At 72.0% G+C, this 112,965-nt stretch carries 103 protein-coding genes, 5 tRNA genes and 2 riboswitches (1 of these 110 cut by a window edge); of the genes, 31 read left to right on the top strand and 77 right to left on the bottom strand.

What is annotated here, in order from left to right; genetic code table 11:
• Positions 1–232 precede the first annotated feature (232 nt).
• Positions 233–514 carry an acylphosphatase gene (locus AC1VWI_RS30580; protein ID WP_499514210.1) on the bottom strand — a complete coding sequence of 94 codons (282 nt, stop codon included), beginning with the start codon at positions 512–514 and terminating at the stop codon, positions 233–235.
• A gap of 124 nt (positions 515–638) precedes the next feature.
• Here AC1VWI_RS30580 and AC1VWI_RS30575 point away from each other — a divergent pair, with 124 nt between their 5' ends.
• Complete coding sequence (locus tag AC1VWI_RS30575) at positions 639–1,550, top strand: CAP domain-containing protein (protein ID WP_499514209.1); 912 nt, start codon at positions 639–641, stop codon at positions 1,548–1,550.
• 157 nt (positions 1,551–1,707) lie between these two features.
• On the opposite strand, the gene AC1VWI_RS30570 is transcribed toward AC1VWI_RS30575, so the two are convergent.
• Positions 1,708–2,586: an aminoglycoside phosphotransferase family protein gene (locus AC1VWI_RS30570; RefSeq protein ID WP_499514208.1), complete on the bottom strand. Its 879-nt coding sequence runs from the start codon at positions 2,584–2,586 to the stop codon at positions 1,708–1,710.
• A gap of 111 nt (positions 2,587–2,697) precedes the next feature.
• Between AC1VWI_RS30570 and AC1VWI_RS30565 the strand changes: the two genes are divergently transcribed.
• A complete protein-coding gene (locus tag AC1VWI_RS30565) occupies positions 2,698–3,156 on the top strand; it encodes a winged helix-turn-helix transcriptional regulator (RefSeq protein WP_499514207.1) in 459 nt (152 codons plus the stop codon).
• Here the strand turns inward: AC1VWI_RS30565 and mutM are convergent.
• The 10 genes from mutM to AC1VWI_RS30515 form a co-directional block, all read right to left on the bottom strand.
• The gene (gene mutM / locus AC1VWI_RS30560) at positions 3,099–3,998 is read right to left on the bottom strand and encodes a bifunctional DNA-formamidopyrimidine glycosylase/DNA-(apurinic or apyrimidinic site) lyase (RefSeq protein WP_499514206.1); all 900 of its coding nucleotides are present in this window, start codon (positions 3,996–3,998) and stop codon (positions 3,099–3,101) included. The genes AC1VWI_RS30565 and mutM overlap by 58 nt on opposite strands.
• A 94-nt stretch (positions 3,999–4,092) precedes the next feature.
• On the bottom strand, positions 4,093–4,842 hold the full coding sequence (rnc, locus tag AC1VWI_RS30555; RefSeq protein WP_499514205.1) for a ribonuclease III: 750 nt from the start codon (positions 4,840–4,842) through the stop codon (positions 4,093–4,095).
• 19 nt (positions 4,843–4,861) lie between these two features.
• A complete protein-coding gene (rpmF, locus tag AC1VWI_RS30550; RefSeq protein ID WP_026251550.1) occupies positions 4,862–5,035 on the bottom strand; it encodes a 50S ribosomal protein L32 in 174 nt (57 codons plus the stop codon).
• Positions 5,036–5,037: 2 nt separating this feature from the next.
• Positions 5,038–5,577 carry a YceD family protein gene (locus AC1VWI_RS30545; protein ID WP_499514204.1) on the bottom strand — a complete coding sequence of 180 codons (540 nt, stop codon included), beginning with the start codon at positions 5,575–5,577 and terminating at the stop codon, positions 5,038–5,040.
• 178 nt (positions 5,578–5,755) lie between these two features.
• Complete coding sequence (locus AC1VWI_RS30540) at positions 5,756–6,823, bottom strand: ATP synthase subunit B family protein (protein WP_499514203.1); 1,068 nt, start codon at positions 6,821–6,823, stop codon at positions 5,756–5,758.
• A 10-nt stretch (positions 6,824–6,833) separates the two neighbouring features.
• Positions 6,834–7,313, bottom strand: coding sequence for a pantetheine-phosphate adenylyltransferase (coaD, locus tag AC1VWI_RS30535; protein WP_499514202.1), 480 nt, complete (start codon positions 7,311–7,313; stop codon positions 6,834–6,836).
• Between the two features lie 35 nt (positions 7,314–7,348).
• A complete protein-coding gene (gene rsmD, locus AC1VWI_RS30530; protein WP_499514201.1) occupies positions 7,349–7,930 on the bottom strand; it encodes a 16S rRNA (guanine(966)-N(2))-methyltransferase RsmD in 582 nt (193 codons plus the stop codon).
• Positions 7,931–8,000: 70 nt separating this feature from the next.
• Positions 8,001–8,519: a hypothetical protein gene (locus AC1VWI_RS30525; protein ID WP_499514200.1), complete on the bottom strand. Its 519-nt coding sequence runs from the start codon at positions 8,517–8,519 to the stop codon at positions 8,001–8,003.
• Between the two features lie 95 nt (positions 8,520–8,614).
• Complete coding sequence (recG, locus tag AC1VWI_RS30520) at positions 8,615–10,813, bottom strand: ATP-dependent DNA helicase RecG (protein ID WP_499514199.1); 2,199 nt, start codon at positions 10,811–10,813, stop codon at positions 8,615–8,617.
• A gap of 156 nt (positions 10,814–10,969) precedes the next feature.
• Complete coding sequence (locus tag AC1VWI_RS30515; RefSeq protein WP_499514198.1) at positions 10,970–12,646, bottom strand: DAK2 domain-containing protein; 1,677 nt, start codon at positions 12,644–12,646, stop codon at positions 10,970–10,972.
• 268 nt (positions 12,647–12,914) lie between these two features.
• Between AC1VWI_RS30515 and rpmB the strand changes: the two genes are divergently transcribed.
• Positions 12,915–13,100 carry a 50S ribosomal protein L28 gene (rpmB, locus tag AC1VWI_RS30510; RefSeq protein WP_014628431.1) on the top strand — a complete coding sequence of 62 codons (186 nt, stop codon included), beginning with the start codon at positions 12,915–12,917 and terminating at the stop codon, positions 13,098–13,100.
• Positions 13,101–13,194: 94 nt separating this feature from the next.
• Here rpmB and thiD read toward each other — a convergent pair whose 3' ends face one another.
• Positions 13,195–13,983 carry a bifunctional hydroxymethylpyrimidine kinase/phosphomethylpyrimidine kinase gene (thiD, locus tag AC1VWI_RS30505; RefSeq protein ID WP_499514197.1) on the bottom strand — a complete coding sequence of 263 codons (789 nt, stop codon included), beginning with the start codon at positions 13,981–13,983 and terminating at the stop codon, positions 13,195–13,197.
• 22 nt (positions 13,984–14,005) lie between these two features.
• Positions 14,006–14,965 (bottom strand): thiamine-phosphate kinase, encoded by a 960-nt coding sequence (locus tag AC1VWI_RS30500; RefSeq protein ID WP_499514196.1) that lies wholly within the window; start codon positions 14,963–14,965, stop codon positions 14,006–14,008.
• 155 nt (positions 14,966–15,120) lie between these two features.
• On the opposite strand from AC1VWI_RS30500, the gene AC1VWI_RS30495 reads away from it, so the two are divergent.
• Positions 15,121–15,354: an Lrp/AsnC family transcriptional regulator gene (locus tag AC1VWI_RS30495; RefSeq protein WP_018562083.1), complete on the top strand. Its 234-nt coding sequence runs from the start codon at positions 15,121–15,123 to the stop codon at positions 15,352–15,354.
• A gap of 23 nt (positions 15,355–15,377) precedes the next feature.
• The gene (locus AC1VWI_RS30490; RefSeq protein ID WP_499516960.1) at positions 15,378–15,869 is read left to right on the top strand and encodes a DUF3515 domain-containing protein; all 492 of its coding nucleotides are present in this window, start codon (positions 15,378–15,380) and stop codon (positions 15,867–15,869) included.
• A 34-nt stretch (positions 15,870–15,903) separates the two neighbouring features.
• On the opposite strand, the gene AC1VWI_RS30485 is transcribed toward AC1VWI_RS30490, so the two are convergent.
• The 3 genes from AC1VWI_RS30485 to AC1VWI_RS30475 are packed head-to-tail and all read right to left on the bottom strand — an operon-like array spanning position 15,904 to position 18,791.
• Positions 15,904–17,040, bottom strand: coding sequence for a D-alanine--D-alanine ligase family protein (locus tag AC1VWI_RS30485; protein WP_499514195.1), 1,137 nt, complete (start codon positions 17,038–17,040; stop codon positions 15,904–15,906).
• Between the two features lie 27 nt (positions 17,041–17,067).
• Positions 17,068–18,015, bottom strand: coding sequence for an NAD(P)H-dependent glycerol-3-phosphate dehydrogenase (locus AC1VWI_RS30480; RefSeq protein ID WP_499516959.1), 948 nt, complete (start codon positions 18,013–18,015; stop codon positions 17,068–17,070).
• 50 nt (positions 18,016–18,065) lie between these two features.
• Positions 18,066–18,791: a lysophospholipid acyltransferase family protein gene (locus AC1VWI_RS30475; protein WP_499514194.1), complete on the bottom strand. Its 726-nt coding sequence runs from the start codon at positions 18,789–18,791 to the stop codon at positions 18,066–18,068.
• A 289-nt stretch (positions 18,792–19,080) separates the two neighbouring features.
• Between AC1VWI_RS30475 and cofC the strand changes: the two genes are divergently transcribed.
• Positions 19,081–19,794, top strand: a complete 714-nt coding sequence (gene cofC, locus AC1VWI_RS30470) for a 2-phospho-L-lactate guanylyltransferase (protein ID WP_499516958.1) — start codon at positions 19,081–19,083, stop codon at positions 19,792–19,794.
• 10 nt (positions 19,795–19,804) lie between these two features.
• Positions 19,805–20,023, top strand: coding sequence for a hypothetical protein (locus tag AC1VWI_RS30465; protein ID WP_499514193.1), 219 nt, complete (start codon positions 19,805–19,807; stop codon positions 20,021–20,023).
• 76 nt (positions 20,024–20,099) lie between these two features.
• On the opposite strand, the gene AC1VWI_RS30460 is transcribed toward AC1VWI_RS30465, so the two are convergent.
• From AC1VWI_RS30460 to leuC, 4 genes are all read right to left on the bottom strand, one after another.
• On the bottom strand, positions 20,100–20,711 hold the full coding sequence (locus AC1VWI_RS30460; protein ID WP_499514192.1) for an HU family DNA-binding protein: 612 nt from the start codon (positions 20,709–20,711) through the stop codon (positions 20,100–20,102).
• Positions 20,712–20,834: 123 nt separating this feature from the next.
• Positions 20,835–21,068, bottom strand: a complete 234-nt coding sequence (locus AC1VWI_RS30455) for an SCO5555 family protein (RefSeq protein WP_018562075.1) — start codon at positions 21,066–21,068, stop codon at positions 20,835–20,837.
• Between the two features lie 133 nt (positions 21,069–21,201).
• Positions 21,202–21,795, bottom strand: a complete 594-nt coding sequence (gene leuD, locus AC1VWI_RS30450) for a 3-isopropylmalate dehydratase small subunit (RefSeq protein ID WP_499514191.1) — start codon at positions 21,793–21,795, stop codon at positions 21,202–21,204.
• A gap of 5 nt (positions 21,796–21,800) precedes the next feature.
• Positions 21,801–23,222 (bottom strand): 3-isopropylmalate dehydratase large subunit, encoded by a 1,422-nt coding sequence (leuC, locus tag AC1VWI_RS30445; RefSeq protein ID WP_499514190.1) that lies wholly within the window; start codon positions 23,220–23,222, stop codon positions 21,801–21,803.
• 161 nt (positions 23,223–23,383) lie between these two features.
• Here leuC and ndgR point away from each other — a divergent pair, with 161 nt between their 5' ends.
• Positions 23,384–24,100, top strand: coding sequence for an IclR family transcriptional regulator NdgR (gene ndgR, locus AC1VWI_RS30440; RefSeq protein WP_499514189.1), 717 nt, complete (start codon positions 23,384–23,386; stop codon positions 24,098–24,100).
• Between the two features lie 16 nt (positions 24,101–24,116).
• Here the strand turns inward: ndgR and AC1VWI_RS30435 are convergent, their stop codons facing one another.
• Entirely contained in the window at positions 24,117–24,617 is a 501-nt protein-coding gene (locus AC1VWI_RS30435; RefSeq protein WP_499514188.1) for a DUF4188 domain-containing protein, read from the bottom strand.
• Positions 24,618–24,698: 81 nt separating this feature from the next.
• Here AC1VWI_RS30435 and AC1VWI_RS30430 point away from each other — a divergent pair, with 81 nt between their 5' ends.
• Positions 24,699–25,343 carry a MerR family transcriptional regulator gene (locus AC1VWI_RS30430; RefSeq protein ID WP_499514187.1) on the top strand — a complete coding sequence of 215 codons (645 nt, stop codon included), beginning with the start codon at positions 24,699–24,701 and terminating at the stop codon, positions 25,341–25,343.
• Positions 25,344–25,421: 78 nt separating this feature from the next.
• Here AC1VWI_RS30430 and AC1VWI_RS30425 read toward each other — a convergent pair.
• From AC1VWI_RS30425 to AC1VWI_RS30380, 10 genes are all read right to left on the bottom strand, one after another.
• A tRNA-Glu gene (locus AC1VWI_RS30425) sits at positions 25,422–25,494 on the bottom strand.
• A gap of 18 nt (positions 25,495–25,512) precedes the next feature.
• Positions 25,513–25,584, bottom strand: a tRNA-Gln gene (locus tag AC1VWI_RS30420).
• Between the two features lie 12 nt (positions 25,585–25,596).
• Positions 25,597–25,669: transfer RNA gene (locus tag AC1VWI_RS30415), tRNA-Glu, on the bottom strand.
• Between the two features lie 27 nt (positions 25,670–25,696).
• Positions 25,697–25,769, bottom strand: a tRNA-Glu gene (locus AC1VWI_RS30410).
• A gap of 17 nt (positions 25,770–25,786) precedes the next feature.
• Positions 25,787–25,858 (bottom strand) — tRNA-Gln (locus AC1VWI_RS30405).
• Between the two features lie 88 nt (positions 25,859–25,946).
• Positions 25,947–26,666 (bottom strand): HAD family hydrolase, encoded by a 720-nt coding sequence (locus AC1VWI_RS30400; RefSeq protein ID WP_499514186.1) that lies wholly within the window; start codon positions 26,664–26,666, stop codon positions 25,947–25,949.
• Between the two features lie 9 nt (positions 26,667–26,675).
• Positions 26,676–27,635, bottom strand: coding sequence for a pseudouridine synthase (locus tag AC1VWI_RS30395; protein WP_499514185.1), 960 nt, complete (start codon positions 27,633–27,635; stop codon positions 26,676–26,678).
• A gap of 69 nt (positions 27,636–27,704) precedes the next feature.
• A complete protein-coding gene (gene gltX / locus AC1VWI_RS30390) occupies positions 27,705–29,189 on the bottom strand; it encodes a glutamate--tRNA ligase (RefSeq protein ID WP_499514184.1) in 1,485 nt (494 codons plus the stop codon).
• Positions 29,182–29,973, bottom strand: a complete 792-nt coding sequence (locus AC1VWI_RS30385) for a fumarylacetoacetate hydrolase family protein (protein ID WP_499514183.1) — start codon at positions 29,971–29,973, stop codon at positions 29,182–29,184. The genes gltX and AC1VWI_RS30385 overlap by 8 nt, the downstream gene beginning before the upstream one ends.
• Before the next feature lie 85 nt (positions 29,974–30,058).
• On the bottom strand, positions 30,059–30,247 hold the full coding sequence (locus tag AC1VWI_RS30380; RefSeq protein WP_499514182.1) for a hypothetical protein: 189 nt from the start codon (positions 30,245–30,247) through the stop codon (positions 30,059–30,061).
• 566 nt (positions 30,248–30,813) lie between these two features.
• On the opposite strand from AC1VWI_RS30380, the gene AC1VWI_RS30375 reads away from it, so the two are divergent.
• The 9 genes from AC1VWI_RS30375 to AC1VWI_RS30335 all read left to right on the top strand — a co-directional run bounded on the left by AC1VWI_RS30375 (position 30,814) and on the right by AC1VWI_RS30335 (position 41,661).
• The gene (locus AC1VWI_RS30375) at positions 30,814–34,287 is read left to right on the top strand and encodes a sensor histidine kinase (RefSeq protein ID WP_499514181.1); all 3,474 of its coding nucleotides are present in this window, start codon (positions 30,814–30,816) and stop codon (positions 34,285–34,287) included.
• A gap of 9 nt (positions 34,288–34,296) precedes the next feature.
• Positions 34,297–34,710: a roadblock/LC7 domain-containing protein gene (locus tag AC1VWI_RS30370; protein WP_018562063.1), complete on the top strand. Its 414-nt coding sequence runs from the start codon at positions 34,297–34,299 to the stop codon at positions 34,708–34,710.
• 79 nt (positions 34,711–34,789) lie between these two features.
• Complete coding sequence (locus tag AC1VWI_RS30365) at positions 34,790–35,197, top strand: DUF742 domain-containing protein (RefSeq protein ID WP_361792631.1); 408 nt, start codon at positions 34,790–34,792, stop codon at positions 35,195–35,197.
• Positions 35,178–35,786, top strand: a complete 609-nt coding sequence (locus AC1VWI_RS30360; RefSeq protein WP_078620110.1) for a GTP-binding protein — start codon at positions 35,178–35,180, stop codon at positions 35,784–35,786. Before AC1VWI_RS30365 ends, AC1VWI_RS30360 begins: the two co-directional genes overlap by 20 nt.
• Before the next feature lie 462 nt (positions 35,787–36,248).
• Positions 36,249–39,347, top strand: coding sequence for a sensor histidine kinase (locus tag AC1VWI_RS30355; RefSeq protein ID WP_499516957.1), 3,099 nt, complete (start codon positions 36,249–36,251; stop codon positions 39,345–39,347).
• Positions 39,348–39,356: 9 nt separating this feature from the next.
• Positions 39,357–39,770 (top strand): roadblock/LC7 domain-containing protein, encoded by a 414-nt coding sequence (locus AC1VWI_RS30350; RefSeq protein ID WP_018562059.1) that lies wholly within the window; start codon positions 39,357–39,359, stop codon positions 39,768–39,770.
• Between the two features lie 71 nt (positions 39,771–39,841).
• Positions 39,842–40,381, top strand: a complete 540-nt coding sequence (locus AC1VWI_RS30345) for a DUF742 domain-containing protein (protein ID WP_499514180.1) — start codon at positions 39,842–39,844, stop codon at positions 40,379–40,381.
• The gene (locus AC1VWI_RS30340; protein ID WP_089224993.1) at positions 40,362–40,940 is read left to right on the top strand and encodes a GTP-binding protein; all 579 of its coding nucleotides are present in this window, start codon (positions 40,362–40,364) and stop codon (positions 40,938–40,940) included. The genes AC1VWI_RS30345 and AC1VWI_RS30340 overlap by 20 nt, the downstream gene beginning before the upstream one ends.
• 154 nt (positions 40,941–41,094) lie before the next feature.
• The gene (locus AC1VWI_RS30335; RefSeq protein ID WP_499514179.1) at positions 41,095–41,661 is read left to right on the top strand and encodes an SUKH-4 family immunity protein; all 567 of its coding nucleotides are present in this window, start codon (positions 41,095–41,097) and stop codon (positions 41,659–41,661) included.
• A gap of 72 nt (positions 41,662–41,733) precedes the next feature.
• On the opposite strand, the gene AC1VWI_RS30330 is transcribed toward AC1VWI_RS30335, so the two are convergent.
• The 5 genes from AC1VWI_RS30330 to AC1VWI_RS30310 all read right to left on the bottom strand — a co-directional run bounded on the left by AC1VWI_RS30330 (position 41,734) and on the right by AC1VWI_RS30310 (position 46,276).
• Positions 41,734–41,952, bottom strand: a complete 219-nt coding sequence (locus AC1VWI_RS30330; protein ID WP_089224994.1) for an acyl-CoA carboxylase epsilon subunit — start codon at positions 41,950–41,952, stop codon at positions 41,734–41,736.
• A 16-nt stretch (positions 41,953–41,968) separates the two neighbouring features.
• Positions 41,969–43,591: an acyl-CoA carboxylase subunit beta gene (locus tag AC1VWI_RS30325; RefSeq protein WP_499514178.1), complete on the bottom strand. Its 1,623-nt coding sequence runs from the start codon at positions 43,589–43,591 to the stop codon at positions 41,969–41,971.
• Positions 43,592–43,758: 167 nt separating this feature from the next.
• The gene (locus AC1VWI_RS30320) at positions 43,759–44,631 is read right to left on the bottom strand and encodes an HpcH/HpaI aldolase/citrate lyase family protein (protein ID WP_499514177.1); all 873 of its coding nucleotides are present in this window, start codon (positions 44,629–44,631) and stop codon (positions 43,759–43,761) included.
• A complete protein-coding gene (locus AC1VWI_RS30315) occupies positions 44,628–45,704 on the bottom strand; it encodes an HpcH/HpaI aldolase/citrate lyase family protein (RefSeq protein ID WP_499514176.1) in 1,077 nt (358 codons plus the stop codon). The genes AC1VWI_RS30320 and AC1VWI_RS30315 overlap by 4 nt, the downstream gene beginning before the upstream one ends.
• 92 nt (positions 45,705–45,796) lie before the next feature.
• The gene (locus tag AC1VWI_RS30310; RefSeq protein ID WP_499514175.1) at positions 45,797–46,276 is read right to left on the bottom strand and encodes a GNAT family N-acetyltransferase; all 480 of its coding nucleotides are present in this window, start codon (positions 46,274–46,276) and stop codon (positions 45,797–45,799) included.
• Positions 46,277–46,345: 69 nt separating this feature from the next.
• On the opposite strand from AC1VWI_RS30310, the gene AC1VWI_RS30305 reads away from it, so the two are divergent.
• Positions 46,346–47,179, top strand: a complete 834-nt coding sequence (locus AC1VWI_RS30305; protein ID WP_499514174.1) for an MOSC domain-containing protein — start codon at positions 46,346–46,348, stop codon at positions 47,177–47,179.
• 51 nt (positions 47,180–47,230) lie between these two features.
• On the opposite strand, the gene AC1VWI_RS30300 is transcribed toward AC1VWI_RS30305, so the two are convergent.
• The 6 genes from AC1VWI_RS30300 to ureA all read right to left on the bottom strand — a co-directional run bounded on the left by AC1VWI_RS30300 (position 47,231) and on the right by ureA (position 53,914).
• The gene (locus AC1VWI_RS30300) at positions 47,231–47,737 is read right to left on the bottom strand and encodes a hypothetical protein (RefSeq protein ID WP_499514173.1); all 507 of its coding nucleotides are present in this window, start codon (positions 47,735–47,737) and stop codon (positions 47,231–47,233) included.
• A 195-nt stretch (positions 47,738–47,932) separates the two neighbouring features.
• Positions 47,933–49,537 carry a citramalate synthase gene (gene cimA, locus AC1VWI_RS30295; protein WP_499514172.1) on the bottom strand — a complete coding sequence of 535 codons (1,605 nt, stop codon included), beginning with the start codon at positions 49,535–49,537 and terminating at the stop codon, positions 47,933–47,935.
• A gap of 319 nt (positions 49,538–49,856) precedes the next feature.
• Positions 49,857–50,471, bottom strand: coding sequence for a TetR/AcrR family transcriptional regulator (locus tag AC1VWI_RS30290; protein ID WP_499514171.1), 615 nt, complete (start codon positions 50,469–50,471; stop codon positions 49,857–49,859).
• 16 nt (positions 50,472–50,487) lie between these two features.
• On the bottom strand, positions 50,488–51,531 hold the full coding sequence (locus AC1VWI_RS30285; RefSeq protein ID WP_499514170.1) for an agmatine deiminase family protein: 1,044 nt from the start codon (positions 51,529–51,531) through the stop codon (positions 50,488–50,490).
• A gap of 14 nt (positions 51,532–51,545) precedes the next feature.
• Positions 51,546–53,234 carry an urease subunit alpha gene (locus tag AC1VWI_RS30280; RefSeq protein WP_499514169.1) on the bottom strand — a complete coding sequence of 563 codons (1,689 nt, stop codon included), beginning with the start codon at positions 53,232–53,234 and terminating at the stop codon, positions 51,546–51,548.
• Entirely contained in the window at positions 53,231–53,914 is a 684-nt protein-coding gene (ureA, locus tag AC1VWI_RS30275) for an urease subunit gamma (protein WP_499514168.1), read from the bottom strand. The genes AC1VWI_RS30280 and ureA overlap by 4 nt, the downstream gene beginning before the upstream one ends.
• Positions 53,915–54,069: 155 nt before the next feature.
• On the opposite strand from ureA, the gene AC1VWI_RS30270 reads away from it, so the two are divergent.
• The gene (locus AC1VWI_RS30270) at positions 54,070–55,497 is read left to right on the top strand and encodes a cytosine permease (RefSeq protein WP_499514167.1); all 1,428 of its coding nucleotides are present in this window, start codon (positions 54,070–54,072) and stop codon (positions 55,495–55,497) included.
• A 100-nt stretch (positions 55,498–55,597) separates the two neighbouring features.
• Here the strand turns inward: AC1VWI_RS30270 and AC1VWI_RS30265 are convergent, their stop codons facing one another.
• Together AC1VWI_RS30265 and AC1VWI_RS30260 are read right to left on the bottom strand one after the other, a co-directional pair.
• On the bottom strand, positions 55,598–56,686 hold the full coding sequence (locus AC1VWI_RS30265) for a branched-chain amino acid aminotransferase (RefSeq protein ID WP_499514166.1): 1,089 nt from the start codon (positions 56,684–56,686) through the stop codon (positions 55,598–55,600).
• Positions 56,687–56,894: 208 nt separating this feature from the next.
• Complete coding sequence (locus AC1VWI_RS30260; RefSeq protein ID WP_499514165.1) at positions 56,895–57,932, bottom strand: 3-isopropylmalate dehydrogenase; 1,038 nt, start codon at positions 57,930–57,932, stop codon at positions 56,895–56,897.
• A 130-nt stretch (positions 57,933–58,062) separates the two neighbouring features.
• Between AC1VWI_RS30260 and AC1VWI_RS30255 the strand changes: the two genes are divergently transcribed.
• Positions 58,063–59,673, top strand: a complete 1,611-nt coding sequence (locus tag AC1VWI_RS30255) for a purple acid phosphatase family protein (RefSeq protein WP_499514164.1) — start codon at positions 58,063–58,065, stop codon at positions 59,671–59,673.
• Positions 59,674–60,089: 416 nt separating this feature from the next.
• Here AC1VWI_RS30255 and pruA read toward each other — a convergent pair whose 3' ends face one another.
• Both pruA and AC1VWI_RS30245 read right to left on the bottom strand, forming a co-directional pair.
• The gene (gene pruA, locus AC1VWI_RS30250; protein ID WP_499514163.1) at positions 60,090–61,730 is read right to left on the bottom strand and encodes an L-glutamate gamma-semialdehyde dehydrogenase; all 1,641 of its coding nucleotides are present in this window, start codon (positions 61,728–61,730) and stop codon (positions 60,090–60,092) included.
• Positions 61,731–61,767: 37 nt separating this feature from the next.
• Positions 61,768–62,697 (bottom strand): proline dehydrogenase family protein, encoded by a 930-nt coding sequence (locus tag AC1VWI_RS30245; RefSeq protein WP_499514162.1) that lies wholly within the window; start codon positions 62,695–62,697, stop codon positions 61,768–61,770.
• Between the two features lie 142 nt (positions 62,698–62,839).
• On the opposite strand from AC1VWI_RS30245, the gene AC1VWI_RS30240 reads away from it, so the two are divergent.
• Positions 62,840–64,027, top strand: a complete 1,188-nt coding sequence (locus tag AC1VWI_RS30240; RefSeq protein ID WP_499514161.1) for a PucR family transcriptional regulator — start codon at positions 62,840–62,842, stop codon at positions 64,025–64,027.
• Between the two features lie 138 nt (positions 64,028–64,165).
• Entirely contained in the window at positions 64,166–65,473 is a 1,308-nt protein-coding gene (locus AC1VWI_RS30235; protein WP_499514160.1) for a glycosyltransferase 87 family protein, read from the top strand.
• Here AC1VWI_RS30235 and serA read toward each other — a convergent pair.
• From serA to AC1VWI_RS30205, 6 genes are all read right to left on the bottom strand, one after another.
• Positions 65,457–67,046: a phosphoglycerate dehydrogenase gene (gene serA, locus AC1VWI_RS30230; protein ID WP_499514159.1), complete on the bottom strand. Its 1,590-nt coding sequence runs from the start codon at positions 67,044–67,046 to the stop codon at positions 65,457–65,459. The genes AC1VWI_RS30235 and serA overlap by 17 nt on opposite strands.
• Positions 67,047–67,299: 253 nt before the next feature.
• Positions 67,300–68,298, bottom strand: coding sequence for a ketol-acid reductoisomerase (ilvC, locus tag AC1VWI_RS30225; RefSeq protein WP_499514158.1), 999 nt, complete (start codon positions 68,296–68,298; stop codon positions 67,300–67,302).
• Between the two features lie 76 nt (positions 68,299–68,374).
• Positions 68,375–68,902: an acetolactate synthase small subunit gene (gene ilvN, locus AC1VWI_RS30220; RefSeq protein WP_018563397.1), complete on the bottom strand. Its 528-nt coding sequence runs from the start codon at positions 68,900–68,902 to the stop codon at positions 68,375–68,377.
• 32 nt (positions 68,903–68,934) lie between these two features.
• Positions 68,935–70,812, bottom strand: coding sequence for an acetolactate synthase large subunit (locus AC1VWI_RS30215; RefSeq protein ID WP_499514157.1), 1,878 nt, complete (start codon positions 70,810–70,812; stop codon positions 68,935–68,937).
• A gap of 212 nt (positions 70,813–71,024) precedes the next feature.
• Positions 71,025–73,859 (bottom strand): putative bifunctional diguanylate cyclase/phosphodiesterase, encoded by a 2,835-nt coding sequence (locus AC1VWI_RS30210; RefSeq protein WP_499514156.1) that lies wholly within the window; start codon positions 73,857–73,859, stop codon positions 71,025–71,027.
• A gap of 272 nt (positions 73,860–74,131) precedes the next feature.
• On the bottom strand, positions 74,132–75,085 hold the full coding sequence (locus AC1VWI_RS30205; RefSeq protein ID WP_499514155.1) for a 2-hydroxyacid dehydrogenase: 954 nt from the start codon (positions 75,083–75,085) through the stop codon (positions 74,132–74,134).
• Between the two features lie 56 nt (positions 75,086–75,141).
• On the opposite strand from AC1VWI_RS30205, the gene AC1VWI_RS30200 reads away from it, so the two are divergent.
• From AC1VWI_RS30200 to AC1VWI_RS30190, 3 genes are all read left to right on the top strand, one after another.
• Positions 75,142–76,134, top strand: a complete 993-nt coding sequence (locus AC1VWI_RS30200) for an aldo/keto reductase (RefSeq protein ID WP_499514154.1) — start codon at positions 75,142–75,144, stop codon at positions 76,132–76,134.
• 136 nt (positions 76,135–76,270) lie between these two features.
• Complete coding sequence (locus AC1VWI_RS30195) at positions 76,271–77,470, top strand: PQQ-dependent sugar dehydrogenase (protein WP_499514153.1); 1,200 nt, start codon at positions 76,271–76,273, stop codon at positions 77,468–77,470.
• Positions 77,471–77,492: 22 nt separating this feature from the next.
• On the top strand, positions 77,493–77,663 hold the full coding sequence (locus tag AC1VWI_RS30190; RefSeq protein ID WP_499514152.1) for a DUF6191 domain-containing protein: 171 nt from the start codon (positions 77,493–77,495) through the stop codon (positions 77,661–77,663).
• A gap of 40 nt (positions 77,664–77,703) precedes the next feature.
• Here AC1VWI_RS30190 and AC1VWI_RS30185 read toward each other — a convergent pair whose 3' ends face one another.
• The 21 genes from AC1VWI_RS30185 to AC1VWI_RS30085 form a co-directional block, all read right to left on the bottom strand.
• Positions 77,704–80,751: a helix-turn-helix transcriptional regulator gene (locus tag AC1VWI_RS30185; protein ID WP_499514151.1), complete on the bottom strand. Its 3,048-nt coding sequence runs from the start codon at positions 80,749–80,751 to the stop codon at positions 77,704–77,706.
• Positions 80,752–80,801: 50 nt separating this feature from the next.
• Positions 80,802–80,984, bottom strand: a complete 183-nt coding sequence (locus tag AC1VWI_RS30180) for a hypothetical protein (protein WP_499514150.1) — start codon at positions 80,982–80,984, stop codon at positions 80,802–80,804.
• Positions 80,985–81,163: 179 nt separating this feature from the next.
• Entirely contained in the window at positions 81,164–81,778 is a 615-nt protein-coding gene (locus tag AC1VWI_RS30175) for a hypothetical protein (protein WP_499514149.1), read from the bottom strand.
• Between the two features lie 17 nt (positions 81,779–81,795).
• Positions 81,796–83,994, bottom strand: a complete 2,199-nt coding sequence (locus AC1VWI_RS30170; protein WP_499514148.1) for an MMPL family transporter — start codon at positions 83,992–83,994, stop codon at positions 81,796–81,798.
• 243 nt (positions 83,995–84,237) lie between these two features.
• Positions 84,238–85,746 (bottom strand): Asp-tRNA(Asn)/Glu-tRNA(Gln) amidotransferase subunit GatB, encoded by a 1,509-nt coding sequence (gene gatB / locus AC1VWI_RS30165; RefSeq protein WP_499514147.1) that lies wholly within the window; start codon positions 85,744–85,746, stop codon positions 84,238–84,240.
• Between the two features lie 25 nt (positions 85,747–85,771).
• On the bottom strand, positions 85,772–86,020 hold the full coding sequence (locus AC1VWI_RS30160) for a hypothetical protein (RefSeq protein WP_499514146.1): 249 nt from the start codon (positions 86,018–86,020) through the stop codon (positions 85,772–85,774).
• The gene (gatA, locus tag AC1VWI_RS30155; RefSeq protein WP_499514145.1) at positions 86,017–87,510 is read right to left on the bottom strand and encodes an Asp-tRNA(Asn)/Glu-tRNA(Gln) amidotransferase subunit GatA; all 1,494 of its coding nucleotides are present in this window, start codon (positions 87,508–87,510) and stop codon (positions 86,017–86,019) included. The genes AC1VWI_RS30160 and gatA overlap by 4 nt, the downstream gene beginning before the upstream one ends.
• A 5-nt stretch (positions 87,511–87,515) precedes the next feature.
• Complete coding sequence (gene gatC, locus AC1VWI_RS30150; protein WP_499514144.1) at positions 87,516–87,812, bottom strand: Asp-tRNA(Asn)/Glu-tRNA(Gln) amidotransferase subunit GatC; 297 nt, start codon at positions 87,810–87,812, stop codon at positions 87,516–87,518.
• A gap of 212 nt (positions 87,813–88,024) precedes the next feature.
• Complete coding sequence (locus tag AC1VWI_RS30145; protein WP_499514143.1) at positions 88,025–90,133, bottom strand: putative bifunctional diguanylate cyclase/phosphodiesterase; 2,109 nt, start codon at positions 90,131–90,133, stop codon at positions 88,025–88,027.
• A 215-nt stretch (positions 90,134–90,348) separates the two neighbouring features.
• Positions 90,349–92,577 carry an NAD-dependent DNA ligase LigA gene (gene ligA / locus AC1VWI_RS30140; RefSeq protein WP_499514142.1) on the bottom strand — a complete coding sequence of 743 codons (2,229 nt, stop codon included), beginning with the start codon at positions 92,575–92,577 and terminating at the stop codon, positions 90,349–90,351.
• A 7-nt stretch (positions 92,578–92,584) separates the two neighbouring features.
• Positions 92,585–93,616, bottom strand: a complete 1,032-nt coding sequence (locus tag AC1VWI_RS30135; protein ID WP_499514141.1) for a methionine synthase — start codon at positions 93,614–93,616, stop codon at positions 92,585–92,587.
• A 26-nt stretch (positions 93,617–93,642) separates the two neighbouring features.
• The gene (locus tag AC1VWI_RS30130; protein WP_499514140.1) at positions 93,643–94,332 is read right to left on the bottom strand and encodes an SDR family oxidoreductase; all 690 of its coding nucleotides are present in this window, start codon (positions 94,330–94,332) and stop codon (positions 93,643–93,645) included.
• 27 nt (positions 94,333–94,359) lie between these two features.
• On the bottom strand, positions 94,360–94,899 hold the full coding sequence (locus AC1VWI_RS30125) for an LOG family protein (protein WP_499514139.1): 540 nt from the start codon (positions 94,897–94,899) through the stop codon (positions 94,360–94,362).
• Positions 94,900–94,985: 86 nt separating this feature from the next.
• Positions 94,986–96,149 carry a tRNA 2-thiouridine(34) synthase MnmA gene (gene mnmA / locus AC1VWI_RS30120; protein WP_499514138.1) on the bottom strand — a complete coding sequence of 388 codons (1,164 nt, stop codon included), beginning with the start codon at positions 96,147–96,149 and terminating at the stop codon, positions 94,986–94,988.
• 204 nt (positions 96,150–96,353) lie between these two features.
• On the bottom strand, positions 96,354–97,523 hold the full coding sequence (locus AC1VWI_RS30115) for a cysteine desulfurase family protein (protein ID WP_499514137.1): 1,170 nt from the start codon (positions 97,521–97,523) through the stop codon (positions 96,354–96,356).
• Between the two features lie 82 nt (positions 97,524–97,605).
• Positions 97,606–98,271: a trimeric intracellular cation channel family protein gene (locus AC1VWI_RS30110; RefSeq protein ID WP_499514136.1), complete on the bottom strand. Its 666-nt coding sequence runs from the start codon at positions 98,269–98,271 to the stop codon at positions 97,606–97,608.
• A gap of 25 nt (positions 98,272–98,296) precedes the next feature.
• Complete coding sequence (locus tag AC1VWI_RS30105; protein WP_499514135.1) at positions 98,297–99,352, bottom strand: ABC transporter ATP-binding protein; 1,056 nt, start codon at positions 99,350–99,352, stop codon at positions 98,297–98,299.
• An 11-nt stretch (positions 99,353–99,363) separates the two neighbouring features.
• Complete coding sequence (locus AC1VWI_RS30100) at positions 99,364–100,479, bottom strand: ABC transporter ATP-binding protein (RefSeq protein ID WP_499514134.1); 1,116 nt, start codon at positions 100,477–100,479, stop codon at positions 99,364–99,366.
• Complete coding sequence (locus AC1VWI_RS30095) at positions 100,476–101,474, bottom strand: ABC transporter permease (RefSeq protein ID WP_499514133.1); 999 nt, start codon at positions 101,472–101,474, stop codon at positions 100,476–100,478. The genes AC1VWI_RS30100 and AC1VWI_RS30095 overlap by 4 nt, the downstream gene beginning before the upstream one ends.
• Positions 101,475–101,579: 105 nt before the next feature.
• Positions 101,580–103,358, bottom strand: a complete 1,779-nt coding sequence (locus AC1VWI_RS30090; protein ID WP_499514132.1) for an ABC transporter substrate-binding protein — start codon at positions 103,356–103,358, stop codon at positions 101,580–101,582.
• A 104-nt stretch (positions 103,359–103,462) separates the two neighbouring features.
• The gene (locus tag AC1VWI_RS30085; RefSeq protein ID WP_499514131.1) at positions 103,463–104,455 is read right to left on the bottom strand and encodes an ABC transporter permease; all 993 of its coding nucleotides are present in this window, start codon (positions 104,453–104,455) and stop codon (positions 103,463–103,465) included.
• Positions 104,456–104,778: 323 nt separating this feature from the next.
• Between AC1VWI_RS30085 and AC1VWI_RS30080 the strand changes: the two genes are divergently transcribed.
• Positions 104,779–106,290 (top strand): DUF885 family protein, encoded by a 1,512-nt coding sequence (locus AC1VWI_RS30080; RefSeq protein WP_499514130.1) that lies wholly within the window; start codon positions 104,779–104,781, stop codon positions 106,288–106,290.
• Positions 106,291–106,548: 258 nt separating this feature from the next.
• Here AC1VWI_RS30080 and AC1VWI_RS30075 read toward each other — a convergent pair whose 3' ends face one another.
• Positions 106,549–107,334, bottom strand: coding sequence for an enhanced serine sensitivity protein SseB C-terminal domain-containing protein (locus AC1VWI_RS30075; protein ID WP_499514129.1), 786 nt, complete (start codon positions 107,332–107,334; stop codon positions 106,549–106,551).
• A 77-nt stretch (positions 107,335–107,411) separates the two neighbouring features.
• Positions 107,412–108,194 carry an enhanced serine sensitivity protein SseB gene (locus tag AC1VWI_RS30070; protein ID WP_499514128.1) on the bottom strand — a complete coding sequence of 261 codons (783 nt, stop codon included), beginning with the start codon at positions 108,192–108,194 and terminating at the stop codon, positions 107,412–107,414.
• A gap of 183 nt (positions 108,195–108,377) precedes the next feature.
• Between AC1VWI_RS30070 and AC1VWI_RS30065 the strand changes: the two genes are divergently transcribed.
• Positions 108,378–109,205 carry a hypothetical protein gene (locus AC1VWI_RS30065; protein WP_499514127.1) on the top strand — a complete coding sequence of 276 codons (828 nt, stop codon included), beginning with the start codon at positions 108,378–108,380 and terminating at the stop codon, positions 109,203–109,205.
• Positions 109,206–109,239: 34 nt separating this feature from the next.
• Here AC1VWI_RS30065 and AC1VWI_RS30060 read toward each other — a convergent pair whose 3' ends face one another.
• Positions 109,240–109,917 carry an AAA family ATPase gene (locus AC1VWI_RS30060; RefSeq protein ID WP_499514126.1) on the bottom strand — a complete coding sequence of 226 codons (678 nt, stop codon included), beginning with the start codon at positions 109,915–109,917 and terminating at the stop codon, positions 109,240–109,242.
• Positions 109,918–110,089: 172 nt separating this feature from the next.
• A riboswitch (glycine riboswitch) is annotated at positions 110,090–110,191 on the top strand.
• A gap of 1 nt (position 110,192) precedes the next feature.
• A riboswitch (glycine riboswitch) is annotated at positions 110,193–110,319 on the top strand.
• 51 nt (positions 110,320–110,370) lie between these two features.
• On the opposite strand from AC1VWI_RS30060, the gene gcvT reads away from it, so the two are divergent.
• The 3 genes from gcvT to glyA form a co-directional block, all read left to right on the top strand.
• Entirely contained in the window at positions 110,371–111,483 is a 1,113-nt protein-coding gene (gene gcvT / locus AC1VWI_RS30055; RefSeq protein ID WP_499514125.1) for a glycine cleavage system aminomethyltransferase GcvT, read from the top strand.
• Positions 111,484–111,568: 85 nt separating this feature from the next.
• Complete coding sequence (gene gcvH / locus AC1VWI_RS30050) at positions 111,569–111,949, top strand: glycine cleavage system protein GcvH (protein WP_499514124.1); 381 nt, start codon at positions 111,569–111,571, stop codon at positions 111,947–111,949.
• Between the two features lie 64 nt (positions 111,950–112,013).
• Positions 112,014–112,965: the 5' portion of a serine hydroxymethyltransferase gene (gene glyA / locus AC1VWI_RS30045; protein WP_499514123.1), read on the top strand. The gene runs 320 nt beyond the window's last position; the window shows 952 of its 1,272 coding nt (coding positions 1–952); it begins with the start codon at positions 112,014–112,016; its stop codon lies beyond the right edge, outside the window.

The following is a 112,965-nucleotide window of genomic DNA, read 5'->3' as shown; positions in this document are numbered from 1 at the left end:
GTCGGGTGCGCCTAAGAAAACACGGCGCGAGAGGGCGCCGCGGGCGTCCCGCGTGGCGTGGAGGACAGGGCCGTCGACCGCTCCCCGAAGATCACCGCGTCCTCGATGTCGGCAGCCTCGCACGCGGTGCGCGAAATGGCAACCTCCTTGTCGCTCTTGCCACGTGAGATTGCCGTTGATCTGTCACCTCACCCCTCACCTGCGAGGACGGGGCGGTGTGCGGGTCGGTGGGTCAGCGGATCGCGAAGCCGTCGTAACCGCCGCGCGGCTCGCCCCAGATTTCGGTGACGCCGTCGACGCGTCCGGGCGTGTCGCCGGTCCGCAGCCAGTCGAGCAGACCGTCGCAGCGCGACCGCTCGCCTTCGGCCACGACTTGCACACGGCCGTCCGAGAGATTGCTCACATACCCGTCGAGTCCGCCGATCTCCAGTGCGTTCACCCGCGTCCACCAGCGGAAACCCACTTGGTGCACGCGGCCTCGCACCCAGGCGGTGAGTCGGACAGCGTCGTTCATGAAAGCACGCTAACCCGCCAGTTGCCCAGGGTTCACACCTGCCCCGCCTGTCTTTCGGTACAGTCGCGCCGCAACAGGACTCACCCGTTCGGGTGAACACCGTCGACATAAAGGACTGCACCGGATGGGCCGCCACAGCCGTAAAGCCTTTGAGCCGGCGCCGTTCTCGGAGGAGGCGCCGCGCCACCGCGGGCAGAGCAGCAGGGCCCGGCGGCGCAAGCAGAACCCGGTGCGGACCGGGCTGCTGGCCTCGTCCGCCGCGCTGGCCGTGGGTGCGATCGGCGTCTCCAGCGGGCTGCTGCCCTCGCCGGACGGCTCCGGCGGGTTCTCGTACCACGACGACGCTCCCGGCCAGGTCCAGGCCGCCGGGCTGCCGAACACCGCGAGCCCCCAGGACGTCGGCGCCATCCCCGCCGACCGGGACACCTCCGCACCCGCCAGCCGCGGCAACGCCCGTACGACCGCGCCCCCCGCCGCCCCGTCGGCACCGGCGACCACCGCGACGCCGACCCCCTCCGCCTCCACCTCCGCCCCGGACGACGGCGCCGCGACCCCCACCGCTCCGCAGCCCTCCGCGTCCTCCGCGCCGGCCACCGTCCCCTCCCCGCCCGCGGCCACCCTCGTGCCGGGCGGCGGCGACGAGGCGCAGGACGGCGACCAGAGCGTCGCCGAGGTCTCCGTCCTCGCCCTGGTGAACACCGTCCGCGCCACCGCCGGCTGCCAGCCGCTGCGCGACAACAAGAAGCTCTCCGAGCTCGCCTCCGACTTCAGCGCCGACATGGCCGCCCGGGCCTTCTTCGACCACACCGACCCCGACGGCGACGACCCCTGGGACCGCGCCGCGCAGGCCGGCGTCAAGGACCTCGGCGGCGAGAACATCGCCCGCGGCCAGGCCACGGCGCAGGAGGTCATGGACGCCTGGATGAACAGCGAGGGGCACCGCGCCAACATCCTCAACTGCGACTACAAGACGATCGGTGTCGGCGCCGTCTTCGGTGACGGCGGCCCCTGGTGGACGCAGGACTTCGGCTACTGAGCCGGCCGTCGGCGCTCCGTTGAGCGCCGACGGCTCCGGGCACGTACAGGTGGGCGTGGTCGAGAAGGAGACGCTGCCGGAGGGCGGCCCGGCAGCCTCCCGGAGCAGATGGCGCCCGGGATTCGGGCACGACGTGCCGAGCGGTGCTCCTCGCGCCCTATGGAGCGGTGAGTGCCGCCTCGATCGAGGAGCCGTGGCGTTCCAGCCAGGCCTCGCGGCGTTTGATCTGGTCGCCGACCCCCTCGTGCCACATGCGGGCCCAGCCGCCGCCCTCGGTCTCGGCCATCCGCTTCATGGAGAACCACGCGCGGCGGGTGCGGAGCACGGCGACCTCCAGCAAGCGGCCGCGGTCCCTGCCGGACATGCCGTACGCGTCGGCGAGGAGGCGGCAGCGCCGGGGGACGTCGACGTCGCGCAGGCGGGGGTCGGCGTCGGCGGGGTCGCCGATGGGGGCCCAGTAGAGCATCGCGTTGTGGATCTCCTCGACCCTGGGAACCGGCCTGGCCAGGTCGAAGTCGATGAGCGCGGCGGCCCGGCCGGCCCGGAAGACGATGTTGTCGGGCGTGAAGTCCATGTGCCCGATCACCTCGGCGGGATGCGCGGGCGCGGGAGGCATGTCCGGGTGCGGGGCGGGACCGGCAGGGGCCTGGACGCCGCTGGGTGGGCTGAAGCCGGCTACCGCGTCGTCGTAGGCGCGGACCAGGCGGCCGACCGAGACGAGGCGGTCCTCGTCGGCGATCCAGGACGGCCGTGGCCGTCCGGCGACCTCCCCCGCCACGTAGGTCAGCACCTCCCGGCCGGCGGCATCGATGCCGAGGAGGCGCGGCGCGCCGGGGAAACCGACGTCCTCCAGGTGACGGAGCAGGGCGTGCACCAGGGGGCTGTGGGCGCCGGTCGGACGGCGGACGGTGTCGCCGACGCGGACGACGCCCTCGGTCACGTCACCGCCGATCAGGGGGATCTCCGGCTGCGGCTCGGCGGTCTCGGCGTAGGTGGCGGCAGGGGCGGGCGGAGCGGGCGGGCCGTCGGGAAGCATCCGCCCATTGTGCGCCGTACGGCCCCGGCCACGCCGGGGGTTCGGGGCCGTAACTCACCGAGGGGAAGCGCAACCCCACGGGTGGCGCTGTGGACGAGTACGCTCACGCCCATGGAGACGTCCGTACGGGCCGGCGACGCCACCGGCGGCAGCGGTGGTGCCGGGGCGGCGAACCCGGAGTTCGACGTGTTCGCCCGCTCGTGCCCGTCGCGCCCCACGCTGGAACACGTGACCGGCCGCTGGGGCTCGCTGACGCTGGGCGCGCTGGTCCACGGGGCACTGCGGTTCAACGAGCTGCGCCGCCGCGTCGACGGAGTGAGCGAGAAGATGCTCTCCCAGACCCTGCACGCGCTGGAACGGGACGGGCTGGTGCACCGCGAGGCGCGGCCCACCAACCCGCCGCGGGTCGACTACAGCCTCACACCGCTGGGCCGGGACACGGCCGAGCGGCTGCTCGCCCTGATCGGCCTCGTGGAGTCGCGGATGCCGGAGGTGCTGGCGGCGCAGCGGCGCTACGACGGGCGGACGATGACGGCGGACGTGCCGCCCGGCCCGCGCGGCGGTCGCTGACAGCGCGGGCAGAAGTAGCTCGACCGGTTCATCCAGGGACGGCGGCGGATCGGGGTGCCGCAGCGGCGGCAGGGCTCGTCCTCGCGGCCGTAGGCGTCCAGGGAGCGGTCGAAGTAGCCGGACTCCCCGTTGACGTTGACGTACAGGCTGTCGAAGCTCGTGCCGCCGGCGGCGAGGGCGTCGGTCATGACCTCGCGGATGTGGGTGAGCAGTTCGGTGGTGACCGGCCGGGTCAGGGTCGCGGTCGGCCGCTCGTAGTGCAGCCTGGTGCGCCACAGCGCCTCGTCCGCGTAGATGTTGCCGACCCCGCTGATCAGCGACTGGTCGAGCAGCGCCCGCTTGATCGTGGTGCGGCGGCGGCGCAGCGCGGTGTGGAAGGCCGCGTCGTCGAAGCGGGGGTCGAGCGGGTCGCGGGCGATGTGCGACAGGGGGACCGGCAGCCGCTCGGGGTCGCCGGGCACGCACTCGTGCAGCGACAGGCCGCCGAAGGTGCGCTGGTCGACGAAACGCAGCTCCGTGCCGAGGTCGTCCTCGAAGCGGATCCGGATCCGCAGGTGGGTCTCGGCGGGCGCGTCCTCGGGCTGGACGAGCAGCTGGCCGCTCATGCCGAGGTGTCCGAGGAGCGCGAGCGGGGAGTCCTGGAGCGGCAGCCACAGGTACTTGCCGCGGCGCAGGGCGGGACCGAAGGTCTGCGCCTCCAGCCGGTCGGCGAAGTCCGCGCCGCCGGCGAGGTGGCGGCGCACGGCCCGGGCGTGCAGCACCTCGGCCCGGGCGACGGTGCGGCCGCTGACCCAGCGGTCCAGACCGCGGCGTACGACTTCGACCTCGGGCAGCTCCGGCACGCGGTGCGCTCCTCTCGGAAGGCGGTTCCCCGTCCGGGGAACCGGAAGGCCCGCCCGGTCGGCCTCGGGGGCCGGCCGGACGGGCCTGACGGGTTCAGCTCGCGACAGTGCCGTTCGCGTCGCGCTTGGCGCGGATCCCGCGCCAAGCGGCCTCGGCGGCCTGCTGCTCTGCTTCCTTCTTGCTGCGGCCGGTGCCGGTGCCGTACTCGACACCACCGACGCGGGCGGCAGCCGTGAAGGTCTTCTCGTGGTCCGGTCCGGTCTCGGAGACCACGTACTCCGGGACACCGAGGCCCTCGCCCGCGGTGAGTTCCTGGAGGCTGGTCTTCCAGTCCAGTCCCGCCCCGAGGTTGGAGGACTTCTCGATCAGTGGATCGAAGAGCCGGTGCACCAGCTCCGACGCGGCGTCCAGGCCCTGGTCCAGGTAGACCGCCCCGATCACCGCCTCGAGGGTGTCCGCGAGGATCGACGCCTTGTCCCGGCCTCCCGTGCCCTCCTCGCCCCGGCCGAGGCGCACGAAGCTGCCCAGGTCGAGGCCACGGCCGACGTCGGCCAGGGCTCGGGAGTTGACCACCGCGGCCCGCAGCTTGGCGAGCGTGCCCTCCGGGAGGTCCGGGTGGGTGCGGTAGAGCGTGTCCGTGACCACCAGGCCGAGCACGGAGTCCCCGAGGAACTCCAGGCGCTCGTTGGTGGGCAGACCGCCGTTCTCGTACGCGTACGAGCGATGGGTCAGCGCACGCACCAGAAGGGCGGGTTCGAGTGTGTACCCGAGCCGCCCTTCCAGAACCGCGGGGGACGAGGCTGCCTTACCGGCGTCCGTCGACGTTGCGCCGTCTGACGACATGGAGCCCCTCACCCGCCGATCAGACCTCGAGGACCTGACGACGGTTGTAGGTGCCGCAGCTCGGGCACGCGATGTGCTGCTGCTTCGGCTCGTGGCAGCGCTCGCACGCCACCAGGCTCACGGGCGCAGCCTTCCACTGCGAACGGCGGTGGCGCGTGTTGCTGCGCGACATCTTCCGCTTGGGAACAGCCACGGCTACTTCTCCTGGTTCTCGTCGGCGCCGTCCTCGGCACCGCTCAGCTGGATTTCCTGCAGGGCCGCCCAACGGATGTCGGTGACCTCGTGGTGGTGGTCCGGGTCGTCCGCCAGCCGCGCCCCGCAATCGGAGCACAGACCGGCACAGTCGTCCTGGCACACCGGCTGCAGCGGCAGTTCGAGAACCACCGCGTCGCGCAGCACGGGCTCGAGGTCGAACAAGTCGCCCTCGAGGAAGAGAGTGTCCTCCTCCTCGGCGTCGTCACCGGCGTCGGCGGCACCGTGGTGCCCACCGGTCCGGGTGTCGGCGTCGGGGTAGGAGTACAACTCCTGGAACTCCGTCTCGAGCTCACGCTCGAGCGGCTCCAGACACCTTACGCACTCCCCCGAGAGCGGTGCGCGGGCGGTGCCCGTGACGAGCACCCCCTCCATCACCGACTCCAGGCGGAGGTCCAGCTCGATCTCCGTGCCCTCGCGGACACCGATGACCTCGATGCCCATGTCCTTGGGGGCCGGCACCGAGCGGGAGACCTTCTTCATCGCCCCAGGACGACGACCCAGCTCGTGCGTGTCGAACACGAGCGGGTTGCGGTGGTCGAGGCGGGTGTTCAGGGCTCCTGCTTTCTTCGGTTCGGCGCGTGCCCGTCGCCACGACGGCGGGCACGCCAAAGCGCCGGGGATCACACGGCTGAGGGATCAGGATACCGGTCCCCCGGGCTCAGCCCAAACCGCGCTCCTGCTCCAGCTCACGCAGCCGGTTCAGGTCGATCATGCTGGTGTCGAAGAAGCTCGTCTCGTCCAGCGCCGCGCCCTGCCCCTGCTGGTGCTGCTGCGGGATGTACTGCTGCTGCTCGTAACCGCTCTGCTGCGGCTGCTGCCAGCCGTAGTTCGGGTCGTAGTAGGCCTGCTGCGGCTGGGCGGCGTACGGGTCGGCGTACTGACCCTGCTGCTGGTACGGGTCCGGCTGCTGGACCTGCTGCTGGTACGGGTCCGGCTGCTGGTAGCCGTAGTCGGGCTGCTGGACCGCGTTCGGGTCGTACTGGTAGTCGCCGGGGGCCACGGGAGCGGCCAGGCCCGCGAGGTACTCGGCGTCGGACTGCCCGGGGACCTGGCCCTCGGGGTCCGCGTCGTGGGCGCCCAGCTCGTCCATGGGGCGGTGGCCGGTCAGCTTCAGGCGGCCCCGTCCGACGGCCTCCAGGGTCTTGCTGAGCACCGCCTCGAAGGCGCCCAGCTTGGCGTCCACGTACTCGTCCGCGCGGCGGCGCAGCGTCTCGGGGTCGCCGCTGCGCTCCGGCGCGTCGTCCTCGTCCGCGTACGGGTAGCCGTTCTCGTCGAGGGCCGGGCCGTGGCCCAGCAGCTTCTCGCGCCCGCGGTCCACCGAGCCGATGGTCTTGGTCAGCACGACCTCGAAGTTGGCGAGCTTGCTGTCGACGTAGTCGTCGGCCTCGGCCCGGATCTCGGTGGCCTCGCGCTGCGCCTCCGTGACGATGCGCTCGGCCTCCTGCTGCGAGCGGCGGGCGATCTCGGTGTCGGAGATCAGCGAACCCCGTTCCGCGTGCGCGGCGCCGATGATCCGGCCGGCCTCGGCCCGGGCCTCCTCGACCATCTGCTCCCGCCCGCCCAGCAACTGCTGGGCCTGGGAGAGCGAGTCGGGCAGCGCCGACCGTACGTCTTCGAGCATGGCGAGCAACTCGGCACGGTTGACCACGCAGGAGGCCGACATCGGCATGGACCGGGCGGCCTCCACGGCGGCCACGATCTCGTCGAGCTTCTTCTGGACGTCCACCTTCCAGACTCTACTGCTGCGCGAGCTTCTTCTTGAGGGCCTCCAGCACGACGGGGGGCAGCAAGTGCGCGACGTCGCCGCCCCATTGCGCCACCTCCTTGACGAGGCTGGAGGACAGGAAGCTGTAGGTGGGGTTGGTGGGGACGAAAAGGGTCTCCACGCCGGACAGCCCGTTGTTCATCTGGGCCATCTGCAGCTCGTAGTCGAAGTCGCTGACCGCGCGCAGGCCCTTCACGATGGCGGGGATGTCGCGCTGCTTGCAGAAGTCCACCAGCAGGCCGTGGAAGGCCTCCACGCGCACGTTGCCGTACCCGGCGGTGACCTCCTCGATGAGGGCGATGCGCTCCTCGATCGAGAAGAGGCCCTTCTTCGACTTGTTGATCATCACGGCCACGTAGACCTCGTCGTACAGGCGCGAGGCTCGGGCGATGATGTCGAGGTGTCCATTGGTGACGGGGTCGAAGGACCCCGGACAGACTGCGCGGCGCAACGGTGACTCCTCGCTCTGAGGGTTCTGCGGGTGGTTCATGACGCGTCGGTGACGTCGGCGGCGCGACCGTACCAAAGCGTCCCTTCGCCGTACCGCCGGGCCCTGATCCCTTCGTACCCCTCGGGCCAGCGGAATTCCCCGCCTCGGGTGCTCCTCTCCACGGTGGCGACGGCGTCCGCGTCGAGCCAGCCCTGCGTACGGAGTGTGAGCAGGATCTCGCGCAGCTCGTCGTCGGTGACGGCGTACGGCGGGTCCAGGAACACCAGGTCGTACGGGTCCGCCGGAGACGGTCCCGCGACCACCTTCTCGGCCTTGCCGGCCCGCACCTCGGCGCCGGGCAGCCCGAGGACGCGGACGTTCTCCCGGATGACGCGGGCGGCGCGGGGGTCGGACTCGACCAGCAGCACGTGCGCCGCGCCGCGTGAGAGCGCCTCCAGGCCGACGGCGCCCGATCCCCCGTACAGGTCGATGACCCGCGCCCCGTGCAGAACGCCGCGCAGCGACTCCCAGGTGGAGAACAGCCCCTCCTTCGCCCGGTCCGAGGTGGGTCGGGTTCCGTTGCCCGGCGGCACGGCCAGGCGGCGGCCACCGGCGGCTCCGGCGATCACGCGGGTCATCTGCGGCTCATTCGTCTCGTGGGCGGGGGGAACGGCGCCGTCGCGGCGCCGCTCCCCCACGATACGTAGGTCAGTCCCGGCCCTGCTCCTCCACCGCCCCGACGAGCGCCGGCGAGGCGTAGCGCGACCAGGACAGGCAGCCGTCGGGCGGGCAGTGCTCGGGGCGGCGCGGGTCGTGACCGAGCTCACGCAGCTTCGTCCGGACGGAGTCGGGCGTGCGGCCGAAGCGCGCGGCCACGCGGGCGATGGACTCGCCGTCGTGGAACCGGCGGACCAGCTCCTCCTCGTGCTGCGGCACCCAGGGCGCGCCGTGCCCCGGGAACAGCTCGCGCAGCACGTCGCGGTCGGGTATGGGCTCGGCGACGTCGGCCACGAGGGCGAGGGCCCGCAGGGCGCGGTTGAGGGCGATGCGCAGGGACGGGACGTCGGTCAGCGGCAGCGTGAGCGTGCCGGAGGCGAGGAGGGTGTCCGGGTCGTCCTCGGACCAGCCGGCCAGGGTCAGGGTGACGGTGGTGTCGTCGTCGCTGGAGAGCTCGATCCGGAAGACCTTCTCACCGAGCGGCAGTTCGTTGAGATGACGGAACGACATGAAATCAGCCCCCAAAGGTCCAACTACGCCTATTCCCGAGCGGATCGGCGCGGACTGTGTCCATTCTCCCAGGGGGCACTGACAATGACGGTCCGTCAGCCCTTGTCGAGGTACTGCTCGCGGTCCGCGTCGACCAGGCTCTCCAGCGCGCTGCGCAGGTCCGGCTGACCCTCCAGTCCGGGGTCCGCGGCGACCAGCGAGGTGGCCTCCTCCCGGGCCGCCGCGATCACGTCCTCGTCGTCGATCACCGTCAGCATGCGCAGCGACGAACGCGTGCCGGACTGGGCCTGCCCGAGGACGTCGCCCTCACGCCGCTGTTCCAGGTCGATACGGGACAGCTCGAAGCCGTCCAGCGTCCCGGCCACGGCGTCGAGCCGGGCGCGGGCCGAGGTCGCCTCCGGCATCTCGGACACCAGCAGGCACAGACCGGCCGCCGCACCACGCCCGACCCGGCCTCGCAACTGGTGCAGCTGCGAGACGCCGAAGCGGTCCGCGTCCATGATCACCATGGCGGTGGCGTTCGGCACGTTGACGCCGACCTCGATCACCGTGGTCGCCACCAGCACGTCGACCTCGCCGGCGGCGAAGCGGCGCATCACGTCGTCCTTCGCCTCCGCCTGCATCCGCCCGTGCAGCACCTCCACACGCAGCCCCGCCAGCGGCCCCTTGACCAGCTGCTCGGCGATCTCCAGCACCGCCAGCGGCGGCCGCCGCTCCGCCTCGTCCTCCGCGGACTTCTTCTTCGGGTCCGGCTCCTCGTCACCGATCCGCGGGCACACCACGTACGCCTGGTGCCCGTTCTCGACCTCCTCGCGCACCCGCTCCCAGGCGCGCGACAGGAAGTGCGGCTTGTCCTTCGCCGGCACGACGTGCGTGGCGATCGGCGAACGGCCGGCCGGCAACTGGTCCAGCACGGAGGTCTCCAGGTCGCCGAAGACCGTCATCGCGACGGTGCGCGGGATCGGCGTCGCCGTCATCACCAGCAGGTGCGGCGGCTGCTTGGCCTTGCCCCGCAGCGCGTCGCGCTGCTCGACACCGAAGCGGTGCTGCTCGTCGACCACAACCAGCCCCAGGTCGTGGAACCCCACCTTGTCCTCGATCAGCGCGTGCGTGCCCACGACGATCCCGGCCTCGCCGGTCACCAGGTCCAGCAGCGCCTGGCGGCGGGCGGCGGCCCCCATGGAACCGGTCAGCAGCACGACCTTCGTGCCCAGGTCCGAGCCGCCGAGCATGCCGCCCTCGGCGAGGTCGCCCATCATCTCCGTGATCGACCGGTGGTGCTGCTGCGCCAGCACCTCCGTCGGCGCCAGCATCGCGGCCTGGCCTCCGGTGTCGACCACGCCGAGCATGGCGCGCAGCGCCACCATCGTCTTGCCGGAACCCACCTCGCCCTGGAGCAGCCGGTGCATCGGGTGGTCCGTCGCCAGGTCCGCGAAGATCTCGGCCGACACCTGCTCCTGGCCCTCGGTGAGCGTGAACGGCAGCCGCGCGTCGAAGGCCTTCAGCAGACCGTCCTCGGCCGGCACGCGCGGCACGGCGGGCAGCGCGTCGTCCGCCGCCCGGCGCCGCGCGAGGGCCACCTGCAAAACGAACGCCTCGTCCCACTTCAGGCGCTCCTTGGCGATCATGATGTCGGCCTTGGACCGCGGGCGGTGGATCTTCTCCAGCGCCTCCGGCAGCGCCACGAGCCCGCGCGACTCCCGCAGCGCGGCGGGCAGCGGCTCGCCCGTGCCGGACCACTGCGTGGCGCCGAGGGAGGTCAGCACGGTGTCCACGGTCTTCGCGATCGTCCACGAGTTGACCTGCTTGCACGCCGGGTAGATCGGGATCAGCCGGCCGGCGAAGGCGTCCACGGCCTCCTTGCCGTCCTCGGCGTCCAGCAACTGGTACTCGGGGTGCGCCAGCTGCAGGGCCCGGTTGAACACCGACACCTTGCCGGCGAACATGCCGCGGCGGCCCGGGAGGAGGTCGTGCTCCGGCTTGAACACCCCCCGGCCGAAGAAGACCAGGGTCAGCGAGCCGCTGCCGTCCGTGACGACCACCTCGAGGCGCGACTTGCCCGGGCCGTAGGTCTTCTTCGTCGCCTTGGCGACGCGCGCGACGACGGTGACGTGTTCGTCCAGCGGGAGGTCGGACAGGCGCGTCAGCTCGCCGCGTTCCGCGTAGCGGCGTGGGTAGTGGTGCAGCAGGTCGCCGACGGTGCGCAGGTCGAGGTGGTCGGCGAACACCTTTGCGGTGCGGCCGCCGACGGATTTTGCGAGCGGTTCGTCAAGGGCAGCAGACATCGCGTCCATCTTTGCGCACGGGGCCGACAAAGTTTGTGTTGCGGCCCGGGGGGCGGCGGCTGCGCCGGGCTGCCCGGGTGTTTGTGTGCCGGTTGTTTGCGCCTGCGGCGGGGAAACCCCCAACCGCAACACGCAACGGCGCCGCACGCGGCGACGCGGGGTCGGCTACTCGACGCCGATGAGGAGGGGGCACGTTTCCTGGCCGCCGTCGTAGACGACCGTGTCGACCGCGAGGTGGCTGTCACGGACGTGCGCCTCGAGCCGGTCCGCCAGGTCCGCGGGCGCGTCGGACCCGATGACGAGCGTGACCATCTCCCCGCCCGCGGCGAGCATGCGGTCCAGGACGATGATCCCGGTCTCGACGAGGTTGCCGCCGATCACCGCGACGTCCCCGTCGATGAGGCCGAGGACGTCCCCGGCCTGGCAGACGCCGGCCATGGTCCAGGACTGGGCCTCCGCGACGGCGAGCTCGGCGTAGCGCGTGGCGCCGGCCGCGGAGGTCATGGCGACGACGTCCTCGTCGAAGCGCCGGGTGGGCTCGTGGACGGCGAGGGCGGCGATGCCCTGCACCGCGGACCGGGTGGGGATGAGCGCCACGCGGACGCCCTCCGTGCGCGCCTGTTCGGCCGCGGCGCCCACCGCGTGCCGCAGTTCGACGTCGTTGGGCAGCAGGACGACCTCGCGGGCGTGTGCGCGGCGGATGGCCTCCGCGATGTCGCCGCTCGCGGGCGGCTCCCCTGGCCGTACGGCGACCACGGTGGCCCCGGCCTGGGCGCACAGCTCGGCGAGGCCGTCACCGCGCACCACGGCGACGACGGCCCGGAGCGTGCGCTCGCCCCGCCCGCCGGTGGCCCCTCGGCGGCCCTGCTCGAGCGCGCGGGCCTGGTCGCCGAAGTGCGTCACCTTGATGCGGTACGGCCGTCCCGCCTCGATCCCGGCCTCGATGGCGGCGCCCACGTCGTCGACGTGGACGTGGACGTTCCACAGCCCGTCCCCGCCGACGACGACGAGGGAGTCGCCGAGCCGGTCCAGCCGGGTGCGCAGCGCGGGGACGGCGCGGTCGGGTGCCTCCAGGAGGTAGATGACCTCGAAGTCCGGCCCGCCGGGCACCGCGTGCGGGTCCGCGCCGTCCCCGCCGGTCGTGGCGCAGCCGTAGGGCACGACCTGGGACGCGCCCCTGGGCAACGGCACCCGCAGGGCGTCGTCGAGCGGGCCCATCGGGGCCTGTCCGGAGACCGCGTCCGCGAGGGCGCCCAGGACGGCGACGAGGCCGCGGCCGCCGGCGTCGACGACACCGGCGTCGCCGAGGACGGCCAGCTGCCGAGGAGTTGCCGCCAGCGCGAGGCGGGCGGCCTCGTACGCGGCCCGGGAGACCTCGTGGACGTCGCCGGTCACGGCGGCGGCCGCCTCCGCGGCGGCCGTGGCGACGGTGAGCATCGTGCCCTCGACCGGATGCGCGACGGCCTGGTAGGCGGACTCCGCGGCCCGGCGCAGCGCCGGCCGCAGGTCGCCGGCGTCCTCGGCGAGGACCTCGGCCATGCCGCGCAGCAGTTGGGCGAGGATCGTCCCGGAGTTGCCGCGTGCTCCTATGAGCGCGCCGTGCGCCATGGAGCGCAGGCACGAGGTGAGGTCCGGGACGCCGCCCGAGGCGGCGTGGCCCTCGAAGACGGCGTCCACGGACTGAGCGGCGGACTCCACGGTCAGGAACAGGTTCGTGCCGGTGTCCCCGTCGGCGACGGGGTAGACGTTGATCGCGTCGATCTCCTCGCGTGCCCGCCCGAGCGCCTGGAGGGACAGCCGGCACCATGCGCGCACCGCGGGAGGGTCGAGCGTCGGCGGCACGTGTTCCTCCTGCGGGGGCGGCCGGGGACCTGGGGTGGGGAGGTGTCCGCACGCAGCGTACTGAGCGCCGGGGCCCTCCGGGCGACCGCCCGTACCGCTGACCATGGTAATTTCGAGGGACAGGAGCGGACGTAGTATGCTGCTCCGGTTGCCTGGGGCTGTCCCGGGCCGTCCCTCGGCATCACTGGTCTTCCTTCAATCATTTTGACGGATGCCGGATGCCGCCGGGATTTATCCGTTAGTGCATCTGAAGTCTTTGGAGTGACCCGTGGCTGCCAACTGCGACGTCTGCGGCAAGGGGCCGGGCTTCGGCAACAACATCTCGCACTCGCACCGCCGTACTCGCCGTCGTTGGAACCCCAACATCCAGACGGTGCGTGCTGTGGTCGGTCGGACGCCGAAGCGCCTCAACGTCTGCACCTCGTGCATCAAGGCCGGCAAGGTCGCGCGCTGACGCATAGGACGTCGTAGCGCAGCCTTGCGGCTACCGGAGCCGGTCCACCCTCGTGGTGGACCGGCTTTCTGCTGTGCCCTCCCGCCGGTTCACCTCAGCGCTGCCGCCAGGCGTGGTCCACGGGGCCGATGCCGCCGCCCAGGGGGAAGCCCGCCGCGATGGCGCCGGTGACGTACTCCTTGGCGGCGTGGGCCGCCTCGGGGACGTCCAGGCCCAGTGCCAGGAACGAGGCGACGGCGGACGCCAGGGTGCAGCCGGTGCCGTGGGTGTGCCGGTTGTCGTGGCGCGTGGCGCGCAGCCAGTGCTCGCGGCTGCCGTCGGTGAGCAGGTCGACGGCGGCGCCGCTGAGGTGGCCGCCCTTGATCAGGACCCAGCGGGGGCCGCACTTGAGGACGGCCGCCGCGGCCTCGCGCATGGCGGGCTCGCCGTCCACGACGACTCCTGTGATCTGGCGCACCTCGTCCAGGTTGGGGGTGGCGACGGTGGCGAGCGGCAGCAGGCGGGTCCGTACGACGTCGACGGCGTCGGCGGCGAGCAGCGGGTCGCCGTGCTTGGAGACGCCGACGGGGTCGACGACCACGGGGACGTCGAGCGGGGCGAGGAGTTCGGCGACGGCGGTGACGAGTTCCGCCGAGGAGAGCATCCCGGTCTTGACGGCCTGGACGCCGATGTCGTCCACGACGCTGCGGAACTGGGCCCGTACGGCGTCCACCGGCAGGTCCCAGGCGCCCTGGACGCCCAGTGAGTTCTGCGCCGTGACGGCCGTGACCACGCTCATCCCGTGGACGCCGAGGGCGAGCATGGTCTTCAGGTCGGCCTGGATGCCCGCGCCGCCGCCGGAGTCGGAGCCGGCGACGGTGAGCACACGCGGTGGGATCGTCATACGGCGAATCTAGTCGCCGTCGCTACTCGGATCCGAAGTGGTCCCAGCCGCCCGCCTTGTCCCAGGGGGCGCCGTCCACGGTGACCTGGGGTGCCGTGGTGGCCTTCACCACCCGGCCGATGACCCGCCAGCGGGCGGGCAGCTTCGTGTCCGGGGGGAAGGCGGCGACTATCGCGTGGTCCTCTCCCCCGGTCAGCACCCAGTGCAGCGGGTCGACCCCGACGGCCTGGCCGATGTCGGCCATCTGCGCGGGGATGTCGATGTCGGCGGAGGACAGGTCTATGGCGACGCCACTGGCGGCGGCGATATGGCCGAGGTCGGCGACGAGCCCGTCGCTCACGTCGGTCATGGCCGTCGCGCCGAGTTCCGCGGCGGCGGGACCGGCGTGGTACGGCGGTTCGGGACGGCGGTGGGCCTCGACGAAGGCCCGCGGCGAGCGGAATCCCCGGGAGAGGACGGCGAGTCCCGCCGCGGACCAGCCCAGCCAGCCGGTGACGGCGACGACGTCGCCGGGGCGGGCACCGGATCGGGTGACGGGTTCGCGGTCGCGCAGGTCACCCAGTGCGGTGATGGAGACCATGATCGTGTCACCGCGGACGACGTCGCCGCCGACCACGGCCGCGCCGGCCACCTGGCACTCGTCCCGGATGCCGTCCATCAGCTCGACCGGCCAGGTCACCGGCAGGTCGGCCGGGACGACCAGGGCGAGCAGCACCGCGGTCGGGACGGCACCCATGGCGGCGATGTCGGCGAGGTTCTGCGCGGCGGCCTTGCGGCCCACGTCGTAGGCGGTGGACCAGTCGCGGCGGAAGTGCCGCCCCTCCACCAGCGCGTCGGTGGTGGCCACCACCCGCCGGTCCGGGGCGGCGACCACGGCGGCGTCGTCACCCGGTCCGAGCCGGACGGCGGGGCTGGAGGTGAGCCGGGCGGTCAACTCCCTGATGAGCCCGAACTCCCCCAGTTCGCCCACGGTGCCCTTCATCTGACTGTCCCCTTCACCTGGCCGGTCCCCTTCTGTGTGCGCTTGCGCGACGGCTTCGGCACGGCCGGTACCGCGCGGGTCTCCCCGCGGCATGCGGCGACGCGGTACCGTGACGTTCCCTCCCACATGATCCTCGTAGCCGCCCTGGAGGTTCCGTGGTACAGGCGTACATTCTGATCCAGACCGAGGTCGGGAAGGCCTCGGCAGTAGCGGAGGTGATCTCCAAGATTTCCGGGGTCATCCAGGCCGAGGACGTCACCGGTCCGTACGACGTGATCGTGCGTGCCCAGGCCGACACGGTCGACGACCTGGGGCGCCTCGTGGTGGCGAAGGTGCAGCAGGTGGAGGGCATCACCCGCACCCTGACCTGTCCGGTCGTCCATCTGTAGGCCCCCTGTAGGCTCGGCGGGTGATGTACCGCCGGGTCGCGCTCGTCTCCCTGTCCGCCGTCGCGTGCTCGTCCGCGGCGGCGGTCTGGATTTCCGCTTCCGGCGGTGCCGCGGGCGGGGTCGCCGTCCCGTCGCCCTCCGCCTCCGCCGCCCGGATGTGCGGCGCCCTCCACGACGCGCTGCCGCCGAAGGTCGACGGCCTGTCGAAGCGGTCGGTGAGTCCCGTCTCCGACCTCACCGCCGGATGGGGGGATCCTACGGTGGTGCTGCGCTGCGGCGTGCCGCGACCCGAGATGCTGACCCCGGGCAGCGCGGTGTACAACCCCACCGCGGACGCGGTGGAGGTCAACGGCGTGAGCTGGCTCATCGAGAAGACCGACGACGGCTACCGCTTCACGACGACGGGCCGCAGGACCTTCGTCGAGGTGACGGTGCCGGCCGATTACGCGCCCGAGGTCGATCCACTGACCGACCTCGGACGCGCCGTGGAGACGACGATCCCCTCCGAACTCTGAAGGGTCCGGCGGACCGCTCCCGGCTGCTCGCGGCTCAGCGCAGGCCGGTGGAGCGCCGCAGCGCGGCCTGGATCAGCCGGTCCACCAGTTCCGCGTAGCCGACGCCGCTCTCCTGCCACATGCGCGGGTACATGGAGATCGGCGTGAAGCCGGGCATCGTGTTGATCTCGTTGATCACGAACTCGCCGTCGTCCTGCAGGAAGAAGTCCGCGCGGACCAGGCCCTCGCAGGAGGCCGCGTCGAAGGCGGCCACGGCGAGCCGCTGCACCTGCGCGGTCTGCTCCGCGGTCAGCGGCGCGGGGACGACGCCCTCGGCGGAGTCGATGTACTTCGCCTCGAAGTCGTAGAAGTCGTGCGCGGTGACCGGGGGGATCTCCGCGGGGACCGAGGCGCGCGGGCCGTCCTCGAACTCCAGGACGCCGCATTCGATCTCGCGGCCCCGCAGCAGCGACTCCACGAGCACCTTGGGGTCGTGCCGGCGGGCCTCCTCGATCGCCTCGTCCAGGCCGGCGAGGTCGTCCACCTTGCTGATGCCCATGGAGGACCCGGCACGGGCGGGCTTGACGAAGACCGGCCAGCCGTGGTCGGCGGCGAAGTCCACGACCTTCTTGCGGGCCGCGGCCGGGTCGCTCTCCCACTCGCGCGGGCGGATCACGACGTACGGGCCGACGGGCAGGCCGAAGGAGGTGAAGACCCGCTTCATGTACTCCTTGTCCATGCCCACGGCCGAGGAGAGCACTCCGGAGCCGACATAGGGCACGCCGGAGAGCTCCAGCAGGCCCTGGAGGGTGCCGTCCTCGCCGTACGGGCCGTGCAGCATGGGGAAGACGACGTCGACGTCGCCCAGGACCTTGGGCACCGAGCCGGGCTCGCTGTAGACGACCTCACGGCTGGCCGGGTCCACCGGCAGCAGCACCGTGCCGTCGGAGGACTCGGTGAGCTGCGCGACGCTGGGCAGCGTGCGGTCGGCGATCGCCATCCGGGACGGGTCGTCGGCGGTGAGCGCCCAACGGCCGTCGGTGGTGATGCCGATCGGCAGCACGTCGTACTTGTCGCGGTCGATCGCGCTCAGCACCGCGCCTGCGGTGACGACCGAGATGGCGTGCTCGGAGCTGCGTCCGCCGAAGACGACGGCGACGCGCGGCTTGCGGGAAGAAGGCTGAATGCTCATGTCGCGTTGACCTTACCGTTCCGGACGTCAGCGTTCCGACTTCGCGGAGCGCGACATCAGCTCCTTGACCGCGACGACGGGCTGCTTCCCGTTGTGCACGATGTCGACGACGGTCTCGGTGATGGGCATGTCGACGCCGTGCCGGCGCGCCAGGTCGAGCACCGACTCGCAGGACTTGACGCCCTCGGCGGTCTGCCGGGTGACCGCGATGGTCTCCTCCAGCGTCATGCCCTTGCCCAGGTTGAAGCCGAAGGTGTGGTTGCGCGACAGCGGCGAGGAGCAGGTCGCGACCAGGTCGCCCAGACCCGCCAGGCCGGAGAAGGTCAGCGGGTCGGCGCCGAGCGCGATGCCGAGCCGGGTGGTCTCCGCCAGTCCGCGGGTGATCAGCGAGCCCTTGGTGTTGTCGCCCAGGCCCATGCCGTCGGCGATGCCGACCGCCAGGCCGATCACGTTCTTCACCGCGCCGCCGAGTTCGCAGCCGACGACGTCGGTGTTGGTGTACGGGCGGAAGTACGCGGTGTGGCTGGCGGCCTGCAGCCGCTTGGCGACGGACTCGTCACGGCAGGCGACCACGCTCGCGGCGGGCTGCCGCGCGGCGATCTCCTTGGCGAGGTTGGGGCCGGACAGCACGGCGACCCGCTCCGGGCCCGCCTTGGCGACCTCCTCGATGACCTCGCTCATCCGCTTGGCCGTGCCGAGTTCGACGCCCTTCATCAGGCTGACCAGCACGGAGTCGCGGGGCAGCAGCGACTGCCACTCGGCCAGGTTGCCGCGCAGCGTCTGCGACGGTACGGAGAGGATCACGAACTCCGCGTCCCGGGCGGCCTCGGCGGGGTCGGTGGTGGCCCGGATCGACTCCGGCAGCTCGGTCCCGGGCAGGTAGTACGGGTTGGTGCGCGTGCTGTTGACGGCCTCGATCACCTCGGGGCGGCGGCCCCACATGGTGACCTGGGCACCCGCGTCGGCGAGGACCATCGCGAAGGCGGTGCCCCAGGAGCCCGCGCCGTAGACCGCGCAGCGCGTCGTCACTTGGTGCCGCCCTTCTGCTTGCGCGGGTCGAAGCGCTCGGCGGGCGGCGTCTGACCGCGCAGTTCGCCCAGCAGCTCGCTGACCGCGGCCATGATGGTGTCGGTGGCGTCCTTGAGCACCTCGACGCTGGCCTCCTGTCCGTAGAAGGCCGACAGGTCCACCGGCGGCCCGGCGACGACCCGCAGCGTCTTGCGCGGGAAGAGGCGGAGCTTCTTCTCCTTCGCGTACGGCGGCATGACCTCGTTGGCCCCCCACTGGGCGACGGGGATCACGGGGGCCTTGGTCATCAGCGCGACCCGGGCAACGCCCGTCTTGCCCACCATCGGCCACATCTCGGGGTCGCGGGTCAGCGTGCCCTCGGGGTAGAAGGCGACGCACTCGCCGGAGTTGATGGCGTCCACCGCGGCCCGGAAGGCGTTGGCGGCGTCGGTGCTCTCCCGGTAGACGGGGATCTGGCCGGTGCCGCGCAGGATCGCGCCGACGAAGGCGGGCTTGAACAGCGGCGCCTTCGCGAGGAAGCGGGGGACCCGGCCGCTGTTGTACTGGAAATGCGCGTACGACAGCGGGTCGAGGTACGAGTTGTGGTTGACCGCCGTGATGAATCCGCCCTCGACCGGAATGTGATCCATTCCGCGCCAGTCCCGCTTGAAGAGAACGACAAGCGGCGGTTTGGCGATGACGGCTGCGAGCCGGTACCAGAAGCCGATTCTGCGGCGGGACACCAGAACTCCTCCTCGTTCCGCCGCCGACCCGGGATCACCGGACCGCGGCCTGCTGTGGTCGGCGGCACCGTACGGCCGGTGCGGCCGCACAAGTGTCGCCGGTAGGGCCACCGTAACGCCAGGGCGAAAGGCCCTCGGGGTGCTCCCCGGCGGAAGCACCGAGGCCAGGGGGCCCGGGCATGTACCAGGGAGATCGTGCACCCGGAGGCGGGCCGCCGGGAAGGGGGGTTGGGGGCAGGGTGGCGGTGGGCCCGGGGGACCCGAGCACAATAGTTCGGTGTCACCACCCGTGGAATGGTCGCTCGTCGTCCCGCTGAAGCCGCTGGCCGCCGCCAAGAGCCGCCTCGCGGAGGCCGTCGGCCCCGTGCGGCCCGGGCTGGCACTGGCCTTCGCGCAGGACACGGTGGCCGCCGCCCTCTCCTGCGAGGCGGTACGAAATGTGACGGTCGTCACCGATGATCCGCTCGCCGGGGCCGCGCTGTCGGCCCTCGGGGCACGCGTCCAGGCGGACTCCCCGGCGGCCGGGCTCAACGCCGCGCTGCGGCACGGCGCCGACGTGGTCCGCAGGCGCCACCCCACGGCGGCCGTGGCGGCCCTGAACGCCGATCTCCCGGCCTTGCGGCCCGCCGAACTGGCAGCGGTGCTCCGCGCGGCCGCCCGGCGCCCAGGACGGTCGTTCCTGGCCGACGCGGCCGGAATCGGCACCACGCTGCTGGCGGCCACCGCCGGGACCGCCCTCGCGCCGGCCTTCGGGGGTCCCTCACGGGCCCGCCACCGGGCTTCCGGCGCCCACGAGATCGTCCTGCCGGACGTGGACTCCGTGCGCCGGGACGTGGATACGGGCGAGGACCTGGCCGCCGCCCTGGTGCTGGGGGTCGGGCCGCACACGCGGGCGCTGCTGCGGCCCGGACTTCGGGCGGCTCCGCAGGAGGGGCCCACAGGGCCCGGGCCCGCCGGGTGCCCGGCCGCGGGCGCACCGGCTCCGGGAAGCGGTGCCCGATAGGCTGGGGCCCATGCAGGCCACCGCGTACACCTACGACCCCGAGACCCGCGCCGGCAGCGTGCTGCTGGACGACGGGACGCCGCTGCCGTTCGACGCGGCGGCGTTCGACGCCGGGGGCCTGCGGCTGCTGCGACCCGGTCAGCGGGTGCGGATCCGCACCGAGGGCGGCGGGGACGGGCGCCGGGTGGTGTTCGTGACGCTGCAGACCTTCCCCGACCCGGGGGCCTGAGCACATGACGGCACGGGCCGGGTGCCCCTGACCCAGGGGTACCCGGCCCGTCGGCGTGTGCGGGTCCGCGGAATCGTTACCGCTTCGCGGTCCGCTTGGCAGCGGTCTTCCGGGCCGCTGACTTGGCGGGCGCTTTCTTGGCCGGGGCGGTCTTCTTGGCGGTCGCCTTCTTCGCCGTGGTCTTCTTGGCGGTCGCCTTCTTCGCCGTCGTCGCCTTGGCCGCGGTGGTCTTCTTGGCCGTGGCCTTGGCGGCGGTGGTCTTCTTGGCCGTGGCCGCCTTGGCAGCGGTGGCCTTCTTCGCCGTCGTCTTCTTCGCGGCGGCCTTCTTGGTGGTGGCCTTGGCGGTGACGCCTCCGCTCAGGCTGCCCTTGGGCGCCTTCTTGACGGAGACCTCTCCCATCTTGGGGAGCTTCTTCGACCCGCTGACCAGGTCCTTGAAGCCCTGACCGGCGCGGAAGCGCGGGACGGAGGTCTTCTTGACCCGGACCCGCTCCCCGGTCTGGGGGTTGCGGGCGTAGCGGGCGGGACGCTCCACCTTCTCGAACGAGCCGAAGCCGGTGACCGAGACCCGGTCCCCGCTCACCGTCGCGCGGACGATCGCGTCCAGGACGGCGTCGACCGCGTCCGCGGCCTGCTGACGGCCGCCGAGCTTGTCGGCAATCGCTTCAACGAGCTGCGCCTTGTTCACGTCTTCCCCTTCGGAAACTTGCCCGGCGATGAAGTTCGGGCTTTTTCGCACGCTAGGCGGATATATACCGCAAATCAAATACGAAACGGGCGAATCACCCTTGTGCCGCAACGAACTCGGGGCTCAGGAAGACCTTTGATCGGGGAATCGGCCTTCGTCGAGGTCCTTCATCAGTTCCTCCAGACGCCTTGCCGCACCTGCGAGATCGTGCTTCGCGGCCGCGGTGATGACGAGCAGCCGCCGGGTCAACTGCATCCTGACGTCCTCCGGCACTTGCAGACCCGCCACCCGGGTGTGGGCCTGCTTCAACCTGGCAGCGAGGAACCCGTACAGCTCGAGTTGGCCATCGTGTTCCATGTGCCGATTGTGTCATCTGCGGTGAGTTGTCACGAGGTGTGGAGCCGAACACGCCGCAGCGCCCCCCGCCCGGTGGGGGCGGGGGGCGCTGCGGAGGTGGGCCGGCGGCGGCCGCGGGGGGCCGCCGGACCGCTCAGACCTGCAGGGTCTGCGGCTTGAAGGAGGGGCGCTTGGTCTCGTAGGCGGTGATGTCGGCCTCGTTCTGCAGGGTGAGGCTGATGTCGTCCAGGCCGTTGAGCAGCCGCCAGCGGGCGTTGTCGTCCAGTTCGAAGGGGGCGGTGATCCCCTCGGCGCGGACCTCGCGGGCCTGAAGGTCGACGGTGATCTCGGCCGTCGGGTCGGACTCGGTCAGCTTCCAGAGCTCCTCGACCGTCTCCTGCGGCAGGATCACGGTGAGCAGGCCGTTCTTCAACGAGTTGCCGCGGAAGATGTCGGCGAAGCGCGCGGAGATGACCGCCTTGAAACCGTAGTTCTGCAGGGCCCACACCGCGTGCTCGCGGGAGGAGCCGGTGCCGAAGTCCGGGCCCGCGACCAGGACGGTCGCCCCCTGGCGCTCGGGCCGGTTGAGGACGAACTCGGGGTCCTTGCGCCAGGCCTCGAACAGGCCGTCCTCGAAGCCGTTGCGGGTGACCTTCTTCAGCCAGTGGGCCGGGATGATCTGGTCCGTGTCGGCGTTGCTGCGGCGCAGCGGGACGGCGCGGCCGGTGTGCGTGGTGAAAGCTTCCATCGTTCTCAGGCCTCCAGGACGGCTGCGCCGGGCAGATCGGCGGGGGACGAGAGGTGGCCGGTGACCGCGGTCGCGGCCGCGACCTGCGGCGACACCAGGTGGGTGCGGCCGCCCTTGCCCTGCCGTCCCTCGAAGTTGCGGTTGGAGGTGGACGCGGAGCGCTCACCGGGGGCCAGTTGGTCGGGGTTCATGCCCAGGCACATCGAGCAGCCCGCGTGCCGCCACTCGGCGCCGGCCTCCTTGAAGACCTTGTCCAGGCCCTCCTCCACGGCCTGCAGGGCGACCCGGACCGAGCCGGGCACGACCAGCATCCGCACGCCGTCGGCGATCTTGCGGCCCTTGACGACGGAGGCGGCGGAGCGCAGGTCCTCGATGCGGCCGTTGGTGCAGGAGCCGACGAAGACGGTGTCGACCTTCACCTCCCGCAGCGGCGTACCGGGCTCCAGGGCCATGTACTCCAGGGCCTTCTCGGCGGCCAGGCGGTCGCTGGGGTCCTCGAAGCCGGCCGGGTCCGGCACGGAGGCGCTCAGCGGGGCGCCCTGGCCGGGGTTGGTGCCCCAGGTGACGAACGGGGACAGGGAGGCGGCGTCGATGACGACCTCGTGGTCGAAGACGGCGTCCTCGTCGGTCCTGAGCGTGCTCCAGTACGCGACCGCGGCGTCCCAGTCCTCGCCCTGCGGGGCGTGCGGACGGCCCTGCAGGTAGTCGAAGGTGGTCCGGTCGGGGGCGATCATGCCGGCCCGGGCGCCCGCCTCGATCGACATGTTGCAGATGGTCATCCGGGCCTCCATCGAGAGCTTCTCGATGGCCGAGCCGCGGTACTCGATGACGTAGCCCTGACCGCCGCCGGTGCCGATCCTGGCGATGATCGCCAGGATCAGGTCCTTGGCGCTGACGCCCTCGGGCAGCTCGCCGTCGACGGTGATCGCCATGGTCCTGAACGGGGCCAGCGGCAGGGTCTGGGTGGCCAGCACGTGCTCTACCTGGCTGGTGCCGATGCCGAACGCCAGCGCGCCGAAGGCGCCGTGGGTGGAGGTGTGGCTGTCGCCGCAGACGACCGTCATGCCCGGCTGCGTCAGGCCCAGCTGCGGGCCGACGACGTGCACCACGCCCTGCTCGACGTCGCCCAGCGGGTGCAGCCGCACCCCGAACTCGGCGCAGTTCTTGCGCAGCGTCTCCAGCTGCGTGCGCGACACCGGGTCGGCGATGGGCTTGTCGATGTCGAGGGTGGGGGTGTTGTGGTCCTCGGTCGCGATGGTGAGGTCCAGCCGGCGCACCGGGCGGCCGTTCATCCGCAGACCGTCGAAGGCCTGCGGGCTGGTGACCTCGTGGAGCAGGTGCAGGTCGATGAAGAGGAGGTCGGGCTCGCCCTCGGCGCGCCGTACGACGTGATCCTCCCAGACCTTTTCCGCGAGTGTCCGTGCCATCGCATTCCCTCCGACCGGCCGCTCTGCCGGCCTGTTCGTCGTTGCCCTGCGTGTCCGCCCCCTTGTGGGGAGTGGCCGCAGCGGCCCTGTGCATTCCAGCGTGCCGCGTCCGCCGGAAAATTGAACTTGCGTTTCACAGAGTGAGACGCGAGTATCGTTGCATGGACAACAGTAGTGGCGTCGGCGTTCTCGACAAGGCGGCTCTGGTGCTCAGCGCACTGGAGTCCGGCCCGGCCACCCTGGCCGGGCTCGTGGGCGCCACGGGTCTCGCCCGCCCCACCGCACACCGTCTTGCCGTCGCCCTGGAGCACCACCGGATGGTGGCGCGCGACATGCAGGGGCGCTTCATCCTCGGCCCGCGGCTGTCCGAACTGGCCGCCGCGGCGGGCGAGGACCGCCTGCTGGCCACGGCCGGGCCGGTGCTCACGCATCTGCGGGACATGACCGGCGAGAGCGCCCAGCTCTACCGTCGCCAGGGCGACATGCGCATCTGCGTGGCCGCCGCCGAGCGGCTGTCCGGACTGCGGGACACCGTCCCGGTCGGCTCCACGCTGCCGATGAAGGCCGGCTCCGCCGCCCAGGTCCTGCTCGCGTGGGAGGAGCCGGAGCGGCTCCACCGCGGGCTGCAGGGGGCCCGCTTCACCGCCACCGCGCTGTCCGGCGTACGGCGCCGCGGCTGGGCCCAGTCGATCGGCGAGCGCGAACCGGGCGTGGCGTCCGTCTCGGCCCCGGTGCGCGGCCCGTCCAACCGCGTCGTGGCGGCGGTCTCCGTCTCCGGCCCGATCGAGCGGCTCACCCGGCACCCCGGGCGCATGCACGCCCAGTCCGTCGTCGACGCCGCCGCCCGCCTGTCCGAGTCCCTGCGCCGCAGCGGCTGAGCCCGGGACCCCGGCCTCAGGCCGCCCGCCCCTCGCCGGCCTTCAGGCGCTGGGCCGCCGTCTCACCGCGGCGGCCCACCGGGACGACCCCGGTCGCGGCGCCCAGCCCGAAGGCGGGCATGTCGACGTACACGGACTCGTAGCCGCCCGCCGGCACGGCGTACGTCTCGTGCCAGAAGCCCACCCTGCCCTTGCCGGCCCGCGCGCGACGGTTGAACGCCGCCCATGCGGGCCGGTGCTGCTTGTCCTGCTGGGAGGCGTAGGCGAAGAGCTGCTCCGTGGACTTCCAGTACTGGACGACGTAGATCACACGGGGCCCGCCGAACAGCAGCCGGTACCCGAGGAACCCGCTCCCGTCGTCCTGCGACAGCTCCCGCAGCATGCGCGGCATGGCCCGGAACACCGGGAGCCAGCTGCCCAGGGACCGGAAGCGGTTGATCCGCATCCCGATGAGGAACACGACGATGCCTCCCTCGGCGGCGGCGGTGTTGCGGCCCGGAATCACCTGCGCGGACATGAGGAACCCCTGTCGGTCGTCTTGGATAGTGGCACTATCCATGCTTGGATAGTGCCACTATCCAATGGAGGGCGCAAGGGAATGCGACTGGCCGAGCTGAGTGAACGCAGCGGCGTGGCGACGGCCACGATCAAGTACTACCTGCGCGAAGGGCTGCTCCCGCCCGGCCGTCGCGTCACGGCCACGCAGGCCGAGTACGGGGAGGAGCACCTGCGCCGGCTGAAGTTCGTCCGGGCGCTGATCCAGATCGGCAAGGTGCCGGTGGCCACCGCGCGGGAGGTGCTCGCCGCGGTGGAGGACGAATCGCTCAACCAGCACCTGCGGCTCGGTGCCGCCACCTTCGTCCTGCCGCACGGCCCGGAGCCCGACGAGGACGACCCGGCGACCGAGACCGCCCGCCGCGAGGTGGACGGGCTGATGGCCGAACTCGGCTGGCGGTACGGCGGCGAGGAGCACGGCCCCTCCCCCGCGTACCGGATGCTCGTGACGGCGGTCGCCGCCCTGACCCGCCTCGGATATCCCAGCAGCGCACGGCACTTGGCGCCCTACGCGCGACTGGCCGCCCAACAGGCCGTCCACGACCTGGATCTGGTCGAGACGTACGACACCCCGCTGGAACAGGCGGCCGCCGCCGTGACGCTCACGGTGCTCTACGAGCCCGTGCTGCTGAGCCTGCGCCGGCTCGCCGAGGCCGAGGAGTCCCGCCGCCGCTTCGGAGTTGGGTGAGGCGGGCCGCCGGGAACGGGCGCGCGGGCGGGGAAACAGGAGAGGCCCCCCGCCGAAGCGGGGGGCCTCTCCTCGATGTACCCCCGACCGGATTCGAACCGGCGCTACCGCCTTGAGAGGGCGGCGTGCTAGGCCGCTACACAACGGGGGCAAGTCTTGTGGAAATGTGCTGGGGTACCAGGACTCGAACCTAGACTAAATGAACCAGAATCACTCGTGCTGCCAATTACACCATACCCCATGGTGTGTCAAGTACCCCCGACCGGATTCGAACCGGCGCTACCGCCTTGAGAGGGCGGCGTGCTAGGCCGCTACACAACGGGGGCCCTAGCGATCCCTGCCAGAGAGATCAGTACCCCCGACCGGATTCGAACCGGCGCTACTGCCTTGAGAGGGCAGCGTGCTAGGCCGCTACACAACGGGGGCTTTGCAGAAGATCTGCGCTGGGGTACCAGGACTCGAACCTAGACTAACTGAACCAGAATCAGTCGTGCTGCCAATTACACCATACCCCACCAAAACTCAACCCCCCGTGGGGGGTTTTGTTTGGCCGCGCCTCCCGCACTGGCCTTTTCGGCCCGCCCGGGCGGCGCAGGAAGAACATTACCCGATCGGTGACGGGGCTCCAAAACGAGTATCCGCCGCCAGAAGTGCCGGCAGCTCCGCGAGCCCCGTGATCCGCCGCAGGTCCGGCGCGGTGACGGAACCCGTACGGTCCAGCCACACCCCGTACAGGCCCGCCGCGTCGGCGCCGCGCGCGTCGGTGTCGGCCTTGTCGCCGACGTAGGCGACCTCCGCCGGGGGCAGTCCCAGCGCCTGGCACGCTCCCAGGAAGGCTTCCGGAGCGGGCTTGGCGTGCCCCAGTTCCTGCGAGCACACCAGGCACTCGAAGCGGTCGCGCAGGCCCAGCCGAGTCAGCTTGCGCTCCTGGTGGGCGGTGCTGGAGTTGGACAGCAGGCCGTGCCGGTAGCCGGGGGTGAGGGCCTCCAGGGCCGGTACGACGTCGGGGAAGACCGCCCAGGCGGCCTCGAAATGGACGTAGTACGCCGCGAACCAGGCGTCGGCCGCGGCGTCGCCGACGGCCGGCCCCAGCAAGGCCCTGACCCGCTCCCTGCGGTGCTCGGTGAAGGTCAGCTCGCCGGTGAGGAAGCGCGTGTAGTGCGCCTCCATGACCTCGCGCCAGGTCCGCAGCGCCCGCTCCTCGCCGCCGAAGGCGCCGAGCAGACCCTCGGCCTCCAGGTGACGCAGCGCTCCGGCCCGCTCGGCGCCCGAGTAATCGAAGATCGTGTCGTCGATGTCCCAGAGCACGGCGCGGATCGGCATATGCCGACTCTAGCCCTGTGCTCCGTCCGGGGTACCGGCGCGCGGCGGACACCGGGTGAACAGCGTCCGGCCGCTCTCGAAACGGTGCCGCTCCCCCGTCACGGGGTCATCGAACTCCAGCACCCGGGCCAGCAGCAGCAGCGGGCGGGAGAAGTCGCCGGGCGCGGCGGGCGGCAGGACGTGCGGGTAGACGGGGTCGCCGAGGATCGGCACCCCCAGGGCGTTCATGTGCACCCGCAGCTGGTGGGTACGGCCGGTCTCGGGGCGCAGCCGGTAACGGGCCAGCCCGTCGCGGTGGTCCAGCAGTTCCACGTGGCTGCGGGCGTTGGGTTCGCCGGGGACCTCCCGGGCCGCCATCCGTCCGCGCTCCTTGACGATCCGGCTCTCCACCGTGCGCGGCAGCGCCAGGTCGGGGTCGTGCCGGGCCACCGCCTCGTACTCCTTGCGGGCCAGCCGGTCCCGGAAGATCGTCTGGTAGGCGCCGCGCAACTCGGGGCGGATCACGAACATCACCACGCCCGCCGTGAGCCGGTCGAGGCGGTGGGCCGGGCTCAGCCCGGGCAGCGCGAGGTCGTGGCGCAGCCGGGTGAGCGCGGTCTCCACGACGTGGCCGCCGCGCGGCATGGTGGCGAGGAAGTGCGGCTTGTCGACGACGAGCAGCCGGTCGTCCCGGTGGAGCACCTCGATGCCGAAGGGCACCGGGACCTCCTGCGGCAGCTCCCGGTGGAACCAGACGTAGCCGCCCGGACGGTAGGCGGCGCCGGGGGCGAGCGGGCCGTCGGCGCCGTGCACCTCCCCCGCCGCGAACATGGCGTCCACCCGCTCCCGGGAGACCGCGGCGCCGAGCCGGTCCACCAGGTGGTCGCGGACCGTCGCCCAGGTCCCGGTGCCGGGCAGCCGCACGCGCACGGGGTCGACCCCGCGGCGCTGGGGCAGCGGGGCGATCGGGGGCCTGGTCCTGCGGCGCATGGTGTGGTCCGGGAAGCGTGCCGCCCCGGGCTCTGGGTGCAGGGCCCGGGGCGGATCGGCCTGCCGCGGTCAGCCGGCCAGCTTCGCCAGGGCGGCGTCGACGCGGGCCAGGGTGCGCTCGCGGCCGAGCACTTCGAGGGACTCGAAGAGCGGCAGCCCGACGGTGCGGCCGGTGACGGCGACCCGGACCGGCGCCTGGGCCTTGCCGAGCTTGAGGCCGTGGGTCTCGCCGGCGGTGAGGACGGCGTCCTTCAGGGCCCCGGCGTTCCAGTCCGCGGCCGCCAGGTTCTCGCGGGCGGTGGTGAGCAGCGCCGAGGCGGCGGCCGCGTCCTTCATCGCCTTCTGCCAGGACGCCTCGTCCTCCACCGGCGTGTCGAGGAAGAGGAAGTCGACGTTGTCGGTGATGTCGGAGAGCACGGTCAGACGGGTCTGCGCGTGCGGCGCGATCGCCTCGAAGGCGGCCTGGTCGAACGCCTCGGCCGCCCAGGGGGCGAACGGGGCCTTCAGCCACGGGCCGCAGGCCTCGGCGAACGCCTTCACGTCCAGCAGGCGGATGTGGTCGGCGTTGATCGCCTCGGCCTTCTTGAGGTCGAAGCGCGCCGGGTTGGCGTTGACCGCGTCGATGTCGAAGGCGGCCACCATCTCCTCGACGGTGAAGACGTCGCGGTCGGCGGAGAGCGACCAGCCGAGCAGCGACAGGTAGTTCAGCAGGCCCTCGGGGAGGAAGCCGCGCTCCCGGTAGAGGTTGAGGGAGGACTCCGGGTCGCGCTTGGAGAGCTTCTTGTTGCCCTCGCCCATGACGTACGGCAGGTGGCCGAAGTGCGGGGTCGTGCCGTTGCCGACGCCGATCTCGGCGAGCGCGCGGTAGAGCGCGATCTGGCGCGGGGTGGAGGACAGCAGGTCCTCGCCGCGCAGCACGTGCGTGATCTCCATCAGCGCGTCGTCGACCGGGTTGACCAGCGTGTACAGCGGGGCGCCGTTGGCCCGGACGATGCCGTAGTCGGGCACGTTGTCCGGGGTGAAGGTCAGCTCGCCGCGGACGAGGTCGGTGAAGGTGATCGTCTCGTCGGGCATGCGGAAGCGGACGATGGGCTCGCGGCCCTCGCGCTCGTACGCGTCGACCTGCTCGGCGGTGAGGTCGCGGCAGTGGCCGTCGTAGCCGGAGGGGCGGCCGGCGGCGCGGGCGGCCTCGCGGCGCTCGTCGAGCTCCTCGGTGGTGCAGTAGCACTTGTACGCGTGGCCGGACCCGAGCAGTTTCGCGGCGACGTCCTTGTAGACGTCCATGCGCTGCGACTGCCGGTAGGGCGCGTGCGGGCCGCCGACCTCGGGGCCCTCGTCCCAGTCGAAGCCGAGCCAGCGCATGGCCTCCAGCAGCTGCTGGTACGACTCCTCGGAGTCGCGAGCGGCGTCGGTGTCCTCGATGCGGAAGACCAGGGTGCCCTGGTGGTGGCGGGCGAACGCCCAGTTGAACAGGGCGGTGCGGACCAGGCCCACGTGGGGGTTGCCGGTCGGCGAGGGGCAGAAACGTACGCGTACGGGTGCTGCGCTAGTCACGCTTGATCACCTTGTTGGTGAGAGTGCCGATGCCTTCGATGGTGACGGCGACCTCGTCGCCGACGTGGAGCGGTCCGACCCCCGCCGGGGTGCCGGTGAGGACGACGTCGCCCGGGAGCAGCGTCATGGCCTCGGTGATGTGCACGATCAGGTCCTCGATGGAGCGGATCATCTGGCTCGTGCGGCCGGACTGGCGCGGCTCGCCGTTGACGGTGGCGGTGACGGCGAGGTCGTTGGCGGCGGCGAGGTCGAGGTCCGTCTCGATCCAGGGGCCGATGGGGCACGAGGAGTCGAAGCCCTTGGCGCGCGCCCACTGCTTCTCGGCCTTCTGGGCGTCCCGCGCGGTGACGTCGTTGGCGCAGGTGTACCCGAGGACGACCTCGGCGACGCGCTCGCGCGGGACCTCGCGGCACATCCGGCCGATGACGACGGCGAGCTCGGCCTCGTGGTGCACCTCCTGCGAGAAGGAGGGGTAGACGATGGGGTCGCCCGGGCCGATCACCGAGGTGGACGGCTTGAAGAAGGCGACCGGGACCTCCGGCACCTCGTTGCCCAGCTCGGCGGCGTGTTCGGCGTAGTTCCGCCCGATCGCGACGACCTTGCTGGGGAGCACGGGCGGCAGCAGCCGGACCTTGCTCAGCGGCACCTTCGTGCCGGAGCGCTCGTACTCGGCGAACGGGATGCCCTTGATGATGTCGAGGACGAGTCCGTCCGGGACGGACTCGTCGCCCTCGACGACGCCGAAGGCGACATTGCCGTCGATGGAGAACCTGGCGATGCGCACGGGAAGCAGCTCACCTCACTGGCCGGAGACTGACGCTCCAGGTTATCCCGGGGGTGGCTCCCGGACCCGCCCGCCGAGCCGCGCCTCAGGCGGTCGGCAGCTCCGTCAGGACGGTGCGGCGGGGGTTGGCGGTCTGCCGGGGCAGCACGACGGCTTCCGCGTCCTCGACGGCCGGAGCGACCTCTGCGGTCCGCATGTCCTCGGCGTCCGCCAGGTGCGCGAGGGTGGTGCGGCGCGGGTTGGCTATGGGTCGCATGATCATGGTCGTCTTCATGGGCCGGTCAGAACCTCGTGTTGTTACCGGGCGCCCGGGCAGGCGCGGTTGACGTAGTACACGGCTGTGTCAAACGTCAATCTATCGGCGCCCATTCCCCGATCTGGATGACCAATACAACTGACGGTCTGTGATTTTGCTCACGAACGCGGGGACAAGCAGGGCGAATCGGTCGGCCGCCCGATACCAGCGAAACCGACATCACGGCCCATCCGGACTCTTCACCCCCGGTTGGCAGCAGCCGGGCGCCGGCCGGCGGACCAGAACACCCCTGGAGAAAGCCCGGATTGCCGGAAGACATCCGAAAGGCCACCGACACCGTGTGATCCACCGGACGCACTGAGTCACGTATTCCACTCGAAACCTGTCGGCCCTTGTTGGACGTGCGGCACTGTGCTGGAATTCCCCGGACCGCCGTATCAACAGATGCCGGCGCGCAGGGGGGAGCGTGCGATCGCCGAGCGGCGGCGGCCAATGGGTATCCGCCGGGGAGGGCGGGACTCCGAAGACTCGACACCGTCCTGCCGCCCGTGCGGGGGACGCCTGGTCCAGAGGTTGCGACGCTAGTGCAGGGACGTTTCAAGAGGGATGGCGGCGCTGCGGGCGACCCGGAACAGCGCGGTGGGACCGATCACGGTCCCGCCCGCCGGGATGAAACCGCAGACGCCGGAACCGCGGGCGCACAGAGCAGCGCCACGCCGGGAAGCGGTGTGCGCACCGGCCCGAAGCACGGCTCCCGAATAGCCATGCGCAACTGGCGCATCAGCACTCGTCTGGTGTCGCTGCTCGCGCTGCCGGTGGTCGCCGCGACCACCCTGGGTGCGCTCCGCATCCAGAGCTCGCTGGAGAACGTGCAGCAGCTGGAGGCCATGACCTCGCTGACCGACCTCACGGAGCAGGCGACCAAGCTCGCCGCCGCGCTCCAGGAGGAGCGAGACGTCTCGGCCGGCCCGCTGTCCAGCACGCCCCGGGACTCGGAAGACGACAACATCGCGGCCGCGCTGCAGAAGACCAAGCTGGCGCGCACGGCGTTCGTCAACGCCGCCAACGAGGTCTCCCCGGACCTCACGGGCGTCAACGCCTCGCTGACCGCGATCAGCCGCCAGCTCGGCACCCTGAACGCCATCCGCGAGCGTGCGTACGACCAGCCGGGCTACGTCGCGCAGACGGTCAGCGAGTACGACGAGCTCATCCGCTCGCTCATCGACCTCTCCCAGGAGATGGCCGAGGCGACCGGTAACTCGGACATGATCTCCAGCACCCGCGCGCTGGCGGCGTTCTCGTCCGCCAAGGAGTACGACTCCATGCAGCGCGCGATCGTCAGCGCCGCACTGGCCGACAACAGCAACCTCAGCTCCAACGACTTCCGCTACCTGCAGGGCGCCCACCGCTCCGAGGGCACGGAACTCAAGCAGTTCAGCCAGATCTACGGCCGGACGAACGCCGAGGAGCTCCTCAAGGGCCTCAACGGCGGCAACGACATCGTCACCAAGGTCGACGAGCAGGCGGACCGCATCGCGGCCTCCGAATCGAGCATCCAGAACTTCCAGGGCACCTACCTGGACTGGGACGACGACGCCAAGACCAAGATCCAGCTCATGGGTCAGATCGAGCAGACCCTGCTGCAGCAGATGCAGCAGAAGGCCCTGACGCTGCGCGACGAGGCCCAGCAAGAGGCGATCATCAGCGGTGCGCTGATCCTCCTCGTGCTCGGCATCTCGGTCGTCGGCGCCTTCGTCGTCGCCCGGTCCATGGTCCGCTCGCTGCGCCGGCTGCAGGACACCGCCCAGGAAGTCGCCCAGAAGCGACTGCCCGAGCTGGTCAAGCAGCTCTCCGAGTCCGACCCGCAGGACGTCGACACCTCGGTCGAGTCGATCGGCATCCACACCCGCGACGAAATCGGCCAGGTGGCCCGCGCGTTCGACGAGGTCCACCGCGAGGCGGTCCGACTCGCCGCCGAACAGGCGCTGCTGCGAGGGAACGTCAACGCGATGTTCACCAACCTCTCGCGCCGCAGCCAGGGCCTGATCCAGCGTCAGCTGAGCCTGATCTCCGAACTGGAGTCCCGCGAGGCCGACCCGGACCAGCTGTCCAACCTCTTCAAGCTCGACCACCTCGCGACCCGTATGCGCCGGAACGGCGAAAACCTCCTCGTCCTCGCGGGCGAGGAGCCCGGCCGCCGCTGGACCCGCCCGGTCCCGCTGGTCGACGTCCTCCGCGCCGCCGCCTCCGAGGTGGAGCAGTACGAGCGCATCGAGCTCACCTCGGTGCCGGCGGTCGAGGTCACCGGCCGCGTCGTCAACGACCTCGTCCACCTGCTCGCAGAGCTGCTGGAGAACGCGACCTCGTTCTCCTCCCCGCAGACCAAGGTGCGGGTCACCGGTCACGCGCTGCCCGACGGCCGCGTGCTGATCGAGATCCACGACACCGGCATCGGTCTCTCCCCGGAGGACCTCGCCGACATCAACGAGCGGCTCGCAAACCCGCCGACGGTGGACGTCTCCGTCTCCCGCCGCATGGGTCTGTTCGTGGTCGGCCGCCTGTCCCTGCGGCACGGCATCCGGATCCAGCTCCGTCCGTCCGACTCGGGCGGCACCACCGCGCTCGTCATGCTGCCGGTGGACGTCACCCAGGGTGGCGCCAAGCCCCAGCCCGGCGCGGGCAACCGCGGTCAGCAGCCGGGCGGTGCCCCCGCCGCGGCTCCGGGCGCTCCCGCGCCGGCCATGGGTGGCGGCGGCGGTACCGGCCTCGCCGGCATGCACCGCGGTGGGCAGCGCGGCCAGGTGTCCGGTTCCGCCTCGCGTCCGGCCCTCAACTCCGGTCCCGGTATGGGCCCGCAGGGCGGCCGCCCGGCCGGCCCCGGTGCTCCGACGGCGCCCGGGCCGCAGCGCTCGGGCCCGAGCTGGGCCAACGAGCAGGTCCCCGGTGGCCAGGGCCGACCGCAGCAGCAGCAGCCGCAGCGACCGGCCGCTCCCCCGCAGCGTCCGGCGGCGCCGCAGCCGATGGGCGCGGCCCACGGCCCCGAGGCCGACATGCCGCGCGGTCACGAGGACCTGGAGTCCACGGCGCAGTTCGAGCGCCCGGACTTCAACGCCATGCCGCACACCGCACCGGCGTACGGCGGTCCCCAGACCCAGCAGATGCCGCAGATGCCGCAGCACGGCGGCCAGCCCCAGCAGATGCCGCAGCACGGTGGCCAGGCCCCGCAGCAGCAGGGCCAGTTCACCCGCAGCGACGTCTTCCAGCGTCCCGCGGCACCACACGTGCCGCAGGCGCCACAGACCCCGCCGGCCGCCCCGGCGGCGCCCCAGGGACCGCGCCACTCCGGCGGGTACGCCCAGGGACCCGGCGCCGCCCACCAGCAGCGTCCCGCGGCCCCGCAGGCCGACCGGCAGCCGCTGCCGGCCGTCAACGAGCCGATGGCGCTGCCCCCGGCCCCCGTTCGTCACGACGAGCCGAGCCCGATCTTCGACTCCCTCGAGTCGGACTGGTTCCGTACCGGTCGCGCCGAGCGCATGCAGCAGGTGCACGTCGAGCGCGGCCCTGTCGGCCCGCAGCAGAACGGCAACGGCCCGGGCGCCGCAGCGCCCACCCGGCCGCCGCAGCGCCCGCAGCAGCCCGCCCCGCAGCAGCACCCGCAGCAGCCGCAGCGGGCCCGCGCCGAGCACGCGGCGCCGCCCTCGCACCCGGCACAGCCGGCGCACCCGCCGCAGCCCTCGCAGCCCCCGCGGCGCGACTCGGCGGCGTGGCGGTCCTCGCCGAACGACGAGGTGTGGGAGCGCGCGGGCCAGGTCCGCCAGCCGTCCGCGGGCGGGGTCACCCCCTCCGGGCTGCCGCGGCGGGTCCCCAAGGCCAACCTCGTCCCGGGAGCCGGTGCTCCCCAGCAAGCCCCACAGGGCGGTCCGCAGGTTTCCCGGGCCCCCGACGACGTGCGCGGACGCCTGACCAACCTCCGTCGCGGTATCCAGCAGGGTCGCCAGGCCGGTACGGGAACGACCGACGGCCGCGGCTTTGGCACCACTCACCAGCAGGAGCGTTAGTTGAGTCAGATGAGCCAGGCGGCACAGAATCTGAACTGGTTGATCACCAACTTCGTGGACAACACCCCCGGGGTGTCCCACACCGTGGTGGTATCCGCCGACGGCCTGCTGCTGGCCATGTCCGAGGGTTTCCCCCGTGACCGTGCCGACCAGTTGGCGGCCGTCGCCTCCGGCCTCACCTCGCTGACCGCGGGCGCGTCCCGCATCTTCGAGGGCGGCAGCGTCAACCAGACCGTCGTGGAGATGGAGCGCGGCTTCCTCCTCCTGATGTCGGTCTCGGACGGATCCTCGCTGGCCGTACTGGCGCACCCCGAGTGCGACATCGGCCTCGTGGGCTACGAGATGGCCCTGCTCGTCGACCGAGCGGGCGCCGTTCTCACCCCCGACCTGCGCGCAGAACTCCAAGGCAGCCTGATGGGCTGAGCTCCTCACCGGAGCCCGGCCGAATGCACGCCCCATGACTACTCGCGACACGCGTCCGCTCTTACCCGGAGGACCATTCATGACCCCGCCGCCCGCCTCGCCCGGCCCGTACGGCGCGCCCCACCATGCGCCGTACGGGGGCGAAGGCGACCAGCCGCTGGTGCGGCCGTACGCCATGACCGGTGGTCGCACCCGGCCGCGCTACCAGCTCGCCATCGAGGCACTGGTCAGCACCTCCGCGGACCCGAGTGCCTACCAGGGGCTGCTCCCCGAACACCAGCGCATCTGCCACCTGTGCATGGAGATCAAGTCGGTCGCCGAGATCTCCGCACTGCTGGGGATCCCGCTGGGGGTGGCCCGGATTCTGGTGGCCGACCTGGCTGAGGCCGGTATGGTCGCCATCCACCAGCCGAGCAGCGGCGAGGCCGGCGGACAGCCTGATGTGACACTGCTCGAAAGGGTGCTCAGTGGACTTCGCAAGCTCTAGGCCGGGGCAGCAGGCGGCGTACGGTGCGCCGCCCGCGGCCCGGTCCACCACCTCGGCGAAGATCGTGGTGGCGGGTGGCTTCGGCGTGGGCAAGACCACGTTCGTCGGGGCGGTCTCGGAGATCAACCCGCTCCGTACGGAGGCCGTGATGACCTCGGCATCCGCGGGCGTGGACGATCTGACACACGTGGCCGACAAGACCACGACGACCGTGGCCATGGACTTCGGTCGTATCACGCTCGACGACGACCTGATCCTGTACCTGTTCGGTACGCCGGGCCAGGACCGCTTCTGGTTCATGTGGGACGACCTGGTCCGCGGTGCCATCGGCGCCGTCGTCCTGGTCGACACCCGCCGACTGGCCGACTGCTTCCCGGCTGTCGACTACTTCGAGAACAGCGGTCTGCCGTTCGTCATCGCCCTCAACGGCTTCGACGGCCACCAGCCGTACACGCCCGACGAGGTCCGGGAAGCGCTGCAGATCGGCCCGGACGCCCCCATCATCATCACGGACGCCCGGCACCGCGCCGAGGCGAAGAGCGCGCTGATCACGCTCGTCGAACACGCGCTGCTCGCTCGTCTCAAGTAGGCATTCCAGCTTGCCACTTCGCGTATGGACCGGCTGTGTCTTTTGACATGGCCGGTCCTTCTGTTCATAACGTTTCGACCGCGAATCGGAACAACCCGAACACCGCCCGCGCCCAGTCGGCTTCACTGCGCATACATCTACCCAGTGAATTGCCACCGCTTTACGCTTATGCCCGTTTTAACCGGCGCGTGATCATGGCTTCGCAGTCCTCGCCGGACGTTTGTGGAGCACCCCCATGACGTGCTGGAATTCATCGAAACCCGAGAGTAGGAACGGCGCCGCCCGCGCCGTCGCCGAGAGGTTGTTGGTCGAGTGAGGAACACGAGGCGAGCAGAGCCGGGTCCCGCGGACCACCCGCGTGGCAATTTCACCCCGCCTGCGCGATACGGCACGGCCCAGGCCGCTGCCCCCGAGGCGGCCACCGCGCCCGAGCCGGTGACGAGCCCGGGCAGCCGCTTCGCCATGCGCAACTGGCGGGTGGCCACCCGTCTGAACGTCATCCTCCTCATCCCGGTGATGGTCGCCCTGGTCTTCGGCGGCTTCCGGGTGCAGAGCTCGGTGCAGACCTGGCAGGACGCCGACGACGCGGTGCGGACCGCCAACGCCGTGCGCGCCGCCGTGGACTACGCCAACGCCGTCCTGAACGAACGCGACCTCAGCGTTGTTCCCCTGCTGGCCGGCGACACCGAGAACAAGGACGTCGTCGCGACCCGCGCGGCCACCGACCAGGCGGCCGCGAAGTTCGACGCCGCCGTAGCCGAGCTGCCCGTGAGCGACCGGCTGCAGCGCCGCGTGGCGAACATCCGCGAGGGCGAGAAGGTCCTGGCGAAGCTGCGTGACACGGCCTTCACCCGGCAGCTCCCGGGCGTGCAGACCGAGGAGAAGTACGTCGAGGTCCAGCACCCGCTGATGGAGCTCGCGAACGAGCTGGGCTTCGGCACCAACAGCATCGCCTCCTACGGCCGCACCCTCTACGCGCTCGAACTGACCAAGGCCGCCGAGTCGCTGACCCGCTCCATCGGCACCCACCTGCTCGTCGAGGACCGCGACAAGCTCGTCGACGGCGAGCTGAAGCTCCAGCTGACCGCCTTCACCTCGTACGCCTACCTCCAGCAGGTCGCCCTGGAGGAGTACCGGGGCGGTGGCACCGACGCGGACTACCAGCGGCTGCTGGACGCACAGGACGCGGCCCTGGAGAAGGGCAAGGAGCAGGTCACCCAGGCCGCCCAGGCGGCCAAGCAGGCAGGCCAGCCCTTCAAGGCCCCGCCGAGCCTGGAGAACATGATCAAGCTGATCGCCTCCGGTGCGAGCCCCGAGGAGCTCAAGGCCCAGGGCGTGACCGCGGAGAGCTGGTTCGGCGCGACCACCCTCGCCTTCGACGCCTACAAGAGCGTCGAGCAGCACCTGGCCAACCAGGCGTACAACGACTCGAGCGACATCGCCGACAGCGCCCGCATCGAAGCGATCGTCAACTCCGCCATCGTGCTCGTCGCGCTGATCATCGCCTTCATCGTGGCCGCGATGGTGGCCCGCTCGATGAGCAACAGCATGCGACGGCTGCGCACCGCGGCCTTCGAGGTCGCCGAGCAGCGCCTGCCGGCCCTGGTCGACCAGCTCTCCCGCACCGATCCGGGCAAGGTCGACACCCGCGTCCAGACGATCCCGATCACGTCCAACGACGAGATCGGCGAGGTCGCCCGCGCCTTCGACCAGATCCACCGCGAGGCCGTACGGCTCGCCGCCGAGCAGGCCCTGCTCCGTGGCAACGTCAACGCGATCTTCACCAACCTCTCCCGCCGCAACCAGGGCCTCATCCAGCGCCAGCTGACGCTGATCACGGACCTGGAGAACAACGAGGCGGACCCGGACCAGCTGGAGAACCTCTTCAAGCTGGACCACCTGGCGACCCGCATGCGCCGCAACGGCGAGAACCTCCTGGTCCTCGCCGGCGAGGAGCCCGGCCGCCGCTGGAACCAGCCGGTCCCGCTGGTCGACGTGCTCCGCGCCGCGGCCTCCGAGGTGGAGGCGTACGAGCGCATCGAGCTGGTCGGCATCCCCGAGACCGAGATCCACGGCACCGCGGTCACCGACCTCGTGCACCTGCTGGCCGAGCTGCTGGAGAACGCCACCACGTTCTCCTCGCCGCAGACCAAGGTGCGGGTCACCGCGACCCGGCTGCCCGACGGCCGCGTCATGGTCGAGATCCACGACAAGGGCATCGGCCTCACCGCCGAGGACTTCGCGGACATCAACCACAAGCTGGCCGAACCGCCGACCGTCGACGCGTCGATCTCCAAGCGCATGGGCCTGTTCGTGGTCGGCCGCCTCGCCGACCGGCACGGCATCCGCGTCCAGCTCCGCCCGTCCGGCGAGCAGGCCGGCACCACCTCGCTGGTCATGCTCCCCGAGCCGATCACCCACGGTGGCGGCGGCGAGGAGATGCCGCTGGAGGACGACTTCACCGTGTCCCGGATCGTGCCCGAGCTCGAGACCCCGCAGTTCGCCGCTTACGGGCCGACCGCCGCGGAACTCGGCTTCGACGACTCGCGCTACGAGCGCGCCGAGGCCCCGGGCGACACCCGCTCGCTCGACCCGGTCGGCCGCTCGCTCATGCGCGACCAGCGCCGTGCCCAGCTCGAGGCCGCGGCCGGCGACCGTGCCCCGGAGCACCTGCCGTTCGAGGGCGACGCCCAGGAACAGGGCTACCAGGAGACCGGCGCCGAGGCCGCGTTCCAGGAGACCCCGTTCCAGGACAACGGTTTCCAGGACAACGGCTTCCCGGCGAACGGCTTCGACCAGCAGGGCTACCAGGAGCCGCAGGTCCAGCCGTTCCAGGAGCAGCACGGCTACGACGCGCAGCCCGGGTTCCAGGAGCCGGTGTACACCGAAGGCGGCTACGCCGAGCAGGGGTACGCCGCTGCGCAGAACGGCTACACCCAGGACGACTGGCAGCAGCAGAACGGGTACGCCCAGGAGCAGTGGACGGCGACGCCCGGCGGCGAACTGCCGCAGACGGCCCAGCCGCAGGCTTTCCCGGCCCAGGCGACGGCCGATTCCGCCACAGCCACCCCCTTCGAGGCCCCGGAGCGCGTAGGCTTCGACCGACCGGCTCCGGCCACCGGCCCGCTGCAGTCCTCGGTGACCGACGCGGGCCTGCCGCGCCGCGACCGCGGATGGCAGCAGTCCGGCCCGGCGGCCCCGGCGCAGCCGGAGCCCCAGTCGGCGGACGGCTTCCCGGTGCAGCCGGCGCCCTCCGCACCTGCGTCGGACGGGGAGTCGGAGTGGCGCTCCACGAACGACGACAACTGGCAGCGGGCCGAACAGGCCCGCAAGCCCAAGGCGGGCGGGGTCACCCCCTCCGGCCTGCCCCGACGGGTCCCCAAGGCCAACCTGGTCCCGGGTACCGCACAGCAGACTCCGCAGGGCGGACCGATGGTCTCCCGTGCACCCGAGGACGTCCGTGGCCGCCTGAGCAATCTGCGGCGCGGTGTCCAGCAGGGACGCACTGCGGGAACTGACACGAACGGCCAGGGCTTCGGCCCCAAGCACCAGGAGCGTTAGTTGAGTCCGATGAGCCAGGCGGCACAGAACCTGAACTGGTTGATCACCAGTTTCGTGGACCAGACCCCAGGGGTCTCCCATACGGTTGTGGTCTCTGCCGACGGCCTGCTGCTGGCGATGTCCGAAGGGTTCCCGCGGGACCGCGCGGACCAGTTGGCCGCGGTGGCCTCCGGTCTGACCTCGCTGACCGCGGGTGCCTCGCGCATCTTCGAGGGCGGGCACGTGAACCAGACCGTCGTGGAGATGGAGCGCGGCTTCCTCTTCATCATGTCCGTCTCGGACGGTTCCTCGCTGGCCGTGCTGGCGCACCCCGAGTGCGACATCGGCCTCGTGGGCTACGAGATGGCCCTGCTGGTCGACCGCGCGGGCAACGTGCTCACGCCCGATCTGCGTGCGGAATTGCAGGGCAGCCTGCTCAACTAACGGACAGGCATGCGGGCGCGTCTGGAGACCCGTAGGGTTTTCAGACGCGCTACCCAGCTGGAGGAGGAACCGTGGCAACGCCCCCAGGCGGAGATCAGTACGGCAATCACCAACAGCAGCCGCCCTTCAAGCGGTTCGACTTCCCCTCGGCACCCAGCCAGGACCCAGGTCCCGGCCCCATGCCGTCGCACCGGCAGCCGAGGATCCAGCCGTACGAACCCCCGCAGGCGCCACCGCCTCGGACAGCGCAGACCGGGCGTTCCAAGCCGCCGTCCGGTCTGGTACGCCCCTACGCCATGACCGGTGGCCGCACCCGGCCGCGCTACCAGCTCGCCATCGAGGCACTGGTCAGCACGACCGCCGACCCGGTCCAGCTGCGGGGCCAGTTGCCGGAGCACCAGCGGATCTGCATCCTCTGCCGGGAGATCAAGTCGGTCGCGGAGATCTCCGCGCTCCTCTCCATCCCCCTCGGCGTCGCCCGAATCCTCGTCGCCGACCTGGCGGAGGCCGGGCTCGTCGCCATTCACCAGCCCGGTGGCGACGATGCCTCGGGCGGACAGCCAGACGTGACACTGCTCGAAAGGGTGCTCAGTGGACTTCGCAAGCTCTAGCGGTCCAGCTCGCTCAACCACCTCGGCGAAGATCGTGGTGGCGGGCGGCTTCGGCGTGGGCAAGACCACGTTCGTCGGTGCCGTATCGGAGATCAACCCGCTGCGTACCGAAGCCGTGATGACCTCCGCCTCCGCGGGGATCGACGATCTGACGCACGCGCCGGACAAGACCACGACGACCGTGGCGATGGACTTCGGCCGTATCACCCTGGACGAGGACCTGATCCTCTACCTGTTCGGCACGCCGGGCCAGGACCGCTTCTGGTTCATGTGGGACGACCTGGTGCGCGGCGCCATCGGCGCGGTCGTCCTCGTGGACACCCGCCGGCTGGCGGACTGCTTCCCGGCCGTCGACTACTTCGAGAACAGCGGTCTGCCGTTCGTCATCGCCCTCAACGGCTTCGACGGCCACCAGCCGTACAACCCCGAGGAAGTCCGCGAGGCCCTCCAGATCGGTCCCGAGGCCCCCATCATCATCACGGACGCCCGGCACCGCGCCGAGGCCAAGAGCGCGCTGATCACGCTGGTCGAGCACGCGCTGATGGCGCGTCTGCGGTAGCGGTTCCCGCTTCCCGTACGACGCGAAAGGCCCCGCACGGCATGTGCGGGGCCTTCGCGTCGGGCCGGACCACAGGAGGACCGTTGCCCGCACCCTTCGGACCGGACGACCCGGCGCACCTCGGCCTCCCCGCAGGCCCGGGATGATCGCCCCCGTGACGGCCGCTTCCCTCGCCGAGGTCTTCGCCCCGGAGCAGATCGTGCGCGTCCGCGCCACGGGGCAGGACGCAGGGCTCACGCACGGGCCCACACGCGGCTTCCTGGCGGACGTGGGCCTGCCGGTGGCCGACGGTGTGCTCTTCGAGCTCCGGAAGGACCTCGCGGGCGGCCCGACGCCGCTGCGGGCCGCATCCCGCGTCGAGGACCTGACGGACTACGAGGGGTTCTCCCCCGGCGTCCACCGGTGGCTGCACCTGGGCCGGGCCATCCACGGCGAGGTGGCCCTCGACGGCGGCACCGGAAGGGTGCACGTGGTCGACCACGAGGTGCGCAGGATCGAGTGGATCCACACCGACGTCTCGTCGATGGTCCACGGGATGTGCCTGCTGCAGCTCAGGCGCCCGGACTACGACCCTCCCGGCGTGTTCCCCGAGATCGACGACCTCATCCGGATCGCCGAGGAGATCCGCGACGCCCTGACCGCCGTCGATCCCGTCCCGTTCGGCACGGGCGACGGGCTGTGGGAGGCCGTCTTCGACGACATCGCGGGCGGCATGTGGTGAGGACGTCCCCGTACGACGACGGCGGCGCGGCACCCGCGAGGGGGTGCCGCGCCGCCGTTCGGAGCCGGAGGGTCAGCTGCGCCAGCTGTGCGGCGCGCTGAAGCCGGACTGCCGCTCGAGGCGGCGCCAGCCGGCCGTGGAGCGGGGCTTGACGTAGTCGGTCGCGTCCTGGCCCTGGGCCGCGGCGCGGGCGAGCAGGACAGCGGTGAGTGCGGCCAGTTCCTCGTCGCTGGCGTGGCCGCGCTCCACGCGCACGAGCGCGGCGGAGGTGCTGTCGGCAGGAGTGCTCACGGGGTTCGTCTCTCCCTTACTGGGGCGGGTTGCCGTGCTTGCGGGACGGCAGGTCGGCGTGCTTGGTGCGCAGCATCGCGAGCGAGCGGACGAGGACCTCGCGCGTCTCGGCGGGGTCGATCACGTCGTCCACCAGGCCGCGTTCGGCGGCGTAGTAGGGGTGCATCAGCTCGGACTTGTACTCCTTCACCATGCGGGCACGCATGGCGTCGGGGTCGTCGGCCTCGGCGATCTGGCGCCGGAAGATCACGTTGGCGGCGCCTTCGGCGCCCATGACGGCGATCTCGTTGGTCGGCCAGGCGTAGGTGAGGTCGGCGCCGATCGACTGGCTGTCCATGACGATGTAGGCACCTCCGTACGCCTTCCGCAGGATCAGCGAGATCCGCGGCACGGTCGCGTTGCAGTACGCGTACAGCAGCTTGGCGCCGTGCCGGATGATGCCACCGTGCTCCTGGTCGACGCCGGGCAGGAAGCCGGGGACGTCCAGAAGGGTGATGAGCGGGATGTTGAAGGCGTCGCACATCTGGACGAAGCGCGCGGCCTTCTCGCTGGCCTCGATGTCGAGGACGCCGGCGAGGGAGGCGGGCTGGTTGGCGATGATGCCGACGACCTGGCCGTCGAGGCGGGCCAGGGCCACGATGATGTTGGTCGCCCAGCGCTCGTGGATCTCCAGGTACTCGCCGTCGTCGACGAGCTCCTCGATGACCTGGTGCATGTCGTACGAGCGGTTGCCGTCGGCCGGGACGATGTCCAGCAGGACGTCGCCGCGCCGGTCGGCCGGGTCCGCGGCGGGGACCGACGGGGGGTTCTCACGGTTGTTCTGCGGCAGCATCGACAGCAGGTAGCGGACCTCCTCCAGGCAGGTCTGCTCGTCGTCGTACGCGAAGTGCGAGACACCGGAGACCTCGGAGTGGACGTCGGCGCCGCCGAGCCCGTTCTGGGAGATCTTCTCGCCGGTGACGGCCTGGACCACGTCCGGGCCGGTGATGAACATCTGGGAGGTCTCCCGGACCATGAACACGAAGTCGGTCAGGGCCGGGGAGTACGCGGCGCCGCCGGCGCAGGGGCCGAGCATCACGGAGATCTGCGGGATCACACCGGAGGCGCGGGTGTTGCGCTGGAAGATGCCGCCGTAGCCGGCGAGCGCCGAGACGCCCTCCTGGATGCGCGCGCCGGCACCGTCGTTGAGCGAGACCAGCGGGGCGCCGGCCGAGATGGCCATGTCCATGATCTTGTGGATCTTGCTGGCGTGGGCCTCGCCCAGCGCGCCGCCGAAGATTCGGAAGTCGTGGGCGTACACGAAGACGGTCCGCCCGTGGACGGTGCCCCAGCCGGTGATGACCCCGTCGGTGTAGGGCTTCTTCGCCTCCAGGCCGAACCCGCTGGCGCGGTGCCGGCGCAGCGGCTCCACCTCGTTGAAGGAGCCCTCGTCGAGCAGCAGCTCGATGCGCTCGCGCGCGGTGAGCTTGCCCTTGGCCTTCTGGGCCTGGGTCGCCTTCTCGCTGGGGCCGAGCCGGACCTGCTCGCGGATGGCGTGCAGTTCCGCGACGCGCCCGCGGGCGTCGTTCGCCGGCTGCGCGGCCTCTTCGGCCCCTTCGGCCTCGGCGGGCTGGGTCGGCACCTCGTCCAAAACGCTCATGACATCGACCATACGAGCGGAGGGCCGTCATAATCGGCGTCGACTTCGTACAGTGTCCGGACCCGCTTCATGGAGCATCTGGACAGAACCAACACAAGAAAGGCCCCGCACGGCACGTGCGGGACCTTTTCTTTGTAGCGGTCGTCCACCCGGACGCAACGGGACCGCTACCTTCCGGATACCGCCTCGGCCAGCGCAAGGACACGCCGGGCGTCATCCACATGGAGGTTCTCGATCATCCGGCCGTCCACGGTGACCACCCCCCGGCCCTCGGCCACGGCCTCCTCGAAGGCCTCGATGATGCGCCGCGCCCTGTCGGCCTCCTCCTGAGAGGGGGCGAAGACCCTGTTGCAGACCTCCACCTGCCGGGGGTGGATGAGGGTCTTGCCGTCGAAGCCGAACTGCCGGCCCTGGACGCACTCCGCCTCGAAGCCGGTCTCGTCCGTGACGTCGTTGTAGACACCGTCCAAAATCACCTTGCCGGCCTCGCGCGCACCCAGAAGGGCGAGGGAGAGCCCGGTGAGGAGCGGGGCCCGGCCCGGGACGTGCTCGGCGTGCAGTTCCTTGGCGAGGTCGTTGGTGCCCATCACCAGGACGCGGAGCCGCTGCGACGCCGCCGCGATGGCACGGGCGTCCAGCATCGCGCGCGGGGTCTCCACCATCGCCCAGATGGCGGTGCGGTCCGGGGCTCCGGCGGCCTCCAGGGCCCGCTCGACGGCGTGCACGGTCGCGGCCGAGTCGACCTTGGGGACGACCACGGCGTCGGGGCCCGCCTCCGCGGCGGCCCGCAGGTCGTCCTCGTGCCAGGGGGTGCCGGGCGAGTTCACCCGGATGGTGACCTCCCGGTACCCGTACTCCCCGGAAGCGGCGGCAGCGGCGACCCGCTTGCGGGCGTCGGCCTTGGCGTCCGGTGCGACGGAGTCCTCCAGGTCGAGGATGAGCGCGTCGGTGGGGAGGGTCTTCGCCTTCTCCAGGGCGCGCTCGTTCGCGCCGGGCATGTAGAGGACGGAGCGGCGCGGCCGCAGGATCGCGTCGGTCATCGGTTCTGCTCCTGCTCCTTGTACGCGGCCTCGTACGCCTGCGCCAGCTCCGGGTCGCGGGCGGCCAGCGCCTCCGCGAGCTCGACGACGACGCGGCACTGCTTCACCGTGGCGTCGTCCTGCATCTTGCCGTCGATCATCACCGCTCCGGTGCCGTCACCCATGGCGTCGATGACCCTGCGCGCCCAGGCGACGTCCGCCGGCGCCGGGGAGAAGACCCGCTTGGCGATGTCGATCTGCACCGGGTGCAGGCTCCACGCCCCGACGCAGCCGAGCAGGAAGGCGTTGCGGAACTGGTCCTCGCAGGCGGTGGTGTCCTTGATGTCGCCGAAGGGCCCGTAGTACGGCAGGATCCCGTACGCGGCGCAGGCGTCGACCATGCGCGCGATAGTGTAGTGCCACAGGTCCTGCTGGAAGGTCAGCCGCGGCAGCTCCATTTCGGGGTCCTTGGGGTCCTCCCGCACGAGGTACCCCGGGTGTCCCCCGCCGACGCGGGTGGTCTTCATGCGACGGCTCGCCGCCAGGTCCGCCGGGCCGAGGGAGATGCCCTGCATCCGGGGGCTGGCCCCGGCGATCTCCTCGACGTTCGCCACGCCCGTGGCGGTCTCCAGGATCGCGTGGACCAGGATCGGCCGCTCGATGCCCGCCTTGGCCTCCAGCTGGGCGAGCAGCCGGTCGACGTAGTGGATGTCCTCGGCGCCCTCCACCTTGGGCACCATCACGACGTCGAGCTTGTGGCCGATCTCGGCGACCAGGGTCAGCAGGTCGTCCAGCGCCCATGGCGAGTCCAGGCTGTTGATCCGGGTCCACAGCTGGGTGTCGCCGAAGTCGTGGGCCTTGGCCGTGCCGACCAGCCCGGCGCGGGCGGCCTCCTTGCGGTCGGCTGGGACGGCGTCCTCCAGATTGCCCAGCAGGACGTCCACCTTGGGCGCGATGGAGGGGACCTTCGCGGCCATCTTCTCGTTGCTCGGATCGAAGAAGTGGATCATCCGCGACGGCCGGAACGGTACTTCCCGTACGGGGGCCGGGGCCCCCACGGCCAGCGGTCGGAAGAAGTCCTTCGCGGAACGCATGCGGTCTCCCGGGGTCGAGGGTGGGGAGCGTACGGCGCTCACCTTATGATCCGCGGGACCCCCGCGTTACTGGTCGGTACGTGTGCCGTTGGTCACCGGTCGGCCACGGGCGGCAGACGGTAGGTCAGGTCGGGCTCGCCCTCCTCGTTCGCGGTGCTCCCGCTGCCGGGGACGGCCCGGAAGCCGTGCCGTTCGTAGAACGCGCGTGCCGCGGCGTTGCGCCGGAAGACGTGCAACGACAGTGGGCCGTCCGGGTGGTGACGCAGGACCTCGTCGAGCAGCCGCGAGCCGATGCCGCGTCCGCGCGCGTCGGGCCGCAGGTAGAGGTGCTCCAGCCAGTCGCCGTCGAGCGCCGCGAAGCCGGCCGCGGCACCGGTCGCGGCCTGCTCCGCGACCCACACCCGGCACTGCTCCAGGACGACGTTCGCGACCCACCACCGGGTCTCCTCGTCGGTGTGCAGCCGGGGCAGCCAGGGCATCGCGGCCGCCCGGGAGGCGAGGAAGACCGCGGTGATCGCGTCCGCGTCCGCGGCCTGTCCTGGCCTGATCCGTATCGCTGTGTCATCGGTCACGCGATGACCGTACGCCGGGGGCGGGAGCGTGATCGAATGGGTTTCTCCGCCCCGGGAAGGACGAGCCCCATGACCGCCGCGACCGTGCACTCGCTGACCTGCTACCCCGTCAAGGGCTGTGCCGGCGTGCCCTTGGACGGCGTCGCCGTCGGCGCGACCGGTCTGGCCCACGACCGTACGTTCATGGTGGTCGACGCCGCCGACGGGTCCTTCCGCAGCCAGCGGACGCTGCCGCGGATGGCCGTGGTGCGCGCGGACGTCACCGACGACGGCAAGCACCTGACGCTGTCGGCGCCCGGTGCCGGGGAACTGACGCTGGAAGTGGCGTACGAGGGGCCGCCGCGCGAGGTGGTCCTGTTCGACCGGCCGCTGGGGCCGGCGGTGGACCAGGGCGAGGAGGCCGCGCGCTGGTTCTCCGAGGCGCTGGGGGCGCCCTCGCGCCTGGTGCGCGTGCGCCCGGGCTTCGACCGGGACGGCTGGGGCGAGCACCCCGGCAAGGTCAACTTCGCCGACGCCCACGCCCTCTCGGTGGCCTCGCTGGCCTCGCTCGACGACCTCAACCGGCGCATCACCGAGCGCGGCGGCACGCCCGTGCCCATGGACCGCTTCCGCCCCAACATCGTGGTCGGCGGCTGGAGCGAGCCCCACACCGAGGACCGGGTGCGGCTCATGGACGTCGGCACCGCCCGGCTCGGCTACTCCGTCCGCGCGATGCGCTGCTCCGTGCCGCTGGTCGACCAGGCGACCGGCCGTACGGCCGGCCCTGAGCCGGTGCGCACCCTGGCCGGCTACCGGCGGGAGCCGGAGTACGGCAACAAGGTGAGCTTCGCGATGAAGGCGGCGGTGCTCCGGCCGGGCACGATCGCGGTGGGCGACCCGGTGGAGGTGCGGGCCTGGGCGTGACCGCCCGCGGCTCGGCCGGGACCGGGCCGCGGGCGGCTCACCCGGCGAGGATCAGCAGCCGCCGCAGTTGTAGTAAAGGACGTCCCAGTGGTTGCCCTCGTCGGCGTAGATGTTGCCCGAGCCGGAGCGGTACTGGGGGGCGCCGTCACCCCGCAGGCCGATGTAGGTGAAGGCGCTGTGGATGTAGTTGGTGACGCAGCTGTTCTTGCCGTAGTCGAGCTTGTAGCCGTTCCAGTGCGAGTAGGTGCCGCTCGCGTGACCGGTCTCGGTGCCGCCGGTGATGTTCAGGGCGCAGCCGGTGGCGCCCTTCAGGGTGACCGCGCCCTGGGCGGTCGCCTGGTTGAGCTGGTCGAAGGACGTGCAGGTCGCGTTGTTGCGGTTGGAACAGCCACCTGACGAGGACCAGGTGATCCCGGCGTTGCGGAACATCGTCGTGGCCTGGGCGTGCGTCAGTTTGGTGACGGCGTAGGCGTCGTGGGACGCGGCGAGACCGACGCCGGGGGCGAACAGCACTCCGAGCGCGAGGACGAGTGCGCTCAGGACGGAGCGGATCTTCATGGGGATTCCTCCTGCTGGTGACCGTGCTTCCGGTGGGGCGGCTGTGCAGCTGGAGCAGGTGGAGCAGGAGGAGTGTGCCCGGCGTTCTACGCGCGTATGCACGGCAGTTGGGCCGCCGTGGAAGGGGACGCGGACGCGGTCGGTGCCGTGTCCGCGTCCGCGTCCGCATCCGCCGAGCTCATCGGCCGGCGGCCGTCAGTCGTTCCGGCGCGGCTCCACGCCGGCGCGCAGCAGCCCGTACGCGTACGCGTCCTCCAGGGCCTGCCAGGAGGCGGCGATGACGTTCTCGCCGACGCCGACGGTGGACCACTCGCAGATGCCGTCGGAGGTGGAGACCAGTACCCGGGTGATGGACTCCGTGCCGTGCTTGCCCTCCAGGATGCGGACCTTGTAGTCCACCAGCTCCAGCTTCGCCAGCTGCGGGTAGGTCCGCTCCAGCGCCACGCGCAGCGCGCGGTCCAGCGCGTTGACCGGGCCGTTGCCCTCGGCGGTGGCGACGATGCGCTGGCCGTCGGCCCACACCTTGACCGTCGCCTCGTTGGCGTGGGTGCCGTCGGGGCGGTCCTCGACGATGGCGCGCCAGGACTCGACCCGGAAGTAGTGCAGCGGGCGGCCCTCGACCTCCTCGCGCAGCAGGAGTTCGAAGGACGCGTCGGCGGCCTCGTAGGTGTAGCCCGCGAGTTCGCGCTCCTTGACGCGCGCCACGACCCGGCCGATCAGCTCGCGGTCGTCACCGAGGTCGATGCCGAGTTCCTTGCCCTTGAGCTCCACCGAGGCACGGCCCGCCATGTCGGAGACCAGCATGCGCATGGTGTTGCCGACGAGCTCCGGGTCGATGTGCTGGTAGAGGTCGGGATCGACCTTGATCGCCGAGGCGTGCAGACCCGCCTTGTGGGCGAAGGCCGAGATTCCCACGTACGGCTGGTGGGTGGAGGGCGTGAGGTTGACGACCTCGGCGATGGCGTGCGAGATGCGGGTCATCTCGACGAGGGCGCCGGCCGGCAGGACCTTGCGGCCGTACTTGAGCTCCAGCGCCGCCACGACCGGGAAGAGGTTGGCGTTGCCGACCCGCTCGCCGTAGCCGTTGGCGGTGCACTGGACGTGCGTGGCGCCCGCGTCGACGGCGGCGAGGGTGTTGGCGACGGCGCAGCCGGTGTCGTCCTGGGCGTGGATCCCCAGACGGGCGCCGGTGTCGGCGAGCACGGTGCGGACGACGGCGGTGATCTGGGCGGGGAGCATCCCGCCGTTGGTGTCGCACAGGACGACGACGTCGGCGCCGGCCTCGTGGGCGGCGCGCACGACCTCCTTGGCGTACCCCGGGTTGGCCTTGTAGCCGTCGAAGAAGTGCTCGCAGTCGACGAAGACCCGGCGGCCCTGGGAGCGCAGGTAGGAGACGGTGTCCCGGACCATCTCCAGGTTCTCCTCCAGCGTGGTCCGCAGGGCCAGCTCGACGTGCCGGTCATGGGACTTGGCGACCAGGGTGATGACCGGTGCGCCCGACTCCAGAAGCGCCCTGACCTGTGGGTCCTCCGCCGCGTTGCCGCCGGCGCGGCGCGTGGCGCCGAAGGCCACCAGCTGGGCGTGCGACAGGTCCAGCTCGGCGGCGGCGCGCGCGAAGAACTCGGTGTCGCGCGGGTTGGCGCCGGGCCAGCCGCCCTCGATGAAGCCCACCCCGAAGTCGTCCAGGTGCCGGGCGATCGTCAGCTTGTCGGCGACGGTGAGGTTGATGCCCTCGCGCTGCGCGCCGTCGCGCAGCGTGGTGTCGAAGACGTGGAAGCTGTCGTCCAGTACGGCCGTCATGGTTCGTTCCAACTCCTGTCGGGTGAGTGGTTCCGGAGGACCGGGCTCCACTTGCCCCCATCTTCCCTCGCGCTGCACCGCCTCCGGCACGGGTGGGCCGGGAAACGAAAAGACCCCTCGCGGGTGCGAGAGGTCTGCGCGCGGGTCTGGGACACGGTGGTCGCTTCCGCGGTGGTCTGCGGTTCGGCGATCACTGAGGACCGGCGCGCCTGCTGCCGATAATCATGGCGAACGAGGGCACATCGGCAGTCTGCCACAGGACCCGCGGGCGTGGGACACGGTCTCAGGATGCGGGCACCCGGTCGACGGCGGGCCGTCGTCAGACGGCGGGCGCCGGGGTGAGGGCGTCGTCCAGGAACTCCTTGACGTGCCCCAGGGCCTGCTCGCGGTCCAGCCCGGGCAGCCCGATGACCAGGGGCACGCCGAAGCCGTCCAGCAGCGCCCTCAGCCGTACGGTGAAGCGCTCGGGGTCCAGTGGCCGGAAGTCGCCGCGCGAGATGCCCTCGGCGAGCAGGGCGACCAGGTCGCGGTGCCAGACCAGTTCGAGGTCGAGCTGGCGGCGGAGCACCTCCTCGGCGGCCGTCGTCCTGTTCCAGATCTCGGACCAGAGCGTCCAGCGCGGGTCGCGGCGCCCGTCGGGCAGGTACAGGTCGATGACGGCGTCGAGCCGTTCCCGGGGAGCGGTGGGGCTGCCCAGCACCCGCCGGCGCTCGGCGGCGAGCTGCTCCTCGCTCCATTCGAGGGTCTGCAGCAGCAGCTCGTCCTTGCTGCCGAAGTAGTAGAGGACGTGGCCGCTGCTCATGCCGACCTGCCGGCCGAGGCCCGCAATGGTCAGCTCGGCCAGCCCGCGCTCGGCGATGGTCGCCATGGCGGCGGCCATGACGTCCTCGCGGGGCTGCTTGAGCCGCCGCCGCGGGCGGGCGGGTCCGGTCACTGTTCCTCCGGGGCGGTCACACCTGGGGCTGCTGCTGGGTGATGCAATGAATACCACCACCGTGGGCGAAGATCGTACGAGCGTCCACCAGCACGACCTCCCGCTCCGGGAGGAGCCGCTCGAAGACGGCCTTGTTGACCTCGTCGGCGGGGTCGTCGAAGGCGCACAGGATCACGGCGCCGTTGCAGAGGTAGTGGTTGACGTAGGAGTAGTCGACCAGCTCCCCGTCCACCTCCTGGACCTCGGGCGCGGGCAGCTCCACGACCTCCAGCGGCCGGCCCTTGGCGTCGGTGGCGGCCCGCAGCAGGGACGTGACCTCCCGGGAGACGGCGTGGTCGGGGTGGGCCGGGTCCTGCTGGCCGTGGACGACGACCACGCCGGGGCGGACGAAGGCCGCCACGATGTCGACGTGCCCGCGGGTGCCGAAGCGGCCGTAGTCGGCGGTGAGACCGCGGGGCAGCCAGATCGCCTTGCGGGTGCCGAGGAAGGCGTGGACCTCGGCCTCCACCCGCTCCCTGGTCCAGCCCGGGTTGCGGCCCGGGTCGAGCTGCACGGTCTCGGTGAGCAGCACGGTGCCCTCGCCGTCGACGTGGATGCCGCCGCCCTCGTTCACGAAGGACGTGCCGTAGCGGGTCGCGCCCGCCCGTCCGGCGACGAAGGCGCCGATCTCCGCGTCGTGCCCCCAGGCCGCCCACTCCTGGGCGCCCCAGCCGTTGAACGTCCAGTCGGCGGCCGCGAGGCGTCCGGCGCCGGTCAGGAAGGTCGGGCCCATGTCGCGCATCCAGGCGTCGTCCAGCGGCGCCTCGGCGACCGTGACGTGCGCGCCGCCGGAGCCGAGCAGCTCCCGGGCGCCCGCGGCGTCCTCGGGCCGTGCCACGACGGTCACCGGCTCGAAGCGGGCGACCGTCCGGGCCACGGCGGCCCAGGCCGCACGGGACACGGCCAGGTCCTCGGCGCCGTCGAAGGTGACGCTGGGGGACGGCCACGCCATCCAGGTGCGGGTGTGCGGCGCCCACTCGGGCGGCATCGTGTAGCCGTCGGCGGCGGGGGTGGTGGGCATGGTGCTGGTCCTTGTCACAAGAAGTAGAGACGGCTGAGCGACACCTGTTCCGCGGGCTCGGAACGCAGCGGGTCGCCGTCGAGCGTCACCAGTCCCGTCCCGCCGTCCACGTCGACCTGCCCGGTGCGGGAGTTGAGGACGAGGTCGGCCGGGCCGATGCCGCGGGTGCCGCGCACGGCGACGCGGCGGCGCCGGGTGGGCATCCGGTCGTGCTCCAGCTCCAGGGCGGCGCGGGCCACGAACGCCACGGACAGGTCGGCGGCGGTCGCGCCGTGGGCCCCGAACAGCGGGCCGAGGACCAGCGGTTCGCAGGTGTCGGTGGCGGCGCCCGGGTCGCCGGTGACCCCGTACGCGGGGAAGCCGGACTTGAGCACCATCTGCGGCTTGGCGCCGAAGTACTGCGGCCGCCACAGCACGATGTCGGCGAGCTTGCCGACCTCGATCGAGCCGATCTCGTGGGCGAGGCCGTGGGCGATCGCCGGGTTGATGGTGAGTTTGGCGACGTAGCGCAGCACGCGGGCGTTGTCGTCGTCCGGGCCGTCCCCCTCCAGGGGGCCGCGTTCGGACTTCATCTTCCCGGCCATGGCGAAGGTGCGGCGTACGGTCTCACCGGCGCGGCCCATGCCCTGGGCGTCGGAGGAGGTGATGCCGATCGCCCCCAGGTCGTGCAGCACGTCCTCGGCGCCCATCGTGCCGGCGCGGATGCGGTCGCGCGCCATCGCGGCGTCGCCCGGCAGGTCGGGCTTGAGGTCGTGGACGGAGACGATCATCCCGTAGTGCTCGCCGACCGCGTCGCGGCCGAAGGGCAAGGTGGGGTTGGTGGAGGAGCCGATGACGTTGGGCACGCCCGCCATCTTCAGCACGTTGGGGACGTGCCCGCCGCCGCAGCCCTCGATGTGGAAGGCGTGGATCGTACGGCCCTCCAGCACGCGCAGGGTGTCCTCCACGGACAGGCACTCGTTCAGGCCGTCGCTGTGCAGGGCGACCTGGACGTCGTGCTCCTCGGCCACGCGCAGCGCGGTGTCCAGGGCGCGGGTGTGGGCGCCCATGTCCTCGTGGACCTTGAAGCCGGACGCCCCGCCCTCGGCGAGCGCTTCGACCAGCGGCGCCGGGTCGGAGGACGAACCGCGGCCGAGGAAGCCGATGTTGACGGGCCAGGCGTCGAAGGAGTTGAAGGCGTGCCGCAGCGCCCAGGGCGAGTTGACGCCGACGCCCCACACGGGCCCGAACTCCTGGCCGATGATCGTGGTGACCCCGGAGGCGAGCGAGGCCTCCATGATGCGCGGGGACAGCAGGTGGACATGGGTGTCCACGGCTCCGGCGGTGGCGATCAGCCCCTCGCCGGACACGATGGAGGTGCCCGTGCCGACCACGACGTCCACCCCGTCGAGGGTGTCGGGGTTGCCGGCCCGGCCGATGGCGTGGATGCGGCCCTCGCGGATGCCGATGGACGCCTTGCGGATGCCGACGGCCGCGTCGATGACCAGCACGTTGCTGATTACCACGTCGCAGGTCTCGCGGACGGCGGCGGCCTTGAGTGCCAGCCCGTCGCGGGCGGTCTTGCCGAACCCGGCGAGGAACTCGTCCCCGGGCCGCTGGGAGTCCGACTCGACGCGGACCACCAGGCCCGAGTCGCCCAGCCTGACCCGGTCCCCGGCACGCGGTCCGTGCACGGCGGCGTACTCGTACGGGTCGATGCTCATGACTGCGCTCCCAGGTATCCGCAGGCGGCGGCCCGCCGCAACGCCTCCGCCTTCGCGCCGGGCGCGTCGAGCGGACCGTCGACGAGCCCGGCGAAGCCGATCACCACGCGGTCGCCGCCGACCGGGACCAGGCCGACCTCCCGCGCCTCCCCCGGCCCGAAGCGCACGGAGGAACCGGCCGGCACGTGCAGCCGCATGCCGTACGCCGCCGAACGGTCGAAGTCCAGCCGGGGGTTGGCCTCGAAGAAGTGGAAGTGCGAGGTCACGCTGACCGGTACGGAAGCGGTGTTGCGCACGGCCACCACCACCTCCGGGGGCCGCTCGGGGTGGGCCGGGCCGGGCAGCACGGCGCCGGGGGCGTCCGCCCCCAGCGAGCCCCCGCCGATCGGGTCCGTGACCACGGCCAGCCGCGAGCCGTCGTCGAAGACGGCCTCCACGTGGACCTCGGTGACCACGTCCGCCACGCCGGGCAGCACGTCGCCGGGGCCGAGCACGGCACGGCCGGCCTCGACGGCCTCCGCGAGGCGCGCGCCGTCCCGCGCGGCCTCGCAGACCGTGTCGGCGATCAGGGCGGTGGCCTCGGGCACGTTGAGCCGCAGCCCGCGCGCCCGGCGGGCCCGGGCCAGCTCCGCGGCACCGAACAGCAGCAGCCGGTCGCGCTCGGTCGGGGTGAGCCTCACGCCTCCGCACCTCCCACATCGACCTCCCACATCGATCACCGATTAGAGCACCACTCTAAACCTGAAAGCCACCCAGGGGAAGTATTGACCTCGGCGCAGGGTCGGAGGAAATTGAGTGGCGTTCAAACTTTCCCGGCACGGCAAGGGAGCCCGCCATGCAGATCGAACAACGCGGAGTGGACACCGTCCCCGACGAGGAACGGACCAGTCGCCCCCGCGACCTGGTCAGCATCCTGCTGGGCTCCAACCTCGCGCTGGGCGTGATCGTCTTCGGCTGGCTCCCGGTCTCGTTCGGCCTCGGCTGGTGGGCCTCCGTCACGTCCCTGGTCCTGGGCACCGTGGTCGGCACGGTGCTGGTCGCCCCGCTCGCGCTGGTCTCGCTGCGCACCGCCACCAACCTCTCCACGAGCAGCGGCGCCCACTTCGGCGTGCGCGGCCGGCTGCTCGGCTCGGTCATCGGCCTGCTGCTGTCGCTCGGCTACACCGCGCTGACCCTGTGGGTCGGCGGCGACGCCGTCGTCGGCTGCCTCGGCCGGCTCGTCGGGCTGCCGGCCGGCGGCTGGAGCTACGCCGTGGTCTACGCCCTGCTCGCGGCCTGCACCGCCACGTCCGCCGTCTTCGGCTACCGGATGCTGCTGCGGCTCAGCCGCGCCCTGTCCATAGGGCTGACCGTGCTGCTGGTCATCGGGGTCCTCGCGTACGCGGGGGACTTCACGACGGCCGCGCCCGCCGGCACGCAGTACCTGCTCGGCGGCTTCTGGCCGACCTGGCTGCTCGCCACGGTCTCGGCGGGCCTGAGCGGGCCGATCGCGTTCATCACGCTGCTGGGCGACTACACGCGCTACATATCGCCGCGCCGCTTCTCCCAGCCGCGGGTCTTCCGTGCCACCTGCGCCGGGCTCGTCGCCGGACTGCTCGTGCCCCAGCTCTTCGGCACCTTCACCGCGCTCGCGGTGGGGGCCGGCGAGGACTACGCGGGGCCGCTGGTCGCGGCGGCGCCCGCCTGGTACCTGGTGCTGCTGCTGGCCAACGCGTCGGCGGGCTCGGTGGGCAACGCGGGGCTGATGCTCTACAGCATGGGCCTGGACCTGGACGCGATCCTGCCGCGGGCGACGCGCACGCAGGCGACCTACGTGGTGGCCGCGGTCTCCACCGCGCTGGTCTACCTCGGGCACTTCGCCTGGGCCGCTCAGGACGCGATGACCTCGTTCGTCCTGCTGCTCACCGCCGTGGGCACCCCGTGGGCGGTCGTCACCCTCATCGGATTCGCCCGGAGCCGGGGCCGCTACGACGCCGACGCCCTCCAGGTCTACAACCGGCGCAGCCGCGGCGGCCTGTACTGGTACCGCGGCGGCTGGAACGTGCAGGCAACGCTCGCCTGGGCGGCGGGGTCCGGCATCGGGCTGCTCGCCGTCGACACCCCGGCCTACAGCGGGCCCCTGCTGTCCGTGACCGGCGGGATCGACCTCAGCTTCCTGATGTCGGGGGCCGTCACGGCCGCGGTGTACCTCGTGCTCAACGCGGGCCGCCCGCACCCCGTGCCGCCGGCGCCGACCCCGGAACGGGTCGCGGTCACCGTGTGAGGCGGGGCCGCTCCCCCGCCCGGCCCCGCCGTCGCACGGACAGCTGTGCGGCGCCGCCCGGGTTCTGCCCGGCGCGGCGCCGTACGGGGGCGGTGGGCGGTCAGCCGCCCAGAGGGTGCATCCAGCCGTGGGTGTCGGGGGACTGGCCGGTCTGGATGTCGAGCAGCGCCTTGCGCAGTTTCATGGTCACCTCGCCCGGCTTGCCGTCGCCGACGGTCCAGTCCGCGCGGGTGGACTTCACGGAACCGACCGGTGTGATGACGGCCGCGGTGCCGCAGGCGAAGACCTCGGTCAGCGATCCGTCCGCGTTGCCGTTCTTCCAGTCGTCCACGCAGATGCGGCCCTCGCGGACCTCGTAGCCGAGGTCGGCGGCGATGCGCAGCAGCGAGGCGCGGGTGATGCCGGGGAGGAGGGAGCCGGTGAGCTCGGGGGTGACGATCGTGTCCCCGTACACGAAGTACAGGTTCATGCCGCCCATCTCCTCGATCCAGCGGCGCTCGATCGCGTCGAGCCACACGACCTGGTCGCAGCCGTGCTCGATGGCCTGGGCCTGGGCGACCAGCGACGCGGCGTAGTTGCCGCCGGCCTTCGCGGCGCCGGTGCCGCCGGGCGCGGCACGGACGTACTCCTCGGAGAGCCAGACGGAGACAGGCTTGACGCCACCGGGGAAGTAGGCCCCGGCCGGGGAGGCGATGACCATGAACAGGTACTCGTTGGCCGGCTTGACGCCGAGGCCGACCTCGGTGGCGAACATGAAGGGACGCAGGTACAGCGACTGCTCACCGTGGCTGGGCACCCACGCCTCGTCCTGGGTGACGAGCGCGTCGACGGCGGCGAGGAAGGTCTCGACGGGCAGCTCGGGCATGGCCAGGCGACGGGCGGAGGCCTGGAAGCGCTCGGCGTTGGCCTCGGGACGGAAGGTGGCGACGGACCCGTCGGGCTGACGGTAAGCCTTGAGGCCCTCGAAGATCGTCTGCGCGTAGTGCAGCGTCATGTTCGCGGGGTCGATGGAGAGCGGCGCGTACGGGACGAGCTCCGCGTCGTGCCAGCCACGGCCCTCGGTCCACCGGATCGTCACCATGTGGTCGGTGAAGTGGCGGCCGAAGCCGGGGCTGGCGAGGATCGCCTCGCGCTGCGCGTCGGGCAGCGGGCGCGAGGAGGGCTTGAGCTCGATCGTGGGCGTCGTCATCTGTCGTGTCCTTCGCGTCAGGGTCAGGGCGGACCGCACCCGCCGTCCCGAGGTGCTAGGACGTCCGAGTTCCCCCTCGCACAGCGGCCCCACCGCTGATTATCGCAGCGGCGGGGCCGGGGACATACATGCGCGGCCCGAGAGGTCAGGGTCAGTCGTGGAGCGGTCACTGACCGGCCGGGCCGACTGGTGGAGGCTAACCCGGCGGTCAGCCGGCTACTCGCGCGGCGAGCGCGTCGCCGATCTCGCTGGTGCTGCGCGTCCCGGAGCGCTCGGCGAGGTCCGCGGCGACGGCGGCCTCGATCCGCTCTGCCTCGGCGGTGTAACCGAGGTGCCGCAGCAGCATGCCGACCGAGAGCACGGTGGCGGTCGGGTCGGCCTTGCCCTGGCCGGCGATGTCCGGGGCGGAGCCGTGCACCGGCTCGAACATCGACGGGAACGCGCCGCCCGGGTTGATGTTGCCGCTGGCGGCGAGGCCGATGCCACCGGTCACGGCGGCGGCCAGGTCGGTGAGGATGTCACCGAAGAGGTTGTCGGTGACGATCACGTCGAAGCGCTCGGGCTGGGTGACGAAGAAGATCGTCGCCGCGTCCACGTGCAGGTAGTCGGTGGTGACCTCGGGGTACTCCTCGCCGACCTTGTCGAAGATGTTCTTCCACAGGTGGCCGGCGTGCACGAGGACGTTGTTCTTGTGGACCAGCGTCAGCTTCCTGCGGGGGCGCGCCTGGGCGCGGGCGTAGGCGTCGCGCACCACGCGCTCGATGCCGAACGCCGTGTTGAGGCTGACCTCGGTGGCCACCTCCTGCGGCGTACCGGTGCGCAGGGAGCCGCCGTTGCCGACGTACGGGCCCTCGGTGCCCTCGCGGACGACGACGAAGTCGATGCTCGGCTCGCCGGCCAGCGGACCCTTCACACCCGGGAAGAGCCGGGAGGGCCGCAGGTTGACGTGGTGGTCGAAGGCGAAGCGGAGCTTCAGCAGCAGCCCGCGCTCCAGGACGCCCGAGGGCACCGACGGGTCGCCGACGGCGCCGAGCAGGATCGCGTCGTGGGCCTTGAGCTGTTCCAGCTCCGCGTCCGGCAGGGTCTCGCCGGTCTCGTGCCAGCGCTTGGCGCCGAGGCTGTACTCCTTGGTCTCCAGCTTCACGTCCTGCGGAAGGACGGCGGACAGGACCTTCAGGCCCTCGGCCACCACCTCCTGGCCGATTCCGTCGCCGGGGATCACTGCGAGACTGATGCTGCGAGACATGGCGAGAACCCTACTCTGCCGTCCATGGAATGACACATGATGTCCGCATGGCGGACGCCTCCTGTACGCGCCAGGTGCTGTTCACCCGTATGACCGTGCTGAGTTGGCGGCGGAAGGGAATTCCCTGTCCATGGACACTCCACGCATGGGCATCGACGAGGACCTCGCCGGCCGTCTGAGCATGGCGGAGCAGCACGCCTGGCTGCGGGAGCGGCACTCCCGCAGACGGGTGATCCGGGGCGGTGTCGCGGCCGCCGGGATCGTCGCCGGGGCCGGTGTGCTGGGCGCGTCCGCGTACGTCGGGAAGGAGCCGGCCGCCGCACCGGCGCGCTTCCCCACGGCGCCCGCCCCGCCGGCCGCGGTCCACGTGGACGGTGCGCTGGTGGCCCCGTTCGGCCGGCACCTGGCCTTCGGCGCCGATCCCGGGACCCAGATGCGCGTCTCCTGGCAGGTGCCGCTGCCGGTGCGGGGGCCGTTCGTCCGGGTGGGACTGCGGCCCTGGGACCTCGGGCAGCGGATCGAGGCCGAGGTGCGCCCGCTGCACACGGCGGCGCTCGGCAAGGAACTGCCCGCGGTGGAGCAGTACTACCTGCACGCGGCGCTCGACGGGCTGCGCCCCGGCACCACGTACTACTACGGCGTGGGACACCAGGGCTTCGACCCCGCGTCGGCGCCCGCCTACGCCACGATCGGCTCCTTCGCCACCGCCCCGGACCCCGGGCAGCGCAGGTCGTTCGTGTTCACGGCCTTCGGCGACCAGGGTGTCAGCTACCACGCCCTGGCCAACGACAGTCTGATCCTGGCTCAGAACCCCGCGTTCCACCTGCACGCGGGCGACATCTGCTACGCCGACGACTCGGGCCGGGGCACGGAGGGCGACACCTACGACGCGCGGGTGTGGGACCAGTTCCTCGCCCAGACCGAGAGCGTCGCCTCACGCGTCCCGTGGATGGTCGCGCTCGGCAACCACGACATGGAGGCCTGGTACTCCCCCAACGGCTACGGCGGCCAGGAAGCCCGCTGGTCGCTGCCGGGCAACGGCCCTGACCCGGCGCGGCTCCCCGGCGTCTACTCCTTCGGCTACGGCAACGTGGCCGTCGTGGCGCTGGACGCCAACGACGTGTCGTACGAGATCCCGGCCAACCACGGGATCAGCGGCGGCCGGCAGACCGCCTGGCTGGACCGGCGGCTGGGCGAACTGCGGGCCCGGCGCGGCGTCGACTTCGTCGTCGTCTTCTTCCACCACTGCGCCTACTCGACCACCAGCGCGCACGCCTCCGAGGGCGGGGTGCGCGAGGCCTGGGTGCCGCTCTTCGACAAGCACCGGGTCGACCTGGTGGTCAACGGGCACAACCACGTCTACGAGCGCACCGACGCGGTGCGCCGCGACGCCGTGGGCAAGGACGTCCCCATCGGGGCGACCACGCACCCCGAGCGGGACGGCATCGTCTACGTCACGGCGGGCGGCGCCGGGAAGAGCCTGTACGCCTTCCCGGTGCCCGACAGCCACGAAGGGCACGTCAAGGACCTGGACGGCGTGGAGACGTACCACTGGGTGAAAGGTGCCCACAAGGTCACGGAGACGGTGGAGTGGTCACGCGTCCGCTACACCGGCCACTCGTTCCTGACCGTGGAGTCACAGCCCGCGCCGCCCGGTGGGACGGCGCGGCTGGTCGTCTCGGCGCTCGCCGAGAACGGCAGACGGATCGATCACTTCACCATCGCGCGGACGGCCAGGTAGGCCAGGCGTCGCAGACGGCGGAGGGGATGGGGAACGGAGTGGCCGGTCAACGCGGCTCGTGTCCCGTCGATCCGCCGTTGTCACGGCGGTCCAGGGCGCGCTGGAGGGCTTCGGCGGCGTTCTTGCGGGCGGTCTCGTCCATGGTGAACAGCTCCCGGAGAAGAAGAGAGGGTTGTGTCGCCATAGAACGGGGCGGGGAGCGGCGCTGCAGGGGGTGACCTGCCACAGGTGCGCGGCTGTCCGCCGGTCGCTGGTGGAGCGAGACGTTCGGCTCCTACAAAGCTAGGACAGCTCCGCCGATCTGTCTCCACAATTACTCGGACTTCCTACTATCTGAGACGGCGAAGGCCCGGCACCCCACGGAATCGGGGGTACCGGGCCCTGCCCCTTGCGGGCTCGTCCGGGTGACTCGGAGGTCAGCCCATGTGCGGGTAGCGGTAGTCGGTCGGGGGCACCAGGGCCTCCTTGATCGACCGGGTCGACGTCCAGCGCATCAGGTTCTGCGCGGCACCCGCCTTGTCGTTGGTGCCGGAGGCGCGGCCGCCGCCGAACGGCTGCTGGCCGACCACGGCGCCGGTGGACTTGTCGTTGATGTAGAAGTTGCCCGCGGCGAAGCGCAGCCGCTCCATGACGTGGGCGACCGCGGCGCGGTCACGGGCGACGACCGAGCCGGTCAGCGCGTACGCGGCGACCGATTCCATCTGGGTCAGCATCGCCTCGAAGGCGTCCTCGTCGGCGTCGTCGTACACATGGACGCCGAGCACCGGGCCGAAGTACTCCTCGCGGAAGATCTCGTTCTCCGGGTCGGAGGAGGCCAGGACGGTCGGCCGGACGAAGTAGCCGACGCTGTCGTCGTAGGTGCCGCCGGCGACGACCTCGACGGTCGGGTCGGCCTTGGCGCGGTCGATGGCGGCCTTGTTCTTGGCGAAGGCGCGCTCGTCGATCACGGCGCCGATGAAGTTCGACAGGTCGGTGACGTCACCCATGGTGAGGCCGTCGACCTCGGCCGCGAACTCCTCCTTGAAGCCGTTCTCCCACAGGGAGCGCGGGATGTAGGCGCGGGAGGTGGCGGAGCACTTCTGGCCCTGGTACTCGAAGGAGCCGCGGGTCAGCGCGGTCTTCAGCACCGCCGGGTCGGCCGAGGGGTGGGCGACGACGAAGTCCTTGCCGCCGGTCTCGCCGACGATCCGCGGGTAGGAACGGTACTTGTCGATGTTGTTGCCGACCGTCCGCCACAGGTGCTGGAAGGTCCGGGTGGAACCGGTGAAGTGGATGCCGGCCAGGTCCGGGTGCTCCAGGGCGACCTCGGAGACGGCGATGCCGTCGCCGGTGACCAGGTTGATGACGCCCTTGGGCAGCCCGGCCTCCTCCAGCAGCTCCATCAGCAGCACGGCGGCGTGCGTCTGCGTCGGGGAGGGCTTCCACACCACGACGTTGCCCATGAGGGCCGGGGCGGTCGGCAGGTTGCCGGCGATCGCGGTGAAGTTGAAGGGCGTGATCGCGTAGACGAAGCCCTCGAGCGGGCGGTGGTCGAGGCGGTTCCACACACCCGGGGAGTTGGCGATCGGCTGCTCGGCCAGGATCTGGCGGGCGAAGTGCACGTTGAAGCGCCAGAAGTCGACCAGCTCGCAGGGGCTGTCGATCTCGGCCTGCTGGGCGGTCTTGGACTGGCCGAGCATCGTGGAGGCGGCGATCGTCTCGCGCCAGGGGCCGGCCAGCAGGTCGGCGGCGCGCAGGATGATGGCGGCGCGGTCGTCGAAGGACATGGCGCGCCAGGCCGGGGCGGCGGTCAGCGCGGCGTCGATCGCCTCGCGGGCGTCGTCCTGCGTGGCGTTGGCGTAGGTGCCGAGGCGGGCGCCGTGGTTATGCGGCTGCACGACGTCGAAGCGCTCGCCGCCGCCCATCCGCCGCACGCCGCCGATGGTCATCGGCAGCTCCACCGGGTTCCCGGCCAGCTCCTTCAGCTTCGCCTCCAGCCGGGCCCGCTCCGGGCTCCCCGGGGCGTAGGAGTGCACCGGCTCGTTCACCGGGGCGGGGACCTGGGTCACAGCGTCCATGGAAGACATCTCCTTGTGTCCTTGTGGGGTCGTGGGCTCAGCGGGTGGGGAGGAAGGACCGCAGGAAGAAGGCCAGGTTCGCCGGCCGCTCCGCGAGGCGCCGCATGAAGTACCCGTACCAGTCTGCGCCGTACGGGACGTAGATGCGCATGCGCTCGCCCTCTTCGGCCAGGCGCCGCTGCTCGGCGGTGCGGATGCCGTACAGCATCTGGAACTCGTACGAGCCCTGCTTGCGGCCGTGCCGGTGGGCGAGCTCCTGGGCGATGGAGATCAGCCGCGGGTCGTGGGAGCCGATCATCGGGTAGCCCTCGCCCGCCATCAGGATCTTCAGGCAGCGCACGTAGGCGCGGTCGACCTCGGCCTTGTCCTGGTGGGCGACGGTGGCGGGCTCCTTGTAGGCGCCCTTGACCAGGCGCACGCGGGAGCCGGCGACGGCGAGGTCGCGGGCGTCCTGCTCGGTGCGGAAGAGGTACGACTGCAGGACGGCGCCGGTGCCGGGGTGGCGCAGGCGCAGGTCGGCGAGGATCGCGAGGGTGGAGTCGACCGTCGTGTGGTCCTCCATGTCGAGCGTGACGGTGGTGCCGATCTCGCTCGCCAGGTCGGCGACGGGGCGGACGTTCTCCAGCGCGATGTCGTGGCCGCCGGCCGGCAGGGCCTGCCCGAAGGCCGACAGCTTGACGGAGACCTCGGCGCGGGTGCCCAGGCCCTCGGCCTTCAGGGCCTCCAGCAGCCGCAGGTAGGCGTCGCGGGTCGCGAGCGCGGTCGCCTTGTCGGTGACGTCCTCACCCAGGTGGTCGAGCGTGACCTCCAGGCCGGAGGCGGTCAGCGACCGCACGGTCTCCATCGCGGGCGCCAGCTCGTCACCCGCGATGAAGCGGTTCACCACGGGGCGGGTGATCGGCGCGCCCGCGACGACGCGGCGCATACGGTCGCTGCGCGAGGCGGCGAGCAGCACGGGACCCAGCACGGTCTCCTCCTGGAGGAAGGGCTGCCCAGGGGGCAGGCAGCGTCGCCGTGAAATCTAGGATCCACCTACCCCGCCCACCATCGACAGCTGTCACGCATCCGATCGGCATCCCTCATACAGATGTATGAGGGAGAATGGCGGCGTGCGCGGTGACTACCAGGAGTTGGTCGACGAGGTCTCGGCGCTGCTCGGCGCCCCCGCGACCCTGGAGGACCGCGACTTCCGGCTGATCGCCTTCGGCGCGCACGACAGCGACGACGACAGTGCCATGGACCCGGTGCGGACCCGGTCGATCCTCACCCGCCGCTCCACCGCCGAGGTCCGCTCCTGGTTCGAGCGTTTCGGCATCGCCCGCGCCACGGCCCCGGTCCGCATCCCCGCCGCCCCCGACGCCGGGGTGTTCCGGCCCCGGCTGTGCCTGCCGGTGCGGCACGGCGGCGTCGTCCACGGCTACGTGTGGCTGCTGGACACCAGCGGGCACACCGACGCCCAACTGGCCGCCGCCATGGCGGTCGCCGCCCGCATCGGCGCGCTGCTGGCCGCCGAGTCCCGCGCGGGCGCCGACGCCGGCCGGGCGCTGGGCGATCTCCTCGGCTCCGCCCCCGGGCCCGGCCGCACGGCCGCCCGTGAGGCGTTGCGGGCCGCGCTCGGCCCGGACGCGGACGCGGCCCACGCGGTGGTGTGCGTCCTGCCCTGGCCGGGCGGTGAGGACGGCGACGCCCCGGGACCGCGCGGTGTGCCGGGCGCCGCCGCGCTGTGCGTGGTGCCGCCGCGGGAGACCACGGGCGCGACGCACCGGGAGCCCTCGGTCGCGGCGCTCGCCGCCCTGGTGCGGCTGCGCACGTCGACGATGTCGGGGCCCGCGCTCACGGCGGCCGCGCGGCTGATGGAGGGCAACGGCCAGGCGGCGGAGCCGGGCGCGCGGGCCGGGATCAGCGCCCCGCGCCAGGGACTGGCCGAGCTGCCCGAGGCATGGCACGAGGCCGTCTCCGCGGCCCGCGCCGCCCGCGCCCAGCCCCGGCTCGGGCGCACGGCGGAGTGGGACGCGATCGGCCCCTACCGGATGCTGGCCGCACTGCCCACCGGAGCGGTGGACCCGGCGGTGCGCCCGCTGCTGGAGCCCTCGCACGCCGACCTCGCACGTACCGCCGAGGTGTACCTCGACCGTGCGGGGCAGGCCGGGCGCGCCGCCGCGGAACTGCGGATACACCGCCAGACGCTCTACTACCGGCTGTCCCGCGTCGAGCGGCTGACCGGCCTCGACCTCGACGACGGGGAGGACCGGCTGCTGCTCCACATAGCCCTCAAGACGGCCGGGCTCGGGGACTGATCGGACTGTTGCCGACCCGAGGGGGCACAAGTAACGTGGCGCGAGGCCGTTGGGGGGCTTGATCAACACGCGCAGGACGCGGGTGACCCGCGCGTCCCGCGCGGACACCGCGGAGCGAAACAAGGGGATCGGGAGCCGGTGACTCATTCCACGGAGGCCCACGGACGCGAACGCCCAGCGCTGTGGAGGACGCCGCCGGCCGTCCCCGGCAGACCGCGCCCCGACCGCAGACTGCTCCTGGCCGGGCTTCTGCTGGTCGTGTCGCTGGCCGCATTCACCGCGCTGTGCCTGTCGATGCCCGTGCCCATGGCCGACATGCAGGTCTACCGTGCCGAGGGCGCGGCCGCCGTCGACGGCACCGACCTGTACGGCTTCACCGTCACCGAGTGGAAGCTGCCCGCGACCTATCCGCCCTTCGCCGCGCTGCTGTTCGTACCGACGACGTGGCTGCCCGTACCGCTGCTGAAGCTGGCCTTCATGGGCGGCAACCTGCTGCTGCTCGGGCTGCTCGCGCACCTGTCCTGCCGGGCGACGGGGTGGCCGCGCGCCCGCGGCTCGCGCTGGGTGGTGGTGCTCCTGGCGATGGCCCTCGGGCTGTGGCTCGAGCCGGTCTTCCAGACAATGCTGTACGGCCAGATCAACCTGCTGCTCGCGGTACTGGTGCTGTGGGACCTGAGCAGGCCGGACGGCGCACGCGGCAAGGGCATCGCGATCGGTGTGGCGGCCGGCATCAAGCTCACCCCGGCGATCTTCGCCGTCTACCTGCTGCTGACCGGCCGGCGCAGGGAGGCCGCGGTCGCCGCCGCCGCCTTCGCCGGCACCACGCTGCTGGGTGCGCTCGCGCTGCCCGGAGCGAGCGTCGACTACTGGACCCGCTGCCTGTTCGACACCAGCCGGATCGGCAAGGTCTGGATCGTCGACAACCAGTCCCTGCAGGGCCTCGTCGCCCGGATGCTGCACACCGCCCACCCGGGCGCCGTGTGGGCGGTCGCCGCGCTCGTGGTGGCCTGCGCGGGGCTCGCGGTCTCGGTGCGGATGGGCCGGCTGGGCCGGGAAGCCTGGGGCGTGGTGTGCTGCGCGGTGACGGCGCTGCTCATCACCCCGATCAGCTGGTCGCACCACTGGGTGTGGTGCGTGCCGATGCTGATCCTGCTCGCCGCCGAAGCGCCGCGCTGGGCGCTGCGGGTGGCCGCGGTGGCCTTCCTGGCGCGCACGCTGTGGATCGTGCCGAAGGCCGGTGACCTCGATCTGCACCTGGCGTGGTGGCTGCAGCCCTTCGCCTCCCCGTACCCCGTGCTGGGTCTGGTCTTCCTGGCGGCGGTGGCGCTGCGCTTCCGGCCCGGCTCCCCCGCGATGGCGGCGCTGACGGCAAAGGGGCGGCCGTCCCGGATCGCCCGGGTCGGCCGCCCCCAGCGGAGCGAACCGGCCGTCAGTCCTCGAGATTGACCGCGCGGGCCGAGCTCGCGCCGATCTCCTCGGCGATCTCGGCCAGCACCGGCGCCGGGATGGCGGTGTCGACGGTCAGCGCGACCAGCGCCTCGCCGCCGGCCTGGTCACGGGCGACCTGCATGCCCGCGATGTTGACGCCGGCGTCGCCCAGGATGCGGCCGATGGTGCCGACGACGCCGGGACGGTCGGTGTAGCGCAGGAAGCCCATGTGGTCGGCGAAGACCAGGTCCACGTCGTCGTCGCCGACGGCGACGATCTTCTGGATGTGCTTGGGGCCCGCCAGCGTGCCGGAGACGGCCACCTCGGTGCCGTCGGAGAGGGTGCCCCGCACGGTGACCAGGTTGCGGTGGTCGGGCGACTCGCTGCTGGTGGTGAGGCGGACCTCGACCCCGCGCTCCTGCGCGAAGAGCGGGGCGTTGACGTAGCTGACGGTCTCGTCGACCACGTCCTCGAAGACGCCCTTGAGGGCGGAGAGCTCCAGCACCTTCACGTCGTGCTGGGTGATCTCGCCGCGCACCTCGACGTCGAGGCGGACCGCGACCTCGCCCGCGAGGGCGGTGAAGATCCGGCCGAGCTTCTCGGCGAGCGGCAGGCCCGGGCGGACGTCCTCGGCGATGACACCGCCCTGGACGTTGACCGCGTCCGGCACCAGCTCACCGGCGAGCGCCAGGCGCACGGAGCGGGCGACGGAGATGCCGGCCTTCTCCTGGGCCTCGTCGGTGGAGGCGCCCAGGTGCGGGGTGGCCACGACGTTGTCGAACTGGAAGAGCGGCGAGTCCGTGCACGGCTCCTTGGCGTACACGTCCAGGCCGGCGCCGCCGACCCGGCCCTCCTTGAGCGCGGCGGACAGCGCCTCCTCGTCCACGATGCCGCCGCGGGCGGCGTTGACGATGCGCACGTGCGGCTTGACCTTGCGCAGCGCCTCCTCGCCGATCAGGCCCACGGTCTCCGGGGTCTTGGGCAGGTGCACGGTGATGAAGTCGGAGACCTGCAGCAGCTCGTCGAGGCTGAGGATCTTCACGCCCATCTGGGCGGCGCGCGCGGGCTGGATGTAGGGGTCGTACGCGACGATCTTCATCCCGAAGGCGGACATGCGCTGGGCCACCAGGGCGCCGATGCGGCCGAGGCCGACCACGCCGAGGGTCTTCTCGGCGAGCTCGACGCCGGTGTACTTGTTGCGCTTCCACTCGCCCTGCTTCAGGGCCGCGTTCGCCGGGGCGATGTTGCGGGCCACGGCGATCAGCAGGCCGCAGGCCAGTTCGGCGGCGGTGACGATGTTGGAGGTCGGGGCGTTGACGACCATCACGCCGGCCTTGGTGGCCGCGGAGACGTCCACGTTGTCCAGGCCGACGCCCGCGCGGGCCACGACCTTGAGCTTGGAGGCTGCGGCGATGGCCTCGGCGTCCACCTTGGTGGCGCTGCGGATCAGGATGGCGTCGGCGTCGGCGATCGCGCTCAGGAGTTCTCCCCGGTCGGCGCCGTTGCAGTGCCGGATCTCGAAGTCCGGCCCGAGGGCGTCAACGGTGGCGGGCGACAGCTCTTCAGCGATGAGTACGACGGGGTTGCTCACGTGAGTCCTCACTAGTCCCTGGTCTACGGCCGCGTCCCGACGGCCGAAGGCGGTGGAGAGGGATGGCATGCCGCGTGGAAGACGCACGACGCTGTGAGCCTGACGCGCTTGTTAATGGAGTGTATCGGCGGCGGGCCCGGCATCCTGCGCCAACGTGGAAGGATCACCCGCACGAGGGTGTACGGGGTGGCCAAAGCCGCCGGTCCCGGGGGCGCGGCGCCCCCGGGACCGTTCCGACCGCGGTGCGGAGGACTTACGCCTCCTCGTCCACCCAGCTCATGAGCTTGCGGAGCTTCTTGCCGGTGGTCTCCAGCAGGTGGTTCTCGTCGGCCTTCTTGTACTCGTTGTACCGGGGCAGGCCGGCGTTGTACTCGGCGATCCAGTTGTTGGCGAAGGAGCCGTCCTGGATCTCGCCGAGGATCTTCTTCATCTCGGCCTTGGTGGCGTCGGTGATGATGCGCGGCCCGGTGACGTAGTCGCCCCACTCGGCGGTCTCCGAGATCGACCAGCGCATCTTCTCCAGGCCGCCCTCGTACATCAGGTCCACGATGAGCTTCAGCTCGTGCAGGCACTCGAAGTACGCGATCTCCGGCTGGTAACCGGCCTCGGTCAGCGTCTCGAAACCGGCCTTGACCAGCGCCGCCGTACCACCGCACAGCACCGCCTGCTCACCGAACAGGTCGGTCTCGGTCTCCTCGGTGAACGTCGTCTTGATGACACCCGCGCGGGTGCCGCCGATCGCCTTGGCGTAGGACAGCGCCAGCGCGAAGCCGTTGCCGGTCGCGTCCTGCTCCACGGCCGCGATGCACGGCACGCCGCGGCCCTCCTCGTACTGACGGCGCACCAGGTGACCCGGGCCCTTGGGCGCCACCATGCACACGTCGACACCGGCCGGGGGCTTGATGAAGCCGTAACGGATGTTCAGGCCGTGACCGAAGAACAGCGCGTCGCCGTCCTTCAGGTTGTCCTTGACGGACTCCTCGTACACCCGCGCCTGGATCGGGTCCGGAACCAGGATCATGATGACGTCCGCCTCGGCCGCGGCCTCCGCGGGCGTCACCACGCGCAGGCCCTGCTCCTCGGCCTTCGCCTTGGACTTGGAACCCTCGTGCAGGCCGACCCGCACGTCCACACCCGAGTCGCGCAGCGACAGCGCGTGCGCGTGCCCCTGGCTCCCGTAGCCGATGACCGCGACCTTGCGGCCCTGGATGATGGACAGGTCGGCATCGTCGTCGTAGAACAGCTCGGCCACTTCGGGTCTCTCCTTGGTGATCTGGGGGGTTGCCCACACACTACGTCCGCGGGCGGAATCAAGTTTTACGGTCTCGCTATGCGGTCCGGTCGAGGGCGCGCAGGGAGCGGTCGGTGATCGAGCGGGCGCCGCGGCCGATCGCGATCGTGCCGGACTGGACGAGCTCCTTGATGCCGAAGGGCTCCAGCATCTTCAGCATGGCCTCGAGCTTGTCGGCGCCGCCGGTGGCCTCGATGGTGACCGCCTCGGGCGAGACGTCCACGGTCTTGGCGCGGAACAGCTGGACGATCTCGACGATCTGGGAGCGGGACTCGTTGTCGGCGCGCACCTTCACCAGGACGAGTTCGCGCTGGACGGCGGCGGAGGGCTCCAGCTCGACGATCTTCAGGACGTTGACCAGCTTGTTCAGCTGCTTGGTGACCTGCTCCAGCGGGAGGTCCTCGATCACGTTCACCACGATGGTGATGCGGGAGATGTCGGCGTGCTCGGTGGTGCCGACGGCGAGGGAGTCGATGTTGAAGCCGCGCCGGGAGAACAGGGCGGTGATCCTGGCCAGGACGCCGGGCTTGTTCTCCACCAGGACGGAGAGCGTGTGCTTGGACATGTCGCGTCGTTCCTCTGCTTCTCTCTCGGTCCTCAGTCGTCCGCGGCGTCGCCGAAGTCGGGGCGGACGTCACGGGCGGCCATGATCTCGTCGTTGGAGGTGCCGGCGGCGACCATCGGCCACACCATGGCGTCCTCGTGGACGATGAAGTCCACGACGACCGGGCGGTCGTTGATGGCGTTGGCCTTCTCGATGACCTCGTCCAGCTCGTCGGGGGACTCGCAGCGCAGGCCGACGCAGCCCATGGCCTCCGACAGCTTGACGAAGTCCGGGACGCGGGTGCCGGCCGCCGGGGTCTGGCTGACGCCCTGGTGGGAGCCGCGGCCCGCGTTGGTCTCACCGGCGTGCAGGACGGTGTTGGAGTAACGCTCGTTGTAGAAGAGCGACTGCCACTGCCGGACCATGCCCAGGGCGCCGTTGTTGATGATGGCGACCTTGATCGGGATGTTGTTCAGCGCGCAGGTGACCAGCTCCTGGTTGGTCATCTGGAAGCAGCCGTCGCCGTCGACCGCCCACACCGTCGCGCCGGGCCGGCCGGCCTTGGCGCCCATGGCCGCGGGGACGGCGTAGCCCATCGTCCCGGCGCCGCCGGAGTTGAACCAGGTGTTGGGCCGCTCGAAGGAGATGAACTGCGAGGCCCACATCTGGTGCTGGCCGACGCCGGCCGCGAAGAGGGTGCCCTCGGGGGCCAGCTCGCCGATCCGCTGGATGACCTGCTGCGGGGACAGGCTGCCGTCGGCGGGCAGGTCGTAACCGAGCGGGTAGGTGTCGCGCAGCCCGCTCAGCAGCTTCCACCAGTCGGCGTAGTCGCCGCGGCGGCCCGCCTCGTGGTCGGCCTGGACGGCGACGATCAGGTCGGCGATGACCTCACGGGCGTCACCCACGATCGGCACGTCGGCGACGCGGTTCTTGGAGATCTCGGCCGGGTCGATGTCGGCGTGCACGATCTTGGCGTACGGGGCGAAGGAGTCGAGCTTGCCGGTGACGCGGTCGTCGAAGCGGGCGCCGAGGGCGACGATCAGGTCGGCCTTCTGCAGGGCCGCGACGGCGGAGACCGAGCCGTGCATGCCGGGCATGCCGACGTGCTGGGCGTGGCTGTCGGGGAACGCGCCCAGCGCCATGAGGGTGGTGGTGACCGGGGCGCCGGTCAGCTCGGCCAGGATGCGCAGCTCGCCCGTGGCGCGGGCCTTGAGGACGCCGCCGCCGACGTACAGCACGGGGCGCTTGGCCTCGTTGATCAGCCGGGAGGCCTCGCGGATCTGCTTGGCGTGCGGCTTGGTGACCGGGCGGTAGCCGGGCAGGTCGGCGGTGGGCGGCCAGGAGAACGTGGTCTGCGACTGCAGGGCGTCCTTGGCGATGTCGACCAGGACCGGGCCGGGGCGGCCGGTGGAGGCGATGTGGAAGGCCTCGGCGATGGTGCGCGGGATGTCGTCCGCGTCGGTGACGAGGAAGTTGTGCTTGGTGATCGGCATCGTGATGCCGCAGATGTCCGCCTCCTGGAAGGCGTCGGTGCCGATCGCCTTGGAGGCCACCTGGCCGGTGATCGCCACGATGGGGACCGAGTCCATGTGGGCGTCGGCGATCGGGGTGACCAGGTTGGTCGCGCCCGGGCCCGAGGTCGCCATGCAGACGCCGACCTTGCCGGTGGCCTGCGCGTAGCCGGTGGCGGCGTGGCCCGCCCCCTGCTCGTGCCGGACCAGGACGTGGCGCACCTTCGAGGAGTCCATGAGCGGGTCGTACGCGGGAAGGATCGCACCACCCGGGATGCCGAACACCGTGTCGGCACCGACCGCCTCAAGAGAACGAATGAGGGACTGGGCGCCCGTGACGCGCTCGGCGGGAGTGGGCTGCGGCGCGGCGCCGCGGGCCCGCGGCTGCGGGTGGTGGGCCCCGGTGGCCTGCTCGGTCATCTGGTTCTCATCTCTCAGGAGTTTGAGGGTGGAGAGGGCGGTATGTCTGGATCCCAGGCAACAAAAAACCCCTCGTGCCGGCAGGCAAGCGAGGGGAGCGCGTCGGTGCGTTCCACGAGGCGGTCAGGGGCCCCGGGTCAGCCGACGCGCTTTCCAAGTACGAGAATTCGGGTGCGCATGGGACTGACCTTCCTCCTCGCGAGCGGGGAGTGTCAAGCGGGTGGGACGGGCGTCTCATTATTTGAGCGTAGCTCGTCCGCCTTGCGCGTGCCGCGCGCGGAGATCCGGCTGCTGCCGAGCGGGACCGGCCCACCGGGCACCGGGTAGCCCCCGCGGGTCAGCGAGGAGCGCAGCCGGTGCTCGTCCAGCGGCCCCGAGAATGCCATGCCCTGACCGTGGGTGCAGCTCATCTCACGCAGGACCAGCACCTGCTCGGGTCGGTCCACGCCCTCGGCCACCGAGCGGATCCCGAGGTCCTCGGCGATGCGCAGCAGCCCCGCGGTGATCTTCCGCAGCCGTGGTGACTCCACGACGCCCTCGGTGAGCCCCCGGTCCAGCTTGAGCACGTCGACGGGGAGCCGCCGCAGCGCGTTCATGGGCGCGTAGCCGCTGCCGAATCCCTCCAGGGAGATGCGCACCCCGAGCCGGCTCAGCGCGGTCAGCCGCCGCTCCAGCTCGTCCAGGGAGATCCGCGGGTCCTGGTCGGCGATCTGCAGGACGAGGCAGTCCGGTGGCAGCCCGTGCCGTTCGAGCAGGGCCTCGACGTCCTTGGTGGGCAGCTCGCGGTGCATCAGGCGCCGGGTGGACAGCCGTACGGCGACGGGGACCGGGCAGCCCGCGGCGCGGCGCAGCGCGGCCTGGCCGACCGCCTCCTCCAGCAACCAGCGGGCCAGCTGCGCGGTGCGGTCGGTGTCCTCCGCGACCCGCAGGAACTCCGCGGGGGTGAAGAGGATGCCCTGCGCGGAGCGCCAGCGGGCCTGCGCCTCGACCGCGGTCACCTCGCCGGTGCCGAGGTCGACCACGGGCTGGTGGAGCAGGGCGAACTCGCCGTCCCGCAGGGCCGTGCGCAGCCGTCCCGCCAGCTCGGCCCGGCGCACCACCTCGGCCTGCATGGCGGGCGCGTACATCTCGACCCGGCCCTTGCCGGCCTGCTTGGCCCGGTACATCGCCAGGTCGGCGTTGCGCAGCAGCTCGCCGGCGCTGACCCCGGGGTCGGCGAAGGCCACGCCGATGCTGGCGGCCACCCGGACCTCGGTGCCGTCCACCCGGTACGGCTCGGAGAGGGCGGCGCGGAGCCGGTCGGCGACCTCGTGGACCTGGTACTCGCGCAGATGGCGGTCGGCGCTGGTGCCGCAGATGAGGGCGGCGAACTCGTCGCCGCCCAGGCGTGCGGCGGTGTCGCCGGCGCGCACCGAGTCCCGCAGGCGCCGCGCCGCCTGGACGAGGAGTTCGTCGCCGGCCTGGTGGCCGACGGTGTCGTTGACCGCCTTGAAGCCATCGAGGTCGATGAAGAGCACCGCCGTGGTGCCGGTGTCGCCGTCGCCGGCCCGGCGGCCGCCGATGGCCTGGCGGATCCGTTCGGTGAACAGGGCCCGGTTGGGCAGGTCGGTGAGCGGGTCGTGCGAGGCGTTGTGCTGCAGCTGGGCCTGGAGCCGGACGCGCTCGGTGACATCCCGGCTGTTGAAGATCAGGCCGCCCTGGTGGCGGTTGACGATCGACTCGACGTTGAGCCAGCTGCCGTCACCGTGCCGTATGCGGCACTCGATGCGGGTGGCGGGCTCCTCGGCGGCGTGGGCGGCCAGGAAGCGGCGCACCTCGTGCACCACCCGGCCCAGGTCCTCGGGATGGATGTGGGTGGCGAACTCGGTGCCGACCCACTCCTCGGGATCGCAGCCGTACACGCCTTTGGCGGCGGGGCTCACGTAGCGCAGCACGCCGGTCGGCGAGGCGATCATGATGACGTCGCTGGAGCCCTGCACGAGCGACCGGAAGTGGTTCTCCTTCTGGGCCAGCTCCTGGGTGAGGGCCATGTTGTCCAGCAGCATGATCCCTTGGCGCACGACCAGGGCGAGCACCACGGTGCAGCCGGTCAGGAGCACCACCCGGTCGCTCTTGCGGCCGTCGATGACGTTGTAGAGGATGCCGAGCACGCAGACCGCGGCGGCCAGGTACGGGGTCAGCGCCGCCAGCGAGCCGCTCACCCGGCGGCCCTGCTCCTCTTGCCGTTCGGCGGTCGCCCGCTCCGCGGCCACCCGCTCGCCGACCCAGGGGGCGTAGGCGAGCAGCATACTGCCGGCGAACCATCCGGCGTCCAGGATCTGGCCGGAGCTGTAGTGCTCGCGCAGCAGGGGCGAGGTGAACAGCGCGTCGCACAGCACGGTCAGGGCGAGGGAGGCGATGGCGGTGTTCACCGCCGCCCGGTTGGCCGAGGAGCGCCGGAAGTGCAGCGCCAGCACCATGCTGACGAGCATGATGTCCAGCAGCGGGTACGCCAGGGACAGGGCGATGCGCGCGGTGCTGCGGCCCTCCCACAGGGCCGTCTGGGCCAGGGCGAGGGTCCACGAGAGGGTCAGCAGGGAGCCGCCGATCAGCCAGGCGTCCAGTCCGAGGCAGACCCAGCCGGCCCGGGTGACCGGCCGCTTGGCGAGCACCAGCAGCCCGATGATCGCGGGAGGGGCGAAGAGCAGGAAGCAGAAGTCGGCGACCGAGGTGCGCGGCACGTCGTCGCGCAGCACGACCTCGTACCAGCCCCAGATGCCGTTGCCGAGCGCCACCATGGCGGAGGAGACGGCGAACAACGCCCACGCGGGACGGTACCGGTCGGCGGGGGCCCTGTGGACGTAGACCAGGCAGGAGACGGCCGCGGCCAGCGCGGCCACAGAGAGGCCGAAGTCGCCCATGACCAGGGCCAGCCCGGTGGATCCCCAGCCGAAGGCCGATCCGATGGCGTAGCCGCCGCAGAGCACGGCCAGCAGCATCTGGGGCAGCAGGCCGGTCCGGTTGCCCGGCGCGGACGCCTGCGAGAGGACCGCACCGGGCGCGCTCACGGTGTCGTCCCGTGACGCCGTGAGCGTCCCCGGCACGGTGTGCTGTGGTCCAGCGTCGGATGCTCTCTCCATTGGCCGTACATCGCCCGTCGCCCCCCATCAAGTCCTGAGTCGTCCCACGCCCGTTCGCAGCTCGCCGAGCCACGCCGGTCGTGTTCCCCCAGTGCGGGACGATACACCAGTTCAGTCACTCAGGGACATAGTTCCTCTACACAGCGTGACCACGCGTAGCGTCCTGCCCCACGCGTGGGGCACCCGGTGCCACGGCACGGTCAGGTGGTCATGACGACGTTCGCGAGGTCCTGGCCGGCCGCGAAACGTCGGAGTTGCTCGCGGAGCAGCCGCTTGGCCCTGGGGAGGAACGCGGAGGTGCTGCCGCCGACGTGCGGACTGATCAGGACGCCCGGGGCGTGCCACAGCGGGTGCCCCGGAGGCAGCGGCTCGGGATCGGTGACATCGAGTGCCGCCTGGAGGCGGCCGGCCTCCAGCTCCCCGAGGAGCGCCTTGGTGTCCACCACGGGTCCGCGGGCGACGTTCACCAGCAGGGCCCCGTCCTTCATCCCGGCCAGGAACCGTGCGTCGGCCAGATGGCGGGTGTCCGCGGTGAGCGGGGTCGACAGGACGACCACGTCCGCCTCCGGCAGCAGCCGCGGCAGGTCCCCCAGGGCGTGCACGGGGCCGCGCGGGGAGCGCCGGGCCAGCCGCGCGACCCGGGTGACGTGGCATTCGAAGGGGGTGAGCCGGTCCTCGATGGCCGCGCCGATCGATCCGTAGCCGACGATGAGCACGTGCTTGTCGGCGAGCGCCGGGTAGAAGCCGGCGTGCCATTCCTCGGCGTCCTGGCCCCGTACGAAGCGGGGGATGCCGCGCAGGGCCGCAAGGGTGAGGGTGACGGCCAGCTCGGCGGTGCTGGCCTCGTGCACCCCGCGGGCGTTGCACAGCCGCACACCCGGCGGGAGCTGCCGGAGGTAGGGCAGGACGTGGTCGACACCCGCGCTGAGGGTCTGCACCACACCGACCCCGGACATCCGGGGCAACGGGCGGCCGGCGACCTCGGGGCCCTTCATGTAGGGCACCACGTAGAACGCGGCGTCGGCCGGGTCGGCCGGGAACTCCTCGGCACCGTCCCAGAAGAGGTAGTCGAGCTCTGCGGGGAGCCCTTCGACGTCCGCTGCGGGGATCGGGAGCCAGACGGTGGGGCGGTGGTTCCGGGTGATGTCAGCCATGGTCAGGAGGCTATGGCACAGTGGGGCGGCGCGAGAGGTCAGCGGAGGTCAGCCAGGTGGAGTGCAGGACGGTCGGATCGGCGGCTCTGGAGGTGGGCGCCGTCGGCCTGGGATGCATGCCGATGAGCTGGGCGTACACGGCGTCCCGGCAGGACGGCGAATCGTCACTGCGGGCCGTGCACGCGGCGGTCGACCACGGCACGACGCTGCTGGACACCGCCGACATGTACGGGCCGTTCACCAACGAGCTGCTGCTGGGCCGGGTGCTGAAGGAGCGTCGCCGGGAGGTCTTCGTCTCCACCAAGTGCGGACTGCTCGTCGGTGAGCAGCACCTGGTGGCCAACGGCCGTCCCTCGTACGTGAAGCGGGCCTGCGACGCGTCGCTGCGGCGGCTGCAGACGGACGTGATCGACCTCTACCAGTTGCACCGGGCCGATCCGGAGGTCCCCGTCGAGGAGACGTGGGGCGCGATGGCGGAACTGGTCGCGGCCGGCAAGGTGCGCGCGCTGGGGTGGTGCGCGGTGGGCGCGCGGGCGGCCCGGCGCCCGGGTGCGGGCATATACGACGAGACGCTGCGGCAGTTGCGCCGCGCCCAGCAGGTCTTCCCGGTCAGTTGCGTGCAGGCCGAGCTGTCGGTGTGGTCGCCCGAGGCGCTGGCGCAGCTGCTGCCCTGGTGCACGCAGCGCGGGGTCGGGTTCATGGCCGCGATGCCGCTCGGCAACGGCTTCCTGACGGGCACGCTCACCCCCGGACAGGGCTTCGAGCCGGACGACGTACGGGCCCGCCATCCCCGGTTCACGGCCGAGATGATGGCCGCCAACCAGCCGATCGTCGCGGGACTGCGCCGGGTCGCCGAGGTGCACGGTGCGACGCCCGCGCAGGTCGCGCTGGCCTGGGTGCTGGCCCAGGGACCGCAGGTCGTGCCGATCCCCGGGGCGAAGCGGGAACGGTGGACGGTGGAGAACGCGGGCGCCGCGGAACTGCGCCTGTCCGACGAGGACTTCGCGGAGATCGCGGCGCTGCCGCCGGCGCGGGGTTCCTGGGACTGAGATCGCCACCGGGACCACCGGGACCACCGGGACCACCGGGGCCTGAAGGACCCGAGGGACCGGCGGGGAGGGCGACGGGAGATCCACGGCATACGGCGGGAACCGCGAAGGGCCGGGCGGTGTAATGAGGGATGTGATGTTCTTGGAGTCCGAGCCGGAGAACCCCCGGGAGGGAAGCGTGCGCCGCCGTGCCGCCGTCGTGACCGCCGCGCTGGCCGGTGCCGCGCTGCTCGCCACCGGATGCTCCTCGGACGGTGGTTCCGCCCCGGCTCCCCCGGGCTCCGCCTCCGCGCCCTCGTCGGCGCCGCCCTCCGGGGGCGGCGAAGGGCCCTCGGCACCGGCGAAGGGCACGGCCGAGGTGACCGGCACCGTCGCGACCGGGCTCACCACCCCGTGGGGCGTGGCCGTGCTGGCCGAGGGCGATCTGCTGGTGGCCTCCCGGGACACCGGCCGGGTCGTCCGGGTGGCCGCCGGCAGCGGCCGCACGACGCAGGTCGGCACGGTGCCCGGGGTCTCCTCGGGCGGCGAGGGCGGCCTCCTGGGGCTCGCCGTCTCACGGGACTTCGCGACCGACCACCTGGTGTACGCCTACTTCACCACCGCCTCGGACAACCGCATCGCGCGCATGCTCTACGACCCGGCCAAGCCCGCCGGGGAGCAGCTGGGCGCCCCGGACACGATCCTGCGCGGCATCCCGCACGGCGCCATCCACAACGGCGGGCGGATCGCCTTCGGCCCCGACGGCATGCTCTACGCGGGCACGGGCGAGAGCGGCGACCGGGGCCTGGCGCAGGACAAGAAGTCCCTGGGCGGCAAGATCCTGCGGATGACCCCCGACGGCGAGCCGGTGCACGGCAATCCCGAGGCGGACTCCGTCGTCTACTCCTACGGGCACCGCAATGTGCAGGGCCTGGCCTGGGACGGCCAGGGGCGGCTGTGGGCCGCGGAGTTCGGGCAGGACACCTGGGACGAGCTGAATCTGATCGAGCCGGGGAAGAACTACGGCTGGCCGGTCGTGGAGGGCCTCGCCCATCGCGACGGCTACGCGGACCCGATCGCGCAGTGGCGCACCGACGACGCCTCGCCGAGCGGCATCGCCTACGCGGACGGCTCGATCTGGATGGCCTCGCTGCGCGGCACCCGCCTGTGGCGGATCCCGCTGGCCGGTACGAAGGCCGCGGCCGACCCGCAGGCGTTCTTCGTCGGAGAGTACGGCCGGCTGCGCACCGTCGTCGCCGATCCGGACGGCGGTCTGCTGCTGACCACCAGCAACACCGACGGCCGCGGCGAGCCCCGCAAGGGCGACGACCGCATCCTGCGGCTGCGGGTGAACTGACCCACGACACCTTGGGGGTGCGATGTTCAACGCGCTGGACGAGCTGTTCGCGCCGGGCCGCAGGCACGCCGAGGACGAGCGCAACCGCCTGGAGCTGGTGCGCGACGAGGAGGGCGACGCGGACCCGGGCCGGGGCCCCGTCGACCTGGACTCGGGCACCGTGCTGATACGTCCGCCGCGGGCCGGCGACTAGCCGCCCACGAGCCCTCCGCCGACCGGCCGCGGCGGCCGGTTCAGCCCGGCTGCCCGGCGAACAGCCGCAGCCGGTGGGCGAGCGCGGCCGCCTCGCCGCGGCCCGAGACACCGAGCTTGGCGAGGATGTTGGAGACGTGCACGCTCGCGGTCTTCGGCGAGATGAACAGCTCCTCGGCGATGCGGCGGTTGGTGTAGCCGGCGGCGACCCGGCGCAGCACCTCGCGCTCGCGCGCGGTCAGGCCGAAGGGCTCCGGTTCCCCGGCGGCTTCGGGCACCGCGGCCTCCTCCGGTTCCTCCAGCACCAGCCGGCCCCGCCGGGCGAGCAGCCGGACGGCGTCGCGCAGCGGGACGGCCCCCAGAGAGTCGGCGACCCCGCACGCCCCCCGCAGCAGGGCGGCCGCGCGGTCGCGGGCGCCGGGATCGTGCCGGGCGAGCAGGGCCTCGGCATGCCGGAGCCGTACCAGGGCGAGCGGGTACGGGCGGTCGAGGGCGGCGAAGGCCTCCCCGGCGGCGGCCCAGGGCCCGGGGTCGGTGCTCCCGTCGGCGCGCAGCAGTTCGGCCTCGACCAGCAGGGCGTGGGCGGCCCATACCGGGGACAGCCGGGGCAGCCGGCCCGCCGCCTTGCGGATGAGGGCGAGCATCTCGGGGCGGCCGGCCTCCGCGCCGGGCAGCCCCAGCGCGTCCGCCTCCACGGCGGCCGCGGTGTGCAGCATGGGCCAGACGTAGCGGTGGAACGCGGACGGGAACCCCGCCTCCAAAGCGGCGCGCACCGCGGCCCGCGCCTCCAGGAAGCGTCCGCGCCCGGCGGCGACGGCGATGGTCAGATGACGCAGCGGCAGGGTGTTCTGCGGCTGGTGGTCCCGGGGGCCCAGATGGTCCCGGGCGGCGGCGACCTCGGCCTCGGCGCGGTCGTACTCCCCGCGCAGCACGGCGAGATGGGCCAGCAGCGTCGCGGCCCAGCCGAGGTACAGGGCGTGGTTGGTGTTCTCCCGGCCGCGGACGGCGACCTCGGCCGCCTCGTCCCAGCGGCCGAGGGCGAGCAGGGACTCGGCCTGGTTGGCGGAGGCGAAGGTGGCGCCGTCGCGCAGCCCGTGGCGGGTGGCGCCCTCCACGCCCCGGCGGGCCACCGCGATCGCCTCCTCCGAGCGGCCCACGGCCTCCAGCAGGGCGGCGAGGTTGGCGTCGGCGTTCACCGTGAGGTTGCCGTACCGGGCGGCGGCGGCCCGTTCGCGGGCGGCCTCCAGTTCGGCGATGCCGGCGTCGGCGTCACCTGTGTCGGCGAGCAGGATCCCCAGGGTGACCCGGGCGTGGAGCTCCGTCTCCTCGGCACCGACGAGCCGGGCCAGTTCGATGGCGCGCTCCGCCGTGGTGATGCCGTCCGGCCCGGGGTCGTGCATCATCGCCCACCCGGCCACGCTCTCCAGCACCTCGGCGTGGACCGGGGACGGCGGCAGCCCGCGGACGAGTTCCTGGGCCTCGGCGATCTCCGCCCAGCCGTCGCCGCGGCCCATCGCGACCATCAGCCGGGAGCGCTGGATCCAGAACCAGGCGGCGCGCAGCGGGTCGCCGGAGCGCTCCAGCAGGCGCAGCGCCCGCTTGGTGACCTCGTAGGCGCCCTCGCGGTCGGCGCTGAGGCGTGCGGCCACGGTCGTCTCGGCGAGCAGGTCCATGTACTGCAGCGGCTTGCTGCCCGGGTCACAGCCGCAAGGAGGGAACACCTCGACGTAGTCGACGGGCCGCAGTTCCTCGCGGACCTCTCCGGGGGTGTCGTCCCACAGTTCCAGGGCGCGTTCGAGCAGCCCGTGCTGTTCGGCGTAGGCGTGCCGGCGCCGCGCCTCGACGGAGGCCCGCAGCACCGCGGGCAGTGCCTTGGCGGGCTCGTGGGCGTGGTACCAGTAACTGGCCAGCCGGGCCGGGAGTTCGTCGGCGGGCACCAGAGCGGGGTCGGCCTCAAGGGCCTGCGCGTAGCGGCGGTTGATGCGGCTGCGCTCGCCGGGCAGCAGATCGTCGCCGACGGCCTCACGGACCAGCGAGTGCCGGAAGCGGTAGCCGTCGCCGTCGTCGGTGGGGAGCAGGATCTTGGCGCCCACGGCGGAGCGCAGGGCTTCGATGAGTTCGTCCTCACCGAGCCCTGCGACGGCCTCCAGCAGCCGGTACTCGACGGCGGAGCCGCCCTCGGCGACGACGCGGGCGACGCGCTGCGCGGTCTCGGGCAGTGTCTCGACGCGGACGAGCAGCAGGTCGCGCAGGCTGTCGCTGAGGCCGGTGCGGCAGCCCTGGGTGATGCTGCAGGCGAGTTCCTCGACGAAGAAGGGGTTGCCGTCGGAACGGCCGAAGACCCGGTCGACCATGCTCGGGGAGGGCTCGGAGTCGAGGATGCCGGCCACTTGGGCGCGGACCTCGCCGCGGTTGAACCGGGACAGCTCCAGGCGCACCACGGAACGCATCCGGTCGAGCTCGGCGAGGAAGGGCCGCAGCGGGTGGCGGCGGTGGATGTCGTCGGAGCGGTAGGTGGCCAGGACGACGAGCCGGCCGCGGGAGAGCGAGCGCAGCAGGTAGCCGAGGAGTTCGCGGGTCGAGCGGTCGGCCCAGTGCAGGTCCTCCAGGGCGACGACGAGCGTGCGCTCCTCCGACAGCCGTTCCAGCAACCGCGAGGTGAGCTCGAAGAGCCGGGCGCGGCCGTGCTCGTCGCGCTGGTCGGCGAGGGGGTCGGGGCCGTCCGTCCCGCCCAGGCCGGGCAGCAGGCGGGCGAGTTCGCCCTCGCTGCCGGCGGCCGCGGCGACCAGTTCGTCGCCGAACCTGCGGTGCAGGGCGCGCAGGATCGTCGCGACGGGGGCAAACGGCAGTCCGTCCGCGCCGATCTCCACGCAGGCGCCGACGGCGGTCACGGTCCCCGGTCCGTCCTGCGCCGCGGCGAGGAACTCCTCGACGAGCCGGGTCTTGCCGACGCCGGCCTCGCCGCCGATCACCAACGCCTGCGGCTCGCCCGCGTGAGCGCGGGCGAGCGCGGAGGTGAGGCGGGTCAGTTCGCGGGTGCGGCCGACGAACACCGGGCTGACCGACTGGTTCTGCACGGTCCCGAGCATCGCACGGGGCCCTGACGGCGCGGTACCGGTTTGCACCGGCACCACGGTGCTCATCCGGCGGCCCTCAGCCGCCGGGTGAGCCGGCCGGCCCTTCTTCCGTGCCGCCTTCCCTCGTCCTGGTCGGCGGCGGCCTCGCGGGCGGCCTTGCGGGCCTGGTGCGCCAGACGGTACGCGGCGGCCTCGCGCAGCAGTTGCTCCGTGCGTTCGCGGCCCAGCAGTTCGTGCGTGTACATCTCGTGCTCCTCGGGTTCGGGACCGATGTTCCGGAGTCGTTCTCCGTGCCATCAGCCTCGTCCCCAAGGGGGGTGGGGCACATCGGGCAACCGCCCAGGCTTCGGGGGTGAGGATGCCTTAGGCCGCGCGGCGGACCGCTCAGGTCCTCAGGGCCGCGCGGCCCGCCTCCTCAGAGGTCTCAGCCGCCGGACGAGACCGGGGCCTCGGCCACGCTCGGCAGCCCGCCGAAGAGGTCGAACCACGTCCCGAGCGCGACGCACAGCCCGAGCGCGCCGAGGGCGAGACCGCCCCAGGCGACGGCGCGCACCCACGGTGCGGCGTTCCGTCCGGCGAGCAACACCGCGCCGAGGACGACGAGGGCGATCAGCGCGCAGACGCCGTTGACGGCGGCCGTGGTGTGCCAGGGGCCGCCGTATATCTGCTCGATCTGCTGGGCGGCGCTACCGGAGGAGGTGTTGATCTGACCGACCAGCTGCCGCCGCTCGGCCAGGACGGTGCCCAGCCAGGTGCCGGTGAGGGACGCGAGGCCGAGGGCGGCACCGACGACCGCCGCGGCTCCCGGCACGACCCCGTCGGGGCGGGGGGCGTCCGGCGTGTCAAGGGTGTCCGGCTCGTCGAGGTCGTCGGGCGTGTCAAGGTCGTCGGCCGCGTCGAGGGCCCGCGGCTCGTCGGGCGCGGGCGGTCCGGCGTCGGGCGCGGGCGCGGGCGTCGCGCCCTCGTCCTCGGCCCGGTCGAGCTCGGCGTCCGCGGCGCGACCGTCGGCTGCCGCCCCGTGGGTCTTGGTGGTCTCCATGGTCGGCAACCGTACGGTCAGATTCTGAGAGCCGTCTGAGAACCGGGCTCGTCCACGGCCGTCGCCGCGGGCTCCGCCGGGCCCTCGATGCAGATCCGCGGCAGCCGGCGCTCCAGCCACCGGGGCAGCCACCAGTTCCAGTCGCCCAGCATGTGCATCAGCGCCGGTACGAGCAGCGTCCGCAGGACGAAGGCGTCGAGCGCGACGGCGGCCGCCAGGCCGATGCCGAACATCGCGATCACGCGGTCGCCGCTGAGCACGAAGGCCAGGAAGACCGAGATCATGATGACCGCGGCGGAGTTGATCACACGGCTGGTCTCGGCGAGGCCGACCCGGACCGCCCGGCGGTTGTCACCGGTCTCGCGCCACTCCTCGTACATGCGGCTGACGAGGAAGACCTGGTAGTCCATGGAGAGCCCGAAGAGCACCGAGACCATGATCACCGGCAGGAAGGGCTCGATCGGGCCGGCCGCCCCCAGCCCCAGCAGCTCGCTCCCCCAGCCCCACTGGAAGATCGCGACCACGATGCCGAAGGACGAGGCGACGGCGACGACGTTCATGACCGCGGCCTTGAACGGGATGCCGAAGCTGCGGAAGGCCAGCAGCAGGAGCAGGCAGCCCAGGCCGATGACGGAGCCCACGAAGAGCGGCAGCTTGCCGACGATCACCGAGGCGAAGTCCGCGTAGCCCGCCGTGACCCCGCCGACGTACACCTCCAGGGAGGTGCCCTCGGTGGCCCCGGGGATGACGTCCTCGCGCAGGTGGCTGACGAGCCGGTCGGTGGCCTGGTCCTGCGGGGAGGTGGTGGGGACGACGTCGATGACGTCCAGCCCGCTGCCGTGCTGCGCCTGTTCCATGTGCACCGCTGCGACGCCCTCGGTGCGCCCCAGGGCGACGGTGAGCTGCTCCAGGGCCGCGCGGTCGGCGGCGTCGCCCGACTTGGCGACCAGTTGCAGGGGGCCGTTGAAACCGGGCCCGAAGCCCTCGGAGAGCATGTCGTACGCCTGGCGGGTGGTCGTGCCCGCGGCGCTGTTGCCCTGGTCGGAGGCGCCGAGGTGGAGCGAGGTCGTGGGCAGGGCCAGGACGAGCATGACGACGGCGGCGACCGCGGCGAGGACCTTGGGGTGCCGTTCGACGAACGCGGACCAGCGGGCCGCGAACCCGGTCGGCAGCTCGGGCGACGGCCCGTGCTCGACGAGCCGACGCCGCTCCCGGCGGCTGAGCGCCTTCATGCCGATCGTGCCCAGCAGCGCGGGCAGCAGCGTCACCGAGGCGGCGACGGTGAGGATCACGGTGAGGGAGGCGGCGATCGCGACGCCGTTGAGGAAGGACAGCCGAAGGATCAGCATGCCGAGCAGGGCCACGCAGACCGTGCCGCCGGCGAAGACCACCGCCCTGCCGGTCGTGGCGACCGCCTTCTCGGCGGCTTCCCGTACCGGCAGGCCCTGTTTCAGGCCCCTGCGGTGACGGGTGACGATGAACAGGGCGTAGTCGATGCCGACACCCAGGCCGATGAGCAGGCCGAGCATCGGCGCGAAGTCGGCCACCCTGATCAGGTGGCCGAGCAGTTCGATCGCCATGTACGCGGTACCCACGCTGACCAGCGCGGTGATGATCGGCATGAACATCGCGAACAGCGAACCGAAGGCCACCAGCAGGACCACGGCCGCGACGGCGACGCCCACGACCTCGCTCATGTGCCCGCCGCCGCCCTCGGTGAGCGCGATGGCGCCACCGCCGAGGGCGACCTGGGTGTTGCCGTCGGCCGCCGCCCTGGCCGTGTCGACGACCTTGCGCACCTGGTCGGCGTGCAGGTCGTCCGAGGGCCTGTCGAACATCACGGTCGCGTAGGCGGTGTGCCCGTCCTCGCTGATCTGCGGGGCGCCCTCGGCGCTGTACGGGCTGGTCACCGAGGCGACCCCGGGGAGTGCGGCCACCTCGTCCAGCGCGCCGGTCAGCCGCTCCCTGACGGACGCGACGCCCACGGTGCCCTTGTCGGTGTGCCAGACGATCGTGTCGCTGTCCCCGGCCGAGCCGGGGAAGGCCTCCTTCAGCAGGGCGGTGGCCTTGCTGGAGTCGGTGCCCTTGATGTCGTAGTCGTTGGAGTAGGCGGATCCGGCGAGCAGGGCGGCCGTGGACAGGCCGAGGAGGGCGACGAGCCACAGCAGGACGACGGCGAGACGGCGGTTGAGGCACCAGCGGGCGAGTGCAGCCATTGCTCTCCCTGGGGTTGCGCGGATCTTTCAGGCCGGGGAAGAGCCCGCAAAGAAGACACCACGTACGTCACCGACTGAAGCAGGAAGAAGAGATCGTTGGCCGCTTTCGTGCGGTTAATCACATACCGCGCGGGGAATTTATGCCGCCCTTACAAGCGGCGGACCTGCGACGACGAGGAAGGGGCGGGCCCCCTGACCGGGAGCCCGCCCCTTGTGTGCCGCGCGCCTGCCGGCCGCGTGATATCAGCCCTGGACGCCCAGCTTCTCCAGCACGAGCTCGCGCACGCGCTTGGCGTCGGCCTGACCACGGGTGATCTTCATGACGGCGCCGATGAGCGCGCCCGCCGCCGCCAGGTTGCCGCCACGGATCTTGTCCGCGACGGCGGCGTTGGCCGCGATGGCCTCGTCGACGGCCGCGCCGAGCGCGCCCTCGTCCGAGACGACCTTCAGACCGCGCTTGTCGACGACCTCGTCCGGCTCGCCCTCGCCGTCCAGCACGCCCTCGATGACCTGGCGGGCCAGCTTGTCGTTGAGCGAGCCCTCGGCCACCAGCGCCGCTACCCGGGCCACCTGGGCCGGGGTGATGGGCAGGGCGGTCAGTTCCACGCCGTCCTCGTTGGAGCGGCGGGCCAGCTCGCCCATCCACCACTTGCGCGCGGCGGCCGCGTCGGCGCCCGCCTCCATGGTGGCGACGATCGGGTCGATCGCACCGGCGTTGAGCACCGACTGCATCTCGTGGTCGGAGATGCCCCAGTCCTGCTGCAGACGCCCCCGGCGCACCCGCGGGAGCTCGGGCAGGCCCGCCCGCAGCTCCTCGACCCACTCACGGGCCGGGGCGACGGGGACGAGGTCGGGCTCCGGGAAGTACCGGTAGTCCTCCGCCTCCTCCTTGATGCGGCCGGAGGTGGTGGAGCCGGTGTCCTCGTGGAAGTGCCGGGTCTCCTGGACGATCGTGCCGCCGGAGGAGAGCACGGCGGCGTGCCGCTGGATCTCGAAGCGGACGGCCCGCTCGACGCTGCGCAGCGAGTTGACGTTCTTGGTCTCGCTGCGGGTGCCGAACTTCTCCCGGCCGATGGGGCGCAGCGACAGGTTGACGTCGCAGCGCATCTGGCCCATCTCCATGCGGGCCTCGGAGACGCCCAGCGCCTTGATCAGCTCACGCAGTTCGGTCACGTACGCCTTGGCGACCTCGGGCGCGCGCTCGCCGGCGCCCTCGATCGGCTTGGTGACGATCTCGATCAGCGGGATGCCGGCCCGGTTGTAGTCCAGCAGCGAGTGCGAGGCGCCGTGGATGCGGCCGGTGGCGCCGCCCACGTGGGTCGACTTGCCGGTGTCCTCCTCCATGTGGGCGCGCTCGATCTCCACGCGGAAGACCTCGCCGTCCTCCAGCTGCACGTCGAGGTAGCCGTTGAAGGCGATCGGCTCGTCGTACTGGGAGGTCTGGAAGTTCTTCGGCATGTCCGGGTAGAAGTAGTTCTTCCGGGCGAAGCGGCACCACTCGGCAATCTCGCAGTTGAGCGCGAGGCCGATCTTGATGGCGGACTCGACGCCGGTCGCGTTGACGGCCGGCAGAGCGCCGGGCAGGCCCAGGCACACCGGGCACACCTGGCTGTTCGGTTCGGCGCCCAGGGTGGTCGAGCAGCCGCAGAACATCTTCGTCTTGGTGCCGAGCTCGACGTGGACCTCGAGGCCCATCACCGGGTCATAGGACGCGAGCGCGTCCTCGTACGACACCAGGTCCGTGACGGTCACAGTCTTGATACCTCTCAGTTCCCCGTCAGGATGACAGCACGTCGTGGTCGCTGCCGTCGCCGAGCCGGCGCAGCTGGCGGAGCAGCAGGGCGACGCCCGTGGCGATCGCCGCGGCGCTGACCACCGCGTCGATCAGCAGCAGCGTGTCGCTGTCCGCGCGCCCCCGCTTCATCTGCCGTGCCACACCGACCGCGCCGAAGAGCGTCGTGCCGATCGACAGGTAGGTGCCGGACTTGCTCTTCTTGAAGCCCTTGGCCTTCTCGAGCTTGCTCACAGGATCGGTGCCTCCTCCAGCAGCGGGTGTCCCCAGCGTGCGGTGAACGCCGCTTCGACGGCCGCACCGACACGGTAGAGGCGGTCGTCGGCCATGGCCGGGGCGATGATCTGCAGACCGACCGGGAGCCCGTCCTCGGACGCGAGGCCGCAGGGCACGGACATGGCGGCGTTGCCGGCCAGGTTGGCCGGGATGGTGCACAGGTCGGCGAGGTACATCGCCATCGGGTCGTCCACGCGCTCGCCGATGGGGAACGCGGTGGTGGGGGTGGTCGGCGAGATCACCACGTCGACCTGCTGGAAGGAGCGCTCGAAGTCCCGCGAGATCAGGGTGCGGACCTTCTGGGCGCTGCCGTAGTACGCGTCGTAGTAGCCGGAGCTGAGCGCGTACGTGCCGAGCATGATGCGGCGCTTGACCTCGGGGCCGAAGCCGGCCTCGCGGGTGAGGGCGGTGACGTCCTCGGCGCTGCGGGTGCCGTCGTCGCCGACCCGCAGGCCGTAGCGCAGGCCGTCGAACCGGGCCAGGTTGGACGAGCACTCGGACGGCGCGATCAGGTAGTACGCGGCGAGCGCGTACTCGAACGACGGGCAGGACAGCTCGACGACCTCGGCACCGAGCTCGCGCAGCAGCTCGACGGACTCGTTGAACCGCTCCATGACGCCGGGCTGGTAGCCCTCGCCCGCGAACTCCTTGATGACGCCGACCCGCAGGCCCTTGACGTCGCCGTTGCGCGCGGCCTCGACGACCGGCGGGACGGGGGCATCGATGGAGGTGGAGTCCATCGGGTCGTAGCCCGCGATGACCTCGTGCAGCAGCGCCGCGTCCAGCACCGTACGGGCGCAGGGGCCGCCCTGGTCCAGCGAGGAGCTGAAGGCGACCATGCCGTAGCGGGAGACCCCGCCGTAGGTCGGCTTGACGCCGACCGTGCCGGTGACGGCGGCCGGCTGGCGGATGGAGCCGCCGGTGTCGGTGCCGATGGCCAGCGGCGCCTGGAAGGAGGCCAGGGCCGCGGAGGAACCGCCGCCCGAGCCGCCGGGGATGCGGGTGAGGTCCCACGGGTTGCCGGTGGGGCCGTAGGCGCTGTTCTCGGTGGAGGACCCCATGGCGAACTCGTCCATGTTGGTCTTGCCGAGGATGACGATGCCGGCCTGCTTGAGGCGGGCGGTCAGCGTCGCGTCGTACGGCGGGATCCAGCCTTCGAGGATCTTGGAGCCGACGGTCGTCGGGATGCCCTTGGTGGTGAAAATGTCCTTCAGCGCCAGCGGGACGCCCGCGAGCGGGCCGAGCTTCTCGCCCGCGGCGCGCTTGTCGTCGACGGCCTTGGCGGCCTTCAGGGCGCCCTCGGTGTCGACGTGCAGGAAGGCGTGGACCTTCTCGTCGACGGCGGCGATGCGGTCCAGATGGGCCTGGGCGACCTCGACGGCGGACGTCTCGCCGGAGGCGACGGCGGCCGCGGTCTGCGCGGCGGTGAGCCTGGTCAGATCGGTCATCGTGATCAGTCCTCCCCCAGGATCTGCGGCACCTTGAAGCGCTGCTGATCCTCGGCGGGGGCGCCGGACAGCGCCTCGGCCGGGGTCAGGCTGGGCCGGACCTCGTCGGGGCGCATGACATTGGTCAGCGGCAGCGGGTGGGAGGTCGGCGGTACGTCCTCGCCGGCCACCTCGGAGACGCGGGCGACCGCGCCGATGATGGCGTCGAGCTGTCCGGCGAAGTGGTCGAGCTCTTCGTCCTTCAGCTCCAGACGCGACAGCCGGCCGAGGTGGGCGACCTCCTCGCGCGTGATGCCTGGCATGCAGCGATCCTCTGGGGGTGAGTTTGGTCTTTTCGCGCCCAATCCTATGGGCGCGGGCGCCCCGGGGGCGAAACGGTTTGCGCTGCGCCCGGCCGGGGACCGCCGGACGTGACGCCCGCGGGCCCCGGTGCCCCCGGGGCGGGTGGGGCCGGCGGGGCGTCCGCGGCCCCGGCGCGGCGCGTGCGGGCCCGCTGGTCGAAGGCCCGCAAACGTTACTGCGCGTCGGGGACGGCGGCCCGTTCCTTCGCGGCCTCCAGCTCCGCCGGGCGGCGCCAACCGGAACGCCCGCGCAGCCGCAACCAGGCCGTGGTCTCCTCCGGGGGCATCGCGGCGGCGACCAGCCAGCCCTGGATCGCGTCACAGCCGAGGTCCCGCAGGCGCTCCCACGTCTCGTCGTCCTCGACGCCCTCCGCCACGACGAGGAGGCCGAGGGAGTGGGCGAGGTCGACCGTGCAGCGCACGATCTCCGCGTCCTCGGCGTCGACGGACAGCCGCGCGACGAACGAGCGGTCGATCTTCAGCTCGCTCACCGGCAGCCGCCGCAGGTGGACCAGCGAGGAGTACCCGGTGCCGAAGTCGTCCAGCGACATCTTCACCCCGTGCCCGGTCAGTCCGGCCATGGTGTCGGCGGCGCGCTGCGGGTCCTCCAGCAGCACGTGCTCGGTGATCTCCAGCTGCAGCGCCCCCGGCGGGACCCCGTGGCGGGCCAGGCGCGCGGCGACGGCCCCGGCGAAACCCGGCGAGTGGACGTCGCGCGGCGAGACGTTGACGGCGACGGGGACGTCGAGGCCCATCGCCCGCCACCGGGCGACCTGCCCGAGGGCGGTCTCCAGGACGTACTCGGTGAGCTGCGGCATGAGCCCGGAGGTCTCGGCGATCGCGATGAACTCCTCGGGGCTCACCCGGCCGCGCTCGGGGTGCACCCAGCGGACCAGCGCCTCCAGGCCTGCGACCTGTCCGTCGAAGCGGACCTTCGGCTGGTAGTGCAGCTCGACCTCACCGCGGTCCAGTGCCCGGCGCAGGTCGCCGAGGAGGCCCAGCCGGTCGGGCGTGTTGCCGTCGCGGGAGGACTCGTAGACCTCGACCCCGCTGCGGTCACGTTTCGCCTGGTACATCGCGACGTCGGCGCGGCGCAGCAGGCCCTCGGCGTCACCGGCGTGATCGGGGTAGACGGCGACCCCGGCGCTGGCCTCGAGCACCAGGGTCAGGCCGTCGAGACTTAACGGCGAGCTCAGCGCGGCGACCAGGGCCCTGGCGATGCGCTGGGCGCGGGTCGGCGCGTCGCAGGTGGGGAGCAGGACGGCGAACTCGTCGCCGCCGAGCCGGGCGACCTCGGCGCCGCGCGGCAGGGCCAGCCGCAGCCGGTCCGCGATCTGCACCAGGAGCCGGTCGCCGGCCATGTGGCCCAGGGTGTCGTTGACGGAGCGGAACTTGTCCAGGTCGATCAGGACCAGGGCGGCGCGCTCGCCGCTGCGGGCGGCGTCGTCCAGCGCGGTCCAGGTGCGCTCCAGCAGCCACTGACGGTTGGGCAGTCCGGTGAGGGGGTCGCGCAGTTGTTCCTCGGCGCGGGCGTGGGCGATCCAGAGGGTGGAGTCGAGCGCGATCAGGGGCACGGCGAACAGCGGGAGCAGCAGGGGCAGATCGGCCGCGACGATGATGATCAGCGGGGAGATGCCGAGCAGTGCGACGCCGACGAAGCCCTGGCGTATCAGCGCGGTGCGGGCCACGGTGGGCAGGGCTCCGGCGCGCGGCACGATCGCATACCACAGGAGCGTGCGGGTCGCAGCCAGGTAGCCGAGTGCGGCGGCGAGCACCGAGGGAACGGCGGCCATCCCCCAAGTGGCGGGTTGCCAGGGCTGTTCGACGGACGGGTGGGTCCCGAAGGCGGACAGCGCGAGCGAGGCCGCGCCGATGCCGAGGATGTCCACGGCGCCGTGCAGCAGCGCCTCCCGCCAGCGGTGCCGGCGGGCCGCGCCGACCAGGACGACGACGGCCAGGCTGACCAGCACCGCGGGCACCCAGCCGTAGAGCAGCAGCATGGCGAGGGTCAGGGCGGCGCCGGAGCCGGTGCCGCCCCACCAGCGGTCCCGGCCCATGGCGACCAGGTGGCCGACGATGATGCCGGTGAGCACGGCGAACGCCCAGCCGACGTCCCCGCCGGGGAAGAAGGCGTTGCCGTCCACGAGTATCCGGACGACGCCCACGACCAGGGCCGCCGCGGCAGCGCCCACGACCGAGTACCTGAGTGCCGCCGCGGGCAGCACCGGCGCGGCCGGCCCGAGCAGCCGCTGCGCCGGTCCGGCGCTGTCCGTCGGTTCCATGCCCGTACCCTCTCGCAGCCGCGTGTGCCGTTCCACCACACGCCCGTGCCCGCGGGATTGACCACCGGGCTGCTGGAGGGCCCATGCCCGGAAGGCGCGCCTCTCAACAGTAGGCCGATAAAGGCTGTCACGGGCACCGATCGGCTGCTGTTGCCCGAATGGATCCCACCCTCCCGGATCGTTCCGCTATGGGCCGAAAGGGTGATGATGGGCTGTCAGCCCTCCGGGTTCACGGCGGCCTCCCGGGCCGCGTCGGCGCCCTGTCCGAGCAGGACGGCGAAGCCGTCCTCGTCCAGGATCGGCACCTTCAGCTGCACCGCCTTGTCGTACTTGGAGCCCGGGCTGTCGCCGACAACCACAAAGTCGGTCTTCTTGGAGACCGATCCGGTGACCTTGGCCCCGCGGCTCACGAGCTCCTCCTTCGCGCCGTCCCGGGTGTGGGTGGCGAGGGTGCCGGTGACGACGACGGTGAGGCCCTCCAGCGGGCGCGGCCCCTCGTCGGAGCCCTCCTCGGTGAACCGGACGCCCGCGGCCTTCCACTTGCGCAGGATCTCGCGGTGCCACTCCTCCTCGTACCACTGCTTGAGGGAGGCCGCGATGGTCCCGCCGACGCCGTCGACACCCGCCAGTCGCTCCTCGTCGGCGGCGAAGACGGCGTCCAGGTCGCGGAACTCGCGGGCCAGGGCCTCGGCGGCGACCGGGCCGACGTGACGGATCGACAGGCCCGCGATGATCCTGGCGAGCGGCCGCTCCTTGGCCTGCTGGATGTTCTCCAGCATGGCCACCGCGTTCTTCTTCAGCTCGCCCTGCTGGTTGGCGAAGACCGAGACGACCTTCTCCTGACCGGTCTCCGGGTCGCGCTTGGGCAGGCCGGTGTTCTGGTCGAGGACGTGGGCGCGGATGGGGAGCAGGTCCTCGGCGGTGAGGCCGAACAGGTCGCCCTCGTCGCTCAGCGGCGGCTCGGCGGGCTCCAGGGGCCGGGTGAGCGCGGCCGCGGCGACGTAGCCGAAGTTCTCGATGTCCAGGCACCTGCGGCCGGCCAGGTAGAACAGCCGTTCCCGGATCTGCGCCGGGCAACCCCGCGCGTTGGGGCAGCGCAGGTCGATGTCGCCCTCCTTCATCGGCCGCAGCGGGGTGCCGCACTCGGGGCACTGGGCGGGCATCACGAACTCGCGCTCGCTGCCGTCCCTCAGGTCGACGACGGGGCCGAGGATCTCGGGGATGACGTCACCGGCCTTGCGCAGCACGACGGTGTCGCCGATCAGCACGCCCTTGGCCTTGACCACGTCCTGGTTGTGCAGGGTGGCGAACTCGACCTCCGAGCCGGCCACCGTGACCGGCTCGACCACCGCGTACGGGGTCACCCGGCCCGTGCGGCCGACGCCGACCCGGATGTCGACCAGCTTGGTGTTGACCTCCTCCGGCGCGTACTTCCACGCGATGGCCCAGCGCGGCGCGCGGGCGGTGGAGCCGAGCCGGCCCTGCAGCGGGATCTCGTCGACCTTGACGACGATGCCGTCGATCTCGTGCTCGACGTCGTGGCGGTGCTCGCCGTAGTAGGCGATGGCCTCCTTGACCTCGGCGAGGGTGCCGACCACGCGGGCGTACCTGGTGGTGGGCAGGCCCCACTCGTGGAGCAGTTCGTAGGCGTGCGACTGGCAGTCGATGGTGAAGCCCTCACGGGCGCCGATGCCGTGCACCACCATGTGCAGCGGGCGGCTCGCGGTGACCCGGGGGTCCTTCTGGCGCAGGGAGCCGGCGGCGGCGTTGCGCGGGTTGGCGAAGGGCTTGTCGCCGGCCTCGACCAGGCGGGCGTTGAGCTCCTCGAACTTCTCCATGGGGAAGAAGACCTCGCCGCGGATCTCGACCAGCGCGGGGACGCGCTCCCCCGCCAGCCGGTCCGGGATCTCGGCGATGGTGCGGACGTTGGGCGTGATGTCCTCGCCGGTGCGTCCGTCGCCGCGCGTGGCGCCGCGCACCAGACGGCCGTTCTCGTACGTGAGGTTGACGGCGAGTCCGTCGACCTTCAGCTCGCACAGGAAGTGGTAGGTGCCGCCCTCGCCCGCCGGGGGGCCCAGCTCCGCGGCGAGGCGTTCGGCCCAGGCGTTCAGCTCCTCCTCGGTGAAGGCGTTGTCGAGGGAGAGCATGCGCTCGCGGTGCTCGACGGAGGTGAACTCCGTCGCGTACGCGCCGGCGACCTTCTGGGTCGGCGAGTCCGGCGTGCGCAGCGAGGGATGCTCGTCCTCCAGCGCCTCCAGCCGCCGCAGCAGCTTGTCGAAGTCGGCGTCGCTGACGACCGGCTGGTCCTTGACGTAGTAGCGGAAGCGGTGCTCCTCGACCTGCTCGGCCAGGGAGGCGTGCAGCTCGCGCGCCTTCGCCGGCACGTCCTCGTTCCTGGCGCCCTCGGGGATCACGGAGTCCTCCACGTCCACGTCCTTCCTCATCCCATCCTCACTCAGGGTTGTCGACGAGCGAGCGTGCCGCCTTCGCGCAGTGCACCAGGGCGGCACGGGCATAGGCCGGCGAGGCCCCCGCCAGACCACAGGACGGGGTCACCGCCACGGAGGTGCCCAGCTCCCCCGGGGACAGCCCCAGCCTGCGCCACAGCGCCCGAACACCACTGACGCTACCCGCAGGGTCCGACAACGGGGCGTCGGTCCCCGGGACGACACCGGCGAAGAGCGCGGTTCCCGCCTCGGCCGCCTCACCGAAGGCGTCCCAGTCACTCTCCGTGAGCAGCGAGAAATCGAACGACACCCCCGCCACCCCGGCCCGCCGCAGCAGCGCGAAGGGCACCTCCGGCGCGCAGGAGTGCGCGATCACCGGCACGCCGTCCACACCGCCCACGGCCGCCATGACGTCCCGCAGCGCGCCCTCGACGACGCCGCGGTCCACCGCGCGGTGCGTGCGGTAGCCGCTGGCGCTCCTGACCCGGCCCTGGAGCACGGCGGTGAGCGAGGGCTCGTCCAGCTGCAGCACGGGCCTCGCGCCGGGCACCCGCCGGCGCACGTCCTCCAGGTGCAACCGCAGTCCCTCGCCGAGCGAGGCGGCCAGGTCACGGCAGGCGCCCGGGTCAGAGAGCGCCGCCTCGCCGTTCTTCAGCTCGACGGAGGCCGCGAGCGTCCAGGGCCCGACCGCCTGGAGCTTCAGGGGGCCCTCGTAGCCCTGGGTGAACTCCTCCAGGGCGTCCAGGTCCTCCCCCAGCCACGCCCTGGCCCGGCGGGTGTCCCGGCCCGGGCGGTCGCCGAACCGCCATCCGCTGGGCTCCACGCGCGCGTACAGCTCGACGAGCATCCCGAGCGTGCGGCCGATCATGTCCGCGCCCGGGCCGCGCGCGGGCAGCTCCGGCAGGAACGGCAGCGCCTCCAGCGCCCCGGTCGCCGTCCGCGCCGCCTCGCGCGCGTCACCTCCCGGCATCGAACCCACACCGGTGGCCGCCCCTTGGGGCAGCCGGAACTTCGCTTCGGTCGCTTCCGTGCTCACCGGTGCAGCCTACGTCGGCGCGCCGGTCAGGCTCCCGGCCGGATCGTCAGGTCGTTGATCTCGGCGTCCCGCGGCAGGTCGACCGCCGCCAGGATCGCCGTCGCCACCGACTCGGGGGCGATCCAGCGCGAGGGGTCGTACGTCTTGCCCTCCTGCTGGTGCACCTTGGCCTGCATCGGCGTGGCGGTGCGGCCCGGGTAGACGGAGGTGACCCGCACCCCGTTCGCGTGCTCCTCGTGGCGCAGGGAGTCGGCGAGCGCCTTGAGGCCGTGCTTGCTGGCCGCGTAGGCGCCCCACTCGGCGTGCGCGTTGAGCCCGGCGCCGGAGTTGACGAAGACCACGTGCCCGCGGGAGAGCCGCAGTTGGGGCAGGACGAGGCGGGTCAGCTCGGCGGGGCCCACGAGGTTGGCGGCGAGCGTCCGGTTCCAGGTCTTCGGGGTCAGCTCGCCGACCTGCCCCAGGTCCACGACGCCCGCGATGTGCAGCAGGGAGTCCAGCCGGTCCGGCGGCGACTGGTGGCCCAGCGCCCAGGACAGCCGCTCCGGCTCCGCGAGGTCACCGACGAGGGTGCGCGCGCCCGGGAAGCGGTCGGCGAGCTCCTTGGCGCGTCCGGCGTTGCGGGCCAGCAGCCACAGTTCGTCGCCGCGGTCGAGGAGGCGCTGCGCCACGACGGCGCCGATGCCGGAGCCGGCGCCGGTGATCAGGTGAATCGACATGGGCTCCATGCTGTCATCCCCCGCGGGTCACACGATGCCGGCGTTCTCCTCCAGATAGGCGAGCGCCGAGACGCCGTCCTCGGCGAAGGACACCAGGTCGGCGAGGGGCAGCGGCAGGAAGCCCTCCTCGTCCATGCGCTGGAACTGCTCCTTGAGCCCGTCGTAGAAGCCCGCCGTGTTGAGCAGGACGACCGGCTTGGTGTGCAGCCCGTGCTTCTTCAGCTCCAGGATCTCGGTCGCCTCGTCCAGCGTGCCGGTGCCGCCCACCATGACCACCACGGCGTCCGCGCGGGCCAGCAGCTCCGCCTTGCGCTCGGCGAGGTCGGCCGCGATCACCATCTCGTCGGCTCCCTTGCGGGCCTTGGCCGCGAGGAACTCCACCGAGACCCCGACCAGGCGCCCGCCGTGCTCCTGCACCCCGTCCGCCATCACCTTCATCAGGCCCACGTCCGAGCCGCCCCACACCAGGGTGTGCCCGCCCTTGCCGATCAACTCGGCGAACTGGCGGGCGGGTTCGGTGTAGCGGGGCTCGAGGTCGGCGGCGGAGAGGAAGACGCAGATGTTCATGCGGGCCAGTCTCGCGCATGGCGCCGGGCGCCGGGCAGGGGGGCCGTCCGGCCCGTTCCGCACCCCGCGCCCGGTGCCGGGGCCGCTCAGGCGCTCGCGGCCGCCGGCCGGATGCGCTCCGTCGTGGCGATCGTCGCCGAGCCGACGACGCGCGTGCCGTCGTAGAGCACGACCGCCTGGCCCGGCGCGACGCCGCGGACGGCTCCGCCGGTGAAGCGGACGCGCAGTTCGCCGCCGGCCAGCTCGGCGGTGACGGGCACGTCGTCGCCGTGGGCGCGCAGCTGCGCGGTGTACGCGCGCTGCCCGGCACCGTCGGGCGCGGTGCCGCACCAGCGCGGGCGGATGGCGGTCAGGGCCGTGACGTCCAGGGCCTCGGCCGGGCCGACGGTCACCGTGTTGTTCACCGGCGAGATGTCGAGCACGTAGCGCGGCTTGCCGTCGGCGGCGGGCACGCCCAGGCGCAGCCCCTTGCGCTGGCCCACGGTGTAGCCGTAGGCGCCGGAGTGGGTGCCCAGGCGGTTGCCGTCCTCGTCGAGGATGTCACCGTCGGCGGTGCCCAGGCGCCGCGCGAGGAAGCCCTGGGTGTCGCCGTCGGCGATGAAGCAGATGTCGTGGCTGTCCGGCTTCTTCGCCACGGACAGGCCGCGGCGGGCCGCCTCCGCCCGGATCTCGTCCTTGGTGGTGAGGGTGTCGCCGAGCGGGAACATGGCGTGCGCAAGCTGCCGCTCGTCGAGGACGCCGAGGACGTACGACTGGTCCTTGGCCGCGTCGGAGGCGCGGTGCAGCTCGCGGGAGCCGTCGGGGTTGGCCACGACGGTGGCGTAGTGGCCGGTGCACACGGCGTCGAAGCCGAGGGCGATCGCCTTGTCGAGCAGCGCGGCGAACTTGATCTTCTCGTTGCAGCGCAGGCAGGGGTTGGGGGTGCGGCCCGCGGCGTACTCGGCGACGAAGTCGTCGACGACGTCCGCGCGGAAGCGGTCGGCGAGGTCCCAGATGTAGAAGGGGATGCCGATGACGTCCGCGGCGCGGCGGGCGTCGTGGCTGTCCTCGATCGTGCAGCAGCCGCGGGCTCCGGTCCGGAACGACTGCGGGTTCACGGAGAGGGCGAGGTGCACGCCCGTGACGTCGTGCCCCGCTTCGGCGGCGCGGGCGGCCGCCACGGCCGAGTCGACGCCACCGCTCATCGCGGCGAGCACGCGGAGGCGACGGCCGTCGCCAGGGCCTGTGGGTGCACCGGGGAAGTCAGTCATAGCGCCTCCTAGGGTACGGCGCCCCCGGGGCGCCTTGCGGGGCCGGTCGTGGTGGGTGCGGTTGCGTGGCTGGGTGCGGGTGCGTTGCGCCTGCGGCGGGCCGCCCCCACCCGTCCGCCCGAAAGGAGGCGCCGCCCACAGGGGCCACCCGCACCCGCCCCGGCGCCGCACGGGTGGGCGGGCGGGAAAGGCCCGCCGCGGGCGCTACATCAGGCCCGCGCTGCGGGCGCGGGCCACGGCGGGGGCGATCGCCTCGCCGAGGACCGCGACGTCCTCCGCGGTCGAGGTGTGCCCGAGGGAGAAGCGCAGGGAGCCCCGAGCGAGGTCGGGGTCGGCGCCCATGGCGAGGAGGACGTGGCTGGGCTGGGGGACGCCGGCGGTGCACGCGGACCCGGTGGAGCACTCGATGCCCTGGGCGTCGAGCAGCATCAGCAGGGAGTCCCCCTCGCACCCGGGGAAGGAGAAGTGTGCGCTGGCGGGGAGGCGGCCGCCGGGGGCGGGGTCGCCGTTGAGGATGGCCTCGGGGACGGCTTCGCGGACCCGGGCGACCAGGTCGTCGCGCAGGGCGCCGACCTCCCGGGCGAAGTCCTCGCGCCGCTGCGCGGCGAGCGTCCCGGCGACGGCGAACGCGGCGACCGCGGGGACGTCGAGCGTGCCGGAGCGTACGCCGCGCTCCTGGCCGCCGCCGTGGAGGACGGGGACCGGGCCGATCTCGCGCCGGAGCACCAGTGCCCCGACGCCGTACGGCCCGCCGACCTTGTGCCCGGTGACGGTCATCGCGTCGAGCCCGGAAGCCGCGAAGTCGACCTCGACCTGCCCGAGGGCCTGGACGGCGTCGGAGTGCAGCGGCACCTCGAACTCCCGGGCCACCGCGCTGAGTTCCGCAACCGGGAAGATCGTGCCGACCTCGTTGTTGGCCCACATCACCGTGGCGAGGGCCACATCGCCCGGGTCGCGGGCGATGGCCTCGCGCAGGGCCTCGGGGTGGACGCGACCGTAGGCGTCGACCGGGAGCCATTCGACCCGGGCGCCCTCGTGCGTGGCGAGCCACTCGACGGCGTCGAGGACGGCGTGGTGCTCGACGGGGCTGGCGAGGACCCGGGTCCGCCGGGGGTCGGCGTCGCGGCGGGCCCAGTACAGACCCTTGACCGCGAGGTTGTCGGCCTCGGTGCCGCCCGCGGTGAAGACGATCTCGCTGGGGCGGGCGCCGAGCGCGGCGGCCAGGGACTCCCGGGACTCCTCCACCGTGCGCCTGGCCCGGCGGCCGGCCGCGTGGAGGGAGGATGCGTTGCCCGTGACGGCGAGGTGCGCGGTCATCGCCTCGACGGCCTCCGGCAGCATCGGGGTCGTGGCGGCGTGGTCGAGGTAGGCCATGATGAGCGTGATTCTACGGGCGCCGCGGCCCCCTCCCGGACCGAGGCCCGTCCCGGGGCCCACGGCGCCGGGTGGTGCCCCGCTACAGGTGGAGTTCCTCCGCCGCGGTGGTGCGCCGGTGCCAGGCGCGGGGGGCGCGCCAGTGGTAGCGCATGGCCAGCAGCCTGAGGACGAAGGCGCTGATGACGGCGAGCACCCCGGTGCCGGGGGTCAGGGCCTCGAATTTGATGAGCACGACCACGACGGTGGCCCCCACGATGGCCGGCACCGCGTACAGGTCGCGGTCCCAGCGCAGCAGGGAGGGGACCTCGTTGCCGAGCAGGTCGCGCAGGACGCCGCCGCCGACGGCGGTGGCGAGCCCGAGGGTGGCGGAGGCGGTGAGGTTGAGGCCGTAGTCGTAGGCCTTGGTGGTGCCGGCGACGCAGAAGAGGCCGAGGCCGGCGGCGTCGAAGATGTTGATGGTGGTGTTGATCCGCTCGACCTGGGGGTGCAGGAAGAACACCACCGTGGTGGCGATCAGCGGGGTCAGGAAGTAGCCGAGGTCGGTGAAGGCGGCCGGCGGGACCGCCCCGATGATCAGGTCCCTGATCAGCCCTCCGCCCAGCGCGGTGACCTCGGCGAGGACCGCCATGCCGAAGACGTCGTAGTTCTTGCGTACGGCGAGCAGCGCGCCGGAGATCGCGAAGACGAAGATTCCGACGAGGTCGAGCACGTGCTGGACGGAGTGGCTGAACAGTTCGGTTTGCACCGGCCCCATTGTGCCGGGTGGGTGGCTAGGCCTTTTCGGCCGTCTTCCCGGCCGTGCCGCTGCCGGAGTCGCCGGTGTTCTCCGGGTGGTGGCAGGCCACCTGGTGCCCGGTGGCCAGGATGGCCAGCGGGGGCTCCGTGGTCTTGCAGACCTCGGTCGCCTTCCAGCAGCGGGTGTGGAAGCGGCAGCCGGGCGGCGGGGCGATCGGCGACGGGACGTCGCCGGTCAGCAGGATCCGCTCGCGCTTGGCGCGCCGCTTCGGGTCCGGCACCGGCACCGCGGAGAGCAGCGCGTTGGTGTACGGGTGCATCGGCTTGGTGTACAGGTCCTCGCGGTCGGCGACCTCGACGATCTTGCCGAGGTACATGACCGCGATGCGGTCCGACACGTGCCGGATGACCGACAGGTCGTGCGCGATGATCACGTAGGTCAGGCCGAGCTCGCTCTGCAGGTCGTCCAGGAGGTTGACCACCTGGGCCTGGATGGAGACGTCGAGCGCCGACACCGGCTCGTCCGCGACCACGAGCTTGGGCTTGAGCGCCAGCGCGCGGGCGATGCCGATGCGCTGCCGCTGGCCGCCGGAGAACTCGTGCGGGTAGCGGTTGTAGTGCTCGGGGTTGAGGCCGACCAGCTCCAGGAGGTTCTGCACCTCCTTCTTCACCCCGTTCTCCGTCTGCACCTTCTGCAGCCGGAACGGCGCGCCGACGATGGTGCCGACGGTGTGCCGCGGGTTGAGGGAGGAGTACGGGTCCTGGAAGATCATCTGCACGTCGCGGCGGAGCGGGCGCATACCCGCGGTGCCCAGGTGCGTGATGTCCCGGCCCTCGAACTCGATCTTCCCGCCGGTCGGTTCGAGAAGCCGGGTGATCAGCCGGCCCATCGTGGACTTGCCGCAGCCGGACTCGCCGACCACGCCGAGGGTCTCCCCGGGGTTGACGTGGAAGTCGATGCCGTCGACGGCCTTGACCGCGCCGACCTGGCGCCGCAGCAGACCCTTGGTGATCGGGAAGTGCTTGACCAGGCCGCTCACCTTGAGCAGCGCATCCGACCCGTCGGCGGTCGACTGCTGGGGGATCGTCATCTCCTGGCCTTTCACAGCTTCGGCGCAATCTCTTCGGTCCAGATGCGCTCCCGGTCCGCCGCGCCCAGGTGGCACGCGGCGTGGTGCCGGCTGCCGACCTCGCGCAGTTCCGGAACGACGGTGGTGCTGGCGCCGCCGGTGAGCTCCGCGTACGGGCAGCGCGGGTGGAAGGCGCAGCCGGACGGAATGTTGATGAGGCTCGGCGGCGAGCCCTTGACCGGGTTGAGCCGTTCGGTGCGCTCACGGTCCAGGCGCGGCATCGAGCCCAGCAGGCCCCAGGTGTAGGGGTGTTGCGGCTCGTAGAAGACCTTGTCGGCCGGTCCGCGCTCCACGCAGCGTCCGCCGTACATCACCAGGATGTCGTCCGCGAGCTCGGCGACGACGCCGAGGTCGTGGGTGATGATGATGACCGCGGAGCCGAACTCCTTCTGCAGGTCCCGGATGAGGTCCAGGATCTGCGCCTGCACGGTCACGTCGAGCGCGGTGGTCGGCTCGTCCGCGATGAGCAGGTCGGGGTTGTTGGACAGCGCCATGGCGATCATCGCGCGCTGCCGCATGCCGCCGGAGAACTGGTGCGGGTAGTCGTCGACGCGCTTGTCGGGCTGCGGGATGCCGACGCGGTCGAGCATCTCGACCGCGCGCTTGCGGGCCACGGCCTTGGACACGTCGTGGTGCACCCGGTACGCCTCGACGATCTGCGCGCCGACGGTGAAGTAGGGGTGCATCGCGGACAGCGGGTCCTGGAAGATCATCGCGGCGTCCTTGCCGCGCAACCGCCGGACCTCGTCCGGGTCGGCCGAGAGCAGCTCCTTGCCGTCGAGCCAGATCTCGCCGGACATCCGGGCCCTGCTGCGGCCGTACTGGCCGGCCCGGTGCAGACCCATGATCGCCAGGGACGTCACCGACTTGCCGGAGCCGGACTCGCCGACGATGCCGAGGGTCTTGCCCTTCTCCAGCTGGAAGGAGAGGCCGTCGACGGACTTCACCAGACCGTCGTCGGTCGGGAAGTGCACCTTGAGGTCGCGGACCTCCAGGAACGCCGTGGGCTGCCCCGCCTTCCCGGCCACCGGCTCGTTCGGCGCGGCGTCCGCCCCGGTGCCGGACTTCTGGATGGGGAGGTCGGTCATGACAGCCTCACGCGCGGGTCGACGACGGCGTACAGCAGGTCTACGAGGAGGTTGGCCACCACCACGGCGACGGCCGCGATCAGCGTGACGCCGAGGATCAGCGGGAAGTCCTTGTCCGAGATCGCCTTCACCGCCGCCTGGCCGATGCCGGGCAGGCTGAACGTCGTCTCGGTGAGGATCGCGCCGCCGACGAGGGCGCCGAGGTCCATGCCGAGGATGGTGAGCACCGGGGTCATCGTCGAGCGCATGGCGTGCTTGCCGATGACGACCGGCTCGCGCAGGCCCTTGGCACGCGCGGTGCGGATGTAGTCCTCGCCCATGATCTCGAGCATGGTGGCCCGGGTCATCCGGGCGTACATGGCGGCGTAGAGGAAGGCGAGCGTGACCCAGGGCAGGAGCATGCCGCCGAACCAGGCGGATGGTGAATCACCGAACGGCACGTACTGGCCGTCGATCCATCCGAGCCCGTAGACGACCACCGCGAGGGCGATCATGCCGGTGAAGTAGATGGGGAGCGAGACGCCGGCGAGCGCCACCGTCATCAGGGAGCGGTCCAGTACGGAGCCGCGCTTGAGGGCGGAGACGACACCGGTGCCGACGCCGACGATCACCCAGATGACGCAGGCGCCGGCGGCCAGCTGCAGGGTCACCGGGAGACGGTCCGTCAGGACCGGCCAGATCGCCTGCTCGTTGCGGAAGGAGTAGCCGAAGCAAGGGGCGGGGCAGTGCGTGACGTCCGCGCCGTTGGCGTAGTCACGCCCGGCGAACAGCCCCCACAGGAACTTGCCGAACTGCACGAGGATGGGATCGTCGAGGCCCATCTTCTTCCGAATGCCCTCGAGGGAGGCCGGATCCGCCTGCTTCCCGATGAAGTAGGTGGCGGGGTCGACTCCGACCCATTTGGGGATCAGGAAGAAGATCCCGAAGGTCACCAACGTGATGACCAGCAACATGACGACGACAGCGAACAGTCGCCGGATGATGTATGCAAGCACTGTGCTCGGCCCGGCGGCGGCCCGGGGGTTACCCGGGCCGCCGCACGCGGCCATCACCTGCCCTTCGTGCCTAGCGGGTGTGGCACTCGATCGATTCGAGGGTTGTTACTGCACGCCCAGCGAGGCGTAGTCGTAGCGGCCGTTGTACGCGTCGGCCGTGTAGACGTTGGTCAGGCGGGAGCTGCGCCAGATGATGTTCTTCTCGAAGGTGAAGGGCAGGTAGTACGCGCCCTCGGAGACCTTCTGGTTGATCTGCTTGTACAGGTCGGCCGCGGCGTTCGGGTCGGTCTGCTGCAGCGCCTGGTCGAACAGGCCGTCGATCGACTTGTCCTTGATCTCGGCGAAGTTGTTGTTGCCGCTCTCCAGGATGAACCGGCTGTCGACCAGCGGCTGGAGGAAGCCCTGGCCCGACGGGAAGTCGGCGCCCCAGCCCATGATGATGATGCCGTAGTTCTTGGACTTGACCGTCTTCGGGGCACCGATGATGCCGGAGGTCTGCGCACCGTCGAACTCGTCGAGCTCGGTGGTGATGCCGACCTTCTTCAGCGACTCCTGCAGCGACTCGGCCGTGGCGATCTCGATCGGCTTGTTGTTGCGGACCGCGATCGTGGTCTTGAAGCCGTTGGGCTGGCCGCAGGCCTTGAGCTCCTTCTTGGCCTCTTCGACGTTGCCCGAGGTGTCCTTCAGGACGTTGTACGGGTCGTAGTTGGCGTCGGCGCCCTTGATGCCCAGCGGGAGCATGTTGGGGGCGATGGCGCCGCCGGCCTGCGGGCCGCCACGGGCGGTCTGCAGCGACTTGTGGTCGGCCGCGAGGATGACCGCCTTGCGGCAGTGGATGTTGTCCATCGGCTTGACCGTGGTCGGGAAGACCGCGTAACGGATGAAGCCGGTGTCCGGGTTGTCGGCGTTGCCCTTGTTCTTGCCGAGCACCTCGGCGCGCGCGGCCTGGCCGACGCCGGTGGCGTTGAGGTCCAGGTCGTAGTCGCCGTTGATCAGGCGCTTGTCCATGTCGTCGGCGTTGGTGGTCAGGGTGACCGTGATCTTGTCCGGCAGCGCCTTGCGGAGGTCGTCGGTGGACGCGCTCCAGTTGGTGTTGCGGACCAGCACCATCGACTTGTTCGGCGTGTACGACTCGAACTTGTACGGGCCGCTGGAGAACGGCTTGAGGCCGTACTTCGCGCCGGTGTCCTTGGCCGCGGGGACCGGGGAGCCGGACGGCATCGCGAGCATCTGCTCGAAGTCGCTGTTCGGCGTCGCCAGGTGGAAGGTGATGGTCTTGTCGTCCGGCGTGTCAATGGCCTTCAGACCGAGCTTGTCGGGCGAGGTGTCCTTGTACGGGCCCTTGTACTCACCCTTGGGGTCGAGCACCTGCTGCAGGTAGATCGGGCCGCCGGAGATGACGTCCTGCGCCCAGATGCGCTCGATGCCGTACTTGATGTCCTTGGAGGTCAGCGGGGAGCCGTCCTCCCACTTCAGGCCGTCCTTCAGGGTGTACGTGTAGGTCTTGCCGCCGTCGCTGACCTTCGCGAGGCCGCTGGCGAGGTCCGGCTTCAGCGTGGTGCTGCCGAGACCCGGCTCCGGGGTGAAGGACACCAGCTGACGGGTGTAGTACCGGGCGAAGTCCCACATGAAGCCGTAGTAGCCACGCTGCGGGTCCCAGGAGTCGGCGTCCTGCGTCCCGATGAACTTGAGCGTGCCGCCCTTCTTGTCGGACGCGTTCGCCACCTTGTTGACAGCGGCGTTGAATCCGGGGGCCTTGGCGTTGCCGTCGGACTTGCCGCCACCGCCGCCTCCGCCGCCGCAAGCGGCGGTGGACAGCAGTGCGGCGACCACGACGGCCGTCCCTGCGGCCAGCCTGCGCCTCGATGAGCGTGGGGATGTCACTTTTTCGTAACCTCCGTGATTCGCGGTCCGCGACTTTCGGCGGACCTGCGGTCCTTCTCGGTGAGAAGCCACCTGACGGGAATGGCAGGGGCGGTGTGCGAGGGCTAGCGGGAGCCCTTCGGGTCCAGCGCATCCCGTACGCCGTCACCGAAGAGGTTGAAGGCGAGCACGGTGATGAAGATCGCCAGGCCCGGGATCAGCATGAAGATCGGGTCCGTCTCGTAGAAGGACAGCGCCTTGAACAGCATCTGTCCCCACGACGAGGTGGGCGGCTTCACGCCGACCCCGAGGAAGCTCAGGGCGGCCTCGGTGAGGATGTTCGTCGGGATCATCAGCGTCGCGTAGACGGTGATCGGGGCGACGAGGTTGGGCAGCAGTTCCCGGAAGAGGATGTAGCCGCGGCCGGCACCGAGGCTGCGGGCCGCGTCGACGTACTCGCGTTCCCTCAGGCTCAGGGTCTGGCCGCGGACGATGCGCCCGACGTACGGCCAGCCGAAGAACCCGATGACGACGACCAGGACGCCCATGCGCACGCCGGTGCCGCTGAAGCCCAGCAGCGAGTTCGGCATGACCGAGACCAGGGACATGATGAAGAGCAACTGGGGGAAGGCCAGGAGGACGTCCATCACGCGGCCGATGGCGGCGTCGACCCAGCCGCCGAAGTAACCGGCCATGATGCCGAAGAAGGTGCCGAGGACCACCGCGACGACCGCCGACAGGAAGGCCACCAGCAGGGAGATCCGCGTCCCGTAGACGATGCGGCTGAAGACGTCGCGGCCGTTGACCGGCTCCACACCGAAGAGGTAATCCCCGCTGATGCCGCCCCACTTGCCGGTGGGGGTGCCGAAGAGCGGGTCGATCTTGTTCTCGTGGAAGTCGTTCGGCGGATGACCGAGGGCGCTGACGATGAGGGGGGCGAAGATCGCGACCAGGATGAGGAAGACGACGATCACGCCGCCTGCCAGCGCCACTTTGTCGCGCTTGAGGCGCATCCAGGCGATACGCCCGGGCGAACGCCCCTCGATGGCCTTCGCGGGTATGTCGGCGGCGACGTCGGCGACGGCCGTCTCGGCGGTGTCGTGCAGCGGTGCTGTCATGTCTCCTCGTGCATCCCCCTGCCGGCGGTGGCCGGCTTCGCCTGGCCGTCCGCCCGGGTCGACGGAGCGGACCGACCATGTCGGGCGCAGCTCTTGATGGTGGTGCGGTGGCGCTGGGCTGTGTGTTTGGCTTGTGATGAATCGTTAAGGCGACGTGTGAGCCGCCTTGGTGCGCGAGTCTTCATGGGGCGTGGATCACGCGCCAGACCCCACAGGGAAGCGATGCGCAACCGTGATGTGGTGAGCCTTCGTCCGTTATTACCGCAGTGTTACGCGCGTTGACAGATCGCCGCGATGCAAGAGGAGTCGCTACCTTCGATGCCATGAATGATCGGCTTCGCTCGGTGTGCGACCTGATGGTCCCCGTGGTCAGGGAGATGGCGGGACTCCACGAGTACGACGGCCAGGTGCAGGACCTGTCACCCGACGGCGTCCGCCGCGGACTGTCCTCGCTCGCCCACGCCCGGCTGCGCGAACCGGCCCTTCCCGACCCCCACGACGAGCGGCACCTGTCGGTCTTCGAGGACACCCTCAAGGTCCAGTACGGCGAGCTGGAACTGCACCGGCGTGACCCATATCCGCATTTGTCCAACCTTGAACTCACCGCGTACGACCGCGAGTACGCGCCCCGCGAGGAGCTGGCCCAGGCCCGCAGCCGCCACCTCCAGCAATGGCCGGACGCCGTCGACGCGGCCATCGCATCGCTCGACCGGGTGAGCGCGCCGGTCGCGGGTGCACTCCTCGGGGCGGTGCGTGGCCTGGCCGCCGACCTCGATCCGGACCGGGAGCCGGAGGCCGGCCCCGCGCTCGCCGCGCACGCCCGGCTGGTGGACCACATCGCCCGTGCCGCGGAGACCGGCGACCCCGACCCGCGGCTCGGCGGGGAGGCGCTGGCGCTCCTGATGGGCAGTCAGGAGGGCCTGCGGGTCGACCTCTCGGCCCTCGCCGACGAGGCCGAACGCGAGCGGGACCGGCTCACCGGGCTCCTCACGGAGTCCTGCGGACGGCTGGACCCCAAGGCCACCGTGGACGAGCTCATCCCCCGGCTGCTCGCCGACCATCCGGACGCGGACGGGGTCATCCCCGAGGCCGCCCGGCTCACGGACGAGGTCATCGAGTTCACCCGGCAGCGGGGGCTCGTGCCCTGGCTCGACGGCGACTGCCTCGTCGGGCCGGCGCCGCCGTCGCGCCGCTGGTCCATGGCGATGATGACCTGGGCCGCCCCGGAGGAGGCCGATTCCGCCTCCTGGTACCACGTCACCCCGCCGGAGCCGGACTGGCCGGAGGAGGAACGCGAGGAGTGGCTCTCGGTCTTCAGCCGTACGAGCCTGCCGGCGATCACCGTCCACGAGGTGGCGCCCGGCCATTTCGCCCACGGCAGGGCATTGCGGCACGCACCCACGCAGGTGCGGCGGGTCCTGCACTCGCTGTCCTTCTGCGAGGGCTGGGCGCACTACGTCGAGGAGGTCTGCCTCGAGGAGGGCTTCCGGGCCCGCGACCCCCGCTTCGCGATCGGCGTCGCCCTGGAGGCGCTCGTACGCGTCACCCGGCTCGCGTGCGCGATCGGCCTGCACACGGGGGCGATGACGCTGGAGGACGCCACGCAGCGCTTCATGCGGGACGCCCACCTCGCCCGGGCCGGCGCGGCCTCCGAGGCACGGCGCGGCACCTTCGACGCGGCGTACGGCCGTTACACCTGGGGCAAGTTGGAGATCATGCGGCTGCGCGAGCGGGCCCGGCGCGCCTGGGGGCCCGAGTTCTCGCTGCAGCGGTTCCACGGTGCGCTGCTGGAGCTGGGGAGCCCGCCGCTGGGGCTCATCGACGCGGCCCTGTGAGGGACGGCCTGCGGCGCGCCGTGCGGGGCGGGTCGCGGTGGGTGCGGGCAGCGCAGCCACGCCCGCGGACGAACGGGCCTCCCCCGAGGAGCCGACCGTAAGCCGCCGACGCACCGCCACCACCCACAGGGCCACCCGCACCCGCCGACGGTGCCGCACGGGTGGGCGGGTGGGCGGGTGGGAAAAGCCCGCCGCAGGCGCAACGGCGCGCGAGCCGCCGGCGAACAGGCACACGACCCCCGGAAACCGCCGGAGGCGTCAGTAGGGCTGGGGGGCCCAGCCGTACGTCGTACCGGGGACACCCGGCGCACCCGGTGCTCCGTGGGCGTCTCGGGAGTAGAAGGGCTGCGCGGAGGCCCGCATCCACATGCCCACCGGGTCGTACTCGTCCGTGAGCGCGACCGTGGCGACCGGCAGCCCCTGCGGCACGGCCCCGAGGGCGGACTGCATCATCAGGCGCACCGTTTCCGCGGCCTGGGGCCCGGCGTCGTAGAGGTCGACGCCGATCGCGAGGTACGGCTCGCCCAGCGCGGGCTGGACCCATGCGCGCCGCAGCGAGCGGACGGCCGGGGTGCGGTGGGCCTGCTGCGACAACAGGGCGTAGTACTGGGGGATCTGGAGCGCGGGTTCGCCGATCCGCAGCGGTCCGGCCGGGGAGCGGTCGAGCCCGAGGCAGACGCGCCGCAGGTCGAGCCAGGGGATGCCGACGCCGCCGCCGGGGGCGTGCGGGTTGAGCCACAGGCCCCAGCGGTCGGGGAAGAGCGAGGCCGCGATCTCGCGACCGGAGACCACCTCGTGGGCCCGGTTCCAGCCGCAGGCGGAGAACTCCTGCGGTGAGGTCACGCAGGGCGCGTAGCCGTGGCCGGCGACCTCCATGTTGCCGTACTGCGCGTCCGACCCGCCGGGGGTGCCCTGCCAGAGCAGCATCCACACCTGGCTGTCGGCGAGGGTCCGCAGCACTTCCTCGTAGGCGTCGTACCTACCGGGCGTCACCTGCCGGAGCGCATGCTCCAACCCCCCGCCCCCTCCCACGCCGGCGCTCACGTGTCCCGCCCTTCCGCGTCTGCCTCGTCCGCGTCGTCTGCTTCGCCGAATGCCTCGGGTGTCGTATCGGACCCAGGTTATGCGCCCGTGCCGACATAGAAGGGTCGCACGCGCTCCAGCATCCAGTCGCCGATGGGGTCCTGTGCGACGTCCAGCAGCACGAGGTTGACCTGCCAGGGCAGCGGTACGGCGCCGAGCGCGCGCCCGAGGGCGGCCATGGCGGCGGCCCGGTCCTCCTCCTGCCAGCGGTCGAGCTCGACGCCGACGAAGAGCGTGGCGGGGTCGCCCTCGACGCTGGCCAGCGCGCGGCGGGCGGAGAGCACGACGGGGAGCACGGCGAACTCGCCCGCGGCGGCGGCCAGGAAGTCGACCGGCTCCTCGTCCGGCGAGGGTTCCCACAGCCGGACCCGGGCCCCGGTCGGGGTGCCGGGCTCGCGGTCGGTGCGGCACAGCTCCATCACGGCGGCGGGCGGCAGCGGGATGCCCACCGCGCCACCGGGGTTCACGGCGATCCCGAGCTGCGGGGGCAGCCCGCGGGCGAACTCACGGGCGGGGGCGACGGCGAAGCTCATGCCGGAACCGGCGGCGAGGAACTGCTGTTCGGAGCTGAAGACCGGGACGTAGACGCCGCCTTCGAGTTCGAGGGTCGGCAGGTCGAGGTCGGTGCTGTCGGGGCCGCCGCCGTTCGGCAGCGGGATCCACACCTGCGAGCGCCCGAGCACCTCCAGGACGCGGGCCGTGGCACCCGGGTCGCCGAGTGCCGCGGAGAGCACTTCCTCGAGTTCGTTGGCGGGCCAGCCGCCGCCACCGTGGCCCGCCGGGGCGAAGCCGTCCGGTATCCGCTGCCCCGGGATGTTCACTGCGTCTCGCCTCGCAATTTCCTGTGGTGGTGCGCTCCGTGGAAACCCTATCCGGCGGCGGGCGTGCGCGACCCCCGCATCCCGCGGTCGTCACACCATGCGATCGTCCGGTTGCGAAGCGTCACTACGGCTCCGAAGGTAGGACGAGCAAGGAGAAAACCCTCAACCGGGAGATATCTCGACATGCGCATCACCAGGATCAACTCCACCCTCATAGCGGCGGCTGTCTGCGCCTCGCTGACGATGGGCCTCACCGGCGGTGTCGCGAGTGCCCACGCCCCCACCCGGAGCACGGCCGTCGAGGTCGAGCACCTCGCCGCCCGCGCGGCGGAGACGGGCAACGCCGAACTCATCGCCAAGCTGGGTGACACGCTGTCCATCGGCGCCAAGCTCACCCAGGAAGCCCAGGTCGAAGCCCCTGACTCGGCGAAACTGGAGGAACTCCGCAGGGGTCTGGAAGAGGCGAGCCAGCAGCTGGCCTCGGTTCTCGACCAGGCTGGTGCGGTATCTCCCGGTGTCACCGACCCGTCGGCCTACGATCCGGGCGCGCCACAACCGGGCATGGAGCCGGTCGATCCCGGCCAGCCGGGTGACCTGAGCGCCGTCGACCAGATCGGCGGGCCGGGTGACCAGGGCGCCGCGGACGCCGTCACCGACGTCAAGAACGCGCTCACCAAGCTGGTCCAGGACGTCACGGACCTGCTGGCCAAGGTGCTGGCCAAGGACCTCGCGGGTGTGACGGCCGGTGTCGCCACCGTCGTCGCCGACCTGCAGGCCCTGCTGCTGGCGGTGCCGAAGCTGCTCACCGGCGCACTGCCGCTGCCGATCCCGCTGCCGCTCCCCCTGAACGACCAGGGGCAGCAGCTCTCGCCCGACGGGCAGCTCGCGCCCGACGCGCAGCTCTCGCCGGACGGGCAGCTCGCGCCCGACGCGCAGCTCTCGCCGGACGGGCAGCTCGCGCCCGACGCGCAGTTCGCGCCGGAGGGCGCGGCGGAACCGCAGGTTCCGTAGCGGTACCGCCCCTCACGCGTCGCGGCCCGGCCGCTCAGCCGTCGAAGTCGATGGCCTCGAGCTCCCGGGCCGCTTCGCGGTCCAGCAGGACCACCGAGGCGCACGCCGCGGGCAGTCGGCCGGCCTCGGCCTCCGCCAGCAGGCGGCGGGAGGCGTTGCGGTGCCGGACCATGGCGTACGTCGACACCCCCCGGCCGCGTTCGCGCTGGCCGTCCAGCGCGGTCCGCAAGGGGACGTCCAGCAGCACCAGGTGCATGCCCCGTCCGCGGCGCCGGGCCTGACGGGCGACCCAGGCGCGCACCCAGCGCAGGGTGCCGCAGTCGTGCAGGACGACGCTGTCGCCCGAGCGCAGCGCCCGCCACAACCCCGCGTAGTGGGCGATCCGCACCAGGGGGCGGTAGAGGGTGTACGGCAGCAGCCGCGGCAGCCGGGCCTGCCAGCGTTCCCGTACGTCCTGAGAGTCGATCAGGCGGGCACCGCCCGTCGCGCGCCGCATGAGGGTGCTCTTCCCGCCGCCCGGGAGGCCGGAGACGACCAACACGTCGCCCGCCGGGTAGCGCAGGGTGCGCACGGGCCGGCGCCCCCGCCGCAGGTCGAGGAGCCGGCGCGGCCGCACGGCCCGGCCCCCGCGGCGCGCTTCCCCGGCCCGCGCCGGTACCGGCCGGGACACGGCCGGGCCTCCGGCCGTCGCATACGCACTCTGCCACCGCACAGCTCGCCTCCGGGTCCGACGTTCAAGAAATGGTAAATCCTGTGTCTTTGCCTACCCAGAGAAACGGCGGGGTTACTACCGGATCGGAACCGGACCGGGACATCCGGGACGCGATCGCGACAACGGCGGGAGCCCGTGCAATGATGGCGGCCTCAATCTCATACCGGCCGTTCGAGGCCGCGCGGGAGAGTCTCCGCACCGCCACGGCGGGGTGGGGCGCCGAAGGAGCAAGTCCTCCCTTGAATCTCTCAGGCACAGATACCGCGCGTCCGAGGCACATCTGAAAAGCGGACGAGTCCGCCCCGGCCGACGGGGCGCCGTCCCACCCAAGGTGCAAACCGGGACTCCTCCGCTCGGAGGGTCCAGGTGAACCTCTCAGGTTCCGATGACAGATGGGGAGGGCCTGCCCGTCATGGCCCTATCCGTCGTTTCCTTGCCTTGGGAGCCCGCCCGATGAGTGAACCCCGCCGTACCGCACTGGACGCGCTGCACCGCGCCCTCGGCGCCACCATGACCGACTTCGCGGGCTGGGACATGCCGCTGCGGTACGCCAGCGAGCGCGACGAGCACACCGCCGTGCGGACCCGGGCCGGTCTCTTCGACCTGTCGCACATGGGCGAGATCACGGTCACCGGTCCGGCCGCGGGCGAGGCCCTGGACCACGCGCTGGTCGGCCACATCTCGGCGCTGGCCGTGGGCCGTGCCCGCTACACGATGATCTGTGCACCGGACGGCGGCATCCTCGACGACCTGATCGTCTACCGCCTCGGCGACCAGGAGTACATGGTCGTCGCCAACGCCTCCAACGCCCAGGTCGTCCTGGACGCGGTGACCGAGCGCGCGGCGGGCTTCGACGCCGCCGTCCGCGACGACCGGGACGCGTACGCGCTGATCGCCGTCCAGGGCCCGGAGTCCCCCGGGATCCTCAAGTCGGTCACCGACGCCGACCTGGACGGGCTGAAGTATTACGCGGGCCTGCCCGGCACCGTCGCCGGCGTCCCCGCGCTGATCGCCCGCACGGGCTACACCGGCGAGGACGGTTTCGAGCTGTTCGTCGCCCCGGCCGACGCGGAGAAGCTCTGGCAGGCGCTGACCGAGGCTGGCGCGGACGCCGGCCTGGTGCCGTGCGGCCTGTCCTGCCGCGACACGCTGCGCCTGGAGGCGGGCATGCCGCTGTACGGGCACGAGCTGACCACCGCGCTCACCCCCTTCGACGCCGGGCTCGGCCGGGTCGTGAAGTTCGACAAGCCGGGTGACTTCGTGGGCCGGCAGGCCCTGACCGCGGCCGCCGCGAAGGCCGAGGCCGCGCCGCCGCGCAAGCTGGTCGGCCTGGTCGCCGCGGGCCGCCGGGTCCCCCGCGCGGGCTACCCGGTGGTGGCGGGCGGCGAGGTGGTCGGCGAGGTCACCTCCGGCGCCCCGTCCCCGACCCTGGGGAAGCCGATCGCCATGGCCTACGTGGACGCCGCGCACGCCACCCCGGGCGCCTCCGGCGTGGGCGTGGACATCCGCGGTACGCATGAGCCGTACGAGGTGGTCGCCCTGCCGTTCTACAAGCGGCAGCGCTGAGGCACCGGTCACATCCGGCTCAGCCGTCCCACCTGTCAAGACAGCCGTTCACCAGCACATACCGTCATCCAGGAGAATTCACGCCATGAGCAACCCTCAGCAGCTGCGGTACAGCAAGGAGCACGAGTGGGTCTCGGCCGCCGACGCGGACGGTGTGTCCTCGGTGGGCATCACCGAGCACGCGGCGAACGCCCTCGGCGATGTCGTCTACGTCCAGCTCCCGGCGGTCGGCGACACGGTCGCCGCGGGCGAGACCTGCGGTGAGCTGGAGTCGACCAAGTCGGTCAGCGACCTGTACGCCCCGGTCTCCGGCGAGGTCACCGAGGTCAACGAGGACGTCGTCAACGACCCCTCGCTGGTGAACTCGGCGGCCTTCGAGGGCGGCTGGCTGTTCAAGGTGAAGATCTCCGAGGAGCCGGCCGACCTGCTCTCCGCGGACGAGTACACCGCCTTCACCGGCAACTGACCGCTCGGGACCTCCCGACCGCTCCGCCCTGTCCACTCCGACCTCCGGACGGATGACCCCCCTGATGTCGCTTCTCAACAGCTCACTGCACGAGCTCGACCCCGACGTCGCCGCCGCCGTCGACGCCGAACTGCACCGCCAGCAGTCCACCCTTGAGATGATCGCCTCGGAGAACTTCGCTCCGGTCGCGGTGCTCCAGGCCCAGGGCTCGGTGCTGACCAACAAGTACGCCGAGGGGTACCCCGGCCGCCGCTACTACGGCGGCTGCGAGCACGTCGACGTCATCGAGCAGCTCGCGATCGACCGGATCAAGGCGCTGTTCGGCGCCGAGCACGCCAACGTCCAGCCGCACTCGGGCGCGCAGGCCAACGCGGCCGCGATGTTCGCGCTGCTGAACCCCGGCGACACGATCCTGGGTCTGAACCTCGCCCACGGCGGGCACCTGACCCACGGCATGAAGATCAACTTCTCCGGCAAGCTGTACGACGTGGTCGCCTACCACGTGGACGCCGAGACCGGTCAGGTCGACATGGCCGAGGTCGAGCGCCTCGCCAAGGAGTCCCGGCCGAAGCTGATCATCGCCGGCTGGTCGGCGTACCCGCGGCAGCTGGACTTCGCGGCCTTCCGGCGGATCGCCGACGAGGTCGGCGCGTACCTGATGGTCGACATGGCGCACTTCGCCGGCCTGGTGGCGGCGGGGCTGCACCCCTCCCCCGTGCCGTACGCGGACGTCGTCACCACGACCACGCACAAGACGCTGGGCGGCCCGCGCGGCGGCGTGATCCTGTCCAAGGCCGAGCTCGCCAAGAAGATCAACTCCGCGGTCTTCCCCGGCCAGCAGGGCGGCCCGCTGGAGCACGTCATCGCGGCGAAGGCGGTCGCCTTCAAGGTCGCGGCGACTGAGGAGTTCAAGGACCGCCAGGTCCGCACCCTGGAGGGCGCGAAGATCCTCGCCGAGCGGCTGACGCAGGCCGACGTCACCGGGGCGGGCGTCTCGGTGCTGTCCGGCGGCACCG

The organism is Streptomyces sp. TOM-9 (assembly GCF_056858595.1).
Note: the sequence above shows the minus strand (reverse complement) of the source record. Positions and strands in the feature narration are given on the sequence as shown.

What these genes read in the sequence shown, in the direction of transcription:
- AC1VWI_RS30580 (WP_499514210.1), bottom strand. Translation starts at nt 514, where the DNA reads ATGAACGACGCTGTCCGACTCACCGCCTGGGTGCGAGGCCGCGTGCAC.
- AC1VWI_RS30575 (WP_499514209.1), top strand. Translation starts at nt 639, where the DNA reads ATGGGCCGCCACAGCCGTAAAGCCTTTGAGCCGGCGCCGTTCTCGGAG.
- AC1VWI_RS30570 (WP_499514208.1), bottom strand. Translation starts at nt 2,586, where the DNA reads ATGCTTCCCGACGGCCCGCCCGCTCCGCCCGCCCCTGCCGCCACCTAC.
- AC1VWI_RS30565 (WP_499514207.1), top strand. Translation starts at nt 2,698, where the DNA reads ATGGAGACGTCCGTACGGGCCGGCGACGCCACCGGCGGCAGCGGTGGT.
- rnc (WP_499514205.1), bottom strand. Translation starts at nt 4,842, where the DNA reads ATGTCGTCAGACGGCGCAACGTCGACGGACGCCGGTAAGGCAGCCTCG.
- AC1VWI_RS30545 (WP_499514204.1), bottom strand. Translation starts at nt 5,577, where the DNA reads ATGAAGAAGGTCTCCCGCTCGGTGCCGGCCCCCAAGGACATGGGCATC.
- rsmD (WP_499514201.1), bottom strand. Translation starts at nt 7,930, where the DNA reads ATGACCCGCGTGATCGCCGGAGCCGCCGGTGGCCGCCGCCTGGCCGTG.
- AC1VWI_RS30525 (WP_499514200.1), bottom strand. Translation starts at nt 8,519, where the DNA reads ATGTCGTTCCGTCATCTCAACGAACTGCCGCTCGGTGAGAAGGTCTTC.
- recG (WP_499514199.1), bottom strand. Translation starts at nt 10,813, where the DNA reads ATGGACGCGATGTCTGCTGCCCTTGACGAACCGCTCGCAAAATCCGTC.
- thiD (WP_499514197.1), bottom strand. Translation starts at nt 13,983, where the DNA reads ATGACGATCCCACCGCGTGTGCTCACCGTCGCCGGCTCCGACTCCGGC.
- AC1VWI_RS30500 (WP_499514196.1), bottom strand. Translation starts at nt 14,965, where the DNA reads ATGAAGGGCACCGTGGGCGAACTGGGGGAGTTCGGGCTCATCAGGGAG.
- AC1VWI_RS30490 (WP_499516960.1), top strand. Translation starts at nt 15,378, where the DNA reads ATGTACCGCCGGGTCGCGCTCGTCTCCCTGTCCGCCGTCGCGTGCTCG.
- AC1VWI_RS30485 (WP_499514195.1), bottom strand. Translation starts at nt 17,040, where the DNA reads ATGAGCATTCAGCCTTCTTCCCGCAAGCCGCGCGTCGCCGTCGTCTTC.
- AC1VWI_RS30480 (WP_499516959.1), bottom strand. Translation starts at nt 18,015, where the DNA reads ATGGTCCTCGCCGACGCGGGTGCCCAGGTCACCATGTGGGGCCGCCGC.
- AC1VWI_RS30465 (WP_499514193.1), top strand. Translation starts at nt 19,805, where the DNA reads ATGCAGGCCACCGCGTACACCTACGACCCCGAGACCCGCGCCGGCAGC.
- AC1VWI_RS30455 (WP_018562075.1), bottom strand. Translation starts at nt 21,068, where the DNA reads ATGGAACACGATGGCCAACTCGAGCTGTACGGGTTCCTCGCTGCCAGG.
- leuD (WP_499514191.1), bottom strand. Translation starts at nt 21,795, where the DNA reads ATGGAAGCTTTCACCACGCACACCGGCCGCGCCGTCCCGCTGCGCCGC.
- leuC (WP_499514190.1), bottom strand. Translation starts at nt 23,222, where the DNA reads ATGGCACGGACACTCGCGGAAAAGGTCTGGGAGGATCACGTCGTACGG.
- ndgR (WP_499514189.1), top strand. Translation starts at nt 23,384, where the DNA reads ATGGACAACAGTAGTGGCGTCGGCGTTCTCGACAAGGCGGCTCTGGTG.
- AC1VWI_RS30435 (WP_499514188.1), bottom strand. Translation starts at nt 24,617, where the DNA reads ATGTCCGCGCAGGTGATTCCGGGCCGCAACACCGCCGCCGCCGAGGGA.
- AC1VWI_RS30430 (WP_499514187.1), top strand. Translation starts at nt 24,699, where the DNA reads ATGCGACTGGCCGAGCTGAGTGAACGCAGCGGCGTGGCGACGGCCACG.
- AC1VWI_RS30400 (WP_499514186.1), bottom strand. Translation starts at nt 26,666, where the DNA reads ATGCCGATCCGCGCCGTGCTCTGGGACATCGACGACACGATCTTCGAT.
- AC1VWI_RS30395 (WP_499514185.1), bottom strand. Translation starts at nt 27,635, where the DNA reads ATGCGCCGCAGGACCAGGCCCCCGATCGCCCCGCTGCCCCAGCGCCGC.
- AC1VWI_RS30380 (WP_499514182.1), bottom strand. Translation starts at nt 30,247, where the DNA reads ATGAAGACGACCATGATCATGCGACCCATAGCCAACCCGCGCCGCACC.
- AC1VWI_RS30370 (WP_018562063.1), top strand. Translation starts at nt 34,297, where the DNA reads ATGAGCCAGGCGGCACAGAATCTGAACTGGTTGATCACCAACTTCGTG.
- AC1VWI_RS30365 (WP_361792631.1), top strand. Translation starts at nt 34,790, where the DNA reads ATGACCCCGCCGCCCGCCTCGCCCGGCCCGTACGGCGCGCCCCACCAT.
- AC1VWI_RS30355 (WP_499516957.1), top strand. Translation starts at nt 36,249, where the DNA reads ATGCGCAACTGGCGGGTGGCCACCCGTCTGAACGTCATCCTCCTCATC.
- AC1VWI_RS30350 (WP_018562059.1), top strand. Translation starts at nt 39,357, where the DNA reads ATGAGCCAGGCGGCACAGAACCTGAACTGGTTGATCACCAGTTTCGTG.
- AC1VWI_RS30325 (WP_499514178.1), bottom strand. Translation starts at nt 43,591, where the DNA reads ATGAGCGTTTTGGACGAGGTGCCGACCCAGCCCGCCGAGGCCGAAGGG.
- AC1VWI_RS30320 (WP_499514177.1), bottom strand. Translation starts at nt 44,631, where the DNA reads ATGACCGACGCGATCCTGCGGCCGCGCCGCTCCGTCCTCTACATGCCC.
- AC1VWI_RS30315 (WP_499514176.1), bottom strand. Translation starts at nt 45,704, where the DNA reads ATGCGTTCCGCGAAGGACTTCTTCCGACCGCTGGCCGTGGGGGCCCCG.
- AC1VWI_RS30305 (WP_499514174.1), top strand. Translation starts at nt 46,346, where the DNA reads ATGACCGCCGCGACCGTGCACTCGCTGACCTGCTACCCCGTCAAGGGC.
- AC1VWI_RS30300 (WP_499514173.1), bottom strand. Translation starts at nt 47,737, where the DNA reads ATGAAGATCCGCTCCGTCCTGAGCGCACTCGTCCTCGCGCTCGGAGTG.
- cimA (WP_499514172.1), bottom strand. Translation starts at nt 49,537, where the DNA reads ATGACGGCCGTACTGGACGACAGCTTCCACGTCTTCGACACCACGCTG.
- AC1VWI_RS30285 (WP_499514170.1), bottom strand. Translation starts at nt 51,531, where the DNA reads ATGCCCACCACCCCCGCCGCCGACGGCTACACGATGCCGCCCGAGTGG.
- AC1VWI_RS30280 (WP_499514169.1), bottom strand. Translation starts at nt 53,234, where the DNA reads ATGAGCATCGACCCGTACGAGTACGCCGCCGTGCACGGACCGCGTGCC.
- AC1VWI_RS30270 (WP_499514167.1), top strand. Translation starts at nt 54,070, where the DNA reads ATGCAGATCGAACAACGCGGAGTGGACACCGTCCCCGACGAGGAACGG.
- AC1VWI_RS30265 (WP_499514166.1), bottom strand. Translation starts at nt 56,686, where the DNA reads ATGACGACGCCCACGATCGAGCTCAAGCCCTCCTCGCGCCCGCTGCCC.
- AC1VWI_RS30260 (WP_499514165.1), bottom strand. Translation starts at nt 57,932, where the DNA reads ATGTCTCGCAGCATCAGTCTCGCAGTGATCCCCGGCGACGGAATCGGC.
- AC1VWI_RS30255 (WP_499514164.1), top strand. Translation starts at nt 58,063, where the DNA reads ATGGACACTCCACGCATGGGCATCGACGAGGACCTCGCCGGCCGTCTG.
- pruA (WP_499514163.1), bottom strand. Translation starts at nt 61,730, where the DNA reads ATGGACGCTGTGACCCAGGTCCCCGCCCCGGTGAACGAGCCGGTGCAC.
- ilvN (WP_018563397.1), bottom strand. Translation starts at nt 68,902, where the DNA reads ATGTCCAAGCACACGCTCTCCGTCCTGGTGGAGAACAAGCCCGGCGTC.
- AC1VWI_RS30215 (WP_499514157.1), bottom strand. Translation starts at nt 70,812, where the DNA reads ATGACCGAGCAGGCCACCGGGGCCCACCACCCGCAGCCGCGGGCCCGC.
- AC1VWI_RS30205 (WP_499514155.1), bottom strand. Translation starts at nt 75,085, where the DNA reads ATGGCTGACATCACCCGGAACCACCGCCCCACCGTCTGGCTCCCGATC.
- AC1VWI_RS30195 (WP_499514153.1), top strand. Translation starts at nt 76,271, where the DNA reads ATGTTCTTGGAGTCCGAGCCGGAGAACCCCCGGGAGGGAAGCGTGCGC.
- AC1VWI_RS30190 (WP_499514152.1), top strand. Translation starts at nt 77,493, where the DNA reads ATGTTCAACGCGCTGGACGAGCTGTTCGCGCCGGGCCGCAGGCACGCC.
- AC1VWI_RS30185 (WP_499514151.1), bottom strand. Translation starts at nt 80,751, where the DNA reads ATGCTCGGGACCGTGCAGAACCAGTCGGTCAGCCCGGTGTTCGTCGGC.
- AC1VWI_RS30180 (WP_499514150.1), bottom strand. Translation starts at nt 80,984, where the DNA reads ATGTACACGCACGAACTGCTGGGCCGCGAACGCACGGAGCAACTGCTG.
- AC1VWI_RS30175 (WP_499514149.1), bottom strand. Translation starts at nt 81,778, where the DNA reads ATGGAGACCACCAAGACCCACGGGGCGGCAGCCGACGGTCGCGCCGCG.
- AC1VWI_RS30170 (WP_499514148.1), bottom strand. Translation starts at nt 83,994, where the DNA reads ATGGCTGCACTCGCCCGCTGGTGCCTCAACCGCCGTCTCGCCGTCGTC.
- gatA (WP_499514145.1), bottom strand. Translation starts at nt 87,510, where the DNA reads ATGACCGATCTGACCAGGCTCACCGCCGCGCAGACCGCGGCCGCCGTC.
- gatC (WP_499514144.1), bottom strand. Translation starts at nt 87,812, where the DNA reads ATGCCAGGCATCACGCGCGAGGAGGTCGCCCACCTCGGCCGGCTGTCG.
- AC1VWI_RS30145 (WP_499514143.1), bottom strand. Translation starts at nt 90,133, where the DNA reads ATGGAACCGACGGACAGCGCCGGACCGGCGCAGCGGCTGCTCGGGCCG.
- ligA (WP_499514142.1), bottom strand. Translation starts at nt 92,577, where the DNA reads ATGAGGAAGGACGTGGACGTGGAGGACTCCGTGATCCCCGAGGGCGCC.
- AC1VWI_RS30130 (WP_499514140.1), bottom strand. Translation starts at nt 94,332, where the DNA reads ATGTCGATTCACCTGATCACCGGCGCCGGCTCCGGCATCGGCGCCGTC.
- AC1VWI_RS30125 (WP_499514139.1), bottom strand. Translation starts at nt 94,899, where the DNA reads ATGAACATCTGCGTCTTCCTCTCCGCCGCCGACCTCGAGCCCCGCTAC.
- mnmA (WP_499514138.1), bottom strand. Translation starts at nt 96,149, where the DNA reads ATGACTGACTTCCCCGGTGCACCCACAGGCCCTGGCGACGGCCGTCGC.
- AC1VWI_RS30115 (WP_499514137.1), bottom strand. Translation starts at nt 97,523, where the DNA reads ATGGCCTACCTCGACCACGCCGCCACGACCCCGATGCTGCCGGAGGCC.
- AC1VWI_RS30105 (WP_499514135.1), bottom strand. Translation starts at nt 99,352, where the DNA reads ATGACGATCCCCCAGCAGTCGACCGCCGACGGGTCGGATGCGCTGCTC.
- AC1VWI_RS30100 (WP_499514134.1), bottom strand. Translation starts at nt 100,479, where the DNA reads ATGACCGACCTCCCCATCCAGAAGTCCGGCACCGGGGCGGACGCCGCG.
- AC1VWI_RS30085 (WP_499514131.1), bottom strand. Translation starts at nt 104,455, where the DNA reads ATGACAGCACCGCTGCACGACACCGCCGAGACGGCCGTCGCCGACGTC.
- AC1VWI_RS30080 (WP_499514130.1), top strand. Translation starts at nt 104,779, where the DNA reads ATGAATGATCGGCTTCGCTCGGTGTGCGACCTGATGGTCCCCGTGGTC.
- AC1VWI_RS30065 (WP_499514127.1), top strand. Translation starts at nt 108,378, where the DNA reads ATGCGCATCACCAGGATCAACTCCACCCTCATAGCGGCGGCTGTCTGC.
- gcvT (WP_499514125.1), top strand. Translation starts at nt 110,371, where the DNA reads ATGAGTGAACCCCGCCGTACCGCACTGGACGCGCTGCACCGCGCCCTC.
- gcvH (WP_499514124.1), top strand. Translation starts at nt 111,569, where the DNA reads ATGAGCAACCCTCAGCAGCTGCGGTACAGCAAGGAGCACGAGTGGGTC.